The organism is Nonomuraea aurantiaca (genome assembly GCF_020215705.1).
Lineage (GTDB): Bacteria > Actinomycetota > Actinomycetes > Streptosporangiales > Streptosporangiaceae > Nonomuraea > Nonomuraea aurantiaca.
On sequence record NZ_JAIWNB010000039.1, the window covers coordinates 1 to 81,772 of the forward strand.

Consider the following 81,772-nt stretch of genomic DNA (forward strand, 5'->3'; position numbering starts at 1 on the left):
TCGCCGCTGACCGGCGCCGCCATCCAGGCGGTCAGCCCGCAGGAGGGCGGCCTCGCCTCGGGCGTCAGCAGCACCACCCGGCAGATCGGCGCGGTGCTCGGCGTGGCGGTGCTCGGAGCCATCGTCCGCGCCCGGGAATCCGGCGACGCCTCCTTCGAATCCGGCCTCAACAGCGCCTTCCTCGCAGCCGGCGCCGTCACCTTGGCCAGCGCCGTACTCACCGGCCTGTGGCTGACCGCGGCCCGGACACCGAGGGGGGTCCGGGCCGACCAGTCAGGAGGCCAAGCAGTCAGTGAGCCGCCGCTGACAGTTTCTCCCGGTCGGCCCGCGTCTTGAGCCGCTCGGCGTAGGCCTGCTGGGTCATCCGCGGCCCTTCGGCGCCGAAGAACACCCGCAGGAGTCTGCCACCTCGGAGCAGCGCCCCGGCCCACCGCGGCCGGGTCCCCGACGTCGAGCCCCTGCGCGAACTTCACGAAACTCTCGCGCACCCCGTCATAGAGCCCACCTGCGGTGCGGCCTGGGCAAGGTCGCCATCGCCCACGAGGACATCCCCAAGGCCGCGCTCAAGGCGATCGAATAAATACGTCCATCCAGAACAGGGCGCACGGAGGGTCACGGGTGGAGCTGGTCGGCGACCTCGCGGACGCGAGCGGTCACCTGCAGCAGGCGGCGCAGGGTCTCGATGTCGAGGTGGTGCATGATGCGCCGGTAGTGGCCGAGGCCGACATCGTTGATCTCGGCCAGGAGTTCGTCGGCTCGATCCGGCGGACGCGACGATCGCGCCAGAGCGGTGGACCGCCGCATCCTGGCATGCCTTTCTCACGGTGCCGACCATGGCACACCAGCGAGACGATGGGCATCCGAGGGTTTCCGAGGCTCCAAGAGGAAGACGGTCGAACAACCTCTCGCTGAGGGATCCCTCAACAGGGACCACGCGCACCCGGACGACGCGCTGGTCATCACCAGCAGGCTAATGGGTGAAGAGATCTACCGGCGAGGAGACGCACAACAGCCAGTGCGCCTCGGAGCTCAGCCGGGGTGCTCCCTCGTTCACGCCATCAGTCATAAGGAGCACCATGCACATCAGCTTGATCGTCCTGTACACCGACCAGCTGCAGGAGTGCGCCGACTTCTACATCAGCATTGGTCTGCCTCTACAGGTCGAACAGCACGGTAACGGGCCCAAGCATTACGCCGCCGAGCTTGGCGCGACGGTCTTCGAGGTCTACCCGGCCTCTGACCGTCGACCTCCCACCGGCAGCCTGCGGCTGGGTTTCCGCGTCCCCGAGCACGCGGTCGGCTGCGGGCTCCCGACCGGTCGGCACCTTGTCACAGATCCAGACGACCGCACGGTTGACCTGGAGATCACCAAGGAGGCGAACGTTAGCGAGTAGAGCGCCTGGCAAGATCCGCCGGACCGGTCGTGGCGTTGATGTCCTCGTGGCCGCAGACGAGTGGGGCGCCGACTGCCGCGAGTCTGACCGTTCACTGGGCGGTCGCTCCGCCGTCGATCGGCAGTGCCGCGCCGGTGATGAACGTCGCCTCGTCGCTGAGCAGGTAGGCGACCAGCCCGGCGATCTCGCGGGGATCGGCCACCCGTCCCGTCGGGTTGGGCGCGGAGAGCTCGTGTGTGGGCAGTTCCGGCGGCACGCCGAGCAGTCGGCGGTACAGCGGCGTGTCGACGTTGCCGGTGACGAGCGCGTTGACCCGCACGCCGCGGCCGGCCCACTCCAGCGCGGCTGATCGGGTAAGGCCGACGACGCCGTGCTTGGCGGCGGTGTAGGCGGCCAACCCGGGAATCGCGGAGACCCCTGCGGTGGAGGCGTTGTTGACCACGGCCCCGCCGCCTGCCGCGCGGATGGCAGGGAGTTGGTGTTTGAGGCCGTGGAACACGCTGGTCAGGTTCAGGTCGAGCTCGGCGCGCCAGGCATCGCCGGCGATCCGGTCGAGCGGTCCTGCGGCGACCACCCCACCGGCGTTGTTGACGGCGCAGTCCAGCCGGCCGAACTCGGCCACGGCGGCCTCGACCGCCGCCGCGACATCGTCCTCCACGGCCGCGTCACAGCGGACGAACAGTGCCTGGCCGCCGCTCGCGACGATGTCGGCGGCCAGGCCCTTGCCCAGGTCGTCGCGCCGGCCGGCGGCGACGACGATGGCTCCCTCAGCGGCGGCGCGCAACGATACGGCCCGGCCGATGCCCGAGGTGGCGCCGACGACCATAACCACTTTCGACTTCAACCGGGCGGTGGCGCCCCATTCCTTGTCCGACATGGTGTGATCAGCATACTCAGCCCTGGATCATCTACCGGAAAGCCGAGGAACTGCCGCTGTTCCCGTTGATCGGCGCCGCCGTCAGCGCCCTCTCGGCTCCTGACGGCCCGGTCGGGGATCCCCTCCTGCTTGCGATCATCGACGGCAATTACGCCTGGGTGTGATCAGGGAGCGTGGGCAGCGCCTCGACGGGCGACGTACTCCGGCTTGAGGGATTGCCGAAGCTTTGCTGGGCGGCATGTCCTAACTCGGGTCATGCGGCGTCTGGGCCTGGGGCGCCGCAGGGGCAACCTACGGCTCCTGGACGTATGCCATGGGCTCGCGTGACGGCAGGCACATGCTCGCCATCGAGATCAACGGCGACTAGAGCGGCTTGAGCGGCTTCGCCGACGTCCTGTCGGCGGAATTCTGTGCCATGGTGTCGCGTTGATCACGCCGTCCAGACCGTCCGCTCGCCGGCGCCCGGTCTCGCCCGCGGCATCATGCCGGCCATCGCTTCGCCCATTGGGGCCATGGCTTCGGCGACTTCGGGATTCACGATGAGGGACAGGTTCGATTCCAGTTCAGTGAGAGATGAGAAGGTTAGGCGGTCGGTGCAAGGATGACGACCTTGCCGGACACGGCACCGGCGGCGGCTTCCGCATGGAAGGCCGGGAGGTCCTTGAGCTGGATACGGCGGCTGATGTCGATATGAAGTTCGCCTCGGTCGATCGCCGCCACGAGGCCGGCGAGCTGCTTGGCGTCGCTCCGGACGAAGACGTTGAGCCCGCGCACCTGGCGCGTTTCGTCGCTCGGCGCCTGCATCCACACCGTGGTGTTGACCACGGCCCCGCCGGACCGCACGAGAGCGGCCTGGTCTGCGAGCTGCGAGGGCTCGATCGGTGCGAGGTTGAGCAAGAGGTCGACCGGCTGGGTCACTGCATCCACCACGTTGATCGCGGTGTGGTCGAGGATCTCGTCGGCACCGGCGGCCCGGACCCGGTCCGCGCTGCGCGGGCTCGCCGTGGCGATGACGTGCGCGCCGGTGTTCTTTGCCAGCTGCACCGCGTAGGCACCGACAGCGCCTCCGGCGCCGGTGATGAGCACGCGTTGCCCCGCGGTGAGCTCGCCGAGTTCGAACAGTGCCTGCCATGCGGTCAGGCCCACCAGTGGCAGGGCCGCCGCGTCAGCGAGGGGCACGCTCGAAGGCGCGATCGCTAGGACCTCGGCGGGTGCGATGACGTACTCAGCAGCTGCGCCGTCGCCGATCATCGGGAGGAATCCGACGACCTCGTCACCGACCGCCACCGCTTCGACGCCGTCACCGAGCGCGTCGACCGTTCCGGCGACGTCGATGCCAGGCGTGTGCGGGAGCGTCACCGGGAACGGGCCCTGGAGACCACCGCTGCGGATGCCGGCGTCGACCGGGTTGAACGACGTCGCCGCGACCCGGATGCGAACCTCACCAGCGCCGGGGACGGGCAGCGCCACGTCCTCGTAGCGCAGGACATCAGCATCGCCGTACTCGTGGAATCGCACTGCCTTCATGACGAACTTCTTTCTTCGAGGGAACACCATGCTTCGAATTCGAAGCACTTCGGTGAAATGAAGCTAGCACTGCTTCGAACTCGAAGCAACTACGATTGCGGCATGACCGAAGAAGCGTCCCCTCCGCCGCTCGATTCCGCCGAACTCGGCGCGTACTTCGCGCTGATCGAGGTGAGCAGCCTCCTGCGCCACGCGGTGGAGCAGCAGCTGCGCGACGTCGGCGACCTCAGCTACGTCCAGTTCCAGATCTTGGCCACACTCGGGGACGCGGCAGACGGCAGCCGACGCATGACCGAGCTGGCGGACGGGGTGGTGTACAGCCGCAGCGGCCTGACCTACCAGGTGGGCCTGCTGGAGAAGGCCGGACTCGTCGCCCGCAGCCCGTCCGCGGAGGACGACCGGGGCGTGACGGTGACCATCACCGAGATGGGACGGGAGGTGCTCGCCAGGGTGTTCCCCGGTCACATCGACGTCCTGCGGCAACTCTTCCTCGAACCGCTCGCGCGCGCGGACATCGACAGCCTCGCTCGTGTTCTCACCGTCGTCCGTGATCACATGCGCTCCATCCCGCCTCGGTCGGCGAAGCCGCGCCAGAAGAGCGCCGTACGCCGGAGCATCACTGGCGGCGGAGCCTGATCGCGGGCCCCGGCCCCATCGCTGGGTCGGTGAGCGCCGCGGGATCATCCGAGCAGGCGCGAGCGGCGGATTCGGGCGTCCGGATCTACGGCGTCGGCGATCGCCGCGGCCCGCTTCCGTACATCCGCTGGTAGCGCATCCGGCACGCTAGCCGCGCCCTCGACCCACGAGCCCGGCGTCGCGCCGGTGTCGGCGATCGACCAGACAGATCGTGCTCGAGCGAACCCTGCTTCGATCCGTTCACGGGGGAACAGGTTGAGCGGCGCAACCGCGTGGTAGATGAAGTCGCCCGGCGGGGCCACAACGGCCCCGGTGCGCCTGACCGGCGCGCCCGCCACGTGGCGGATCTCCATCATCACGATCGGGGCGTCGTCTGCTGCGGCTGTCGCGAGGAGCGCTTCGGCGATGACCGGGGTCGACGCGTCGAGCCACCGCGCGTCACCGATGGCCGGGGTTGCCGTAGGCGGATCGAGGTGGATCCGAGCAAGTCCCGCCGCGTCGGTTGGGCTCCAGCTGTCGGAGACAGGCTCCGCCGCCGCCCGCATCGCGTCGAGCAGCGGAGTTGCCGCGACGGGTCCGTCAGGATCGGCGATCGCGAGGTGAACTGCGGCCCTTCCGTGCAGCTCCTCCGGGAACGGGGGCAGAGGCGGCACGTGGAGCACCGCGATGCTGGAGGAAACGCTGCTACCGACTGTTGCGATGGTGCTCGACCATGCTGCGACGAGTTTCGGTAGCGCGTCGGCATGCCACAACAGTGCTCCGGCATGGAGGTCCGCCGCTGGGACGAGGTCGAACTCCAGCGTGTGAGCGATCCCGACTCCCCCCGCTCCGCGGAAGGCCCAAATCGCCGCTCGATCGACCTCGTCGGTGGCATCGTCCGCAGCGGTGCGGGAGCGACCGCTGCCGTCGACGTAGTGGACCGCACGAAGTGCTCCACTGGCGAGTCCATCCCGCCGGACCAGCCAACCGATGCCGCCGCCGAAGGTGTAACCGGACACGGACACACTCGGGGCTGAGCCAGCTAATCCGAGCAGACCGTGCTGTTCGGCGGCGGCGTTCACCGCAGACCAGGTTGCGCCGGCCCCAACCACGGCGACGCGCGACTCGGGGTCGATCGACACGTCGGTGAGCCTCGACGTGTCGAGGAGGACCGCCCCCTTGCCCACCGGCGCGCCGGCTCCGTGGCCTGTCGCCTGCGGCACGATCTCGAGTGGCGTGCCCGACGACTGCGCAAGCGCGGCCACCTCATCGAGCGTGGGCGCGATGTCCTCCGGACGGGAGACGACCGCGACCCGCGCAGGTCGCTGCTTGATGGACGAGTTGTGGGGTCGAGTGGCGGCGGCGTAACCGTCCGAGTCCGCGTCAACGAGCATGCGCTCATCCTAGGGGAATAACGGAGGTTTTCCTCCGCTTTAGCTGTCATCTACTCAGATTGGATGACTCAATGACTCCTCTTCAGCAGCCCATCGCCGTGATCGGTGCGACCGGACAGCAGGGCGGCAGCGTGGTGGATGCTCTGCTCGCGCAGAAGCAAGCGGTTCGCGCCCTGGTCCGCGACGCCGAAGCCGCGAGCGCACATGCTCTCCGAGCCCGCGGCGTGGAGGTCGTCGCCGCCGACCAGGAGAACAGCGAATCGCTCCAGCGAGCACTCACCGAGGTCGCAGCACTGTTCTTCATGACGACGTTCGAGGGAGCAGACGGCACGGAGGGCGAGGCGCGCCGCGGGGTGACCGTCGCGGATGCCGCAGCACGCGCGGGTGTGCCGCACGTCGTGTACTCGTCGGTCGGCGGGGCAGAGCGAGCGACGGGGATCCCGCACTTCGAGAGCAAGCGCCGGGTCGAACAGCGGCTTGGCGAGGTCGTACCGACGAAGTTCGTCCGCCCGACGTTCTTCATGGAAAACCTGGCGCCGCAGCTCGCCGACGGCGGGAGCGGGGAGCTGGTGCTTCGCCTGCCGGTTGCGGGTGACGTTCCGCTCCAGATGATCGCTGTTCGCGACATCGGCGCCGCCGCCGCGCGTCTCTTGATCGCCCCTGATGTGATCGATGGTGATGCGGTCGAACTCGCCGGCGATGAGCTCACCATGGCTCAGGTGGCCGACCGGGTCGCATCCGAGCTCGGCCGGCCGACGCGGTACGAAGGGCTGCCGATCGATGTGCTCGGTGATGACAAGGACATGCGAGCGATGTTCCAGTGGTTCACCAGCGTCCCCGCCTACCAGGCCGACTTCGACCTCACGCGCCACCTGGTCCCCGGCGTGCGCGACTTCGCGGCATGGGTATCCGACCAGGGTCTCGCGCGCCGGAACTGACGCCTGGAACTAACCGCGATCGGGTGCGATGCCGCGCAGGAACACCGCGCGCAGCTCGGCGGCCGCCTCGGCCCAGCCGGGTACGTTCGACATGGGCTGCGCGAGCATCGCCCCGAAACGCACCACGGTCCCCGCATTCACATCCATGCGGACCGAACCGTCCTGATGGCCACGCTCGAGGATGGCGCCCATGGTCTGCTGCATACGCGCGCGCAGCTCCGCGGACTCGGTGCCCTCGGTCATGGGCGCTCCGTGGAGCGGAAGCACCAGTTCGTCGCGATGAGCGAAGGTTTGATGGAGGAACCGGCTGATCGCGTCATGACCGCTATCGCCGGACGTCAGCGCGTCCTCGGCCTCGGCCAGGATCAGCCGATAGGCGCGGACCGCCATCGCCTCGAGCAGCGCCTCCCGGTTCGGGTAGCGACGGTAGAGCGTCCCGATCCCGACTCCCGCCTCAGCAGCGATCTGCTCCAGCGGAACGAACTTACCTTCGGCCAGTCCCGCACGCACAGCTGCGGCGATCAGCCGCTCAGTGTTCTGCGCCGCATCCTTCCGGGGCTTGCGCGTTCGCGGGGAGGTCATGAACAAGACATCGTACGCGAGCGGGAGTCTGCGCACTCCAATCTGGTGACGAACCCGCTGAAGGCCCATGGCTGTCCTGTCTCAAACGAGTTGGCGCGTGGGCATGTAGCTGACCTGGGACCCGCCAACGCGGAGAGACAAGGGATGCTGAAGGCGTCTCACCGAGTTGGCGGCTAAAAGTCGAACGTCTCACGAGACATGGCGCATGATCATGAAATGTCGCTCGCGCGGCGTCTGGTGTGGACGGTCTGAGTGGTCCGCAGGTGAGCGGTCACTGGTGTCCCCGTGGGCGATCGACCTGGGGGGAGTGGCCGAGATGCCGCGTGAAGAAGGTGGCTGCTTCTTGAGCCACATGGCCGCGAGCTTGCCTGTTGGTCGCTGTGGGGTCGAAGAAGTCCTCGTGGCGGGTCCCGCCGCCCGCTTGAGGTGAGGCGGCTGGAACGGGGCACAACTCGGCATGAGAACGAGGGGGAGGAGCAGGTGAGCGAGCCAACCGGGGGTGATCCGCCAACGCTTCAGCATGCCTGACCCTCGCCTGAGCCTGATCCGGCTATCCAGGTCGCCGTGGTGCAGGCTGCTGCCCGTCAGTGGTGCACTGGGTCGCCGCGCTGTCGGAGAAGGGCGCCAGATGGGCAAGTCCGTGCGGGGCATGATGGCGCTGCTGTGCGCGAGGGGGCTGGCCCCAGTTGCGGTCGCAGAGCGGACTCCGCGCTGGCCCCACCACGCTCGGCATGCGGGGGTCTACTTGCCTGACGATCTTGCTTGCCCAAAACTCTACTTTGTAAAGGCATCCGGGCAAGAACAAAATCAAAACACAATCGAATAAATACCGCATGTCCGAGGCATGCGGGGTGTCCTACGACACCCTCGCCTGGACCCAGGAGTGGTATGTGCGGGAGGAGACGCTGCGCGAGGCGAACACGGTCCTGGTCAACCACCACTACAAGCTGGAGCTGGCCAAGAAATTCGGCGGCGGCACCATGTCGTCTTCCGACGGGCAGCGGTTTCCTGTCCGCGGCAAGAGCTTGACGGCCCGGCACATGAACATCCACGGCGGCCGGGTCCCGTCGACCTACACCCATGTCTCCGACCAGTGGTCGACGTACGGCACGAAGCAGATCGTGCCGACTACGTTCCTGCTCACGCGGCTGATGTGGCGGTCGTGATCGTGGAGCGTTCTTCTGCTGTTGCGCCGTTGGAACATGTGCTGCTGCGGATGGGCGCCACCCGGTGGGGCCTGACTCGCAGGGATACGCGTGAGGTGCCGCGGCTCGGCTGGCCCACGGCGCGCCTGTGGTGGCGGTGAACCGCGCAAGGCGGAGCTGGTGCCATGAGGAGGAGGGCCGCAAGGAAGGAGGCCGGTGATGACCCGACCCGTCGGTATCGACCTGGGCACGACGAACTCGGTCGTGTGCGTGCTGGAAGGCGGTGAGCCGACCGTTGTCACCAACACCGAGGGCTCGCGGACGACCCCTTCGGTGGTCGCGTTCGCCAAGAGCGCTGACAAACGGCGTGCCCGCCATCGAGATCGCGGCCCGGACCGGGGCCGTTCCGATGACTACCTTCCCCGGGCAACCATGGCCAGGAGGTCGAACGTGAGGCCGGCGGCGGCCAGCGCGGTGATCTGAGCGTGGTCGTAGGCGGGTGAGACCTCGACGACATCCGCACCGACGATGTCGAGGTCCGCGAGGGAGTACAGCAGCAGCTGAAGCTCCCGCGTGCTCAGTCCGCCGGGCTCAGGGGTGCCGGTCGCGGGCGCATGGGCGGGATCGAGCACGTCGATGTCGATGCTGATGTAGACCGGCCGATCAGCCACTCTCTCCCGGAGCCGGTCGGCGGCGTGCTCGATGCCGCGCCGCGCGACGTCGAGTGTGGAGATCGTCGCGAATCCCAGCTCCCTGTCGTCCTCCAGATCCTTGGCGGCCGGGGTTGTGTGGCGGATGCCCACATGGGCGCAGTGGTTCACCGCCAGCAGTCGCTCCTCGGTGGCCCGGCGGAACGGAGTGCCGTGAGTGAGCCGCGCACCGAACATGTTGTCCCAGGTGTCGAGATGGGCGTCGAAGTGGATGAGTGCCACGGGGCCGTGGTGCCGATGGGCGGCTCGCAGCATCGGGAGGGCGACGGTGTGGTCGCCGCCCAGAGTGATGATCCGGTCAGCACTTCGATAGAGCCGCTGAGCGGCCGACTCGATCTGACTCACCGCCTCGGCGATGTCGAAGGGAGTCACGCCGACGTCACCGGCGTCGGCGATCTGCAACCTCGACCACGGCTCGATCTCGAGCCCGAGGTGGTAGGGCCTCAGGAGTTTGGAGCCGGCGCGAATGGCCTCCGGTCCGAATCGTGCGCCTGGCCGGTAGGTGGTACCGGCATCGAACGGCACGCCGAAGATCGCGACGTCGGCCCGGGAGACCTCGTCGAGCCGCGGCAGGCGGGCGAACGTGGAGGGCCCCGCGAAACGCGGGAGCTGCCTGATGGAATCGGGCGGTCCGACGATCCCTGTGTCGCCGGACTCCGCGAGCTCGTCCTTCTCAACGCTCGACAACGCGATTCTCCTCCCAAGGTGACCGGCCCCCGTCTTCTGGGCCTCACAATAGTCAGAGCTCTCTCCCGGGCATTCGGTCGATCGCACGAGGGATTCGCGCCGCTTCCGGCCTTCGGCACAATGCGCCGATACCTGGTGAGGACAATGATGCGAAGGTCGGCATAACACCCACGAGTGAGGATTCCGCTTGCCTGAGAATGCATCGGATGCGTATGCGTCCTCGACTCCAGACCTGCTCGGCGCCTTGGACGGAGAGCGCCGGCGCTTGGGCATCCCGGGTGCCGTCGTCCACGTGAGCGGTCCGTCGTACGGCAGTTGGACCCGTGCGCTCGGCGTTTGCGATCTGGCCACCGGGGTGCGGCTCACCGCCGGCAGCCGCATGAGGATCGGGAGCCTCACGAAGACCATCGTGGCGCTGATCGTCCTACGCCTGGCGGAAGCCGGAGACCTCTCCTTGGACGATGAGATACAGGTCCATCTGGCAGAGCCGCAGATCCCGCGAGGAGTCACCGTTCGCCGTCTCCTCGACATGACCTCGGGCCTGCCCGACTACACCTCGGAGGAGTTCGTCGCCGGTCTGCTCCTCGAGCCCGACCGGCTCTGGACTCCCTCCGAGCTGCTCAAAGTCGCCCTGCGGAACCCGCAGCAGTTCGAGCCCGGCACCTCCTGGGCGTACTGCAACGCCGGCTACATCATGCTGGGAATGCTCATCGAGCACGTAACCGGCGCACGAGTCGAGGACGTCGCGCGCCGGCTGGTCTTCGACCCCCTCGGCATGAGGGAGACCGAGCTCCCGCCGCTGACGCACGACGCCGCCGCCCTGCCGGATCCTCGGCTGCGTGGGTACCACCGCCGGGACGGCGAACTCGTCGACGCGACGCGCATCAACCCGTCCTGGGCGTGGACCGCCGGTAACGCGGTGTCCACCGTGGGCGACTTGAGACTGCTCATCGAGGCATCGGTGCGCGGCGACCTCCTCCAGGAGCAGACCCGGCGTGAACGCATGCGCACCCACCCGGTGCCCGACAGCACCATCACCTACGGCCTCGGCATCGCGAACTTCGACGGCATGTGGGGCCACAACGGCGAACTGCCCGGATTCCAATCGTTCGCCGGCCACGATCCGGCGACCGCGATGACCGTCGTCGTCCTCACCAACCTCGACGACCACTCCGCGGACCTGCTCGCCGCGTTCCTGCGCACCCGGCTCGCGAACGCTGCCGGCTCATGAGGAAAAAGCCGACACCCGAGGATTCCACCGGGCCGGAGGCGTCCGGGAACCTGTCGCTCCTCCTCGAGGATCTGAGCAGACTCGTTCGTACCGAGTCGCCGTCGACGGACCTGGACGCGGTCGGCCGCTCCGCGCGGGTGGTCGCGGACTTGGTTCATGAGCGCTTGGGGCGTCGGCCAGAGATCCTGTGCGTCGACGGAGTCGACCATGTCCTGCTGCGCGGGGCCGATCCGAAGGTCATGCTCCTCGGGCACCACGACACCGTCTGGCCGCTCGGCACGTTGGACGAGCTGCCCTACACCGAAACTGCCGGCGTCGTCAGTGGCCCGGGCTGCTTCGACATGAAACTCGGCCTCGTCCAGGCGATCCACGCTCTCGCGTGGCTGCGGCGATGCCGCGGCACCGGCGTCCTCGACCAGGTGACCCTTCTCATCACGGGCGATGAGGAGCTGGGGTCCACGACATCACGGGCACTGATCGAGCAGGAAGCAGGCCGCTGCCGGGCAGCCCTCGTGCTGGAGGCGGCCGGCCCGGGCGGCGCACTGAAGACGGGGCGCAAAGGCGTGTCCCTCTACCGGATCGAAGTGCTCGGTCGTGCCGCGCACAGCGGTCTCGATCCGGAGAAGGGCGTGAACGCGACCATCGCGATCGCCGAGGTGGTGCTGGCGATCGCCCAGCTCGCTGACCCGGCGGCCAGTACGACCGTCACCCCGACGGTGATGAGCGCGGGCACGACGCCCAACACCGTGCCCGCGACGGCCACCGTGGCTGTCGACGTCCGGGCCGGTACCGCCGAGGAGCAGCACCGCGTGGACCGGGCGATCCGCGAGGTCACGCCGGTTCTCGTCCCGGCGGAGATCCGGGTGCGGGGCGGAATCAACCGGCCGCCCATGGAACGGAGCGCGGCAGCGGCACTGTTCAGCCAGGCACAACGAATCGCACGCCGCCTCGGCCATCCTCCGCTGGAGGAGATGACGGTCGGCGGCGCATCGGACGGGAACTTCACCGCGGGTATGGGAGTGCCCACCCTGGACGGGCTCGGTGCCGTCGGCGGCGGCGCCCACGCCCGCGACGAGCACGCGGAGATCGCGTGGATCCTCCCGCGTACGCGACTGCTCACCACCCTCATCGAGGAACTCACAGGTAGGAGCGCCGGGCCTCAACGGCGGGCGGAGATCACCTGACGCGCGCGCTCGCTGCTCGCCGCGAGTTCGTACAGGACTGTGATGAATCCGAGGAGATCCGCCGACGCCGTGAGGACTGTCGACACCGTCCGGTCGGCCGTCCGGGCGCAGCCGGGGATGCAGGCGGCGAGCTCGGCGGCCACCGGCGAGGGCAGGTCGACCTCGACCTCGAACGACGGGGGCGGCGGCGGACAGCTCAGTGCCGACGCGCGGGCCACGGCATCGGCGGCCCCTTCCCGCACCAGGTTCCTCGCCACGCTCGGCGCGACGGAGTCCGTGGCCGAGAATCCGTGTGTCTTCTTCACGGTCACGATCGTGGCCTCAGGGAAGATCTCGGTCGCGATCGCGCCGATGACGTCATCCCCGGTGACCAGGCCCACCGGGACACCGAGGGATGCCGCGTACAGGGCATTGACCTCGGCCTCCGACACCGGTGATCCGTTGACTCTGACCTCACCGAAGTAGGCGGAGAAGGTGTGCGCCAAGAGCCCGGGCGTGCCGGCCGGCGCGTGGTAGCCCACGAAGAGCGCCACGGCGCAGTCCTCGGTCAGGCCCTCGGCCATGCACTGGGCCTTGGGCTGCCCGAAGACCAGCCGTGCCCTCGGGTCGAGGCGCTCGTGGATCAGGTTGTCCATCGTCCCGTGGGAGTCGTTCACGAGCACGCTCGTCGCTCCGCCGTCGAAGGCGCCCGCGATCGCGGCATTGGCCTCCTCGGTCATGAGCTCCTGGGCTCGTGGGTAGCCGTACCCGCCGCGCACGATCTGGTCGAGGGTCGCGATGCCGGCGACGCCCTCCATGTCGACGGAGATGTACGCCTTCATCGCTGAGCTGCTCCTTCGTCGGTGCCACGCGTCACTCCCATTGTTGTCGAGGCTTTCGCGCCAACACTGGGTCGATCGACCGAATCAAATCGGACACAGATGTACGATCACACAATGCAAGGCGGTACGAGCAGTCCAGCGAACCTGGGGCGGGTGGTCGAGCGGCTCGGCTCGACGCTGCTGACCATCAAGGCGGGGCCACGTCAGCCGGCTCGTGCCGTGACGACCGTCATCCTTCACGATCCTCTGGACCAACCCGACGTCCCGCCGGACGCAGTGGTGCTGGGCGTCGGCGTGGCGGCTGACGACAGCTTGGTCACCCTGGTCAGAGCGCTGGGCGAAGCCGGGGCCACGGCCCTCGTGGTCCGGGAGCCGCTGGCCGTCGACGAGGAGGTCGCCCGCGAGGCGGAGCGCGGCAAGGTGTCCGTCTTCGGCCTGGTGCAGGGCGCATCGTGGATCCAGGTGGCGACGTTGCTGAGCGGCGCTCTGCATCTCGGTGCCGATGGGGCGCCCGCTGTCGGCGGCGATGCGGACCGAGACCTGTTCGCCCTGGCGAACTCGCTGTCGGCTCTCCTCGACGCCCCGGTCACCATCGAGGATCTGTCGTCGCGGGTGGTCGCCTTCTCGGCCGACCAGGCCGGCGCCGACGAGCCGCGCCGCCTGACGATCCTCGGTCTCCAGGTGCCGCAGATCTACAGCGAATACCAGAGAGAACAGGGCATGTTCCGCCGCGTGTACGCCTCGGAGCGACCGGTGTTCATGCAGAACCCCGCCCCCGGCACCCGTCCTCGGGCGGCGATGAGGGTCCAGGCGGGCAATGAGCTTCTCGGCTCCATCTGGGCCGCCGTGGCAGGGCCGCTCACCCCCGAGCGGGAAGCCGCCATGATCGAGGCAGCACGGGTGATCGCGCTCGAGATGCTGCGTGCCCGCGTCAGCGCCGATGCCTCCCAACGACTCGGAGTGGCCCTGCTGTCCATGCTCCTTGAGGGAGGGACCGGCGCGCACGAAGCCGCGCAGCAGCTGGCCTTCGGTTCGTCGCCGGCATGCGTCCTGGTCCTGGGGCCGCTGCTGTCCGACGACGAGGTCCGCACGGCGGCCGACATCCAGCGAACGGCCTCCGCATTTCGGACGCACCTCAGGCCCACCTATCCGCGGGCCATCGTCGCCCAACTCGGCGGCGCGGTCTACGCCGTCGTCCCCGTGCGTGCCGCGGCCGCCCCGGCGCTGGCCGCCATGAAGGACCTGGCCGCCGAGTTCATCGCCCGTCTGGACACCATCACCGAGTTCTGCGCCGGACTCGGCGGCATCGTCGAGGACGTCAGCGAACTCGGCTCATCCCGGCGCGATGCCGATGCCGCGATGCGGGTGCTGAGCTCCAATCCGCGCGCGGGCAGACGCGTCGCGTCACTGGCGGACGTGGCGATCGAGTTCCTCCTGCTCCGCCTCGGCGACCTGATGTCAGCCGACCGCATCGAACTGACCGGCCCGCTCGCCGACCTGGAGGACTACGACACCGAACACGACACCCAGCTGGTGCCGACACTCCAGAGCTGGCTCGAGCACTTCGGGGACGTCGCCGCCGCGGCACGAGCCGTCCACGTGCACAAGAACACGTTCCGATACCGGCTCGGCCGGATCGAGACGATCGGCGGCGTGGATCTGGCCGACCCCGACGAACGATTCGCTCTGATGCTGCAACTCCGCCTCGGCCCCGGTCGGCGATCGCCGCGGCCACCCGCGTAGCGACCGGGACCGCATCAGCCGGTCCCGGGTTGGTCGATCGTCCAAGGTCCGTGCACGCAGATCAGGCGGACGTACGATGCGCCTCTCCGACCAGGCGGGTGAGTCTTGGTGTTCAACGTCACACCCCGACTCGGACCTTAAGGCGGGCCTGTCATGAATCGACGCGCCGCTGCTTTCGCAGCCCTCCTCATCGCTCTGCCAGCTCTTGCGGCTTGCGGCGGCTCGGGCTCGGGCTCGGACGGGGGCCAGGCGGGCTTCGCGACGGACGGCACGTTCGCGTTCGCGATCGACTCCGACCCAGGCGACCTGAATCCGCTCGTCACCAACCTCGTCAACGCGCAGATCGTCGGAATGTACTCCTACGACACGCTGATCTTCCTCGACGCCGAGACGGCCAAGCCCGCGCCCTTCCTGGCGAAGAGCTGGACCGAAAGCCCGACCAAGGTCACCTACACCCTGAACGACGCCATCACCTGCGCCGACGGCACGCCGTTCACCGCGCAGACCGCCGCTGACAACCTCAACTGGATCGTCGACCCCGCCAACAAGTCGCCGCGCCTGGAATCCGTCGTGCCGGCAGATGCCAAGGCGAGCGCGAAGGGGAACGTTCTCACCGTCGCCACCTCCAAGCCGCGGCCCTTCATGCTGTACGACATCGGCTCGCAGCAGCTGGTGTGCGAGCGCGGCCTGAAGGACCCCAAGAGCCTCTCCGCGGGGAGCGACGGCACCGGCCCGTTCGCCATCGATCGCGTCGTGGCCGGAGACTCGATCACGATGACCCGCCGAGAGGGCTACACGTGGGGCCCCAAGAACAGCACCTCGAACACGCCGGGGATGCCGAAGACCGTGACGACCAAGATCGTGCCGAGCCCGTCGACCAGAGCGAACCTGCTGCTGTCCGGTCAACTCAACGCGGCCATAGTGAGCGGCAAGGACGAGGAACGCCTCGCCGCTCTCAAGTCGCAGCCGACGCCGGCCATGTCCGGAATGATCGTCTACAACCACCATCAAGGTCTCCCGACCGCTGAGGCCGCCGTACGGCGCGCACTGACCCAGGCGATCGACCTCGACACCCTCACGAAGATTCTGACCGGCGGCAAGGGCGAACGGGCGAAATCGCTGCTCTCCGAACACCCGAGCCGGTGCGCCTACGACACCGTCCAGGGCAACCTGCCTTCCCACGACCCGGACGCCGCCGGCCAGGCCCTGCGCGCGGTGGGCAAGCCGGTCGACATCACACTTGTCTACGACAACTCCACGGACACGGGCAGCGCCGCCGCGGAATACGTCGCGAAGCAGTGGGAGACCGCCGGCGCCGCCGTGAAACTCGACGGTGGTGACGAGAACTACATCCTCAGCCGGACCTTCGCGGCCAAAGACCCGTCGGGCTGGACGGCATCGCTGGGGCTCAACCTCCAGACGGGCACACCGGCCATCTTCCCGCAGTACCTCTCCGGACCTGCCGCTCCTGCGGGGACAAACTTCGCCTCCATCGACAACAAGGACTACAACCGCAGCGTCGCCGCGGCCGCCGGCCGGACCGGTGACGATGCCTGCAAGGCCTGGGCCGAGGCGGAGAAGACCCTGATGACAAGCGCTGACCTCATACCGGTGTCCGTCACGCCGTACAAGATGTACTTCAATGGCGCGACGGCGCTCTACCTGCCCATCGGCGGCTCCGCGATCCGCGTGCTGAAGTGACCACGGAACCGACCGTCACCCTGCTGACGGGAACCGGGGCGGGACCGGATTCCGCGACCGGAACGTTCCGGGGCAGAGGTGGGCGACTGGGGGCCTTCATCGTGCGGCGGCTGGTGCGGCTCGCGTATTCGGTGGTCACCCTGGTGACCGTCGTCTTCCTGATGGTCCGGCTGATCCCAGGAGACCCGGTCCGCAATGCCCTCGGAATCAACGCGACGGCCGCGGTCGTGGAGGCACAACGCGAAAGCCTGGGACTGAACGACCCGCTGTGGACGCAGTACCTGAACTTCTGGAAGGGGCTGCTCACGTGGGATCTCGGAGACTCTTTCTCCCTTCACCTGCCGGTGACCACGATCATCGAGCAGCGCCTGCCGGCGACCCTGGAACTCGCGTTCCTGTCGCTGGCGCTGGTGCTCCTGGTGTCGATCCCGCTCGGCATCGTCGTCGCCGCGCTCACCCGAGGCGGCCGCAGACCCACCGTCGACCTGGCCTACACCTCGGCGAGCGGCCTGTTCGCCGTCATCCCCGAGTTCCTCATGGGAGTCGCTCTGGTGTACTTCTTCGCCGTTCAGAGCCACCTGCTGCCCGTGGCGGGCCGAACCGATCCGAGCTCGTACGTGCTGCCCGTCCTGGCACTGTCGATCGCGGTCGCCGCGGCCGTCTCGAGGATCGTCCGGGTCGAGGCGCTCACCGTGTTCGAGCAGGACTACATCCGGACGGCGCGGGCGAAGCGCATGTCGAGGTGGCGCCTGTACTTCCGCCACGCTCTGCCGAACCTGGTGACCTCCTCGCTCACCGTCGCCGGAATCGTGCTCGGCTCCCTCGTCGCGGGCACGGTGCTGATCGAGACCATCTTTTCGTGGCCCGGACTCGGGCTCACGATCGTGGACGCGGTGCGGAGCAAGGACTTTCCGCTCGCGCAGGGGATCGTCATCGTCTACGGCTTGATCGTCCTCGTTTCCAACCTCTTGATCGACATCGTCCTGGTCTGCCTTGACCCGCGTTCAGCGCTGAAAGACACGTGATGGCGGTGACAAGCATGTCCACTCCCGACTCCGCGCTGGCGGGGCCGGCCGCCGCGACGGCGGTGGGCGAGCCGATGCCCATGGCGGTCTCGTCTCGCCGCAGGTTCCTGACCGTCCTGCGTTCTCCCCTCGGCATCGGCGCGCTGGCCGCCCTGATGGTGGTCGCGGTCTTCGCGGTGTTCGGACCGGTGCTGTGGGGCGAGGCCGCGCGGCAGGCCGATCTGACCCAACTGTCCGCGAAGCCCAGCGCGGACCACCTCCTCGGCACCGACGCGGGTGGCCGGGACGTTCTCGCGCGGGTGCTGACCGCGACCCGGCTCTCGATCGTCACCGCCGTCCTGTCGGCCGCCCTCGGCGTGTTCGTCGGTGTGGTCATCGGCCTGCTGCCGACGATCGCGCCCCGGCGGCTGGGGCGGTTGGTCAACAGCGCCATCGGCGTGGCACTCGCCTTTCCGGCTCTCCTGCTCGCCATCGTCGTGTCGATCACCCTCGGTGTGGGCGCCACCAGTGTCACACTGGCGATCGGCCTGGCCATGGCGCCGTCCTACGCCCGGCTCACTCAGACCCTCGGTGCGTCGGTGACCGGGCGCGACTTCGTGGCCGCCGCTCGCATCCTCGGCGTCAGCCGAGCGCGGATCCTGGTACGGCACGTCCTGCCCAACGTGCGAGACCCGCTCATCGTCAACGCCAGCATCGGCGCCGGCACCGCGCTGGTCGCGGCGACGGGGCTGTCCTTCCTGGGCCTCGGCGTACAGGCGCCGGACTACGACTGGGGCCGCATGCTCAACGAGAGCATGGGAGCCATCTACGTGAACCCCGCTCCGTCTCTGGGGCTAGGCGCCGCCATCGTGTTCGCCGGCGTGACGTTCGCGCTCGCCGGCGAGGTGCTCGCCCGGGCATTCGGGCTGCACCGGCCCTCCGGCCGCCGCCGGCGGCGGAAGACCACCGGCTCGACGGCGGCATCACCGGTCCCGCAGGTCGCGGAGGACCCCGTGCTCCGCGTACGCGGCCTGCGCGTGGAGGCGCCCCGGGGGGATGGATGGGCGACGCCGGTTCGTGGCGTCAGCTTCGACATCGATCGAGGGGAGATCGTCGGCATCGTCGGTGAGTCGGGCTCGGGGAAGTCACTGACCTGCATGGCGGTCGCGTCACTCCTGGAAGAGCCACTTCACGTGACGGCGTCATCGGTCCAGTTCGACGGCACGGAACTGGTCGTCAGGGGCAAGGTGCCCGGCAGACCGCGTTCCAAGTCGCTGGCCCAACAGCTCGGTACGCGACTGGCGTTCGTCTTCCAAGATCCCTCGACCTCGCTCAACCCCGCCCTTCACGTCGGTACGCAGGTCGCGGAGGTCGGTCTGCTGCACGGCGGCCTCAGCCGCCGCGAGGCACGCCGACGTGCGGTCGACCGGCTTGCCGCGGTACGGCTCTCCGACCCGGCTCGCCGCGCCCGCCAGTATCCCCACGAGTTCTCGGGTGGCATGAGGCAACGAGCCACGATCGCGATGGGGCTCATGGGCGAACCGGCGCTGGTCATAGCCGACGAGCCGACAACGGCCCTCGACGTCACGGTGCAGCGGGAGGTCCTGGCGCTCTTGCGGAGGGTGAACCGTGAGCATGGGACGGCCGTCATGTTCGTCTCGCACGACATTTCGCTGGTCTCGTCATTCTGCACGCGGGTCCTGGTCATGTACCGGGGAGCCATCGTGGAGAGCCTGAGCACCGAGGATCTCGCGAGCGGACGCGCGGCGCATCCCTACACCCGGGCGCTGGTGGCAGCGGTGCCGCACATGGACGCCGTCCCGGGCACCGAGTTCGCCACGATCACCGAGGATGCCGAGTTTCCCCTCGACGCCGTAAGGGAGGGGTCGGTGTGAGCGACCTCGCCTTCGAGAACGTGGGAGTCAGGTACGGGCACGGACCCGCCGCCCATCAGGCGGTTCGTGGGGTGAGTCTCCACGTGCCGAGCGGCCGGACGGTGGGGCTGGTGGGCGAGTCAGGTTCGGGCAAGTCGACGCTGGCTCGCGCCGTCGTCGGCCTGCACGAGGCGCATACGGGCCGTATCCTGGTCGACGGCACCGATGTCGTCGGTGCCCGGGGGAGCGCCGCGTTCGTTCGCCGCACCGTGCAGCTGATCTTCCAGGACGCCAACTCCTGCCTGAACCCAAGGATGTCCATCGGCGCCTCGATCGAGGAGGCGCTTGCCGTACGCGGAAGATCCACGCGACGCGATCGCGCTCACCGGCGCGGCGAGGTGGCCGCACTTCTCGAGATGGTCGAGCTCGACCCGGCCCGTGCCGGCGATCTGCCCATGCAGTTGTCGGGGGGTCAACGTCAACGCGTCGCGATCGCGCGGGCGCTGGCCGCCGAGCCCCGGGTGCTGCTCGCTGACGAGATCACTTCGGCGCTGGACGTCTCGGTGCAGGGGACCGTGCTGAATCTGCTGATGCGCGTCCAGCGGGACCTCGATCTGACGGTTCTCTTCATCAGCCACAACCTCGCTGTGGTCAGGCAGCTGTGCGACGACGTCGCAGTCATGAAGGACGGGGAGGTCGTCGAGATCGGATCGGCGACCGAGGTGATCGACCACCCCGAACATCCCTACACACGTGAGCTGGTCCGTGCCGTCCCCCGGATCGGCACCCCTCTCTTCGGCAAAGGAACCACTCTATGAACTCTCGCCTGTTCAGTCTCGATGACGTCCGTCAGGTCGTCACCGTTCCCGAGACTGCGATCACGGCGGATGGAAGAACGGTCGTCTTCACGCGGCGCCAGGCGGCAGACCACCGCACGGAGACCTCGCTGTGGGCGGTTTCCCGCGACTCTCAGCCACAGCCGCTGACCCACGGGCCGACGGATCGAGCACCTCGCATCGTCCCAACGGGGATCATGTTCCTGCGCGATGTCGACGGATTCCCGCAGTTGCATCTCCTGCCGCACATGGGTGAGCCGACGCGGTTGACCGAGCTGCCGCTGGGGGCCGGGGCCGCGGCCGTCAGCCGGGACGGTCGCCGGGTCGCGTTCTCCGCACCCGTGAACCGCGCGCCCGGCGACGCCGCTGCGCCCATCGTCATCGACACGCTCGACCAGAAGGCGGACGAGATCGGCTGGATCGGCAGTGTCCGCCGCCAGATCTTCGTGATGGACCTGGGATCCAGGCAGATCAGACAGGTCACCGACGGCGACTACGACGCGGACGGCCCGGCATGGTCGCCCGACAGCGACCGCCTCGCATTCACGGCCTCCATGGCCCACCGCGCGGACGTCGAGCTCGAACGCCGCGCCTACGCGGTCGAGGTCGACGACCCGCTCGCTCCGGTGCAGGTGCTCGGACAGGCCACAGGAGTGACCGGTCCGGTCATGTGGGCTCGCGACGGCGCGTCGCTGCTCGCCGTGGGATCACCCGCGATGGTGGCAGGTCATGCCCGGCTTCTCCGGCTGTACGGCGACGGCAGGCCCGACACCGACATCACGGCTGGGCTGGACCGCAATGTGCTGCCGGGCGCGACGGGCTACCCAGGTGGCCACCCGGCGCAAAGCCACGACGGCAGCGAGATCGTCTTCTGCCTGCGTGACCGTGGCTGGACCCATCTGTACGGGGTCGGTCCGGATGGCGGAGAGGGCAGGCCGATCGTCGCGGAGCCGCATCAGGTCGTCTCCGCGCTCTCGGTGGCCGCCGAGGCACCCCGTGCCGCGATCGTCCTGACCACTCCTGAGTCGTTCGCCGAGGTCGCGATCGTCGACCTCGCCACCGGCGAAGTCGAGGTCCTCACCTCGCTGATGGAAGAGAGCCTCCCCGGGGTCCAGCTCTGTCGACCGGAGCCACGAGAGTTCACGATCAGCGATGGCGTCGTCGTCCACGGGTGGCTGATGGCGGCACCGGACACGACCGGAACCGCTCCGCTCCTGCTCGACATCCACGGTGGGCCGCACAACGCCTGGGCCGGTGTGGCCGACGAGATCCATCTGTACCAACAGCTCCTCGCCGCACGCGGGTGGCGTGTCCTCACGCTCAACCCCCGTGGATCCGACGGGTACGGCGAGGAGTTCTACCGAGCCGTCGACGGCGGCTGGGGACGAGCTGATCTGGCGGACTTCATCGAGCCGATCGACCAGTTGATCGCCGAGGGGATCGCCGACCCCGAGCGACTCGCTGTCGCCGGCTATAGCTACGGCGGCGTCGCGACCTGTGCCCTCACCGCCCACACCGACCGGTTCGCGGCCGCGGTGGCCGGCGGCCTGATCTGCGACTTCGCCTCCATCGCCGGTCAGCGACTGTTGCCGGAAGGCTTCTTCGCCTCGGCGACCGCAGGTGCCGCGCCGACAGACGTGGTCCGGCTCATCGAGAGCTCTCCGATCGCACGCGTCGAGCAGGTGAAGACACCCACGCTCGTGCTGCACGGCGAGAACGACAACACCTGCCCGATCGGACAGGCGCAGCAGTGGTTCTCGGCACTGCGGATCCAGGGTGTGCCGACTCGCCTGGTGGTCTATCCAGGAGGCAGCCACCTCTTCATCGCCGACGGCGAGGTCGATCACCGCGTCGACTACCACGCCCGGGTCGTGGAATGGGTCGAGCTGCACACCCGCGCCGCCGCACGGCCGGCCGCGCTGTCGGCGGCCCCACGTGGGGAGCACTACTGGCGCCGCCGTCTGGACCTCCTCCGAGAACGGCACGGAGTCGTCGGGGCGCAACTCGGCATCGTGCAGCTCGATCGGAGCGGAACGGTCTTCGACCGCATCACGGTCAGCTCCGGGGTCCTGAACGTCTCGACCCGGGAACCCGTCATCGACGACGCCGTCTTTCAGATCGGGTCGATCACGAAGGTCTGGACGACGATGCTCGTCATGCAGCTCGTCGACGAGGGGCTGCTCGATCTCGACGCTCCCGTGCGCGAAATCCTGCCGGACTTCAGGCTGGCCGATGACGAGTCGCCCTCGGTGACGGTACGGGCGTTGCTCAACCACACCAGCGGCATCGACGGGGACGTCTTCACCGACACCGGGAGGGGAGACGACTGCGTCGCGCGGTACGTGGAGCACCTCGCCGCCGTCTCCCACATCCACCCGCTTGGAGAGAGGTTCTCCTACTGCAATGCCGGCTTCGTCGTCGCGGGCCGCATCGTCGAGGTGCTCCGCGACATGACGTGGGACGAGGCACTGCTCCACTATTTGATCAAGCCGATGGGCCTGCGGCACACCATCACCCTGAGCGAGGACGCACCCAAGTTCGCCACGGCGACCGGCCACGCCGGCTTCGGCGACGAGTCGGCCCCGGTGCCCCAGTGGTCGATCACCCGATCCATGGGACCCGCGGGCCTGATCGTGGCGAGCGTCGGCGACCTGCTGACGTTCGCGGAGATGTCACTGCGCGGAGGGGTGACCCGGGAAGGCGTTCGTCTGCTGTCAGCCGGCAGCGCTCGCCTGATGACCATCGAGCATGTCGATCTGAGACAGAGCGTCGCCACCGTCCAAGGCTGGGGACTGGGCTGGTTCCTCGAGGACTGGCGGGGAACCTTCGTATACGGCCATGACGGCGGCACGATCGGCCAACGTTCATACCTGCGCTTGATCCCCGGTACGAACTACGCGGTGGCGTTGCTGACCAGCGGTGGTCAACCGGATGGTCTCTTCTACGAGCTGTTCGCGGACGTCACGTCGTCGATCGACGGCAGTCTGCCCCCGGTCCGGGTCCGGGCCGACATGACACGTCCGCCCGAACCGCTGGAGGGCGCCTGGGAGTGCGCTGGCTATCGCGCGGAGGTGGCCCCCGACGCGGACGGTCTCAGACTGACACTGTGGGAGCGGAAGGGGCATCTGCGCGACGGCACGGCAGCAGAGCCGGAGTTCGTCGCGCTGCATGCCTCGAACATCCCGGGCGGCTACGCCTACACCACCGCTGAGCTCGCGGGGGAGAAGCAGTTCCGGCCCGTCGCCGGCGGCGTCTACAACGGATCCCGCTTCCTGCGGCAGGAGTGCTCATGACGACCCGGGCGCCGAGCTCGACCTCCATGGAGTTGCGGCTGCTTCACCGCCCGGAGGAGATGTCTGCCGCCTCCGAGCTCGTGGCGCAGATCTGGAAGGTCCAAAACACCCAGTCGCATGTCAGCCCGGAGCTCCTCACGGCGTTCGCGCACGCGGGCAACTACGTCGCCGGTGGTTTCCGTGGCCATGAGCTCATGGCGGTCTGCGTCGGGTTCTTCTACCCGCCCCGGGAGAATGCCCTGCACTCCCACATCGCCGGCGTGCGACCAGACGCGGCGGGCACAGGATGGGGCAGAGCCCTCAAGCACCACCAGCGCGACTGGTGCCTGGCCCGCGGTGTCACTCGCGTGACGTGGACCTATGACCCCCTGGTGGCCCGGAACGCGTACTTCAACCTCCACAAGCTCGGCTGTGAGGTCGAGGTCTACCTGCCCGACTTCTACGGACCGATGGGTGACGGGCTCAACCAGGGCCAGCACAGCGACCGGATCATGGTGGCCTGGCACATCGGGCAGGCCACGGCGCCCTCACGAGCCGAGAAGAAGCACGGCCCCGCCGTACTGAGGTCCGTGGACCGGCGACCCCAGCTCGACCTCGGCCGGGCGGTGTCGCTGACCCGATGCGTCGTGGAGATCCCCTCGGACATCGAGGCTCTACGGCGCCACGAACCCGAGCTCGCGATCTCATGGCGGCTCGCGCTACGACGGGCGCTGGGTGGGCTGCTGGAAGAAGGCTGGGTCGTGGTCGATTTCGACCGCCGGGGTCACTACTGCCTCACGAGGAGCACCTGAGAATGCACATCGAGCGTGTCGAGCTCATCACGGTCCGGATGCCGCTGATCCACCCGTTCACCACCTCGTTCTCCACCCAGACGGAGCGCCTTCCGCTCCTGATCCGGGTCACGGCCTCAGACCACGGCGGCACCGTGACAGGGTGGGGTGAGTGCGTCGCCCTCGCCGAGCCGTTCTACTCGCCGGAATACCTTGAGGGAGCACGAGAGGTCCTGCGGCGATTCCTCGTGCCCGCGCTGTTCGAGTGGCAGGCCGCGGGTCACGCCGTGTCGGCATCGACGGTCGGCGCGGCACTTGAGCACGTGGTCGGCCACCGCATGGCCAAGGGCGCTCTGGAGATGGCGATCCTGGATGCCCAGCTGCGGCTTCGGAACATGTCGTTCGCAGCGCAGCTCGGTGTGACCCGCGTCTCGGTGCCCTCGGGGGTCAGCGTCGGCATCGAGAAGTCGATTCCCGACCTGCTCGGCCGGGTGGCCGACTTCGTCGACCAGGGCTACGCGCGCATCAAACTCAAGATCCAGCCCGGGTGGGACCTCGAGCCGGTCAAGGCGGTGCGCGAGCGGTTCGGCGACATCGCGCTGCAGGTTGACGCGAACACCGCCTACCGTCTCTCCGATGCCCAGCGGCTGCGCAGACTCGACCCCTTCGATCTGCTGCTGATCGAACAGCCGCTGGGTGAGGAGGACCTGCGGCAACACGCTCTGCTCGCGGGCCTGCTCACCACGCCGATCTGCCTGGACGAGTCGATCGTTGACGCGCGGTCGGCCGCCGACGCGATCGCGCTGGGGGCGGCGAGTGTCATCAACATCAAGCCTGGAAGAGTGGGGGGATACCTCGAGGCGGCACGCATCCACGACCTCGCGCTGGCGCACGGCGTCGCGGTCTGGTGCGGCGGCATGCTCGAAACCGGCATCGGCCGAGCCGCCAACGCGGCGTTGGCCGGGCTCCCGGGCTTCACGCTGCCCGGCGACATCTCGGGCTCGGATCGGTTCTACGCCCAGGACATCACCGAGCCGATCGTCATGAAGGACGGAGCGGTGTCGATCCCCGGCGGACCCGGGTTCGGCGTCGAACCCCTTCCCGCGGCACTCGGCGAGATGACCGTTCACACGCTCGACCTCACCGCCTAGCGACGAGACCAAGGATCAAACCAGATGGGATCAGCAGGCAGCTACGACACCATCGTCGTCGGAGCGGGCTCGTCCGGCTCGGCACTCGCGGCACGGCTCGCCGACGCGGGACAGCGGGTGCTGCTGCTCGAGGCCGGCCGGGACTACGCGGCCTCGCAGCTTCCGGAGGCATGGAGGTCGCCGAATCCGTTGAACGCGATCCTGAACTCCGACTACAACGCGTTCTTGTGGGACGGGCATCTGGCCACCAGGACCGAGGCCCAGGAGCCCTACCTGTACTGGCGAGGCAAGGGCCTCGGCGGAAGCTCGACGGTGAACGGGCAGATCGCGATCCGGCCGCCCATCGAGGACTTCGACGAGTGGGCGGCCTCCGGTTGCACCGGGTGGTCGTCCGCGGAGGTCATGGCGGACTTCGTCGCCCTGGAGTCCGACGCCGGCTTCGGCGACGAGGACTACCACGGCACCGCCGGCCCGATCCCCGTCTACCGGGCTCCGGTCGACACGTGGGGCTCGGTCGACCAGGCGCTCCGCGCGGCAGCGCTCGCCTCGGGTTTCGGGTGGGCCCCGGACGTCAACGCACCCGGCGCGACCGGCGTCTCTCCCTACCCCATCAACTCGATCGACCGTCGACGGGTCTCGTGCCACGACGCCTACCTGGAGCCACGTCGCGACAACCCGGGCCTCACCATCCGCGGCGACAGCCTGGTCGACGTGGTTCTCTTCGAACGTGCTCGGGCAGTCGGCGTCCGGCTGGCCAACGGATCGGCCTTCCACGCGAACCAGGTCGCGCTCAGCGCGGGCGCCACGGCCTCGCCCTCGATCCTCATGCGCTCGGGCATCGGCCCCGCCGATGACCTCCGACGGCTGGGCATCGAGGTCCGTGCCGATCTGCCGGTGGGCCGTGGGCTCCAGGACCATCCGATGGCCCTGATAGGCATCCCGCTCACCGAAGCGGCCTCGGCTGGCCCCGCCGACCGGCACACGAACTGCTGCGTGCGCTACAGCAGCGGCACCGTGCCCGGCGGGAACGACATGATGCTGGCCGCCCTCAACCAGAACGCGCTGGCCATGGCGGCGGCCGAAGTGCGCGCCGGCGCCGGTGCCGTCGGGGTGTTCGTCAACCGGACCTACTCGCGCGGAACGCTGAAGCTTCGAAGCGCCGACCCGAGCACGCAGCCCCGGGTGGCGCTGAACATGTTGTCGGACGAGCGCGACATCGACCGCCTGGAAGCGGGCATCAGGCTCCTCGGCGACCTGGTGGCCCACTCCAGCTTCGCGGAGATCGCCGACGGCGATCTCTGGCGGGTCAATTCGTCGCTGCGCGATGCCCTGGACACACCAGGGCGACTGCGCGACTACCTGCGCGCCAGCGTGGTCGACACGCAGCACGCGACGAGCACGTGCCGGATGGGAGATCCGAACGCGCCGGAGACGGTCGTCGACCCCCGGTGCGAGGTCCTCGGTTTCGAGGGTCTCCGAGTCGTCGATGCCTCCGTCTTCCCCTTCGTCCCACGCGCCAACACCCATCTCGCCTGCGTGATGTTCGGCGAGCACATGGCCCGCAGGCTCCACTGAAGCCGGCTTCGATCCAGAAGGAACGAGCAGATGAAGCGCCTGAGCAACATCATCGACGGCACCCCGGTCGAAGCCGCGGACCCGGAACTCCGCAGCGTCGTCAACCCGGCCACCGAACAGGTCGTCGCACTGATTCCGGCCGGATCGGCCGCCGACGCCGCGGCGGCGGTGGAGTCGGCGCAGGCCGCGCACGCGGGCTGGGCGAGGCTCGACCTCGAGGACCGCCTCGGCCGGCTGAGCCGCACCGCCGACCTCCTCGAACGGCATGTGCGCGAGCTGGCGGAACTCGAGAACCGGGAGATGGGCAAGCCTGTCCCGCTCGCCGAGCAGTTCATCGCGGGCGGAATCGCCTCGTTCCGGCTCGGCATCGAGCGGGCGCGGTCCTATCCGTTCGTCGCCGACGTCACAGCTCCGGGCGAGTCCGGACGGACAGTGGTCATCCGTGAGCCGCTGGGCGTGCTGGCACTCATCGTGCCCTGGAACTTCACGGTGACCTCGATCCTGGGAGCCCTCGGCCCCCTGCTCGCCGCCGGCAACACAGTGGTGATCAAGCCCTCGGAGAAGGCGCCGCTGTCCGCGGCCCGGCTCGTCGAGCTGTGCGACCTTCCGGCAGGCGTGGTGAACCTTCTCCTGGGCGACGCGCGCGCCGGCAAGCCCTTGGCCGAGCACGAGGCGGTCAAGCTGGTGCACTTCACCGGGTCTGTCGAGGCGGGCCGCAGCGTCGCCGTCGCCGCGGCCAAGCGCCTTCAGCGAACGATCCTGGAACTGGGAGGGAACGACCCCGTCCTCGTCGACGCCGACGTCGACGTGGCCGCCACCGCCAAGGCGGTCGCGACGTCGACGTTCCTCAACAGCGGACAGATCTGCACATCGTCGGAGCGGATCTACGTTCACCGCGCGGTCGCGGACGAGTTCATCGCCGCCCTCGTGGCCGAAGCCGAAGGCTGGACGATGAGCGACGACCCCTACTCCCCGGGCCTGGGACCACTGGTCGACGACACCCAGAGGAGGATCGTGCACGACCACGTCCACGAAGCCGTCCACCGCGGGGCGACGCTGCTCTGCGGTGGCGGGCAACCAGACCGGCCCGGATACTTCTACCCCGCGACGGTGCTGACCGAGGTCACCTCGGACATGCGCATCATGAAAGAGGAGACCTTCGGGCCGGTCGCCCCCGTCACCGTGGTCGACTCCTTCGCCGAAGCCATCGACCTGGCCAACACCACAAGCTTCGGACTCGCGGCGACGGTCTATTCCTCGACCCCCGAGAACCTGCGGCGCTGCAGGGAGATCAACGCCGCTCTCGTGTGGATCAACGAGTGGCAACACGGTGGCGTCAACATGGTCTACGAGCCGTGGGGGGTCAGCGGGATGGGTGCGACCGGGGCAGCGGCGTCGTTCGACGCCGCCACCCGCCCGGTGTCGATGCTCTACTCGCCGTCCACGAACCACGGGTAGTACGGGGCCGTGCTCCAGGCAGGGGTCGCGCCGGTCGTGGCGGCCTCTCGTTCCGGCGCGTCTCCACGACGACCAGGCCGCCGTCCGGGCGTACGGCGAGGGCCACGGAGCTGCCTTGCGGGTCGAAGGTGGGCTCGGACAGCGGCTTGCCGCCCGCCGGGGGCACGCACCCGTTGCCGTCGCAGATCAGCAGGCCGAGCCGGACGGCGTTCCCCAGGCGGCTCCGGACCTGGGGGTCCGCGTTCCAGGCGGTCAGGACCAGGCGGTCAGGACCAGGCGGTCAGGACCAGGCGGTCAGGACCAGGCGGCCGTCGGCCAGGCGGGCGCTGGCACCGACGGGTCCCGTCTTGGTGCGCTCCTGCCTGGCCCACGCGAAGCCAGCGCGGGCACCCCCAGCACGCCCACGAGCAGCGCGGCCCCGGCGTGCGCCAGCCGATCGCCGGCCAGGCGGTAGCCGCGGCCGAGCGCCCGCCATCCCGAACGCCCTTCAAGGATCACGGCCGGCACGGCCGGCAGGAACGGCGCCGCGAACACCGCGAGCCCCACCATGACGAAGATCGACAGCCAGGACTGAGCGGTCGCCCACGCCACGCCGAGCCCGGCGGCCACGATCGCCGCCCATCCGAGCAGCATGCACGTGGCCGGTGGCGACGAAATCTTCGTCGAGGCCAACGAATCGCTCGCTGACCGGATGAACTCGGCAATTGACGAGTTCGCCGCCACCAACGCAGAAGCGGCAGCACTTTTGCGTGTCCTCATCGACGAACTGGCCGAAGCGCGGCTGAACGCGGCAGGTCTCGATCCAGACCTCATCACCATGCTGAGCAGTTCCTCTGACCAGCTGGTGAGCCTGGAAGACTATGCCCCCATGCTTGCCCAGGCGAGTCTCGCTCTCCAGCATCTCCCTGACGTGCTTCCTGGCCTCATGGACGCGGCGACAAAGTTGCACAACTCGAGCGAGCTCGTTGATGTGCTCTGCGCCGTGGTGGGCGACCTCCCTGATGGAGACACCGTCGCGGCGCTCCGGAACGCCGCGGCCTCCCTGCGGGGCCTTCCCGACACCGTCTCTCACCTGCAAGAGGTCGTAAACGAGCTGCGATGGGCCCAAAGCAACATGTGATCCGCGCCCAACACGGCCGCCACCGTGCCCCACGTGACCCCACTCCGGGCTACTGGCCGCTGCTGAGCATGTCCCGCAGATCCGGGTCGTGCCACAGGGCGACGGCCTGGGCGGCGGCGGTTCGGGTACGCCACAGATCGTCGGCGGAGCCGCGGCCGGGGTCGTCGAGCATGGGGGTGACCGGGAACAGGTGCGGATCGCTCCTGGTGCGGTCGCCGGCGGTGGTCTGCCACTGCGGGCGCTTGCCGTAGGCGACCCGGGTCACGTGCCCGATGTTCGTGCTGTCGGGGGTGATGACGTGCCAGCGGCCGTCGTCGTGGTCGGCCAGCGTCTGGCTGAGGCGCCACCCCGGCAGGCCTTCCAGCTCGATGTCGGCGTGCGGGGTGGCGGTAATCGAGGGGTTTGTTGGGAAAGGGCGTCCCTGGTTCCTTGGGCGCTGTCAGCAGTTGCTCCAATCCAGCCCTGGGGTTCGGGCGGCGGCTGCGCGGCTGTGTCCAGGCGTTGCACGGGGTGGCAACGCTTGCGGCCGTTGCAGAAAAGCGCAACACCGAGGCGGTATGGCCTCATGGGGTCATCAAGCCCATCACGATGATGAGGAGAACCCCGACCATGGCCCGACAGGCCCCCAACCCTGATCAACCGCCCGTGCCGCTGCTGTCGCTGCGGGCGGCGGTCATCCTTGCTCTCGCCCTTGCCGCCGGAGTCGTCGTGGGGGCCCTCACCCTGTGGACCGGCGTGGTCCCGCCGGCCGCGGTCTTGACCGGGATCGCCGCGTTCGGCGGGACAGTCCGCGGCCTCCACGACGTCATCGGCAAACGGTGAGCGTCCTCGACATTCGGGCGGATCCGGGCGCTCATGGAGATGATGGACATGTGGTTGACATCGAACGCACCGCCCGGCACGCCCTCGTGGAAGAGCGGACCGAGGTCGTCCTGTTCGCGACCGAGCTGAAGCGGTTGTTCGACACTGTCGGTCTCACCCTCGGCCAGTTCTGTGCCACCAGCCAGGGGATCATCGACAAAGGCAGCCTGTCCCGCTACCTCAACGGCAAGCGCGTCCCCCGCGAGCGGTGGCTCCTGGACCGGCTGTTCGCCCTGCGGGTCAAGGCCGGCACCCCGCTTACCGAGGAGGCCCAGGGCCATCTGGTTGACCTCCAGCTGGCCGCGCTCGAAGTCGCCCACCCTCACGACTACAAGGTTCGGCGCGTCACCGACGAACTCGACATCGCACTCACCGCCCGCCGTGAGAGCGAACGCCACGTCAACCGACTGGAAACCGAACTTACCGGCCGCGAACGACGGCTCGCCGATCTCACTGCCGACAACACCCGCATGCGTGCCGACTGGGACGCCGACCGCGACCGGTTGAACCGCGAGATCGCCGATCTCACCAGCCAGTTGAACCTCGCCCACGAGCGCCGCGCTGCCGCCGAAACCCGCTGCGCGGACCTAGAGGCTCTCCTCGACCGCCTCCAATCAGGTGCGGCCGCCCGACTCCCTTCAGCGTCTGGAGCCGAGTCCCGCGGCTCCAGAGGCCCAGCTGCGATACGAGTGATGATTTGCGACAACCCTGGACCCTACCGCGACGGGTTGAAGATGCTCCTGGAGACGGAGGGCGTTCATGTCACCGGTGTGGCGAATGACTTCGAGCAGCTTCGCCATTTGATGCGGAAGTCACTGCCGGATGCCGTGGTTGTCAGCGTCTCCACGTCACCCGCCCACATCGATGAGGGCATCGTCGGCACCGTCGACCTCCGTCAGCGCCATCCGAACTTGGGGGTGCTCGTCCTGGCGGCCTTTGCCGAAGCCGCGTACGCCGAACGCCTTGTGCTGACCGGCAACGGCGTCGGCTACCTCGTGAAGGACACTAACAATCTAGAGACTATCCTGGCTGCCCTCCACGGGGTCGTCGCCGGCGAGGTCATCATGGACCCGCATCTCGTCCAGCAGCTGCTAACTCGCTCGCAGACGCAGGACAAGATCAGCCGACTCACACCCAGGCAGCGGGAAGCCCTCATGCTGATGGCCGAAGGGCTATCCAACAGCGGCATCGCGCGACGCATGCATATCTCTGAGAAGACCGTCGACGGTTACATCACCGCGATTCTCGCACGGCTCGATCTGAAGGACACCCCCGACAGCAGCCGCCGAGTTGCTGCTGTCTTGACCGCGCTCCAGGCCAGCTACCCCTCCTCTCCCCAACAAGGTGCCCCGGTCCGTCCCAACCCGGCTCTCCCGGCATGACAAGGAGACCGCCGCCAAGGATTCGTAGGCCGATCCAGCGACCTGCCCACATCAGAACCGGCCAGTGGCCGTTCGATGGCTGCAACCCCCCTGAGGCTCCCAGCTCGGCAGTCGTGTGCACACGACTTCGGGAATCTGTGCACGCGACTCCGGAAAGCGACAATCCCGGAACACAAGGGAGCCGACTCATGATTTTTCGGGATCGTTTTAGGGACACAGTTCCGGGGCTGGTCAGCCGCGTCGGCGGGCGGCAGAGTCACGGCTTTGTCGCCACCCGGCCAGCGCCCCCGGGGGGACGCGCGGGGTGGCCGGGCGAAGGGAGGCGGCGAACGCGTCGTTGATGACCGCGACCGGTCGTCCGCCGGTGCGGGTGCGCGCAGGCGGCGTGGGGATCGTGAGGTCAGGGCGCGGGATCGCGGTAGCCGTGAGCTTCGCGGGTGGCGTTGTAGCTCGTGGCGGCGGTGGTGAACAACAGGTCCACCTGACCGCTGACCCAGGCGCGGATGCGTTGCCGGGCGTCGTCGGTGGGGCCGGGGTGCAGATCGGAGACGTGGAGGTAGAGCGGCGCCACGTCCGGGTGAGTCGGGTCGACGACGATGAAGGACTGGTCGTTGTCGCGGTGGGTGGCGATGCCGGGGAGCATCCCAGCCACGGACCGGACTTTGAAGGGCTGGTCCATCGACAGCATCAGCGTGAGCCCGAGCTGGTGGATACGCAGGGGCTGGTAGGGGCGGCCGCCGTAGGTGGTGTCCGGCTTGCCGTCCATGAACTTCACCTCGACCAGGACGTCCGCCGGCAGCTCGATGTCAGCGATGATCGCCCCGGCGGTGTTCTGCAGCTCTGTGCACAGGCCTCTGGCGGCTTCTTCGACGACGTGCAGGGGCAGGCCGCCGTGGGCGCGCAGGCTGTCCTTGAGCAGTTCCAGCCCGCCGGTGGCCGGAGTGTGGGGGGAGTCGGCGACGGGAGCGGGCTTGTCCTGGACGCGATGGGCGCGGGGTTGGGCGGATGCCGGGCTGATAGTCGGCTCGGAGGAGGGCCTGGCCTGGGCGGTCTGGGCGGCGGCGAAGGCCGCGTCGTAGAGCAGCTTGAATCGCACCTCCTGCTCGGCTCGGTCGCGTGCAGGCGTGTGGTGATCGGCGAGGTAGCGGACAACGGAGAGGTAGCGCAGCCACTCGGGCATCCCGCCTTGACCGCGCAACAGCTGGCGAACCCGTTCATCGCTGATCATGCCCGGGTAGTCGTCGCTCTCGTTGATGGCTTTGGAGATCCGGCCAGTACCCGGTCGTCCGGCTCCGACATACAGATCGTGCAGAGCCGCGGTCATCGTCCGCAGTGCTCCAGGCGGCAGGACGTCCTCGCCCGGCAGGTCGATCGCTCTGCGCATGTTCCGGCCCTCGCCAATAAGTGCCAAGTTCTGCCAACCAGCCACGGTAGCGGCACAGAGATGCGCGCACGGGTGTCTCGGACGAACACTGCGGGCCCGGGCTCAGAGCGGGTCCAGAACCAATACGGGACGACTTCCGCCAAAGATCAACAAGCCTGTCCGGCGCGGTCTCATCGTGGAGTCAGCGGCTCATTCGAAGAGCCGTCCCGGGGGAGCGGACGGGCGTCAGGTCGCCTGCACCGATGCCCTCGGCAGCCGACGCACGCATTGAGGAGGCGCGTGAGATGACTGGGATCTTGGTGGAGTTGCTGGCGGGGGCCGGGCCGGCGTGGAGCATCGCCGGAGTGGCGCTCATCGTGTTCGTGGCCGCGATGCTGTCCTTCGTGGGCCTGGCCGTGGGGAGGGCCCTGTTCGCCGACGATCCCGCGACCCGGGCCAATGCCCGACACGTGCTGCGTGACCTGCTCGGATCGTTCTTTCGCAGGCCTCGTTGAGGACCGCTCTGCGTCCGGACCACTCACCGGCGCCGGGCGGCAGGATCGCGCCCCTCCTGCCAGCGGGCCCGGCTGGCGCGGACGTCGGCGGCACGGGCCTGTTCGACGGCGCCCTGGGCGGCGGCCTTGGCGGCGCTCCGATAACTGACCGATCATGGCCTGAGGTTCCCCCGCTTCTGCTAACCCTGCGCGGCGCAGGCTGACATAAGGGCTGGCGATCTCTGCAGACCGTCCCGGACACAACCGCTTCGCAGTTGGATCGGATGGCGGGTAACGCGTTCGTCACTATGGGTCCCGCTCGCGCCGGTATGGGAGCACCCTGGAGACATGTCAAAGTCGCCAGGGGGTTCAGGGTCGGCGCCCCGTTCGCGGGCGTGGCGATGGGTGGCGATCGCCACGATCGTGGCGATGGTGGCGTTGCTGGCGCTGGGGCTCGTCGGGTTCTTCGCCGACCCGCTGCACCTGCCGGCGGACGTGCTGGGGGTGCTGGATCAGCGGGCCAGCGTGGTGAGCATGTTCATCGGCGCGGCCGGACTGGTGGTCGCGGTGGCGGCGCTGCTGCTGCAGCTGCGCGCCGACCGCACCCAGCCGACCGCCGCTGCGGTCGTACCTGATCGATCGGATGCCGGGCCGGAGACGCCGCCGCAAGTGGCGGCCTCGGGGGAGCGGTCGATCGCCGCCGGCGGCGACAACACCGGCATCGCCTCGACCGGTGACGGCACGCGGAATGTACAGATGCGGGCGCAGGCCTCGGGGCAGGGCCGGGTATATCAGGCCGACGGCGACCAGATCATCAACGAGCCATGACCACCGCCATCGCCCTGCTGGCCGACCTGATCGGCCCGTCCGCCGCCGCCAACACCGACGCGTTGGAGGAACTGGCCAAACAGCTCGGGGACCTGCCCTTGGCGCTGACCCAGGCCGGCGCCTACATCGTCCGCACCCCCCGCACGACCCTGGCCACGTACCTGCAGCTGCTGAAGGACACCCCCGACCGCATGCACGCCGCCGCCACCGCCGGCGGCGACGCCGAGCGGGTGGTGGCCAAGGTGCTGACGCTCAGCCACGCCCGCATCCACACCATCAACCCGCTGGCCGGCCACGTGCTCAACCTGCTGGCGTGCTTCGCCCCCGACCACCTGCCTTGCGCTGTCCTGGACCGCCTGCCCGATGCCGACCAACAACAGATCGACGAGGCGCTGGCGCTGCTGGCCTCCTACAGCCTCATCACCTTGACCACCGACCCCGGCGGCCATAGGACGTATGAGCCGCAGGACCTGATCAGCGTGCACCGTCTCATCCAGGCCACCACTCTGGCCCAGCTCACCGATGAGCAACGCGCGGTGGCCCGTGACCAGGCCGCCGACCTACTGCAGTCCGCCCTCCCCGATGACCCAGAGCAACTGGCCAATTGGCCCGCCTACCAAGTCCTTCTGCCACATGCCCGGAAAGTACTTCCGCCCGACTCACCCGGTCTAGAGCATCTGATCACCTATCTCAGGGCCACCGGCGACTACACCACGGCCCTTAACCTCCAGCACCAGGTGCACACCTACGCGTTGGCAGCATTGGGCGCCGAGCACCCGAAGACTCTGGCCACCCGTCATGACCTCGCCTATATAGAGGGGGAGGCAGGAGATGCGACCACCGCCCGCGACCAGCTTGCTGCCCTCCTCCCTATCAAAGAGCGCATTTTGGGTGCCGACCACCCCAGCACCCTGATCACCCGGCATGAGCTCGCTCGCTGGACGGGGCGGATGGGGGATGCGACCGCCGCCCGCGACCACTACGCCGCCTTACTGTCCCTCGACGAGCACATCTTGGGCGCCGACCACCCGGACACCCTGACCACCCGGCACCAGCTCATCTACTGGATGGGGGAGGCGGGGGACGCGGCCGCCGCCGTCCGCGACCAGTTCGCCGCGCTGCTTCCCGTACGCGAACGCGTCCTGGGTGCCGAGCACCCCGAAACCCTGGTTACCCGCAACAACCTCGCCTACTGGACGGGCAAGGCGGGAGATGCGGCCGCCGCCCGCGACCAATTCGCCGTCCTGCTCTCGATCCGCGAACGCGTCCTGGGGGCAGTCACCCTCACACCCTGAACACTCGCCAGAAGCTTGCCCATTGGACGGAACAGGCGGAAAACAGTGGATCAAGGGGTAGCGATCGCTTCATTTAACGATGACGCTCTCAAACGATCAATGCATCACCACTGGTCAGACGCTCAGAGTAGACCTCTGCAGGTGATCGGAAACCATGGATCTCCCGTGGTCGGTGGTTGAGTTCTGCCGCGATCGCGTGTACCCGGTCCTGTTCGTGGACGCGATCAACGTCAAGATCAGGGACGGTCACGTCGCCAACCGGCCCATCTACCTGGTCATGGCCGTCACCGTCGAAGGTCACCGCGACATCCTCGGTATCTGGGCCGGCGACGGCGGCGAGGGCGCCAAGCACTGGCTGGCGGTGCTGACCGAGCTGAAGAACCGCGGCGTGGACGACGTGCTCATGCTGGTTTGCGACGGGCTCAAGGGCCTGCCGCAGGCGGTGGAGGCGGTCTGGCCCCGCACCATCGTCCAGACGTGTGTGATCCACCTGCTGCGCAACTCGTTCCGGTACGCCGCCCGCCAGGACTGGGACAAGATCGCACGTGCGCTCAAGCCCGTCTACACCGCCCCGACCGAGGAGGCGGCGCTGGAGCGCTTCTATGAGTTCTCCGAAGTCTGGGGGCGCAAGTACCCGGCCATCGTGCGCCTGTGGGAGACCAGCTGGAGCGAGTTCGTGCCCTTCCTGGCCTTCGACGTCGAGATCCGCAAGGTCATCTGTTCCACCAACGCAATCGAGAGCGTCAACGCCCGCATCCGCAAGGCGGTGCGTGCCCGGGGCCACTTCCCGAACGAGACCGCGGCCCTGAAGTGTGTCTTCATGGCCTTGATGAGCCTGGATCCCACCGGAAAGGGCCGCAAAAGATGGACCATGCGCTGGAAGGCGCCCTTGAACGCCTTCCAGATCGCCTTCGAAGGCCGCCTCACCCTGCCAACCTCTAGCCACTTCAACAACCAAGATCAGCCGTTAAGTTGACACTCCCAACTGGGTCGACATGGACGAAGACGAGACCGCGGACTGGCGCAAGGTCCTCGCAGATCTGGAAGCCGCCGCCACGACCTTCCGCCGCGCTGTGAACCTCATCGGCTAAGAGGTCGCGCCGATAGGTGATCGTCAGCGGCGTCGTTCGGGGCGGTTGGTCCAGCGGTGGGTGATCCAGGCTCGGCGGATCAGGCTACGGATCGTGATGATGGCGTCGGCGAGGTCGAAGAACGCATCGACGATGGCCGTTTGGCGTTCGTGGCAGCGGGCGAGCCTGACAAAGGCGTTGTGCCAGGCGTTGGTCCGCTCGATATGCCAACGCTGACCGGCTTGAATGGGGGCCTTGTCACCCTTGTGAGCGATCTCGCCGGTCAGGCCGCGGCGGTCCAGTTCCTCGCGGGTCTTGCCGGAGTCGTAGCCGGCGTCCAGGTGCACTGTGATGTCGTCAGGCAGCGGGCCGAGGTTGTCGGCGTACTTCTTGGAGTGCTGAGGTAAGTACGGCTGGATGTGCCGAGGGGTCAGTGCTGGTCACGGCTGGGTTGAAGTTGGTGGCGTAGACCGGCGACGGTGAAGCTGAACAGGTCGATGAGGGTATAGGCGGCGAGTCTGCCGTTGTCGCCGGGCCCGGTGGAGCAGTGAGCGGCAAGGAGTTGGCAGACGTCGTCGCCGCTGCGGAGGAACTCATCGATCGTGGTGAGCAGGTCGAGGTGATCTGCGAGATGGCCGGTGGGAGCGCGAGCTCGAAGAGCGGGCTTTGGCCATAGTGCAATCCATCGAAGACGAAATGGAGCAAGACGCCCTCGCCCGCTACCTCGCCTGGCGAGACGAAGAGGAGAAGGAAGCCCGGGCGCTACGGCGCCTGTCCGGAGACGCAGTACAGGACGAGTAAGCACCTCACTCCCCGAAACGAAGGCCCGAACTCCAGCATGTCCGGACCTTCACAGCCCTTGCCTCACTTTCGCTCATCAACGCTCATGTGCCGCACACCCAGTACTTCCCATGCAAGGGTCCTGACCGAGCCCGGGTGCTGGCCGCCGAGGCCGCCTGCCAGCTCGCCGTGCTGGCCCCGCAAAGCCGGATGGTACGACCAGGCCATGACCATCGCGCTGAGCGCCGCCGATCACCCTGCCCTCGCCGATCCGATGCCCGGCACACGGCCCAACGCGGGTTGCTGATCCAGTCCGCCGCCCACCGCGGCGACCGGACCGGCATGCGCGAGCTCACCGATGAGGCCGCCGTCATCGCAGCCCGGCCTGCGTGTCGGACCGTGGCCGCGATCCCGCTGATCTGCACGGTACGGCTAGCCCGCGTCGTGCTGCCCGAGCTGGGTTCGCACAGTCTGGATCGTGTCGCCAGCCGCCTGGGGCTGACGATCCCGGCCGACCGGCACCGGGCCCTACCCGACGCCGAACTGACCGCGCAGGTGTTCACTCGCCTGGCTGTGAAGGGCCTGCGGGCGGACCACTGGCGCACCCTGCTAGAGCTGCAGGCCGTCGGCGGGGTGTACGTCAGACCCGAACCCAGCCACCAGGCGGCCCAGGTGGTGCAAAGCGAGCTGTTCTGACATCGGTCGGCCAAGGGCTCGACATGGTGCGGCCAGCCCGGACGATAGCGCGATCGTCCCGCGCCGGCGATGGAGCCGAAAACAGGAACCCGATCGGATCTAAAGAGATCGAGGCGTCGATATGATCATTGAGCCCGCTCCATCCTGAATTCGCAGGTCAAGACCTTGCGTGGGTTGATTTGAGGCTGCTCGTGCTGGTGGTGCCAGGGTTTCTGACGAGGTGATCATCTGCCGGTGGTTCGTGGGAGTTAAGGATTCCGCGACGGCCTGGCGCGCGGCCCGATCAGGCGCCGCGCTCCTCTGGCTGGAGGCGGCCTTCTGCCTCGGCCTGGGCGGCACCATCACCACCATGACCTATCTGGCGCTGCAGGTGCACGACCTCGGCGAGGGCGGCACGGACTGGTTCTACGCCGTCCAGGGCACCGCGGGCCTCCTGGCCCTCTTGGCCGTCGCTCCCCGCCTGGAACGCCTGACCCCGACGCCCGCCTCAAGATCATCGGCTGGACCTGCGTGTCCCAGGGCGTCTTCACCGCCGTCCTGGCCGTCCCGCCCCCGTCACCGCCGTCCTCATGCTGTGGGCGTGCGCCGCGTTCGCCGAGGTCCTCTACTCCCCAGCAGCCATGGCCGAACTGCTCGCCGCAACCACCAACGACACCTGCGGCCGCGTCATCTCCCTCTGGAGCGCCGTCGCCACCACAAGCCTCGCCCTCTCCGCCCTCACCTCAGGCTTCCTCCTCGACCACATCGGACACCGCCCCCTCCTCACCCCCCCGACCTCCTCATGACCGCCCGGCCTCGCCTGGCTCCTCGCACCGCACCACCCGTCACCCGAGGCCGGGGGCTCCTTTGATGGGTTCGTAGGCGAAAAGGATCTCCCATCGGCCCTCGACGCTCGCGTCGTCGTCGACCATGACGATGCCGTGCCCGCCGGCGGCGGTCACCAGCATCCATTCGTCGGGGGTCAGCCCGTGCGTGCCGAGCATCGCGTTGGTGTCCAGCCGTCGGCACAGTGCCTTGGCGACCGCCAGTTCGCTCGCGCCGCCGGTGAGGTCGGCGAACTCCCTTCCCGCGTCGAAGGTGACGGTCTCACCGCCGGACGCGGGGTCGGCGGTGATGAGTACGGACGGCCGATCCGGCATACCAGATGCGTGCTCGCCGTCGATGACGATCCCTATCCGTTCCGGCCGGATCGGGAACCTTTCGGCAATGGCCGCGCGAACCTCGAACGGGTCCGGCGCGCCGAGCAGGTAGAGCGAGTAGCCAATCGGCGGATCCTGGCCGAACAGCAGAAGATCGGCGATGTCGGGCGGGGTGTCCGGGCAGAAGGTGAACCCCGTCAGCAGCCGCCTGAACTCCACCGCGTCCCCTGCGGCGAGTGGCACCCGTCTGACCACCATGGCGTTCGCCAGCTCCTCCACCGCCAGCCCGAGCTCACCGACCCGCAAAAGCCGGTCAACGAACTCGGTGGTCCGAGGCTCGATGAGCGGTCCGTACACCTTGAGCAGCCGCACCGTCGCCGCCCGCCGACCCAAGCCAGGGTCGCTCACGTGAACCGTCCGAGGCGCGCGTGCCGCGTCGACAAGGGTCTCCGACAGTCGTAACCGAACATCCCTGCATTCTGCATCACACTCACCTGAGAGGAGGGAATCGCCCCAGGCCGTAGGACACTCTTCCTCGTAGCGGGTCGGCGTTCGGAGCGGGTGATCGTTTGCCGAGGGGTCGCTCCGGTTCGCGTGATCCACCCACTCTCTGTACGATCTTGCCCCGTTATGATCGTTTTGTGGGGGTTTCCGGCTGTGAGCGACCGTGATGGACAGGCAACGCCGCTGCTGGAGCGCATCACCGCGCGTCGCACGGAGCTGACCGAGCAGGCCGAAAGGTTGCGCCTACGGCTGGCCGAGGTCGAAGGCGAAGCGGAGCGGCTCGGCGTGGCCGAGCAGGTGGTCAAGTAGTTCCTCGCCGAGGACGACGACGGGCAGCAGGAAGCCGACCAGGCAGGCGATGAGCTGGTGCCCCTCTACCGGGTGGCGCTCACCCCGGAGCGAGCCGCAGCCCAGATCGAGCAGGGCATCGACTTGACGCCACTGCCCCCGCTGCCTCCGCTTGCCGGAGGCCGGTTGATCCCCTACCGGCACGAGGCCGACGACGTGAGCGTGTTGCCGGTCGACTATCAGGCGTTGCGGTCGGCGGTGCATGACAGCAAGGGCCCGGCCTCGTGTAAGGAGATCTGCCGGCAGCTCGGGCTGGGCCTCGAGCCGGGGCAGGTGGAGGGGACGCGAGCCAAGCTGAAACGGCTGGCCGAGCGGGGCTGGCTGCACAAGACCCCCAGCGGCACGTTCACCGCGCGGGCCTGACCCTCGCCCGCACCCCCGGAGTCCGCTCGTTCGCTCTCCAGCCCCTGTTGACCAGGCCGTTCGGCCTTCCGGCTCCGGGTGGGGGCGCGTCCTGGGCGGGGGCTTGACGGCGTGTGAAAACAGCCAAGACCACCACGACATCGACCGCGACGATCGCATCGGCCCAGGACGCGCCCTCGCCTGTCTACTCCAGCAGCCTGTCGCTGTCCACTTCCACCCTCACCATCCTGGCCGACCTGCTGCGCGGACACTTGAAGGCGATCGGCTCACGCTGGCGCAAACTGCCCGCCGGGAAGATCGCCGTCATCGTGCTCGCCTTCCTGCGTCACGACCAGCGCCTGGCCGACCTGGCCGGCGGCAACCAGGTCTCAGCCTCCACCGTGCGCCGCTGGGTCGGCGAGGTCATCGACCTGCTCGCCGCCCGCGCGCCCCGCCTGGACCGGGCCTTGAAGAAGATCACGCAAGCCGGTGGTGAGGTCGTACTGCTCGATCGTTATCTAGGGTTGTAGAACCCTTTTAGCAGCTCAGAGGACGATGATCTCTTCTTTCACGTATGGCAAGTAGACCCAGCATGCCGAGCACGATGGGGTCCGGCGCGAAGGCAGCGCGATCGATCAGCGATGGGTCGTTGCGATGAGGCATCGCAGTGCCGCGTGGGCGGGTGAGCCCCGCGTGGCCTTGCCGCCTGGCCGGCCGTGGACACCGGCGTCGCCGATGAGGAGGCCGACGAGGGCGGCCATCACCGCCCAGCCGCGGGCGCGGCGCCGGGTCGCGGCCCCCGGGGCCGGCTGGCAGGCGTCATGGAAGCGGTCGGCGGCGCTATCCGACAGCGCGGCTTCTCCCTTGAGAGCGGTCAGGATCTAGGGTGCCTGCATGAAGATCCGCGCCGGCGCAGCAGAGGACGCCAGAATCCTGGCCATGCTGAACCCTCACGTTCATGCAATCCACGCCGCTCACCGCCCCGATGTCTACCGCGTCGACCCACCCGCAGACGAACTGACCGACTACTTCGCGACTCTCCTGGTCAAAGACGTCACGCGTGTGTTCATCGCCGAGATTGATCGTCCGGTCGGGTATGCCGTGGCTGCCATCGTGCGTCGCGAGGAAAACCCGTTCCTCCGCGCCGAATCCTTCATCCTCCTCAATCAGCTGGCGGTGGATCCACAAGCCGCCAGACGCGGGGTTGCGAGTCAGCTGATCGAGGCCGTGCGGGATGCGGGCAGGCTGGAGGGCTGCCAGAGGCTGCTAACCGACGTGCTGGACTTCAACGAGGACGCCAAGGCCTTCTATGCGGCGGCCGGATTCGCTGACTTGAAACACGTGCTGGAGCAGCCGCTTTGATGCTTGCGCGGAGTTGCTTGTCGGCGTACACCTCAACGTGCAGACGCAAGTACAGGCTGATGTGCAAGGGTGCCCTCGTTGAGCTGTCGCCGCTTCGGCGCGTTGATCAGAGGGTCAGGCATGATCAGAGCGGTTTCGGATGGCGCGCGCCGGAGTGATGCCGAACAGCGGGCGGTGGAGTCAGAGGCGGGCTTATGGCCGATCGGCCGAGCGCTGACGATCGCCACCAGCGTGGCGGTCCTCGGCCTGGCCGCTGTCATGGTCCTCGTGCTGGCAGTGCTGGGATTCCCGCAGCTGGCACCAACCGGCGCCTTGCCGCCCAGCCAGCTGCTGGAGGTGCTGAAGCTGGTCTTGGGGACGGTCGCGGGGGTGGGCGCATTGTTCGCGCTAGTGATGGCCTACCGGCGACAGCGTCTGGCAGAGGTAGCCGACGAACGGGACGAACGGCGTGCTCGCGAGGACCTGGCCCGGGTCTTCAACGAAAGGTTCGCCACCGCCGTCGGACAGCTCGGACACGACGGGGCCGCCGTTCGCCTGGCCGGCGCGCACGCCCTCGCAGGGCTTGCCGACGATTGGGCACCGCTCCGTCAGACCTGCATCGACGTGCTGTGTGCCTATCTCCAGTTGCCATACGAGCCGGATCCAGGCCCGGATGCTCCGTCGGCGCAGAAGTTGGCCTTTGCTCGCGACCAGCGGGTTCGCCACACGATCATCGACGTCATCGTGGCTCGCCTGCGCGACGGCGCTCGCATCTCCTGGCAGGGGCACACCTTCGATTTCTCTGGTGCGGTGTTCCATGCACGGTTCTGCGGTGGCACGGTCACCTTTCGCGGTGCCGAGTTCTCCGGCAGCGAAGTCAGTTTCCGCGGTGCCGAGCTCTCCGGCGGCACGGTTGACCTATCGCATCCAGGAGCGTGGAAGGTCCCTCCAGATCTCGGGGAAATGGATCCAGCAGCGCCGCCGGCCGGGGTAAATCTACCGGCAGCGATGGTCGACCAAGGAGAGACGCGCGCCGAGCCACGAGCCTGACTCCGGCCTCGCCACCCACCGGATCAGAATTAACGGCGACGGCCGACTCCCACGAGTTCGGCGACTTGCCCCTCCGAGAGTTCAGCCCGGGGAACCAGAGGCTGAGCGCCCGGAGAACTAGGGACCGGGCGCCTGCCCGGCTCTCTGCTCGGTGACCGATCCGCTGGGCAACGGCGTGATCACGTTGTTGACCAGCGCGGTCGCCGTCGTGGTGGCGATGGCGATGGTCACGGCGGCCAGCGGGGCGCCCAAGGCGCGCAGGGTCCGTACGTTCCTGATCCGCCCCCACGGCTCCCCGGCCAGCACCATCAGCCGCCACTCCCACCACAACCCGAGCCCGATGGTGACCACGGCGAAGTTCCCCACGGTCACGAGCCACGCGACGAGCGCCTCCTCGGGCGTCTGACCCCCGTCGATGAGCGCGTAGCCCAGCCCGAGTGCGAACGCGGGCACCTCGCTGACCAGCGCCACCAGCAGGAGCGCCATGGACTTGGCGATCGGCCCCGCGCCGCGCACCCGCGGGTAGAAGTACCCGAACACCCCGCACAGCGCCGGCAACCACGACAACGACAGACCGGCGACGACGACCTGGTCGGGGGTGGTCAGCCCGCCGGTCGGAGTCTCGACGAGCCGCACTGCCGAGAACGGCAGTGACAGCACCGCTCCGGCCCAGAACGCGGCCATGGCGTTCTGCCAGGGGGTACGCCCGGCCGTCGTGCTGAGCGCGAGGTCGGAGTCCAGGTCGGCGCCACGGTTCTCGGCCGCCCGTTCCAGCGCCGTGCGCCGCTCGTCGAAGTCCTGACCCTGGTGCGGCTCGCGCAGCAGGTTCGTCAGCGCGGCGCGTACCGACCTGCGCCTGACCATGTCGCGCACGAGCGACCGGTGCTCTTCCTCGGAGACCGGCCGGACCAGTTCGCGGCACGGAGCCCGCAGCAGGACGGACAGACCCGCCCACCCCAGCAGGATCGTGATCCACATGACGGGGCTGCCCCACCCCACCGGCACGCGCAGGGACAGCAGGACCAGCACGGCCGTATGGAACGGCACCGTGCCGGCCGACGCCTCGGCGTCCTGCCCGAGGCGCCGCGCACGGACGACGAACATCGCCAGCGCCAGCAACGGCATGCCCATCCACACGACCTCGTAAGCGAGCCGGTAGAAGAAGTCCAGCCTGGCGTAGACCACGATCCCGATCGCCACCGAGGCGGCCCCCACCCACCACAGCGCATACCGAGGTGCCCATTGGTGACCCGCCTCGGTCGCCCAGCCGTACACCAGGGCGGCCCAGCAGAGGGCGATCGGCACCAGCGTCATCGGGATCGTCACATCGATGCCGAGGAACGACGCCAGCCAGCACAGGCACAGGGCCAAGCCCGCGAAGAGGGTCGCCACCACGCCGGCCTGTACCACCGCCCCGCTCTCACGGCCCGCAGCGCGAAAGGTCGAGAAGACCGCCAGAAGGGGTACGGCCACCAGCGGCAGGACGATGTACTCCGCCAACACGATCCATTCAGGGCCCCCCGCGGTCAGGCCGAGCCCGATCAGCAGCACGGCCACGAGCACGCGGTTCCGGGGGCGGCGCCACCACTCGGCGCCGAGCGCGCCGGCGAAGGTACGCAGCAGCACCATCACGGCGGCCGCGCCCGACACCCACTGCAGAGCCGTCCACATCCGGTTCAGCGGCTCCGGCTCCTCCGCCACCGCGCGCGCGTCCCGGCCTTCGAGATACCCGGCGATGAACCCGTCGCCGTACAGGAATTCGGCGACGGCGGCGGACCGGCCGTCCTGGACGAAGGCCACCCTCGCCGGGCTGTCCCCGCTCAGCCGGAGATGGTGCGCGTCCTGCGTCAACGGCGGCGGCCCGCGCACTCCGGCCACCGTCAGCCCGGTGGCGGACAGGTAAACGTCGTGCGCGGTCAACCTGGAGACGCCCGGAGCGAGGTACTGGATCCCGATGTAGTCGTCTCCGGTCACCCGGCTGTACCCGACGCCTGTATAGGTGATGACGGCCCGGTCAGAGCCGGCGCTGACGACGGGGGTGGCGAAGGCGACGGCGAGCAACGAGCTCATGGAGTCCGTGGTGATGGCGCCCAGCCTCGCCTGGGCGAACGCCGTGGGCGAGGCACCGGCCGCCCCCGCGCGCACGTCCGCCACGTCCCGATCACCGGCGGGAACCGTCACCTCGTGCGTCACGAGGACCTTGAAGTAGGCCCATCCGGGCTCGCGCGGATCGACGTTCACCTCAGGGTGATCACGCCGGTCGTCGGGCCCGGCCGGGGCGAGGAACACCCGGGTCGTGGCGACCCTCGGGTCCCCGGCCGGGCTGGGCGTTCCAGGCCCTTCCGTGATCGTGAACCCGGACTCCCCGACCCGGCCCCACTCGCAGCTCACCATGACCCGGTAGCGGCCGGGGCTGAGCCCCCGGCTCAGTTCCACCTCGCCGGAACGGCCACCGGCGGTGGACTCCGTCAAGGGCGCCTTGTCCGCCCAGGCGTCCGAGACCGCAACGGCATCGTGTTCGCACAGGGCGCTCACCCGCACCCGTTTCGTGCCGGCCGCAACCATCGCTGGATCGACGGTGACCCGGACGGCGGTGGCCACGGGTTCGGGAGCCTCCGGTGGCGCGGCGGAAGTCTCCGGCCGGAGCGCCCACAGCACCCCAGCCAGGCCCAGCAGCACGATCCCCGCCGCGAACCACCAGCGGAGCGACCACGCCCGCGAAACTCCCACACCCGCATGATCCGGCCGATCCGCCCATCACGCCATGCCCGGCCGCATGACGACCGGTCAGTGCACTTCGGGTGATCCGCCCATCAGGGCCCGCAGTTCCCCCTGTGTGGACGGCTTCACCCAGGTCAGCCCCGGTCCGGCGGAGGCGGCCAGCCGGGCCACTGCCTCGCGCAGCAGTTCCTCGGCCGTCGCGTCCGGCCGCTTCTCGCCGCCCCTAGCGCTCGTGCGCGGACTGCCTCGCCATCCCGGCGGCGTCGCCGATCTGAGTCCAGGACTGGCCATCCTCCCGGGCGCCGCGCACGGCGGGACCGGATGTAGTCGTTGACCCCGTTGTAGTTCTCCACCACGTTCAGCCCGGACTCGGTCTCGTGTTGAAGATCGCGGTCGCGAAGCCGGCGAGCAAGGAAAATGGTGCGCTGGGCACGTCCGACCTCCAGCATCGCGGCGTAGGCCGGGTGGGTGGTCTGGCCGGTGAAGCGGCGCAGGAGGGCTTCGGTGGAGGCGGTGCCGGTCCGGATCGCGGTCGCGTATTTGATCATCAAATCGTAGTTGTTCTCGATGATGTCGGGACGGATCGGGCGGGTCAGCGCCGGGCCGAGCAGCGGGTAGGCGAAGCGGTCGCTCTTGCCGGGCAGGTACAGCTTCATCGTGTTGATCTGCTTGAAGCGGGCGATCAGGTCGAAGTTCAGCAGCCTGGTGATGCCGAAACCGATGAAGGTGGCTCCATGGGAACCAACAAAGTTGGTCTCCAGGTCCATGTCGGTGCCGTGCCGCATGGCGCCCTCGACCATGGCGTGGACCTCGGAGGCCGAGCAAGTCAGCAGCTGGCTGTGGATTGCCATCGAGCCGACGGTGTCGACCGTCCAGTAGATCAGCACGCCACGTTTGGCCCTTTTGTAGCGCGAGTGGTACTCGGTGAAGATGTTCTGATCGAAGGCGGAGAAGTGGGTGGAGTCGGAAGCCACTGCGGTGGTGCCCTCGCCCCACAGGCAGTTCTGCCGGGCGGCGAAAGTGGCGTTGGCGATGACCCGGGCCACCTCGCGGGCGCCGGCGACCGATAAGAACCTGCGGCGGGCGTAGCGCAGGTCGTCTTCGGGGTAGGGGTGCTCGCCGGCGGCCACTACCTGCTCATCGCCAAGGGCAACCAGCCCACCCTGCACCGCCGACTCAAGGCCCTGCCCTGGCGCGAGGCCATCCTCAACGACCGCACCGACGAGACCGGACACGGCCGCCGCGAGATCCGCCGCATGAAGATCTGCACCGTCCGCCCCGGGCTGCCCTTCCCCCACGCCGCCCAGGCGATCCAGGTCAAACGCGGCCGCACCGACCACCGCACCGGCAAGACCAGGCCCTGGGCCTCGGCCTAGTGCTTCTGCCTGCGATGCGCATTACTAATAGCTGAGGCACAATCGTCGGCGGTCTTGGTCCACGAACGGCTCGGGGTCTTTGTTCCACATCAACTCGATCCACCTCCCCAGAGGTGGATCTGGCCGGGGGGATCATGATGACCCGATGGTCATACTTTGTTACCCCTCCACCGCCCACAGCTTGCTACTGGGCAACAATGCCGGAGCCCTGGCCCCGTCGGGCTCCAGGATGGTCCGGGACGATGACATGCCGATGCCGGGGTGGTCGGGCTCGAAGTCTAGGCGCAGCAAGGCGAGCGAGTGTAGATATGAATAAGTCTCTGGGCGTGATTCGCGTCCGCCGCCGAAGATACGAGGATTTCATATGGCAATCGATGCCGTAATCCCCTGCGACGTCAGCCACAACGAACCCGTGTTCATGTTCATCAAGGGCGGCGAGGTGCATAGAACCGATTGGAGCGTCGGCGCTACTAAGACCCTTGGGGAAATGTGGCGCATACTGCCGAACCAATTCAGGTCTGGAGTCGACGCAGCGGCGCGCTTCCTGCCGGATCCACCGACGGACGGAACCGAATACAGGTTTATCAAGGGTGACCAGGTGGTTACCATGAAAGGTGGCTTTCCTAGAAAAGTCGCGAATTTGTGGGAGACGTGGCCTGACCTGCCGAACGAATTCACGGTCGGAGTCGACGCGGCATGCTTCTCGTGGATCTTAACCGACTGGACTTTCTTCAAGGGCGACAAGATATACGACCGCTTAGGTTATATGACCTTGGAGAAAAGGTTCCCCGGCTGGTTGCCATCGAGTTTCAACGAAGGAATCGACGCCGCATGCCTCATCGGGGACGGTTGGCATATGCTCTTCAAGGGGGATGAGTATTTCTACGATGGCTTGACCGAAAAGATCACTCACCGGTTTCCCACCTTGCCGTCTGGGTGGACGTAGCGCGGCGGAATCTATTGTCCTGAGTCTTCAGTTCTTTGTTGGTCGGTAGGCTGTGGTCATGCCGCAGGGCCGAAGCGTTCTCGGCTGGTGGGACCTACGCGGGCTCGACCAGGCCGCTGGTGGAGGGCGCCCCTGGGGTGTACATGACAAACGCGACCCCTGATGATCGTTGGTTGTCTACGCCAGTCGATCAAGAACAGGGGCCGCGTTCGCGTGCCATCATCCCCGATCGACGTGCTCGCCCGCCACCTGGAGCACGTCACCGTCGCCGACTCACCGACCGACCTGCTCGATCTGCCGGCCCTGGCCGAGGTACTGGATACGCTGCCCGACCCGCGCAGCCGCCGGGGACGCCGCTACCGGCTCGGCCCACTGCTGGCCTTATCCCTGCTCGCCGTGCTCGGCGGAGCAACATCGCTGGCAAAGATCACCCGCGCCATCGCCGGATACGACCCCGACCTGCGCGCCCGCGCCGGGCTGCCTGGCACGCCCGGGGCCGGGCACGACTTCCAGCGGCGTGGGGCGTGGGTGTCGGACAGGGCCACGACGTTCATGCCGGTGGGCTCGCCGAACGTTCCGAGCGGAGCTCGCCGTCGTGTCACTGGTCCGTGGGGCGCAGGCCGGCGGCGGTGGCGACGGCGGCCGATGCCGCGTGGTCGGGGTGGATGTGCGCGACGATGGTGTCGATCTCCTGCCCCTCGCACCAGCCGACCAGCACTTTCGCCGACTCGCCGGCCAGGCCGCGGCCCTGCCACGGGGTGCCGACCACCCAGGCGAGCTCGGCGGCGCGGCCGTCGATCGTGGCCTGCACGTACCCCGCCAGACTGCCGTCCTCGCGTAGCTGGATCACCCAGTTGCGCCAGGCGGGCGGTGCGGCGACCAGGCGTTCGTAGCGGGCGCGCAGCTCCGGTGCCGTCAGAGGCGTACCGCCGATGAAAGCGTGCAGGGCCGGATCGGAGAGCACCTCGGCCATCTCGTCGGCGTGCTCGACCCGCAGAGGCAGCAGGACGAGCCGGTCGGTTTCGATGGTGTCCACAGAGCCAACCCCAGGCTTAAGCTTCGCTCGACATGCTCCGGGGTTAGGGGTGGTGGATGGCCGGCGAGGTGACCCAGCTGACCGTGCGGGTGGTCGATGACGACGCGGACGCGCAGGAGCTCGAACGGCTGACCGCCGTACTCCGTACCGAACTGCTCGAACTGGATGTGCTGGCCGCCGAGCCCGAGACGGGGGAGGCGCCGCCGGACGCCAGGGCGGTCCTGTCGTTCGCGCTGGGCGGGCTGGTGATCTCGTTCGCGGGCATGGAGCTGCTCGGGGCGCTCGTGGGCGTGGTGACGGCCTGGCTGCAGCGCGACCAGAGCCGTTCGGTCAAGCTCGGCATCGAGGGTGATGTGCTGGAGCTGACGGGGGTGGCGACGGGCGAGCAGCGGCGCCTCACCGACGAGTGGCTGCGCCGCCGTCGCGGCAGTGCGCCCAAGGTGTCGAGCGGGTCCCGGACGGAGCTCGGTGGCACGCGGATGGCGTTGATCGTGGCGAGTGACGAGTACGCCGACCCCGGGCTGCGGCGGCTGCGTGCCCCGGCCCAGGACGCGCAGGCGCTGGCCGGGGTGCTGGGGGATCCGCGGATCGGCGGCTTCGACGTCCGTACGATGCTCAACGAACCCACGCAGGACGTCAACGAGGCGGTCGAGGAGTTCTTCGCCGACCGCGATCCCGACGACCTGCTGTTACTGCACTTCTCGGGCCACGGCGTCAAGGATGCGAACGGGGAGCTGTACTTCGCCACCCCCTCCACCAAGCTCAACCGCCTCGGCGCGACCGCCGTGTCGGCCGAGTTCGTGAACCGGCGGATGAGCCGCAGCCGCTCCCGCCGCGTCGTCCTGCTGCTGGACTGCTGCTACGCGGGCGCCTTCGCGCGCGGGGCGCTGCCTCGCGCCGGGCTCGGCGTCAACGTCGAGGAGCAGTTCGGCGGGCGCGGCCGGGTGGTGATCACCGCGTCCAACGCCATGGAGTACGCCTTCGACGGCGCCGAGCTCGCCGACATCCAGGAGCTGTCGCCCTCCGTGTTCACCAGTGCCCTGGTCTCGGGGCTGGAGACGGGTGAGGCGGACCGGGACTCGGACGGGTACGTGGCCATCGACGAGCTGTACGACCACGTCTACGACACGGTACGGCGCACCACGCCCAGCCAGACGCCTGGCAAGTGGACGTTCGACGTGCAGGGCGAGCTGTACATCGCCCGTCGCGCCCGGCCCGTCAGGACTCCGGTGGCGCTGCCGGAGGAGCTCCAGCACGCCGTCGACCACCCGATCGCCAAGATCAGGGCGGGGGCGGTGGGGGAGCTGGAACGGCTGCGGCACAGCAGGCACGAAGGGCTGGCGCTGGCGGCGCGGCTGGCGCTGGAGGGGTTGGCGGGCGATGACAGCCGCCTGGTGTCAGGCGCCGCCGCCAAAGCATTGGACGTCGCCAAGGCCGTGGAAGGCGCCGAGCCCGTCGCCGGTCCGGCGACGGCCACGCCGCTCACGGCCAGCCCCTCGTCGGCTGATCCGGAGCCGGCTGACTCGGTGTCGGTTGATCCGGCGACGGCTGCGGCGAGCCCCTCGGGGGCTGCTTCGGCGGTCGAGGCTCGGGCCGGTGACAGGTCTTCGGCGGCCGCCGTCAGTGGTGCCGCTGCGGTAACGCCATCGGTAGCGAACGTCCCGAAGGCACCCGCCCCTGTCCGGCCCGTACGTGATCGTGCCAGGGGCCGGACGCCGACGCCCGAGGTCGCGCAGCCCGCGCCCGAGGCCGAGGCCGTGCAGCCCGCGCCTGCGTCTCCGCCACCCGCGCCTGCGTCTCCGCCGACTGACGCCCGCACCGCCCCCATGGCCGCGGTCGCCGAGCCGGTACGGCGGCTCATGCCCGTGCGCGTGCTGTCCCTGGCGGCGGCCCTGTTGCTGCTCGCCACACCGCAGCTCGCGGCCCTCACACCCATCGCGTCGATCTGGCTCGCCCTCCTGGTGACCGCCACTGTCCTCGTCGCACTCCTGCCCGCGGGCCGCCAGGAACGGGACGTGGCCGTCGGTGCCACATTCGGGCTGGCCGCCATGTACCTCGGCTATGTGGTGCTGTTGGGCATGCTGGCCGGACAGAGTTGGCAGGCCGACTCGGCGCCGGCGCTCGTCGGAGGCCTGCTGGCGCTGGCGGTCGTCGGGTTCGAATGGACGTCCGCGGCGCCCGGCCGGTGGCGGCTCCTCGACGGGTTCCTGGCCGTCCTGGTCCTGGGCACGATCGTCGCCCACCTCGACGGGCCCAACCAGATCACGGAGGGGCCGGGCGAGACGGGGATCTGGATCGCGACGGTCATCCTGGCAGGCGTCTTGCTCGCGGTGACCGTGCTCCAGGTCGTCCGCAACGCCCGCCGGGGGTCGGCGCGGCGGCTGCTGGTGCTGGCGCTGGGCCTGGCCACGACGCTGCTCGTGTCGTACGACCTGGTCGAGGTCTACCACCAGAGCACCGGCAGGAACCCGGTGGCCGCCGGTGTCCAACCGGCGTTCCTCGTGATACTGCTGGTCGCCGCCGGTTCGGCCAGTCCACGGCCGTACTTCCTGCTTGCGGCCAGGCTCTCGGTGATCGTCGGCTCGCTGTCCGGCGTCGCTTACTACCAGGCTCTGAGCGGCCCGCTGTTCCTGGTAATGGCCCCGTACCAGCCCGCGCGGTTGGTGATCCTGCTGCTGGCCGCGGGCTGCGCCATGGCCGCGGCCTACCTGAGCCGTCCGCCGGCGGTCGGTGGCGGCGTACAGGAGGCGGTCGGCTCCGCGAACCCGCGCCCGTGAGGCCGTGACGGTCCGCGCCAGGGACTGGCCGCCGAACTCGCCCGCGATCCACACCGCATCCGGTGGCGCAGAGCCACCCGAGGCGCATCCCGTCGACCGGGGGCAGCAAGCTCGCCGCACCCTCATCGTGCACATGCACGGGTTGAAGCGCCGTCTTTGGGCGCGGGCGTTTGCCCCGTCAAAGCCTTCTTCGCCTCTGGCCCAAGAGGCGCGCCGGGCGGGCGGGTCGGAGGGTAGGCAGAGAGTATGGACACCGCTCTGCCCGGCCTGGCCGACGATGGCCACGCCGACCTGGTGCGCGACACCCTGGTCACGCTGTTGACGGTCATGCGGCCGGACTGGGGCAGCCGCCAGGCCGTCGCCGGCCGCGTGTCCTTCGCCGAGCACCGCCTGGGGCTCTCGCTGCCGCAGGTCTGCCTGCACGCCGTCACCGCCGCGGTCACGCCGAACGCGCCGCCGGACGCCTTCCTTCCCTCCGCCCCGGCCGACGCCCCGGCCGAGGCGCTGCGGCACCTGGCCGACCCCGAGCACACCTCGGCGACGATCGCCCAGCTGCGCCGCCGGCTGCTGGAGGCGGGCACGACGCGCCCCACCCTCACGCCGACCCCAGCACCGACTCCAGCATCGCCCCCGGGATCAGCGCCGTCACCGGTCGCCGGCGAGCACGACCAGCGCGGTGGCCAGCGCGATGACCCCGAGCAGGTCGCGGCCGACCGCGCGATGCTCGCCCAGGCCATGGCCGTCGCACACCGCCGGCAGGGCCGCCAGGAATGGACCCGCCGCCAGCGCACCGGCGAGCACGCCGACGACGTGCCGCACGCGCTGGAGGGCTTCACCCGCGACGACCGGGTGGAGCCGGAGCCGGACGACAGCGCCACGCCCGACGTCGAGTGGTGACACCGATGAGAGATCACCGGCGCACCGACCCCCGCCCGGCCTCTTCCCGCGACACGCCCGGGCGCATCCGTGGAGGCCGCCCCGACCTGGGGCTCAGCGCTCAGGAAAGATCGCCAAAGACGTTAAGGGGCGACGTGGTGTACCTACCCGGGGCGTGAGAGGTTGTCTTCGATCCCCTAAGTGATCTTTTGATCGCACTCGGAGGCCCGGTGCTCGGGTCTGTGCCACCGGGGGCAAAGTAACTGTGAGTAATCGGAGACCCTCGGAGGGCTTGGCATAAGAGCGCTTAGCGATCAACACGACCTGGGAAACGCGTCGCAGGGCGTTATCGCGGCCGCGACCGCCCGACTCATCCCCGATCATCCCGACAGAAAACCGCACCCGAGCTGCGCCCCGGTCACCTGCTATGACCTGGGGAGACGTTCCCGGCCCAGCGGCCAGGGCGGTAAGGCAGGCGGTATGGACACCGCCTTGCCCGGCCTGGCCGACGACGGCCACGCCGACCTGGTGCGAGAGCTGATTTCTGTCATGCGGGACCTGTGACACAGCGCACTGACCTCCGCCGAGCGGAAGGCTCATGCTGGGCGCCATGACCATTCGTCGATTCAGTACGTTCGCCTCGCGGCTGGGAGCCGCGACCCTGGCCGCCGCGCTGCTCGCGGCAACACCCGTGGCCGCCGCTGAGGACAGCGGCCTCGACCGGCAGCGGCTGCGCCAGACGCTGGACGCCGTGCACGAGGCCGGCATGTACGGCAGGCGGCCTCGATGGTGGGCGCGGTGTAGATCTTCTTCAGTTCGGCGGCGACCGCGCTGCGATCGCGGCGGGCCACTGGGCGCAGCGCGTTACGCACCAGGTGCACCACACAGCGCTGAACCGTGGTGTGCGGGAAGGCGTGGTGGATGGCCTCTTCGAAGCCGGGCAGGCCGTGGGTGCAGGCGATGAGGATGTCGCGCACGCCCCGGTTGCGCAGATCGGTCATCACCGCACTCCAGAAACGGGCGGATTCGCCGGCGGTGGCGGTATCGAGCGGGGTTTTGGCCAGCCAGATGCCCAGCACGTGCTTGTCGCCGTCGACATCGATGCCGATCGCGACATAGGCGGGCTTGGCCTGCACGGTGTGGTTGTCGCGGACCTTGACCACGATGGCGTCCAGGAACACCACCGGATACCACGGGTCCAAGGGGCGCGTCTGCCAGGCCTTGACCTCCTCCAGCACCTGATCGGTGATGCGGGAGACCTGCTCGTGCGACAGTTCGGTGTCGTAGATCTGCAGCAGGTGGTCCTGGATGTCGCGCACGCTCATGCCGTGCGCGTACAGGCTGATGACCATGTCGTCCAGGCCGCCGGACACCCTGCCCGCCCGCTTGGGCACCAGCACCGGCTCGAAGGTGCCCGCCCGGTCGCGGGGCACGGCCAGCCGCACCGGCCCGACCCCGGTCTGCACCGTCTTGGCGATCTTCCCGTTGCGGGCGTTCCCGGCCGTTGCGCCCGCTCCCTGCTCGTGCCGCTCATAGCCCAGATGCGCGGTCAGTTCGGCCTCCAGCGCGCGCTCCAGGGCGCGTCCACGCCGTTTCGCCGTCACACGGTGGTGAGCTGCCATTCCTGGTTGGTGCCGCCGTTCTGGGGCCATTGGATGATCCGGGCGCCGTCGGCTGTGGAGCCGGCTTCAACGTCCGCGCACAATCCGTTGCCGACGTTGACGAGCCGGTAGTAGCCGCTCGTGGCCGCGGGGACGAGTTTCCACCGCTGACTGGTGCCGTTGTTGTCGGTCAGCTGGACGAGGGCGGCGCCCTGGCTGGCGTTCGGGCTGGTGAGGACCTTGCCGCTGCTGACACCGGCCAGCCGGAACGAGCCGTCGGAGTTCTGCGACATCCGCCACTGCTGGCTCGTTCCGCCGGTCCAGGGCCACTGGACGATGGCGGCGCCGTCGGCGGTTGAGCCGCCGTAGACGTCCAGCACCATGCCGCTGTTGCGGTTGACCAGGCGGACGACGCCGGTGGTCGGGCCGCCGGCGCCCAGCTCGACGGTGATCTGGGTCGTCGTGCCCCTGGTCAGCGACACCTGCCGGGCGTGGCTGCCCAAAGGTGAAGGGGCGACTTCTGCGCTGCTGGTGACGGAAGCTATCCCGCGCCGGCAGATGAGCGTCACGGTCTGGGTGATGTCGGAGACGACGGTGGCGGTGACGGTCCGGGCGCTGAGGTCCCAGGTGAGCGACTCGATCCGGATGCGGTTGCGGCCGAGTACGCCGGTGATCGTGCCCTTGGCGAACTGATCGGGCAGCGCGGGCAGCAACTCCAGGATGCCGGGCCTGGTGTAGATCAATGCCTCGGCGAGGATCGCGGGCAGCGAGTTGGCGGCGTCGGCGTTGTAGATGGCCAGGTTCGGGTTGTGCGAGGTCATCAGCGACCGGAAGATCATGTTGTTGCCCAGGATCTTCCGCAGGTTGCCGTACACGCCGGCGCCGTCCTTGAGCCGGGCTCGGGCGAGGCAGCGGTGAATGGCGCCGTGGGCCTCTCCCGCCTCGTCCCCTCGCAGATCCAAAGCGCGGCTCGCGTAGCGGACCAGGTCGGGCTTGTCCTCGGGGTTGATCTCGTGCAGCGGCCAGACCGGGTACATGTGCTGCACGTGACGGTGGTTGTACCGGTCGGTCAGGCTGGGCCACGACCATTCCGCGAGCGCCCCGTCACCGTTGACCCGATAATCGGGCATCTTGGCCAGCAAGGCAGTCCAGCGTTGCACGCCTTGGCCTGGGCCCTGCTCGATGCCGAGGAAGTCAGCGGCCTCGATGGCGGCCCGCAGCGCGTGCTTGCCCGCGGCGATCTCGCCGGTCGCGTTGATCGACAACTGCCTGCCCGTGTTGCCCGGGCTGTTCTCCATGGAGAAGCACGGCACGAAGATGACCTTGCCGTTGGCGTCGGTGCGGGTGAGGAAATCCTCGTAGAACGACGCGAGCTCGATCAGGACGGGGGCGAGCTTGGTGCGATAGAAGGTGGCGTCACCGGTGACCTGGTAGTACTCGAGCAGCGGATAGAGCAGCCAGTCGGCGCCGCCGATCCAGGCGTGTCCGGGGAACCCGCCGTCGAAATGCAGCATCTTGCCGTACTCGCCGTCGGTCCGGGAGGGAGCGAGCAGGCCGCGGGCGCCGTAGAGGTTTCTGGCATTGGTGCGCCAGTCGTTGATCTGGCCGAGGATCAGGTTGAAATAGCCGTCCATGGCTTCGGTGAGGAACAGGATGTTGCCGCCGGCGACCTGGAAGTTGACGTTGGCGTCGGTGGTGAAGTCGCCGGCCCACGCCGCGTCCCAGGCGCCCGTCCACAGGCCGGTCAGCCGCGGCGGCAGGACGCCGCTTGAGGAGAGGAACAGGTAACGGCCGGAGTCGTACATCCGCTCCAGCAACGCCAGGTTGATGACGTTGCGGCTGGAATTCTGCCGCGCGATCAATTCACTGGTCGGCAGTTGACGGTCGGCGGCGCTGACGTTGAGGTCGAGGCGTGAACGGTCGTACAGGGGGCTGTGCAGGGCGGTGTGCCGGGTGAGCAGAGTCGCGTAGTCGGCGCTCAGCGCGGCCAACGCCGTGTGCAGTGGTTTGGCGTCCCACGCGGAGGACGACTCGTAGCGATCCAGTTTGGTCAGTAGCACGACTTTGGTCGCCGCGGCCACGACGACGGCCGACCCGCTCACCCGTACCGAACCGCCGGACACGACCACCCGGGTGACGCCCTCGTAGCCGAAAGCCCCCTGCCCGGCGGGATATCTGCCCCGCAGGTTCAGGTAGCCGTCACCGTTGGCGACCGTGGCCAGGGTGGTGAAGCCGACCGACCCCGGCACGCCGCTCAGGCCCGTGTTGACGCTCAGCGTGGTGTCGATCGTCCGGCCCGGCGCGGGAGTGAGCTCGTGAACGATGACCCTGTCGGCTCGGGAAGCGAAAGCCCGGCGCGTCCACGCGCCGTAGCCGTCGGTCCACGTCGAGGTGACCTCACCGGTCCTGAAATCGGTGATCCGGGCGTAGTCGTTGACCGTCGTCACCCCTGGGGCGCTGATCTGCAGCTCATAACCCGGATGGAAGGTCTGCGTCCAGCGCAGCGACCAGCCGGAGGTGAAGTCGCCGGTGGCACCGTTGAAGTCGCCTGCGAGCGCTTTGTCCCTGACCCCCGCCAACCGGCCCGACAGCACCGGTGGAGTCACGTTACGGGTGCCGTTGGGCAGTACGAACCGATGATGCGTGAAGATCACCTTCTCCAGGGCGGGCGCGCCGTGGAGCATGGCCCCGTACTCACCGTTGCCGGTCAGGAAGGCATCGGTCCAACTCGCCGCCGGGGTCGTGTCATAGATGCCGCGCTGCGGCAGTTGCGGCGGTACGGCGGCATCCGCTCGGACAGAGAAGATCGCCGAAGGAAGCGCGGCAGCGCCGACGCCCGCCGCCGTGGTGGCGATGAAGCGTCGACGGTTCAGCGGCATGTTCATGAAGCTCCTAGTGGCGAAGTTGGGGGGCGATGGTTGCGGCCGAGTGCCACCTGTGCCGCCACGGCTGTCCATCGCCGCGGTACGGCCGCCGTTCGGCGGGACGCCCTGATGCGGGGCATGAGTTCGAAGGTCAGAATCAGCTGCGCAGGGTCCACCGTTGGTTGGCCTGTCCGTTGCAGGACCACAGGATGAGTTTGGTGCCGTTGGCGGTGCCGGCCGCGTTGGCGTCGAGGCACAGCCCGGACGGCACGCCGGTGATGGTGCCGTTGGCGTTGATGTTCCACTGCTGGTTGGCTTGGCCGTTGCAGTCCCAGATGATCACCTGGGTGCCGTTGGCGGTGCCCTGCCCGTTGGCGTCCAGGCACTTGTTGCCGTACACCTGCAGGCTCTTGCCCGATGTGTAGGTGAACCGCTGGTTGGTGCCGCTCCCGCAATCCCAGATCTGCGCCTGGGTGCCGTTGGTGGTGCTGGAGTTGGGCACGTCGACGCATCGGCCGGATTGGCCGCCCACAATCTGGGCGTTCTGCTGGGGGTCGCTGCCTGCCGCCGGTGCGTAGCCGGCGGCGGCGATGTTGGCCTGTACGGCGTTCTCGGTGGCCTCCGTGGGATAGCCGGAGGTCAACACGCCCTCGTAGAAGGTGCCGCGGCCGGTGACGCTGTTGTCGCCGCCGATGCCGAGCAGGATGGCGCCTTCCTTCTTCATCGGGTGGTAGCCGTTGGGGCGTCGTCCGTCGAAATAGGTCGTCAGGCCACCCGACTGCGCGTTGCCGCCCCGGATCGCCCAGTGGTTCGGCTCGCCCTTGACGATGGCGGTGACGAAGCGGTGGTTGATGGGCGCGAGGTTGTTGTAGCCCGCGTTCACCCCGGAGAACAGTCCCCACTCCAGGTCGGCCATGATCCAGGGGCCGGCTCCGGCCCCGTAGCCCCACTGTTTGCTGGCGCCGAAGTAGACGGTCTCCATGATGGCGGGGGCGTCGGCCTGGCCATCTGTCTGTGCGTTGCCGTAGTCGAAGCAGCACCATTGGTTGTAGTGCGTGCCGTCGACGACGGCGTAGATGCCCTCGGGCTGGTCGCCGGTCGCGACGCCGTTGGTGTTGTTGTTGCGGTAGCCGGTGCCGGGAGCGATGTAGACGCCGTACGCCTTCTGGCCGCCGATGGTGATCGGGGCCGCCTTGGCGTCGGCGAGGTTGTCCCATCCGCCAGGAGCGGGGCCGGGCCAGTGGCCGGGAGGCGCCTGGGTGAGGCGGTTGTTGCGGCCGGACTGGTCGTAGAGAATGGTGATGACACAGGTCGTGTTGGCGCAGAACGAGTCCTGGGCGGCGGCGTCGACGACTCCGCCCGCGCTCAGGACGCCGATGTCGCGCGTGGTGTTGTCCGAGGCACGCCTGACCTGATACAGCGGGCCGTTGTAGGTCCCGTACAGCGCACGGGTCGTGCTGTGCGCCGCCACGCACGGCGTACCTCCCGCGGCGTAGATGTCGCACGGCTGCGATGCCGCAGCCCGGGCTGTGCCACCGCCGGCCAGGCAGGCGGTGGCGAGCGCGGCGCTCGCCCCGGCCGCAAGCGCCCTTCTCAGGCTCCCGGAAAGGATCACGACTTCTCCCTCGATCGGGAATCGTGATCGGACAGCGCCGATACGGCAGCACGGCTGAATGGTAGCGCTAACATCGATTCTTGTCCGACATCGATTCGCGGTTTTCGGTGGTGTGAAGTCAAATCAACGAAGGTCCCGGGGTCAAGAACGCGGCTCGAATTTCACGGCCGCCCGGGTGCCGTCGGCGCGCTGCCTGGGCTTTTACCGTGACGCGTCCGCACTGTTGCGATGAGATGGCGTGAAACATTCATCCCCCGCGCCCGCCGGGCGGTGAACCGCCGTCCGGCGGCTGTGTGCCGCTGCCTCTGCTGCCCGAATCGTGGCGTGACCTGATGGACAGGGTTCAGGCGGAGCGTGACACGGCCGTCATCTCGCGTCGGTAGCTTGATCGGATGTGCGTCGCGGAGCGCGGCGCATGTCACGTCGGCCGGGGCGGGGTGCCTGTTCGGCGCGGAGGCGTCTCAAGAGGGAGTGGAGGGGCGTGATGCGTCGGTTCTGGTTGCTTGTCGTTCTCGTCCTGGCCGGATGCTCGAACACGGCGCCTTCTCCGCCGACGTCCGCCCGTTCTCCAACGGCGGCCAGTGAGGTGACGGTCCCGCCGAAGGCTCCCGGCGGGGAGCAAAGCGTGGTGCGCGTCGCGGGGGAGGCGCCGTCGTGCAACATGAGGATCGAGGGGACGGGTTTTGTGTACGCCCCTCAGCGGGTCGTGACTGCGGCGCATGTGGTGGCCGGCGTCATCCCGGTGTCTGCGGTCGTCACCACTACTGCCGGGGAGGTGTACGAGGGCCGCGTCGTGGCCTTCGATCCTGGTGTCGACGTCGCTGTCCTGTACGTGCCTGATCTGCCTGCGCCTCCGCTGCGCATCGCCCCGATGTGGGTGTTTCCGCTGCGCATCCCCGGGGTGTCGCTCGGCGATGCCCGCCTGCTCGGCTATCCCAAAGGCGCAAAACGCGTTGTGACCCAGCAGATCAAGATCAAACAGCGTGTCGAGGCCGAAGGCCCCGACCTCTACAAGGAACACGAAGTGACCAAGACGATGCTCGCGTTCTCCGGTCGCTTCAGCGCGGGTGTAAGCGGTGCCCCGCTGATCGTTGATGACGGCACGGTCGCCGGGATGGCGGTCGCGACGGCGCGGGATGATCCGAACCGCGGGTATGCGGTGGCCGCCCAGGAAATCCTTCCCGTCGCCAACGACGCGACCGAGGCCACGAAGCATGTCTCAACCCGGAAGTGTGATCCGGACCGGTGAGTGGTCGCCTCGCTCGCTTGACAGCCCAGAAGACAGCCGAATCCCCGAAGATCATATGGTCGACCATCCCGGAAGCGATCACCGCTCCGGGCGACGCGTCAAGCCCCGCATCGCGGACCGCTCGTGGCGTAGGGCGGTTCGGTGCAGGTGAGGACCCGAGGCCGGGCTGACGCCGGCTCGCCGGCGTCGTCAGGCGTTGACGTCGCGGAGCCCGACGGCGTCGTGACGCCAGAACGGCTCGGAGTAGACCAGCGTCCCCGTCATCCACGGCTCGTACGAGCGGGATCTTCAGCTCGTTGCCCAGGAAGCGCAGCAGGTTGAGGAACTCGCGGCGCGCCCCGTCCCGCCCGGCCAGCACGTTGTGCAGGTCGTCGATCACCAGCATCCGCGCGCCTGCCTGCCGCAGCAGCCGCACCGCGAGCTGCTCCAGCTCGGCCAGCCGCTGACGGGGGCGCAGCGGTGCGCCGAGCGCGCTCAGCGGCGCGGTGTAGAAGCGGGCCACGTGCGGATTGGAGGGCATCTGCACGCCCAGCACCGGGATCTCCTCGCGGTCGGGGTGTGAGATCGGCGGGTGCGAGCGCCGGAACTTCTCCACGATCATCGACTTGCCGTTGTTGATCGGCCCGATCACCAGCAGGTTCGGCATCCGCTGCTTGGCCGGCCAGTCCAGCAACGTGTGCAGCTGATCCAGCGCCTGCGTGGCGCGGGTGTAGCCGATCCACCGATCCGCTCGTGCCCGGGCCAGCCGCTCGGCGGCGGGCAGCCGGGCCACCGGCCGGGCGCTTTCATGCAGGTGCGACAGATCCTCCACCGACCCTGGCTCCAGCTCGATCTCGAACTCCGGCGCAAGGCCCGGCGGCTTGATGTCCCGGCTTGTGGCTCACCGCTGCTCGATCACCTCGAACGGCCGCACCGGCTCCCCGTCCGCGCACCCCTCGGCCGGCGGCGGAGGCGGCGGCCCTGCCGCCCGCGGCGCGGGGGTCGCCGAGCGGCGCTCGACCTCCCGGCGCCCGGCGGCCAGGCGTGCGCAGCGTTCCTGGCTGTTGGCCAGATCGGCTTTCAATGAGGCGCGGCTCACCACTGGCCCGGCGCCCGCGCTAAGCGATGGTTCGGTTTCGGCTGCATGGATCTGGGCGAGCAGATCTTTGTGCTGGCTGCGGTAGAAGAACGACCGGTCGACCCCCGCTTTGCGAGCGATCGCCGACACACTGATCTCCTCGCCTCACCTCGCCGACGGTCACGCCGTACATCAGGAAGGCCCTCACCGCGGTCAAGAGGTTGATGCGCCGCGCGCCGCGCGCTGGAGCCCGGCCTGGGCCGACCAGCAACTCGCCCCCGTACGGAGCCGGATCAGGACCCGAGATCTCCTTCGGCGCATGTCGCAGCCACGTCATGAACAGCCCCATGTCCGCAGCAGCTGTACGCCAGTCGCGCCCCGTACGGACACACCACCGCCAGAACAATGCGACCGCGCCCGCGTAGGTCTTCGTCGTCAGCTCGGCGCCGTCCTGGCCGAGCCGGATCTGCCGCAAGAACCGGTCCGCGGCTGCGACCACTTCCAGGTCGCTGTCGAGCACCGTCCAGTAGGTCAGCCCGGACGGCATCTCAATGGGAAACGCTCGCACCCACCCTGTCCTCTCATCCTCAAAGGATCATGAGAGCGTACAGAACACAACGAGCACGACAGGGCCATAGAACTGATGCACATCGCCAGGGGACTCAGCTCAGTGCAACGTCACGCGACAGAGCATCCTGGCCCAGAAAATCGGGATGACGCCGGCCACGGCCAGGCGGTAGAAACACTGCCGCAGCGTCACCCCGCCCTCGTAGGCGGCGATCACCGCTAGGGCCTGCTCAACGACCTCGACCCACCGGATCCGGCCCGGGTACATGTACCCGTTCTTCCCCGCATCGGGGCCGTACGCCGCGGCTCGGCGCCCTTTCCCGTACAGGCGCGCGAGCGGACACCGACGATGAACGCGGACGTTACCTGTGTCGGCAGCAGCACGCGCCCGGGTCGCCGACACCCGTGGGAGCCGGTTCCGGGGTCAGGTCGCCGACGGTTGCTACCTGCTTCCCGCCTGTTCAGCGGGGGCGTCGCGCTGCTAGCGGCCCTGCTTCCGGAAGCAGGGCCGCTAGCAGCGCGACGGTCAAACTGCTGCCCGCGGTGGAGCATACGCCGATCGTGGAGGATCCGCCGCGAACCGCCGTACTCCTTCTGTCCTTCACCGCGCTCGCGGCATGGCCACGGCGCCCGTAACGGCGGCGAGGGCCGCCACGGTGACGGGATCAGATCGTGCCGGCGCGATAGCGTCCGACGAGGCGCAGGCCGATGAGAGCCAGCGGCGAGAAACCCACCAGCACCGCGGCGGCGGTGGCCAGAGGGAGGTCGGCCGGGATCATGATGAGGCCGGCGACGCCGGCGACGTACAGCGGCACCGTCCACCACTGCACGACACCGGCGCGGAGGAGCCCGACGAGGACCAGGACCGGGCCGAGCAGGTTGAACGGAGTGGTGCCGTCCCACAGCGCCAGCAACGACGACTGCTGGAATCCCTGGAACACGGTTGCGGCCTGGTCCGGAGTGAGGTGCGTAGCGGCCGAGAGGTTCCACCAGTCGCTGAGCAGCATGCCGGAAAGGTTGGCGAAGCCGATGGCGGCGAGCACGGACCCGGTAAGTACCGGCCAGAAGCCCCGGCGGCTGCGCACGAGTGCCGGACCGGCGAGGATGCCCAGCCCGAACAGCAGGTTCGCGTAGTGCAGGAACAGCGCGGAGACCTGGGTCTGGGTGGCGTCGCGCCCCAGAGACGCGACGTACACGACGCCGTCGAGGCTCTCGGCCGCCGGTGTGGTCGCCATGCCGGCGGCGAACAGGACGGGGCCTGCGATGAGAGCGGTCCCGGCGAGGAGATGCAGGGCCCCTCGCCGGCGGGTGCTGAGGGGTGCTTCGGCGGTTTCGATGGCGGCGGTGGACTTCCTGCCGTGGTCCATTCCGGGAACGAACGGGCTGGTGGTCATGGTTTACATCCTTTCGAGGATCGCCCCGTGGCCGTTGGCGGGCCGGTCGGTGATGTGATCGATCGTCACTCACCTCGTTCTCAACGCGCCTCCGCAGTCAGGTGCCTGATCCGCCTCCGCCGGGAGGGGGAAGACGGGGGCCGGTCCCTCCGTCGCAGGGGGGAACCACCAGTGCCCCGTCACGCTTAGCATTTGCAGCATGCGAGGACGGCGACCGGGTGACCTGCGGCTTCTGACGTGGCTGCTGCCGCCGACGATGGGGGTGCTCTCGGTCGTCGAAGCGCTGTCGAACGAGCGTTTCGACCCGACGCCGGTTCACCTGAGCGTGGTCGCCGCCTGGGTTCCGATGGGCTTGGTGCTTGCCCGATGGCGGCCGGCCATCGGTGTCGTCGTCGCCGCCGCCTTCTATCCCGTTGGGATCCTGTTGGACATCCCCGGGCCCGGCGGGGTCGGGCTCATCTCCACGCTGCTCGCCGTCGGCTGGGCCGGCTTCGGGGAGCCTGTCCGCCGGTCGCGCTGGGCTCTCATCGCCGCCATGGTGATCTACGCGGCCTCCGACACGATCCGTGCCGGGTTCTCCTGGGTGAATGTCTTCTTCCCGCTGATCTTCGTTGTGGGCTGGTGGAGTGGCGTCCTGGTCCAGCGCGAGCAGCGACGCAGCCGTGCCTTCGCTGAGATGGCGGCGACTCTGGACGCCCAGCGGGAAGCGGTGGCGCACGCCGCTGTCATGGAGGAACGGACCCGCATAGCCCGGGAGATCCACGATGCGGTCGCCCACTCGGTGAGCATCATGACGCTGCAGATCGGCGGCCTGCGGAGCCAGCTGGAGGACGTGCTGGAACACCGGCCGGCCGAGCGTGAGGTGATGCTCGGGCTTGAGCGGCTGGGACGCCAGTCCGTCGAGGAGCTGCGGTCACTCGTCGGCATCATGCGCAGATCAGGTTCGGAGTCCCCTACGGCGCCGACGCCGTCACTCGCCCTGGCCGAGCAGTTGATCGCCGATGTACGTGCGGCGGGTCTGCCCGCCCGACTGCGGGTGGAGGGCGTGCCGGCGCCTCTGCACCAGGCGCTGGACGTCTCGGCATACCGGGTGCTCCAGGAGGCGTTGACCAACGTCCTGCGGCACGCGCCCGGCGGCCAGGCCGAGGTGGCCATCCGCTACGCCGCGGACACCGTGACGATCGAGGTGCGCGATGACGGGGCAGGCGAGGCGACAGACGGGGGAGCGGGGCTCCCCGGAAGCCGGGCCGACCGCCCGCCCGGTGCGGACCGCACCGGCGGGCACGGTTTGATCGGCATGCGCGAACGTACCGCGATATTCGGCGGAACCCTTCAGGCGGGCCCCCGCGCCGAGGGCGGGTTCGCGGTGACCGCGTGCTTCCCGATCCGACGGAGGTGGCCATGAGTATCCGGGTCGTGCTCGTCGACGACCAGGCGATGGTCCGCGTCGGTCTGCGGATGATTCTCACCGCCCAACGCGACATCGATGTCGTAGGTGAGGCAGAAGATGGAGCGTCCGCCGTCGAAGTCGTCCAACGGACGCGTCCGGACGTCGTTCTCATGGACATCCGGATGCCAGACGTCGATGGCATCGAAGGCACACGGCGTGTTCTCGCCGCGCACCGGGAGGTCAAGGTAGTGATCTTGACCACCTTTGACGAGGACGGCTACATCGAGGGAGCGCTACGGGCCGGTGCGAGCGGGTTTCTCCTCAAGGTCTCGCCTCCGGAACAACTGGTCGAGGCGGTGCGCACCGTGGCGTCCGGCGGCGGCCTCCTCGACCCCTCCATCACGCTGCGTGTCATCGAGTCGTTCGCAGCAGCTACGCCCACGCGTACGCACCGCGCCGAAATACTGTCCACGCTGACGGAGCGCGAGCGAGACGTTCTGAGCCTGATGGCTCGTGGCATGTCGAACGCCGAGATCGCCGGCCGGCTGTACCTGGGCGAGGCCACGGTCAAAACACATGTGTCCAATGTGCTCGCCAAGCTGGGCGTACGAGACAGGGTGCAGGCGGTCGTCGCTGCCTATGAGACCGGCCACGTGCGACCCGGTGAAGACCCTCACCCTCCGAGGTGATCGTCGAGCACAGCTGTGACGAAGTCGGGTCGCCTCTGGCCGCGGAACGACACCCGACCCGGGGGCCTGGCCGCAGCAACCGCTCTGGGCTGCCTGCTCGGCGGCGGCCGGGCTGGCGCAGCAGGCCGTCGCCGCAGCGGCGGGCTCCGTGCCACGGTGGCGGTCGTCCGCAGCACCCGGCGGTGTCCTGAACACCGGCCTGAGGGCCGGCCGAAGCTGCCCGGCGACACCGGACGGCTCTCCGGCGGAGGCGGAGGGGGCGCCGCAGCAGCCTCCGGCTGCGGGGCTGGGCCGCCTTCCGCCGTCGTCGTGTCCTGTGCCGGGGCCGCCGCCAGGCGCAGGGTCTGCCACCCGTCCACGCCCGCCTCCACCCGCCAGGCGGCCGGCCACACCCGCCGCCCATCGGCCACCGGTGCTAGCCGCACGCCGCTCAGCTTCGCCCTCCCCAGCCCGACCGCCCCGACGAACCAGGCGTCGCCGGAGAAGGCCGCCTCGATGAACCGGGCGGCGCTGAAGAAGGTCGCCTCGCCGAACCGGGTGTCGCCGGTGAAGGCCGCCTCGCCGAAGTCGGCGGCGCCGACGCGGCAGTTGCTGAAGTCGAAGTCGGTGAGAACGGCACCGGCGAGGTCGAGACGGGTGCTCGGCCAGTGGTGACGGTTGGGGTCGAGGCGGCGTGATGGCCACCGTGAGGCCAAGGAGTTGTAGCGGAGATGTGCGGTGAGAATGCGTTGCGCGGTCAGGCGGACCTGGGTCCCGTGTTCTGGGCCGCGATCTCTCCTTCGGGGGCAAAGCCCAGCGATGCGAGCGGCGTGGGTGTGGTCGGCGGCGATCGCCTAGTGGCTGCGCGCCGTCGCCGAGCCCCTGCCGACCGGCACCTTCCAGATCTTCATGTCCACCGCCTCCTCCCGCTGCGTGGGCTGGTCACAAAACACGCCGTGAGCAATCACGGCAGAGCGCTCTGCTCAACTCGGCCCGACGCCCCAGAAGCCCTCGCGGAGACTGCAGGCTCGCGCGGGCCGACGCCAGTTTGGCGGGTCACGGCGCGTCGTAGCGCAGGCGGGAGGCAGCCACGTACTCACGGTGCTGCTCGGCCCATGCGATGAGTCCGGAGACCTGGACTGAGAGCGTCTGCCCGACGGGGGTCAGGGCGTAGTCCACCCGGGGCGGGGAGGTGGGGGTGACGGTGCGCTCGACCAGGCCGTCGCGCTCCAGGCTGCGCAGAGTGAGGGTGAGCATCCGCTGGGAGATGCCCTCGATACTGCGCTGCAGTTCCGAGTAGCGCTTGGGTCCGCTGCCGAGCAGGTTCATCACCAGGACGCTCCATTTGTCGCCAACGCGGTCGAGGATGTCGCGCAGCTGGCAGGTCGGGTGGTCCTCGCCGATCGTTTCGCGCACATCGGTGTGCCTTGCGTGGGTCAAAGTGCCTTCTTCCGTCATGGCGGCATTGTGGACCAGACTCGATGTGCGCACAAGAAGTAACCAACGCACAGAAAGTGCTGTGGCGATGAGCATCGACTTGACCGATCCCCCACTCCGATCCGGCCCTCGCCCACGGACCACGGGCCGGGAGATCCCGCATGACCAGCTCGACCAGTTCTCCCCGCCGCATATCAGGGACGCCCTGGTGGCGGACGCCCAGGCGCTGGCGGGCGTGTTCACCGGCCCCAGTCAGGTGTCCGAGCCCGCCTCGCTGGCGCTGCGGCTGCATGAGCCCGCCGGGCCATGGGCGGCGTTCCTGCACCCCAGCCCCGACGAGTTCGGGCACATTCACCGCTCGGGGTTCCTCCATCTCACCGTGCCCGTGCCGCTCATCGAGCCGCTGCAGCGAGCCGGGTGGATCGAGCCGCATCCGATCAGCCGTCGTCCTGAGTGGCCGGACACGATCGTGATGCTGTACGCCCCCCGCGACGAGGCCGAACTGGCTGTCGCCCGCGCCGTCCTGCGCTCTTCCTGGCGGCAGGCCACCGCATCATCTGCTACGGAAAACGGAGTGATCATCATGCGTGCCATGGCTTTCACCGACTTCGGCGCCGACCTGGCGGCCACCGACCTTCCCGTACCCGAGGCCGGCCCCGGGGAAGTGCTGGTCCGGGTGCTGGCCTCCTCGGTCAACGGCTTCGACCTGGGCGTGCTGAACGGCTACCTCAAGGGCGTCTACGACTACGACTTCCCCGTCGTGCTCGGCAAGGACTTCGCCGGCACCGTGGCGGCCGTCGGCGACGACGTGACCGGCCTGACGCCAGGTGAGGACGTGTTCGGAGTGGTCATGCGTCCGACCCTGGGACAGGGCGGCTACGCCGAGTACGTGGTGGTGAGTCGGCAGTACGGCCTGGCGAAGATCCCCGACGGGCTGGACCACACCCGCGCGGGTGTGCTGGGACTGGCCGGCACCGCCGCACTCAACGCCATCGACGCCGTCGCCCCGGCACCGGGGGAAACCGTCCTGATCTCAGGTGCGACCGGCGGCGTCGGCGCGTTCGCCGTCCAACTGGCCGCCGCCCGCGGCGCCCGGGTGATCGCCACCGCCCGGCCCGGAGCCGAAGCCGCCTTCGTCACCGGCCTGGGTGCCACCTGGGCCGTCGACCACACCGACCTGCCGGCACAGGTACGCGCGATCACACCAGACGGGGTGGATGCCGCGCTGCATCTGGCGGGCGACGGACCGGCCGTCGCCGCCCTGCTGGCCAACGGTGGGCGGCTGGCCTCCACCCTTCACTATCTGCCCGACGAGCCCGGCCGGGACATCAAGGCCACGGCGGTGATGGCCGACCCCAGCCCGGCCACCCTCGCCCGGCTTGCCGCCGACGTGGTCGAAGGACGCCTGCGGGTGCCGGTCGCCCGCACCTACCCGCTGGCCGAGACGCCGCGCGCAATCGCCGACTTCACCGCCGGAGCCGTCGGCAAGCTCGCCGTGACCATCTGACAGAGACGCCGTGACCATCAACGCCGAATCCATCTGACGCATCGAGGACGGGCTGTTCGCCCGCGTCTGCCCGGGTCGCCGAGCACCGCAGGTCAGCGTTGTTCAAGGCGGCGCAGAGCGGCGTCGCGCTCCAGCAGTGGAGGCATCGACGATGACGCACGTCCGAGGGGAAGGAACCGGCGCAACCCTTGCAGGGTTCCGAGGGCCGAGGACGGCGCCAGCGATTCGACGGTTGTCAGAGGGTGAGTTGGCGGGGGTGGGTGATCTCCCGGGCTGTGGTGGCGCGCGCATCCGGACGTCGTAGACGAGCTCGAGCAGGCCATCAGCGAAGCCATCATCGACGCCGCTGTCGCCGTCCTGCGCGAGCACAGCGCCGACGATCCGGGCATCCGCGAGGCACTCGTGGACGCGGGTTTCCGCGATCTACCTCCCTCGGGCCTCGCCCCGAGCCGAGCCGGCCCGCAGGTGAAGACATGCCGCGCGTCTCTCCGCGGGAACTCACCGCCGCAGGCGAGCCGGAACGTGCTCGCCTGCTGGCCCGGCGGGCGGAGAAGGCGGCCGACCTGGATTCCAGGTTTCCGGAGCACATCGTGGCGGTGCGGGCGCAGATGCTGACCACCTTGGCCAAGGCCCTGGTCGCGGCGGGCGAGCCGGACCGGGCCCAGCAGGCGATGGAACGAGCCGAGGCCACGGCACACGCCCAGACACGCGGACCCATTGACGTGCCCTTGATCGTGGAGCACGCACTGGCGTTCGTGGAGGCGGAGGAGCCGGAGCGGGCCCGGCCGCTGGATGATCCCGACGACCGCGACGAGGGGCTGTTCCTGCTGGCGGCAGCCTGCGCAGGGGCCGCTGAGCCGGAGCTGTCCGCCCGCTACGCCGCCGACGTCACCGATGCCGCCGGAGGCGCTGCGGTCCCAGCTCGTGGAAGCCCTGGCCTCGGCCGGCGACATGGCGGCGGCCGAGCACGTCGCCTGGTCGCTCGAAACCGCCGCCGCCCGGGTGCTGATGGTGTTCTGGCCGGCGTGGGTGGGGGCCGAGTTCGACCCAGAAGGGGCCCGCGAGGCGGCGGACGACGCCGAGAGCGCGGCCGAGGCGGTCACCGAGCCGTACTTCAGGCATTGGTGCAGGCGCAGCGCGCCCAAGCGTGGGCCGACCTCGACGAGCGCGACCGCGCCGCGCACGCGGTGGGGGAGGGGGAGCGGCTGGCCGCCACGCTCACCGACCCCGGCGAGCAGGTGGAGGTGCTCGCCGACCTGGCCGAGACGCTGGTCCGGACAGGCGATCCGGTACGAGGTGAGGAGATCGCCGCCGCGATCGAGGACGATCACCTTCGCGCGATCACGTTCGCCCGCCTGGTGGAGATCGGCGGGGGCCGGACCCCTGCCTCGGCCGACCGGTCGGAGTCCGCGGCCCGTTCCATCACCGGCCCGGACGACCGGGTGGAGTGGCTGATCCGGATGGCCGAGATCTGGACGGCGGGCCTGCGCGCGGGACCACCGCAGGATGCTGTCCGACGTCGCCACGACGGACCTCGCCGCCCTGAGTCTCGACCGCCCCGACCGGCTCGCCCGCTGGGGCCTGCAGCCAAGCTGACCGTTCGAACGCTGGTCGAGCGTGCACCGGCTGGCTCTGGAGGAGGCTTCCGCCAGAATGCGAGCGGGCAGAACCTGGGTCATCAGGGCCCCTTCGGGGAAGCGCAGGAGCGGTGGGCGCTGGCGTTTTCGGCCAGGGCCTGGCCCTGCTCGGGCCTCCGCGACCAGCCCGCGCGCTCGGCCGGACAGGAGAAGCCCGTCAGCGCAGGGGGGCGAAGTCGGCAAGGGCGGTGGGCTGCTTGCCGGTGGTGATGTGCTCGGAGAGCAGCCGCCCCGTAATGGGGCCGTGGGCCAGACCCCACATGCCGTGACCGCCGGCCACGTAGATACTGGGGGCTTTGGTCGCGCCGATGAGCGGCCGGCCGTCCGGGGTGATCGGGCGAGGGCCCACCCAGACATCCGTGCGTTCGTCCCAGTGCACACCGCGCAGCAGGGGCTGGGCGGAGGCGACGATGGCCCCCAGCCGGGCGGGCACCTGCGGGGCGTCCGGGTCGCGGAATTCCATGGTGCCGGCCACGCGCAGCCCGTTGCGATACGGCGTGCACGCCACCCGTACGTCGGGCAGGTAGATCGGGCCAGGGACGGGGTGGTCCACCGGCACGGTGAAGGAGTAGCCCCGGCCGGCCCGGACCGGGACGCGCACGCCCCACTGCCGGGCCAGGCGGGGCAGCCACACGCCGGTGGCCAGCACCACCGCGTCGGCCGACAGGACGGTGCCCTTGCCCGAGCGCACGATCACCTTCCTGCCGGCCGGATCCCCCGCCTGCTGGGAGCGGGAGTAGACCAGCACCCGCGAGTGCCGGTCCTCGATGGTCACCGCCCGGCTGATCGTGTCGGCCAGGCTGTCGGCCAGGGCGAACAGGTCGGTCGGGCCGCGTCCCGAAGCGGTCTCGCGGCTCTCCAGCACCAGCCCGTACACCACGCCGACGAGCTGGCTCCAGGAGACCGCGGAATCGGCCACCAGCACAGCCACCCCGAGCTGATCGCCGAGCGCGGCGGCCTCGCGCTCGGCCGCCGCGCTCGGCGAGGCGCAGGGGGTGGCTGTGCTGGTCTCGACGGGGCGGACCAGGACCGCCGCGGCGTGGGCGGCGGCCGCCCACCGCACCGCCTCGGCGATCGAGGAGGTGCCGACGGCCAGGAGCAGATCACCGGTGACGTGGCGGTCGGTGGCATCCGGCACCGCCACGCTGCGCAGCCAGGCCGAGCGGGTCTCGGGACGGCCGCACAACGGTACGCCGTACCCGCCGAGCACGTTCACCAGGCGGTCCAATGTGATCATGTGCGGCTCCGGGTGCCCAGAGGGGGCGGGGCGACCCCGCTCCCCTCTCACTGGTTGTCAGGCGGCCTCGTGCCGCCGCTGGCAGTCGATGCAGTTGCGGGCCAGCGGCCGGATCTTGAGCCGTTCGAACGGAATGGCCGCCTGGCAGTGGCCGCAGCGGCCGTAGATGCCGGCCTCCAGCCTGTCGTAGGCCTGAGCGAGTTCGGCGACGGCGCGCTCGGCGGCGGTGATCGAGGCGAGGAGCTCCTGCCAGGTGCCGTCGGCGCCGCTACCGTCCTGCTCCTGTGCCCGCAGCCTATCCAGGTACCGGCTGCGCTGCTCCCGTTGCTGGGTCAGGTCCTGGCGCAGCGACTCAAGCTGCACGCTGCTGAGGTGTGAGGTCGCGTGGCTGTCGGTCATGATCGAAGGTCCTTTCTTGCGAAGCGAAGACGTCAGCGGACGCGCGGGGCGAGTGCGGCCGTCAGAGCCGGCTGCAGGCACAGGCGCATCAGGCCGCGGATGGTGGCGTGCTGCGGCTGGGGGGTCGCTGTGACCGGCAGGCGAAGCGCGGCACGGAGGCGGGCCAGCAGCTGCTCTTGGTGAGCACCGCCGCCGGTGACCGTCAGACCCCGCTCGCGCGCGGCCGGACGCGAAGCGGCGGGCAGGCGACGCACCAGGCCCGCCGTCATCTCGATGACGCTCTCCAGCGCATACGACACCAGCCCCTCGCCGGTGGTGGCGTTGAGCTGGAGGGCGACCGCGTCGGTGACGGCCCCGTCCGCGATGGCGACGGCCTCGACAATGCCCGCCCCCACGTCCAGGACCAGGCAGGGCCGGGAATCGAGGATGTCCAGGCCGGCGCCGACGGCTGCGGCCAGCGGCTCCTCCATCAGGCCCACTTCGCATCCGGCGGCCTCGGCGACCGCGGCGCGGACCGCCCGGCGATCGCTCGGCGAGGCCGCCACCGGCACGCCGGCCAGCACCCATCGCGGCCGGCTCTCCGATACCTGGGCGTCCTGCAGCAGCCGCCGCACCAGCCGCAGGCAGGCGTCCGGGTCGGCCACCATGCCGTGCCGGACGGGCCACAGCGCGGCCGCCAGGCCGGAGCCGGACAGCGGCCGGGTGACCGACGACGGCCGGTCCACGATGGCGTACCCGCTCAATGACAGCGACCGGGTACGCGCGGTACCCAGGTCGAGCGCCACGAAGCGCTGCGCGGTGCTCACCTCGCACCTCCCGGCGATGCCGGCTGTGGCCGCTCCAGCCGCGGCCAGGCGTGAACTGATTCGACAACGGACATGACGATGATCGGCTCCTTGCTGAGGCCAAAGGAAGGCAGTACAGGAACACGGCCCTGCTGCAGGGACCGCGAGAGGGCTCCGAAGGCGACGGCGAGCATGGACCAGCCCCACGAGGGCGCAGTCCATCGGCTCGGGACATGCGGCGTCAGGATCCACGGCACGAGCGGCCGCAGCCCTTCGGAGAGAGGTAGCGTCAGCTAGATGAGCGGCGGGCTGCGCGAACCCGCAGTGCGGTGCGCGAGCTGTTGCGGATCGCGGAGCTCATCGACCTTCGAGCCAGGCGACGCCGACAGCGCCAGATAAGCGGGCTCATCGTGACGCTCGCCGCGCAATGGCGGCCACAGCGCTAGCACGTGGTGCTCACGGGCGCTACCCGCCTGCGGGGGCAGGCCGGGCAGGTCACCGCCCCCACCGTCCGGGCTCCATGCCAGGCCGGACAGCGAATTCTCAGGCGCGATCGGGCCGTCGGCGCTCGCACTGCCGGTGGCTCCGGCCAGCACCAAGCACAGCAGGACCAGACCCATCACGCCGACGAACGCGATGGACCCTCGTGGTGTTCTCCACGGTCCCGTCATAGGGCAGACCATAGCCCAGACGGCGCGAAAAGGGGCATGCCGTTCCATCGCAGGTACGACCCGCGCCGGGGCCGGGGTACGGTGACCGCCAAGACCCGACCCGTAAACTGCCAGGAGGAGACGTGCGCAGCAGACTGCCCGCCGTCCTGCTCCTGCTGCTGTCGGCCTTCCTGCTGGGCCCCGCCCCTGGCAGCGCCCAGCTGCCCGTCACCGCAACGCCTGCGACCTGGTGGAGCGGCCCGTCCGAGCACGCCGTGCAGGACGCGGCCCTGCCCCGGCTGCATCCCGCCCGCAGCGCGCCCGCGCTGCCGATGTGGCCGGCCGTACTGCCGTCCACCGAACGGCCCGGTCCACGGGCGCGGCCCCTGACGACCCTCGCCCGGCCTTTCACCGCGGCACCTCAGCCGCCCGCCCGTCAGGCGCCGGCACGAGCGCCACCCTCCACGACGCGCTGACGTCCCCTTTCCTTCTTCGACAGCCCGTGGAGGCTTCATGTCCCGCGCGCCCTTCTGGCGCGCGGTGGCGGCGTGCGCCATCGCCGCCACCGCACTGCTGTTCACCGTCACCACACCGCCACGTCTAGGGCTGGACCTGCGCGGTGGCACCCAACTCGTCTTCGAAACCCGAGACGCCTCAACAGCCAAGGCCGACGCCGAGGCCACTGACCGCGCCCTGGACGTGCTGCGCCGGCGCGCCGACGCGCTCGGCGTGGTCGACCCCACCCTGTTGCGCTCCGGCGATCGGCGCATCATCGTCGAGCTGCCCGGGGTGCTCGACCCCCGCCAGGCCGCCGAAGTCATCGGCAAGACCGCCCAGCTCACTTTCCACCCGGTCCTGGAACAAGCCGACGACACCAGCGCCGATCAAGGCACCCCCACCAGCAGAGGCATCGGCGCATCCGGGCAAGTCCTGGCCGACGAAGGCGGGCAACGCCTGCGGCTCGGCCCTGCCGCGATCACCGGCGACGGGGTGAGCGACGCCGCCGCACGCAACGACCCGCAGCAGGGGCCGGGCTGGTTCGCCACCGTCGACTTCCGCGACGCCGCCGCCTGGCAACGGCTGACCGGCGAGGCCGCCTGCCACAGCCCGGGCAACCCCCAGCGGCGGGTCGCCATCGTCTTGGACAACGAGATCATCTCTTCGCCCCAAGTCGATGCGGGCGTGCCCTGCCAGATCGGCATCCCCGGCGGATCCACCCAGATCAGCGGCTCCTTCACCCACCAGGAGGCACAAGACCTGGCCGTGCTGATCAAGGGCGGCGCCCTGCCCGTCCCGCTCACCTTGATCGAGCAGCGCACCGTCGGCCCCACGCTCGGCGCGCAGGCCATCGAGGCCAGCGCCAAGGCAGGCATCGCCGGTGTCCTGCTCACCGCGTTGTTCATCATCCTCACCTACCGGCTGTCGGGGCTGCTGGCCACCCTCGCGCTGGCCGCCTACGGGCTCATCTCCTACGCCGCCCTGCTCGCCCTCGGCGCGACGCTCACCCTGCCCGGCCTAGCCGGGTTCGTTCTGGCCATCGGCATGGCGGTCGACGCCAACGTGCTGGTCTTCGAGCGAGCGCGTGAAGAGTATGGCCGCGCCCCGCGCCGCGGCCTGCGCGCCGCCCTCGACCGAGGCTTCGCCAACGCCTGGAGCGCCATCGCCGACTCCAACATCACCACGCTCCTGGCCGCCGGATTGCTGTTCTGGCTGGCCTCAGGGCCGGTGCGCGGATTCGGTGTGACGCTGGGCGTCGGCGTCCTTGCCTCACTCGTCTCCGCCATGCTCATCACCCGTGTCCTGACCCACCTCATCCTCAGCGGGACCAGCCCCCGGCTGGCCCGGTTGTCCGGGCTGGCGGTGCACGGCCGGGTCAGGGCCTGGATCACCCGGCGCAACCCGTCCCTGATGGCCGGGCGCCGACGGTGGCTGGCCGCGGCCGCCACCCTGGTCGCCGCAGCCGTGACCGGGCTGGCCCTGCACGGGCTCAACCTCGGCATCGAGTTCACCGGCGGTCGGATGCTCCAGTACACGGCCGCGCAACCGGTGAGCGCCGAGACTGCGCGGCAGGCGGTGGCCGAGGCCGGTTACCCGGCGGTCAACGTGCAAAGCTCCGGCACCAGCGTGTCCGTGCGTGCCGGCCAGATCAGCGCCGACGACACCGCCGCCATCGAGCAGGCACTCGATACCCGGCTCGGCGAAGTGACCAAGCAACGCGACGAGCTCATCGGCCCCAGCCTGGGCGACGAACTGCGCCGCAACGCGCTCATCGCGCTCGCCGTGGCGCTGGCGGCGCAACTGTTGTACCTGGCCGTCAGATTCCGCTGGACGTTCGGCGCCGCCGCCGTGATGGCCCTCGTCGTGGACACCCTCGCTGTGCTCGGCCTGTTCGCCTGGCTGGGCAAACCCATCGACGGGGTCTTCCTGGCAGCCATGCTGACCATCATCGGCTACTCAATCAACGACAAGGTGGTGGTTTTCGACCGCGTCCGCGAACTATGGCAGGCCTCGCGGCAGGCACGCTTCCCCGGCATCGTCAACGCGGCGATCCTGCAGACCGTGCCGCGTACCGTCAACACCGGCCTGGGCGCCTTGTTCATCCTCACCGCGCTGGCCGTCTTCGGCGGTGACACGCTGCGCGACTTCGCCATCGCGCTCATCTTCGGCATCGTGGTGGGGACCGCGTCGTCATCGTTCGTGGCCGGCCCCCTCGCGATCGAGCTCGAACGCCTCAGCAAGCAACCCCCACCCCAGCCGCCCCAGCCGCGCAAACGCCGCCGGCAGGGCACGGGCGCGGTCCTGTAGCACCGCGCGGGGCGCCCGATGGAACTATGCAGAGGAGTCATCCACGCCACAGGAGCGCCCCGCCCTCCGCCCCCCTCACCAGCGCCGGCTCAGCGACTGGGTGAGCGTTGCTGACAGCGGGCCGCGGGCTTGACCAGCCGTTAGGATCTTGGCTTTCACGCTGATTAGTGATGGTTTCCAGGGGTTCAGGTGGCGTTGACCGGCCGCACGGCTTACCCAAGGTTCGTGCGGGCGGTGTCAGCGCGGGAACTGGCGGAGGTGTTCACCTCTGCGGTCGACGAGGTGGAGTGGGCGCGCGGCAAGACGGGGGCCGCTAAGAAACGTGTCATGAGCCCCAAACGAGCGGCTCGGGTACGGCAAGCCGCGACTCAGTTGATCAATGAGTACGGCGGTTGGAAGGGACTTCGAAGATGAGTCCGAGACCGTCCTCTTCGTCCCAGTCTTCGCCGACTTGGACGAAGCCGAAGCCGGCGATCGTGGCTAGGGACGCCACATTATCTGGACTGATCGTCGCACGTACGGTCTTGACCGCCGGTTCGGCCGCGGCCCGACGCAGCAACTCGATCAGGATGGCTCGGCCGTACCCCTGGCGACGGAAGTCAGGAGCAACCGCGTAGCCGATCTCTACCATGCCCGCCTCATCGGGCGGTCCGTGAAACCCGGCATGACCGACGACGACACCTTCAGGCCCCGTCACCGCCTGCCGCGCTATCCACGGTGCGTGGCGGGGATCAGCGGCCATCTGGTCGATCCGAATCCGCCACAGCCACCGTGCTCTGTCTGTCACGAAGTACTCAGTCAGCGCGACCCCGGCCGCGTTGCCGGCCGCGGGCAGATCCCCATCGAGCAGAGCCGACAGCGCAGCGCTCGACAACTCGACGAAGCGCACGTGCTTCGAACTGGTGGGGAACGACGTCTGGCGATCGGCTTCATCTGTCACGGTGCGGATGATCGCAGGATGTCCGACAGACGTCCAACGATTCTTGTTGGTCGCGGCCTCGGCCTTGCCCAGCAGCTCGGTGACGACCAGCAGGTCCAGCATCTCCAGGCAGTCGTCGACCGCCTTACCCTCCACGTACAGGACGTCATGCTGGTCATCTACGCCTACGGCACCAACTGCGGCATCCGGCAGATGATCTCCGGCGCGCACGCCCACAGTGGGGAGGATCTGCGCTACGTGCGCCACTGGCACGTCGAACGCGGCTCGGTGGTGGTGCACTCGCAGACGCTCAAGGCGTGATGTGCTCGGCGCGAAGCCGGTCGTTACTCTCTGTCATCCCTGCATTGTGTCGTGACCACCAGCCGCGTGATCCCATTTTCGCCGCGTGCCGCAGGCCAGACCGAACAGGTCAGGCCGCCGCGTTAGCCGAGCTGGAAGCGGAGGACGCTCGGCTTCCCAGGTCAGGGCCTATATGGTGCCCGGTGTCACATCGGTTAATGGCACCCCGTCTTGGCCGGCAACGGCAGCCGGACCTGATAGACAGCGGGTGTGCCCTCGGCGGGCTCGTTGGTTGTTGTCACAAACCGCCATACCCCTGCCGAGGGCGCGCTCCGCGGCCCGGTGCTGCGGCCCGGTGCTGCGGAAAGCGCCCCTGTCAGGGGGCGGGGGTCAGGGCGAGGTCAGGATGGCGGGGCGAAACTCCCGTTCGGCATTTTGCGCAGCCAGCCCCGCTCGGCCAACCGGTTCAGCTTGGCCCGGGTGCCCTCCACCTGCCCCGATTCGGTGCCCAGCCCGGCCGCTTGGCAGATGTGTTTGCAGATCAGCGGGTTGCCCGCGCCGGTCACGGGCTGTAGGAGAAGCCGGTAGCCAGCAGGTAGTTCGTCGGCGCCGCAGACCTGGTGCCGGTAGGGGATGATCACCGATCCGGAGCCGGTCGACGCGCCGGCGGCGGTGCTGGCGGCGGGCACCGGTATGTCCCGGTCGCCGCCAGGCGCAGGCAGGGCCGGCCCAAGCCCAAAGAGCCGTCATCCCCACGTTCAGCTTCGGCAAGGTCCTGAGTCGGCTGCTGACGGCCTGACATTCGCGGGTGCCCGCTCAGTCGGGCCGCCCGAACGTGCGCTGATCAGGCGATCTTGCCCAACTCACCGATGTCGTCGTCGGTCAGCTCGATCGACCCAGCCCGGAGGTTCTCTTCCAGGTGGGCGATGGATTTGGTGCCGGGGATCAGAAGGGTTGCCGGGGACACCGCCAGTAGCCACGCCAGGGCGATCTGCGAGCGGGTGGCGCCGTGCCGGGCGGCGATTGCATCGAGGGCCGTCTCCTGGCCATCAGTCATTGCCATGCCCGGGGGGAGCTGGGATTTGTCGATGGCCGGGTTCAGCATGCCCGACACCAGCGGGAAATACGGCACGAATGCGATGCCGTGCTCCTCGCAGTAGCGCAACACCTCCAGCGCGCCCCGGTCGAGCAGGTGGAAACGGTTCTGCACGAACGCTACCGGGGCCATCTCGCGGGCCTTCTCCAACTGCTCAACGGTGACACCGCTCAGCCCGAGGTTGCGGATCAGGCGCCGCTCCCAGAGTTGGGCGAGCGCGCCGAAGGACTCCTCGAAGGGGGTCTCGGCGGGGAAGAGCATGCCGTCACCGCCAACTCGCAGGTACACCAGGTGCAACTGGGCCAGGCCGAGGGTCGCCAGGTTCTCCTCGACCTGGTCACGGAGCGCCTGAGGGCCGGCCTCGGCGTTGAACGTCTTGTACTCGTCTCGAACGATACCAACCTTGGTGGCGATCACCAGGTTCTCGGGGTAAGGGTGGAGCGCCTCCCGGATCAGTTCGTTGGCGACATGCGGGCCATAGGCGTCGCTGGTGTCGATGTGGTCGACGCCCAGTTCCACCGCCCGGCGCAGCACCGCAAGCGCGGCGTCCTTGTCCGCGGGCGGGCCCCAGATCATCGGGCCGGGAAGCTGCATGGCGCCGTAGCCGAGCCGGTTGACGCTCAGGTTTTCGGCTGGCTGGAGCCGCCCCGCGATGGCGGCGGGCTTACTCTCGTGACTCACTGTTAGCCTCTTCTCGTGGTGCGCGGTCGGGTCTCTCGCGCGTCGGATGATGTGATTCGTCGCTGTACCGAGGCGGTCGTCACGCCCCCGCTCTCATGCCGGTCGAGCTTGCCCCGGGTCACCAGGTCGTGGACGCCCTGACGGGTGATGCCGAGCATCGCGCCCGCCACCGCGTAGGAGAGGGCCTCCGCCGCCGGGTGGCCGACCCTGCGGACCATGACCTGGCCGAGCGGGGTCTGCCACCACCCTGGCGGCGGGTTGAAGCCGTGGTCACCGGGATAGAGCGTGATCACCAGGCGGATCGCGGTGAACCGGGCGATGTCCTCGTCCTCACTACCAGCGCGAGCGCCCACGCCCCGGCGCGCTCGACCACCCGGCTGCGCACCCGCGACAAATCTGATCGTGACTCCAGCAGGATCTCCAGCGGATCGAGCAGGCGCACCTCCACCAGACCGATCAGCTGGGAAGTCAGCTCGCCCCAGGACGGGAGCTCCTCCTCATGGCACCTCCAAGCTACTTGACGCCAACTATCAAGTACTGGACAGGTCGCGTCAAGTAGCTTGGAGACGATCTTTCACAAGAACTGGCCGACAATGGCTCAACCCACGTCGGCGGCCTCGCGAACCGCAGCGCCGCCACCACTCAACCCCGACCAAGTTCGTTGAGCCGTGAAACGACGGCCCCTCCCGATTACGGGCCGGCAGCTCTTCGCCGGGCACCGACCGCGTGATGAGAATGCGGACGGATCAACCGATCACCACGAGCGAAGGGCATCAATAGCCATCCCCAGAAAACTGCTGTCCGGGCACTTTGTACGTCACCGGGCCCGGGCTTGTCGAGGTACCGGTATCGCGTCGCGATGTAGACCCATTGGTCCGGGCGGGGCGCGGTGAACGGTCGGCGCAAAGCGGCCTGCGCCGCGTTGTTCAAGACCGTCTGCGCTTTGGCGGCGGGAACGTACAGGCCTGGAATGGCCCGGCGAGGGGTGCCGTCTCCGCCAGGATTTCCCAGGATGAGCGCACCCGTGGTGATCGCGGCGGCGAGCGCGCCGACGATCATGATGCGCCACTCATGCGAGGCAGCCGGAAACGGGGTGCGGACCTGCTGCCTGTCGCTCCCGGCGGGAGGCGGCCCGGTTCGGCCTCGGCGGTGATCAAGGTCAGCAGCGTTCGCGCCTCCGGGTCGGCAGGGTGGCCTCCCGGCTGGCCGTAAGCGACCCGGGCCAGCGCCCTGGTCATGGCGTCAAGCTCGTCGGTGTTCTTCACAGCGGCCTCTCCGCCGGCGCGAACCGGCTTTCCGGCGTTGAAGGGATGCCCCTTGTGGGCCAGTGCGCGGGAAAAGCGGCGGCGGGCGCGGTGCAGCCTGACGCGTACGACGTTGCGCGACAGGCCCAGCGCCGTGGCGATCTCCTTGTGGTCCAGGCCCTCCCAGGCGACCAGCCCCAGCAGTTCCCGGTCATCGTCGGGCAGGGCCCGGAATATGCGGGCGATCGCTTCCTGATCGAGCCTGCTGTCGGGGGATTCGGCGTACCGATCGGCCATCTTCAGGTCGAGTTCGGCGCTGCGGGCCTTACGGCGGGCCTCGCTACGGTGATGGTTGGCCAGCACGTTGCGTGCCACGCCGTAGAGCCACAACGTGGCCTCCTGGCCTGGCGGCAGATCGTCCATCCGCCGCCAGGCGATCCCTTGTGCGCTTGACCTCAAGTCGAGTTGAGGTTGGATGCTAGACCAATGCGAGCCATCATGGCAGCCCGATTCGGCGCCCCTCATGTTCTGGAACTGGTTGACCTGCCCACACCATCGCCGGGAGCAGGACAACTCGGTATCGATGTAGCTGTCGTGGGCGTGACCTGGATGGACACCCTGATTCGCGCCGGCAACGGTCCCGAGGTGTTCGCGGTGGATCCGCCGTATGTTCCTGGCGGTGCGGTCGCGGGTACGATCGCCGCAGTCGGGGCCGGGGTGGACGGCAGCTGGCGGGGCACCCGGGTGGTCGCCCGAGCAGTGAGCGACGGGTACGGCGGAGGTTATGCCGACACGGTGATCGCCGCGCTGGAGACCGCCTTCCCGGTGCCAGTGGGGCTCGACCTGCGTAGCGCCATGGCCGTGATGGACGATGGCAGCACCGCTCTGGCCTTGCTGGAGAAGACCCCGATACGGATGGGAGAGCGGGTCTTGGTGGCGCCGGGGGTAGGAGGTCTCGGCAATCTCCTTGTGCAGCTGGCTCTTGCGGCGGGGGCGACGGTCATCGCCGCCGTGCATGGAACGAAGAAGCGCTCCATAGCGCTGGAGCTGGGTGCCGAGGCGGTCGACTACTCCATGCCGGCCTGGCCCGACCAGGTGCGCATGCTCACCGGCGGGTACGGAGTGGATGCGGTGTTCGACGGAATCGGTGGCCAGATCGGCGCGGCGGCGGCATCCCTGCTCGGGGACGGTGGCCGGTTCTCCGGGTACGGCATGACCAGCGGCGCGCAGACCGTGATCAGTGACGTGGACCGGCGGCGGCTCACGGTGGTGGACATGTCACAGCTCCCGGAATTTTGGCCGGACAATCCACGGCGGGTGACGCATGTGCTGAGCGAAGCCGCCGCAGGGCGACTGGCTCCGATCATCGGTCAGAGCTATCCGCTGGCGGAGGCCGCCACCGCGCACGCCGACATCGAAGCACGCCGCTTCACGGGCAAGACCGTGCTTCTGACATGACATCCATGCCTGCCTGTGTGGTAGCAGTGAGCACCAGGTCTTCGACCTGCTGCTCACTGAGCCGGTCCATCAACTTCTCGATAGCGCTCCTGCGCGGTGCGCATCGCCGCGGCGGGCCGACGAGTCCTTCGGGTCGACCCAATCCTGGCTCCATTATGGACATAGGCATTTCAACGAGCGCCAGATACCCACGCCTTTCATATCTGTGCGGCTCGAAAAGATCGTTCTACCAGTTCAGAGACACCTTCTCAGCTTGTTCTTTATCCTCCGGATTGTTGGAGTGCTGCGAGGGTGCGGCCGCGTTTGACGGTCTTGCCCACGTCGTAGCGGGGTGCGGGGTGGCGGTTGGGGATGCCG

The 81,772-nt window shown here is 69.0% G+C and carries 73 protein-coding genes and 8 pseudogenes; 46 read left to right on the forward strand and 35 right to left on the reverse strand.

What is annotated here, in order from left to right; genetic code table 11:
* A pseudogene (locus LDL49_RS49775) lies at positions 1-336 on the forward strand (hypothetical protein); the annotation flags it as partial.
* Positions 337-612: 276 nt separating this feature from the next.
* Here the strand turns inward: LDL49_RS49775 and LDL49_RS49780 are convergent.
* On the reverse strand, positions 613-804 hold the full coding sequence (locus LDL49_RS49780; RefSeq protein ID WP_225301975.1) for a hypothetical protein: 192 nt from the start codon (positions 802-804) through the stop codon (positions 613-615).
* A gap of 272 nt (positions 805-1,076) precedes the next feature.
* Here LDL49_RS49780 and LDL49_RS49785 point away from each other — a divergent pair, with 272 nt between their 5' ends.
* Positions 1,077-1,394: a VOC family protein gene (locus LDL49_RS49785; RefSeq protein WP_225301976.1), complete on the forward strand. Its 318-nt coding sequence runs from the start codon at positions 1,077-1,079 to the stop codon at positions 1,392-1,394.
* 91 nt (positions 1,395-1,485) lie between these two features.
* Here LDL49_RS49785 and LDL49_RS49790 read toward each other — a convergent pair whose 3' ends face one another.
* Both LDL49_RS49790 and LDL49_RS49795 read right to left on the reverse strand, forming a co-directional pair.
* The gene (locus LDL49_RS49790) at positions 1,486-2,271 is read right to left on the reverse strand and encodes an SDR family NAD(P)-dependent oxidoreductase (RefSeq protein ID WP_225301977.1); all 786 of its coding nucleotides are present in this window, start codon (positions 2,269-2,271) and stop codon (positions 1,486-1,488) included.
* A gap of 582 nt (positions 2,272-2,853) precedes the next feature.
* On the reverse strand, positions 2,854-3,741 hold the full coding sequence (locus tag LDL49_RS49795) for an NADP-dependent oxidoreductase (protein ID WP_225301978.1): 888 nt from the start codon (positions 3,739-3,741) through the stop codon (positions 2,854-2,856).
* A 159-nt stretch (positions 3,742-3,900) separates the two neighbouring features.
* On the opposite strand from LDL49_RS49795, the gene LDL49_RS49800 reads away from it, so the two are divergent.
* Positions 3,901-4,434 carry a MarR family winged helix-turn-helix transcriptional regulator gene (locus tag LDL49_RS49800; protein WP_225301979.1) on the forward strand — a complete coding sequence of 178 codons (534 nt, stop codon included), beginning with the start codon at positions 3,901-3,903 and terminating at the stop codon, positions 4,432-4,434.
* Positions 4,435-4,478: 44 nt separating this feature from the next.
* Here LDL49_RS49800 and LDL49_RS49805 read toward each other — a convergent pair whose 3' ends face one another.
* Positions 4,479-5,807: an FAD-binding oxidoreductase gene (locus LDL49_RS49805; protein ID WP_225301980.1), complete on the reverse strand. Its 1,329-nt coding sequence runs from the start codon at positions 5,805-5,807 to the stop codon at positions 4,479-4,481.
* A 71-nt stretch (positions 5,808-5,878) separates the two neighbouring features.
* On the opposite strand from LDL49_RS49805, the gene LDL49_RS49810 reads away from it, so the two are divergent.
* Positions 5,879-6,745 carry an NmrA/HSCARG family protein gene (locus tag LDL49_RS49810; RefSeq protein ID WP_225301981.1) on the forward strand — a complete coding sequence of 289 codons (867 nt, stop codon included), beginning with the start codon at positions 5,879-5,881 and terminating at the stop codon, positions 6,743-6,745.
* 9 nt (positions 6,746-6,754) lie between these two features.
* Here LDL49_RS49810 and LDL49_RS49815 read toward each other — a convergent pair whose 3' ends face one another.
* Positions 6,755-7,327 (reverse strand): TetR/AcrR family transcriptional regulator, encoded by a 573-nt coding sequence (locus LDL49_RS49815; RefSeq protein ID WP_225301982.1) that lies wholly within the window; start codon positions 7,325-7,327, stop codon positions 6,755-6,757.
* An 833-nt stretch (positions 7,328-8,160) separates the two neighbouring features.
* Here LDL49_RS49815 and LDL49_RS49820 point away from each other — a divergent pair.
* Together LDL49_RS49820 and LDL49_RS49825 are read left to right on the forward strand one after the other, a co-directional pair.
* Positions 8,161-8,493, forward strand: coding sequence for a Tn3 family transposase (locus tag LDL49_RS49820; protein WP_225301983.1), 333 nt, complete (start codon positions 8,161-8,163; stop codon positions 8,491-8,493).
* 198 nt (positions 8,494-8,691) lie between these two features.
* Positions 8,692-8,832: pseudogene (locus tag LDL49_RS49825) on the forward strand (Hsp70 family protein); the annotation flags it as partial.
* 53 nt (positions 8,833-8,885) lie between these two features.
* Here LDL49_RS49825 and speB read toward each other — a convergent pair.
* Positions 8,886-9,869, reverse strand: coding sequence for an agmatinase (gene speB, locus LDL49_RS49830; RefSeq protein ID WP_225301984.1), 984 nt, complete (start codon positions 9,867-9,869; stop codon positions 8,886-8,888).
* A 265-nt stretch (positions 9,870-10,134) separates the two neighbouring features.
* On the opposite strand from speB, the gene LDL49_RS49835 reads away from it, so the two are divergent.
* Complete coding sequence (locus LDL49_RS49835) at positions 10,135-11,100, forward strand: serine hydrolase domain-containing protein (protein WP_225301985.1); 966 nt, start codon at positions 10,135-10,137, stop codon at positions 11,098-11,100.
* Entirely contained in the window at positions 11,097-12,284 is a 1,188-nt protein-coding gene (locus LDL49_RS49840; RefSeq protein ID WP_225301986.1) for a M20 family metallopeptidase, read from the forward strand. The genes LDL49_RS49835 and LDL49_RS49840 overlap by 4 nt, the downstream gene beginning before the upstream one ends.
* Here LDL49_RS49840 and LDL49_RS49845 read toward each other — a convergent pair.
* Positions 12,260-13,105, reverse strand: coding sequence for a M55 family metallopeptidase (locus LDL49_RS49845; protein WP_225301987.1), 846 nt, complete (start codon positions 13,103-13,105; stop codon positions 12,260-12,262). The two genes, LDL49_RS49840 and LDL49_RS49845, sit on opposite strands and share 25 nt — an antisense overlap.
* 114 nt (positions 13,106-13,219) lie before the next feature.
* On the opposite strand from LDL49_RS49845, the gene LDL49_RS49850 reads away from it, so the two are divergent.
* The 10 genes from LDL49_RS49850 to LDL49_RS49895 all read left to right on the forward strand — a co-directional run bounded on the left by LDL49_RS49850 (position 13,220) and on the right by LDL49_RS49895 (position 28,510).
* Positions 13,220-14,848 carry a PucR family transcriptional regulator gene (locus tag LDL49_RS49850; RefSeq protein ID WP_225301988.1) on the forward strand — a complete coding sequence of 543 codons (1,629 nt, stop codon included), beginning with the start codon at positions 13,220-13,222 and terminating at the stop codon, positions 14,846-14,848.
* 153 nt (positions 14,849-15,001) lie between these two features.
* Positions 15,002-16,549: an ABC transporter substrate-binding protein gene (locus tag LDL49_RS49855; protein ID WP_225301989.1), complete on the forward strand. Its 1,548-nt coding sequence runs from the start codon at positions 15,002-15,004 to the stop codon at positions 16,547-16,549.
* Positions 16,546-17,574, forward strand: a complete 1,029-nt coding sequence (locus tag LDL49_RS49860; RefSeq protein WP_225301990.1) for an ABC transporter permease — start codon at positions 16,546-16,548, stop codon at positions 17,572-17,574. The genes LDL49_RS49855 and LDL49_RS49860 overlap by 4 nt, the downstream gene beginning before the upstream one ends.
* A 14-nt stretch (positions 17,575-17,588) precedes the next feature.
* Complete coding sequence (locus LDL49_RS49865; RefSeq protein ID WP_225301991.1) at positions 17,589-19,448, forward strand: dipeptide/oligopeptide/nickel ABC transporter permease/ATP-binding protein; 1,860 nt, start codon at positions 17,589-17,591, stop codon at positions 19,446-19,448.
* Between the two features lie 20 nt (positions 19,449-19,468).
* On the forward strand, positions 19,469-20,245 hold the full coding sequence (locus tag LDL49_RS58845; protein ID WP_308016290.1) for an ABC transporter ATP-binding protein: 777 nt from the start codon (positions 19,469-19,471) through the stop codon (positions 20,243-20,245).
* A gap of 215 nt (positions 20,246-20,460) precedes the next feature.
* On the forward strand, positions 20,461-23,556 hold the full coding sequence (locus tag LDL49_RS49875) for a serine hydrolase (RefSeq protein WP_225301992.1): 3,096 nt from the start codon (positions 20,461-20,463) through the stop codon (positions 23,554-23,556).
* Positions 23,553-24,347, forward strand: a complete 795-nt coding sequence (locus LDL49_RS49880; RefSeq protein ID WP_225301993.1) for a GNAT family N-acetyltransferase — start codon at positions 23,553-23,555, stop codon at positions 24,345-24,347. Before LDL49_RS49875 ends, LDL49_RS49880 begins: the two co-directional genes overlap by 4 nt.
* A gap of 2 nt (positions 24,348-24,349) precedes the next feature.
* Complete coding sequence (gene menC, locus LDL49_RS49885; protein WP_225301994.1) at positions 24,350-25,477, forward strand: o-succinylbenzoate synthase; 1,128 nt, start codon at positions 24,350-24,352, stop codon at positions 25,475-25,477.
* A gap of 24 nt (positions 25,478-25,501) precedes the next feature.
* Positions 25,502-27,052, forward strand: a complete 1,551-nt coding sequence (locus LDL49_RS49890; protein WP_225301995.1) for a GMC family oxidoreductase — start codon at positions 25,502-25,504, stop codon at positions 27,050-27,052.
* A gap of 30 nt (positions 27,053-27,082) precedes the next feature.
* Positions 27,083-28,510 (forward strand): aldehyde dehydrogenase family protein, encoded by a 1,428-nt coding sequence (locus LDL49_RS49895; protein WP_225301996.1) that lies wholly within the window; start codon positions 27,083-27,085, stop codon positions 28,508-28,510.
* Between the two features lie 294 nt (positions 28,511-28,804).
* Here the strand turns inward: LDL49_RS49895 and LDL49_RS49900 are convergent, their stop codons facing one another.
* Complete coding sequence (locus LDL49_RS49900; RefSeq protein ID WP_225301997.1) at positions 28,805-29,143, reverse strand: hypothetical protein; 339 nt, start codon at positions 29,141-29,143, stop codon at positions 28,805-28,807.
* 4 nt (positions 29,144-29,147) lie between these two features.
* On the opposite strand from LDL49_RS49900, the gene LDL49_RS49905 reads away from it, so the two are divergent.
* A complete protein-coding gene (locus LDL49_RS49905) occupies positions 29,148-29,630 on the forward strand; it encodes a hypothetical protein (protein WP_225301998.1) in 483 nt (160 codons plus the stop codon).
* Positions 29,631-29,679: 49 nt separating this feature from the next.
* Here the strand turns inward: LDL49_RS49905 and LDL49_RS49910 are convergent, their stop codons facing one another.
* Positions 29,680-29,895, reverse strand: a complete 216-nt coding sequence (locus tag LDL49_RS49910) for a hypothetical protein (protein ID WP_225301999.1) — start codon at positions 29,893-29,895, stop codon at positions 29,680-29,682.
* 344 nt (positions 29,896-30,239) lie between these two features.
* On the opposite strand from LDL49_RS49910, the gene LDL49_RS49915 reads away from it, so the two are divergent.
* The gene (locus tag LDL49_RS49915; protein WP_225302000.1) at positions 30,240-30,452 is read left to right on the forward strand and encodes a hypothetical protein; all 213 of its coding nucleotides are present in this window, start codon (positions 30,240-30,242) and stop codon (positions 30,450-30,452) included.
* Positions 30,453-30,502: 50 nt separating this feature from the next.
* Entirely contained in the window at positions 30,503-31,873 is a 1,371-nt protein-coding gene (locus LDL49_RS58850; RefSeq protein ID WP_225302001.1) for a LuxR C-terminal-related transcriptional regulator, read from the forward strand.
* Positions 31,874-32,273: 400 nt separating this feature from the next.
* Here LDL49_RS58850 and LDL49_RS49925 read toward each other — a convergent pair whose 3' ends face one another.
* Positions 32,274-33,257: a hypothetical protein gene (locus LDL49_RS49925; RefSeq protein WP_225302002.1), complete on the reverse strand. Its 984-nt coding sequence runs from the start codon at positions 33,255-33,257 to the stop codon at positions 32,274-32,276.
* Positions 33,258-33,541: 284 nt separating this feature from the next.
* Here LDL49_RS49925 and LDL49_RS49930 point away from each other — a divergent pair, with 284 nt between their 5' ends.
* The 4 genes and pseudogenes from LDL49_RS49930 to LDL49_RS49945 all read left to right on the forward strand — a co-directional run.
* Positions 33,542-33,751: a hypothetical protein gene (locus LDL49_RS49930; RefSeq protein WP_225302003.1), complete on the forward strand. Its 210-nt coding sequence runs from the start codon at positions 33,542-33,544 to the stop codon at positions 33,749-33,751.
* A 327-nt stretch (positions 33,752-34,078) separates the two neighbouring features.
* Positions 34,079-34,558 (forward strand): hypothetical protein, encoded by a 480-nt coding sequence (locus tag LDL49_RS49935; protein WP_225302004.1) that lies wholly within the window; start codon positions 34,079-34,081, stop codon positions 34,556-34,558.
* The gene (locus tag LDL49_RS49940) at positions 34,555-35,853 is read left to right on the forward strand and encodes a tetratricopeptide repeat protein (protein ID WP_225302005.1); all 1,299 of its coding nucleotides are present in this window, start codon (positions 34,555-34,557) and stop codon (positions 35,851-35,853) included. The genes LDL49_RS49935 and LDL49_RS49940 overlap by 4 nt, the downstream gene beginning before the upstream one ends.
* A gap of 190 nt (positions 35,854-36,043) precedes the next feature.
* Positions 36,044-36,829 (forward strand): annotated as a pseudogene (locus LDL49_RS49945) (IS256 family transposase); the annotation flags it as partial.
* Between the two features lie 138 nt (positions 36,830-36,967).
* Here LDL49_RS49945 and LDL49_RS49950 read toward each other — a convergent pair.
* A pseudogene (locus tag LDL49_RS49950) lies at positions 36,968-37,303 on the reverse strand (IS5/IS1182 family transposase); the annotation flags it as partial.
* Between the two features lie 508 nt (positions 37,304-37,811).
* Between LDL49_RS49950 and LDL49_RS58855 the strand changes: the two are divergent.
* Entirely contained in the window at positions 37,812-38,399 is a 588-nt protein-coding gene (locus LDL49_RS58855; protein WP_225302006.1) for an exonuclease domain-containing protein, read from the forward strand.
* Positions 38,400-38,968: 569 nt separating this feature from the next.
* A complete protein-coding gene (locus LDL49_RS49960) occupies positions 38,969-39,184 on the forward strand; it encodes a hypothetical protein (protein WP_225302007.1) in 216 nt (71 codons plus the stop codon).
* 39 nt (positions 39,185-39,223) lie between these two features.
* Here the strand turns inward: LDL49_RS49960 and LDL49_RS49965 are convergent, their stop codons facing one another.
* Complete coding sequence (locus LDL49_RS49965) at positions 39,224-39,946, reverse strand: hypothetical protein (protein ID WP_225302008.1); 723 nt, start codon at positions 39,944-39,946, stop codon at positions 39,224-39,226.
* 249 nt (positions 39,947-40,195) lie between these two features.
* Between LDL49_RS49965 and LDL49_RS49970 the strand changes: the two genes are divergently transcribed.
* The 5 genes from LDL49_RS49970 (at position 40,196) to LDL49_RS49990 (ending at position 43,123) form a co-directional block, all read left to right on the forward strand.
* Positions 40,196-40,351, forward strand: coding sequence for a hypothetical protein (locus LDL49_RS49970; RefSeq protein ID WP_225302009.1), 156 nt, complete (start codon positions 40,196-40,198; stop codon positions 40,349-40,351).
* Positions 40,352-40,408: 57 nt separating this feature from the next.
* Entirely contained in the window at positions 40,409-40,753 is a 345-nt protein-coding gene (locus LDL49_RS49975) for a hypothetical protein (RefSeq protein WP_225302010.1), read from the forward strand.
* Positions 40,754-40,866: 113 nt separating this feature from the next.
* Complete coding sequence (locus LDL49_RS49980) at positions 40,867-41,262, forward strand: helix-turn-helix domain-containing protein (RefSeq protein WP_225302011.1); 396 nt, start codon at positions 40,867-40,869, stop codon at positions 41,260-41,262.
* Positions 41,263-41,626: 364 nt separating this feature from the next.
* Entirely contained in the window at positions 41,627-42,094 is a 468-nt protein-coding gene (locus tag LDL49_RS49985) for a GNAT family N-acetyltransferase (RefSeq protein ID WP_225302012.1), read from the forward strand.
* Positions 42,095-42,214: 120 nt separating this feature from the next.
* Complete coding sequence (locus tag LDL49_RS49990; RefSeq protein WP_225302013.1) at positions 42,215-43,123, forward strand: DUF1616 domain-containing protein; 909 nt, start codon at positions 42,215-42,217, stop codon at positions 43,121-43,123.
* Between the two features lie 117 nt (positions 43,124-43,240).
* Here the strand turns inward: LDL49_RS49990 and LDL49_RS49995 are convergent, their stop codons facing one another.
* Together LDL49_RS49995 and LDL49_RS50000 are read right to left on the reverse strand one after the other, a co-directional pair.
* A complete protein-coding gene (locus tag LDL49_RS49995) occupies positions 43,241-45,853 on the reverse strand; it encodes a hypothetical protein (protein ID WP_225302014.1) in 2,613 nt (870 codons plus the stop codon).
* A 311-nt stretch (positions 45,854-46,164) separates the two neighbouring features.
* Positions 46,165-46,971, reverse strand: a pseudogene (locus tag LDL49_RS50000) (Tn3 family transposase); the annotation flags it as partial.
* Between LDL49_RS50000 and LDL49_RS50005 the strand changes: the two are divergent.
* Positions 46,957-47,220 carry a hypothetical protein gene (locus LDL49_RS50005; protein WP_225302016.1) on the forward strand — a complete coding sequence of 88 codons (264 nt, stop codon included), beginning with the start codon at positions 46,957-46,959 and terminating at the stop codon, positions 47,218-47,220. The pseudogene LDL49_RS50000 and the gene LDL49_RS50005 sit on opposite strands and share 15 nt — an antisense overlap.
* A gap of 159 nt (positions 47,221-47,379) precedes the next feature.
* Here the strand turns inward: LDL49_RS50005 and LDL49_RS57795 are convergent, their stop codons facing one another.
* Positions 47,380-47,511 (reverse strand): hypothetical protein, encoded by a 132-nt coding sequence (locus tag LDL49_RS57795; protein ID WP_263656532.1) that lies wholly within the window; start codon positions 47,509-47,511, stop codon positions 47,380-47,382.
* Positions 47,512-47,584: 73 nt separating this feature from the next.
* On the opposite strand from LDL49_RS57795, the gene LDL49_RS50010 reads away from it, so the two are divergent.
* Both LDL49_RS50010 and LDL49_RS50015 read left to right on the forward strand, forming a co-directional pair.
* Positions 47,585-48,166 carry a hypothetical protein gene (locus LDL49_RS50010; protein ID WP_225302017.1) on the forward strand — a complete coding sequence of 194 codons (582 nt, stop codon included), beginning with the start codon at positions 47,585-47,587 and terminating at the stop codon, positions 48,164-48,166.
* Between the two features lie 162 nt (positions 48,167-48,328).
* Positions 48,329-48,637: pseudogene (locus LDL49_RS50015) on the forward strand (transposase family protein); the annotation flags it as partial.
* Between the two features lie 127 nt (positions 48,638-48,764).
* Here the strand turns inward: LDL49_RS50015 and LDL49_RS50020 are convergent.
* Positions 48,765-49,202, reverse strand: a complete 438-nt coding sequence (locus LDL49_RS50020; protein WP_225302018.1) for a GNAT family N-acetyltransferase — start codon at positions 49,200-49,202, stop codon at positions 48,765-48,767.
* 56 nt (positions 49,203-49,258) lie between these two features.
* Between LDL49_RS50020 and LDL49_RS50025 the strand changes: the two genes are divergently transcribed.
* Positions 49,259-51,979 carry a caspase, EACC1-associated type gene (locus LDL49_RS50025; RefSeq protein WP_225302019.1) on the forward strand — a complete coding sequence of 907 codons (2,721 nt, stop codon included), beginning with the start codon at positions 49,259-49,261 and terminating at the stop codon, positions 51,977-51,979.
* A 246-nt stretch (positions 51,980-52,225) separates the two neighbouring features.
* A complete protein-coding gene (locus LDL49_RS50030) occupies positions 52,226-52,876 on the forward strand; it encodes a hypothetical protein (RefSeq protein ID WP_225302020.1) in 651 nt (216 codons plus the stop codon).
* 755 nt (positions 52,877-53,631) lie between these two features.
* Here the strand turns inward: LDL49_RS50030 and LDL49_RS50035 are convergent.
* The 3 genes and pseudogenes from LDL49_RS50035 to LDL49_RS50045 all read right to left on the reverse strand — a co-directional run.
* Positions 53,632-54,432 (reverse strand): annotated as a pseudogene (locus LDL49_RS50035) (IS256 family transposase); the annotation flags it as partial.
* A gap of 23 nt (positions 54,433-54,455) precedes the next feature.
* On the reverse strand, positions 54,456-57,341 hold the full coding sequence (locus LDL49_RS50040) for a glycosyl hydrolase family 95 catalytic domain-containing protein (protein WP_225302022.1): 2,886 nt from the start codon (positions 57,339-57,341) through the stop codon (positions 54,456-54,458).
* Between the two features lie 136 nt (positions 57,342-57,477).
* A complete protein-coding gene (locus LDL49_RS50045) occupies positions 57,478-58,935 on the reverse strand; it encodes an arabinofuranosidase catalytic domain-containing protein (RefSeq protein WP_225302023.1) in 1,458 nt (485 codons plus the stop codon).
* A gap of 625 nt (positions 58,936-59,560) precedes the next feature.
* On the opposite strand from LDL49_RS50045, the gene LDL49_RS50050 reads away from it, so the two are divergent.
* Positions 59,561-60,184, forward strand: coding sequence for a trypsin-like peptidase domain-containing protein (locus tag LDL49_RS50050; RefSeq protein ID WP_225302024.1), 624 nt, complete (start codon positions 59,561-59,563; stop codon positions 60,182-60,184).
* A 331-nt stretch (positions 60,185-60,515) separates the two neighbouring features.
* Here the strand turns inward: LDL49_RS50050 and LDL49_RS50055 are convergent.
* The 4 genes and pseudogenes from LDL49_RS50055 to LDL49_RS50070 form a co-directional block, all read right to left on the reverse strand.
* Positions 60,516-60,995, reverse strand: a pseudogene (locus tag LDL49_RS50055) (TniB family NTP-binding protein); the annotation flags it as partial.
* Positions 60,996-61,064: 69 nt separating this feature from the next.
* Positions 61,065-61,391 carry a hypothetical protein gene (locus LDL49_RS50060; protein WP_225302025.1) on the reverse strand — a complete coding sequence of 109 codons (327 nt, stop codon included), beginning with the start codon at positions 61,389-61,391 and terminating at the stop codon, positions 61,065-61,067.
* 517 nt (positions 61,392-61,908) lie between these two features.
* On the reverse strand, positions 61,909-62,076 hold the full coding sequence (locus LDL49_RS50065; protein WP_225302026.1) for a hypothetical protein: 168 nt from the start codon (positions 62,074-62,076) through the stop codon (positions 61,909-61,911).
* 397 nt (positions 62,077-62,473) lie between these two features.
* On the reverse strand, positions 62,474-63,202 hold the full coding sequence (locus LDL49_RS50070) for a hypothetical protein (RefSeq protein ID WP_225302027.1): 729 nt from the start codon (positions 63,200-63,202) through the stop codon (positions 62,474-62,476).
* Between the two features lie 199 nt (positions 63,203-63,401).
* Between LDL49_RS50070 and LDL49_RS50075 the strand changes: the two genes are divergently transcribed.
* Both LDL49_RS50075 and LDL49_RS50080 read left to right on the forward strand, forming a co-directional pair.
* On the forward strand, positions 63,402-64,607 hold the full coding sequence (locus LDL49_RS50075) for a sensor histidine kinase (RefSeq protein ID WP_225302028.1): 1,206 nt from the start codon (positions 63,402-63,404) through the stop codon (positions 64,605-64,607).
* Positions 64,604-65,281: a response regulator transcription factor gene (locus LDL49_RS50080; protein ID WP_225302047.1), complete on the forward strand. Its 678-nt coding sequence runs from the start codon at positions 64,604-64,606 to the stop codon at positions 65,279-65,281. Before LDL49_RS50075 ends, LDL49_RS50080 begins: the two co-directional genes overlap by 4 nt.
* On the opposite strand, the gene LDL49_RS57800 is transcribed toward LDL49_RS50080, so the two are convergent.
* Complete coding sequence (locus tag LDL49_RS57800) at positions 65,266-65,976, reverse strand: pentapeptide repeat-containing protein (RefSeq protein ID WP_263656533.1); 711 nt, start codon at positions 65,974-65,976, stop codon at positions 65,266-65,268. The genes LDL49_RS50080 and LDL49_RS57800 overlap by 16 nt on opposite strands.
* A gap of 340 nt (positions 65,977-66,316) precedes the next feature.
* Positions 66,317-66,700 carry a winged helix-turn-helix transcriptional regulator gene (locus tag LDL49_RS50090; RefSeq protein ID WP_225302029.1) on the reverse strand — a complete coding sequence of 128 codons (384 nt, stop codon included), beginning with the start codon at positions 66,698-66,700 and terminating at the stop codon, positions 66,317-66,319.
* Between the two features lie 85 nt (positions 66,701-66,785).
* Between LDL49_RS50090 and LDL49_RS50095 the strand changes: the two genes are divergently transcribed.
* Together LDL49_RS50095 and LDL49_RS50100 are read left to right on the forward strand one after the other, a co-directional pair.
* Complete coding sequence (locus tag LDL49_RS50095; RefSeq protein WP_225302030.1) at positions 66,786-68,204, forward strand: alcohol dehydrogenase catalytic domain-containing protein; 1,419 nt, start codon at positions 66,786-66,788, stop codon at positions 68,202-68,204.
* A gap of 473 nt (positions 68,205-68,677) precedes the next feature.
* Positions 68,678-70,051: a hypothetical protein gene (locus LDL49_RS50100; protein ID WP_225302031.1), complete on the forward strand. Its 1,374-nt coding sequence runs from the start codon at positions 68,678-68,680 to the stop codon at positions 70,049-70,051.
* On the opposite strand, the gene LDL49_RS50105 is transcribed toward LDL49_RS50100, so the two are convergent.
* The 4 genes from LDL49_RS50105 to LDL49_RS50120 form a co-directional block, all read right to left on the reverse strand.
* Positions 69,999-71,078, reverse strand: a complete 1,080-nt coding sequence (locus tag LDL49_RS50105) for an NAD(P)/FAD-dependent oxidoreductase (protein ID WP_225302032.1) — start codon at positions 71,076-71,078, stop codon at positions 69,999-70,001. The two genes, LDL49_RS50100 and LDL49_RS50105, sit on opposite strands and share 53 nt — an antisense overlap.
* A gap of 57 nt (positions 71,079-71,135) precedes the next feature.
* Entirely contained in the window at positions 71,136-71,477 is a 342-nt protein-coding gene (locus tag LDL49_RS50110) for a TraR/DksA family transcriptional regulator (protein WP_225302033.1), read from the reverse strand.
* A gap of 32 nt (positions 71,478-71,509) precedes the next feature.
* Positions 71,510-72,283 carry a rod shape-determining protein gene (locus LDL49_RS50115; RefSeq protein ID WP_225302034.1) on the reverse strand — a complete coding sequence of 258 codons (774 nt, stop codon included), beginning with the start codon at positions 72,281-72,283 and terminating at the stop codon, positions 71,510-71,512.
* Between the two features lie 272 nt (positions 72,284-72,555).
* Complete coding sequence (locus LDL49_RS50120; RefSeq protein WP_225302035.1) at positions 72,556-72,933, reverse strand: hypothetical protein; 378 nt, start codon at positions 72,931-72,933, stop codon at positions 72,556-72,558.
* Positions 72,934-73,055: 122 nt separating this feature from the next.
* Here LDL49_RS50120 and LDL49_RS50125 point away from each other — a divergent pair, with 122 nt between their 5' ends.
* Together LDL49_RS50125 and secD are read left to right on the forward strand one after the other, a co-directional pair.
* Entirely contained in the window at positions 73,056-73,388 is a 333-nt protein-coding gene (locus LDL49_RS50125) for a hypothetical protein (RefSeq protein WP_225302036.1), read from the forward strand.
* Between the two features lie 37 nt (positions 73,389-73,425).
* Complete coding sequence (secD, locus tag LDL49_RS50130) at positions 73,426-75,717, forward strand: protein translocase subunit SecD (RefSeq protein ID WP_225302037.1); 2,292 nt, start codon at positions 73,426-73,428, stop codon at positions 75,715-75,717.
* A 376-nt stretch (positions 75,718-76,093) separates the two neighbouring features.
* Here the strand turns inward: secD and LDL49_RS50135 are convergent, their stop codons facing one another.
* On the reverse strand, positions 76,094-76,792 hold the full coding sequence (locus LDL49_RS50135) for a GNAT family N-acetyltransferase (protein WP_225302038.1): 699 nt from the start codon (positions 76,790-76,792) through the stop codon (positions 76,094-76,096).
* Between LDL49_RS50135 and LDL49_RS50140 the strand changes: the two genes are divergently transcribed.
* Positions 76,676-76,957, forward strand: coding sequence for a Tn3 family transposase (locus LDL49_RS50140; RefSeq protein ID WP_225302039.1), 282 nt, complete (start codon positions 76,676-76,678; stop codon positions 76,955-76,957). The two genes, LDL49_RS50135 and LDL49_RS50140, sit on opposite strands and share 117 nt — an antisense overlap.
* 380 nt (positions 76,958-77,337) lie before the next feature.
* Here LDL49_RS50140 and LDL49_RS50145 read toward each other — a convergent pair whose 3' ends face one another.
* The 5 genes from LDL49_RS50145 to LDL49_RS50165 all read right to left on the reverse strand — a co-directional run bounded on the left by LDL49_RS50145 (position 77,338) and on the right by LDL49_RS50165 (position 80,380).
* Positions 77,338-77,625 (reverse strand): hypothetical protein, encoded by a 288-nt coding sequence (locus LDL49_RS50145; RefSeq protein WP_225302040.1) that lies wholly within the window; start codon positions 77,623-77,625, stop codon positions 77,338-77,340.
* Between the two features lie 155 nt (positions 77,626-77,780).
* Positions 77,781-78,713, reverse strand: a complete 933-nt coding sequence (locus tag LDL49_RS50150; RefSeq protein WP_225302041.1) for an oxidoreductase — start codon at positions 78,711-78,713, stop codon at positions 77,781-77,783.
* A gap of 2 nt (positions 78,714-78,715) precedes the next feature.
* On the reverse strand, positions 78,716-79,066 hold the full coding sequence (locus tag LDL49_RS50155; protein WP_225302042.1) for a hypothetical protein: 351 nt from the start codon (positions 79,064-79,066) through the stop codon (positions 78,716-78,718).
* Between the two features lie 337 nt (positions 79,067-79,403).
* Positions 79,404-79,772, reverse strand: a complete 369-nt coding sequence (locus LDL49_RS50160) for a hypothetical protein (RefSeq protein ID WP_225302043.1) — start codon at positions 79,770-79,772, stop codon at positions 79,404-79,406.
* Entirely contained in the window at positions 79,769-80,380 is a 612-nt protein-coding gene (locus tag LDL49_RS50165; protein WP_263656535.1) for an RNA polymerase sigma factor, read from the reverse strand. Before LDL49_RS50165 ends, LDL49_RS50160 begins: the two co-directional genes overlap by 4 nt.
* 75 nt (positions 80,381-80,455) lie before the next feature.
* Between LDL49_RS50165 and LDL49_RS50170 the strand changes: the two genes are divergently transcribed.
* Entirely contained in the window at positions 80,456-81,415 is a 960-nt protein-coding gene (locus LDL49_RS50170; RefSeq protein WP_225302045.1) for a zinc-binding dehydrogenase, read from the forward strand.
* The last annotated feature ends 357 nt before the right edge of the window (positions 81,416-81,772 follow it).

Coding starts and splice junctions, on each gene's coding strand:
- LDL49_RS49780 (WP_225301975.1), bottom strand. CDS start 804: ATGCGGCGGTCCACCGCTCTGGCGCGATCGTCGCGTCCGCCGGATCGA.
- LDL49_RS49785 (WP_225301976.1), top strand. CDS start 1,077: ATGCACATCAGCTTGATCGTCCTGTACACCGACCAGCTGCAGGAGTGC.
- LDL49_RS49790 (WP_225301977.1), bottom strand. CDS start 2,271: ATGTCGGACAAGGAATGGGGCGCCACCGCCCGGTTGAAGTCGAAAGTG.
- LDL49_RS49800 (WP_225301979.1), top strand. CDS start 3,901: ATGACCGAAGAAGCGTCCCCTCCGCCGCTCGATTCCGCCGAACTCGGC.
- LDL49_RS49805 (WP_225301980.1), bottom strand. CDS start 5,807: ATGCTCGTTGACGCGGACTCGGACGGTTACGCCGCCGCCACTCGACCC.
- LDL49_RS49810 (WP_225301981.1), top strand. CDS start 5,879: ATGACTCCTCTTCAGCAGCCCATCGCCGTGATCGGTGCGACCGGACAG.
- LDL49_RS49815 (WP_225301982.1), bottom strand. CDS start 7,327: ATGACCTCCCCGCGAACGCGCAAGCCCCGGAAGGATGCGGCGCAGAAC.
- LDL49_RS49820 (WP_225301983.1), top strand. CDS start 8,161: ATGTCCGAGGCATGCGGGGTGTCCTACGACACCCTCGCCTGGACCCAG.
- LDL49_RS49840 (WP_225301986.1), top strand. CDS start 11,097: ATGAGGAAAAAGCCGACACCCGAGGATTCCACCGGGCCGGAGGCGTCC.
- LDL49_RS49845 (WP_225301987.1), bottom strand. CDS start 13,105: ATGAAGGCGTACATCTCCGTCGACATGGAGGGCGTCGCCGGCATCGCG.
- LDL49_RS49850 (WP_225301988.1), top strand. CDS start 13,220: ATGCAAGGCGGTACGAGCAGTCCAGCGAACCTGGGGCGGGTGGTCGAG.
- LDL49_RS49855 (WP_225301989.1), top strand. CDS start 15,002: ATGAATCGACGCGCCGCTGCTTTCGCAGCCCTCCTCATCGCTCTGCCA.
- LDL49_RS49865 (WP_225301991.1), top strand. CDS start 17,589: ATGTCCACTCCCGACTCCGCGCTGGCGGGGCCGGCCGCCGCGACGGCG.
- LDL49_RS49875 (WP_225301992.1), top strand. CDS start 20,461: ATGTTCCTGCGCGATGTCGACGGATTCCCGCAGTTGCATCTCCTGCCG.
- LDL49_RS49880 (WP_225301993.1), top strand. CDS start 23,553: ATGACGACCCGGGCGCCGAGCTCGACCTCCATGGAGTTGCGGCTGCTT.
- menC (WP_225301994.1), top strand. CDS start 24,350: ATGCACATCGAGCGTGTCGAGCTCATCACGGTCCGGATGCCGCTGATC.
- LDL49_RS49890 (WP_225301995.1), top strand. CDS start 25,502: ATGGGATCAGCAGGCAGCTACGACACCATCGTCGTCGGAGCGGGCTCG.
- LDL49_RS49895 (WP_225301996.1), top strand. CDS start 27,083: ATGAAGCGCCTGAGCAACATCATCGACGGCACCCCGGTCGAAGCCGCG.
- LDL49_RS49900 (WP_225301997.1), bottom strand. CDS start 29,143: ATGCTGCTCGGATGGGCGGCGATCGTGGCCGCCGGGCTCGGCGTGGCG.
- LDL49_RS49915 (WP_225302000.1), top strand. CDS start 30,240: ATGGCCCGACAGGCCCCCAACCCTGATCAACCGCCCGTGCCGCTGCTG.
- LDL49_RS49925 (WP_225302002.1), bottom strand. CDS start 33,257: ATGCGCAGAGCGATCGACCTGCCGGGCGAGGACGTCCTGCCGCCTGGA.
- LDL49_RS49930 (WP_225302003.1), top strand. CDS start 33,542: ATGACTGGGATCTTGGTGGAGTTGCTGGCGGGGGCCGGGCCGGCGTGG.
- LDL49_RS49935 (WP_225302004.1), top strand. CDS start 34,079: ATGTCAAAGTCGCCAGGGGGTTCAGGGTCGGCGCCCCGTTCGCGGGCG.
- LDL49_RS49940 (WP_225302005.1), top strand. CDS start 34,555: ATGACCACCGCCATCGCCCTGCTGGCCGACCTGATCGGCCCGTCCGCC.
- LDL49_RS49960 (WP_225302007.1), top strand. CDS start 38,969: ATGCTGTGGGCGTGCGCCGCGTTCGCCGAGGTCCTCTACTCCCCAGCA.
- LDL49_RS49985 (WP_225302012.1), top strand. CDS start 41,627: ATGAAGATCCGCGCCGGCGCAGCAGAGGACGCCAGAATCCTGGCCATG.
- LDL49_RS49990 (WP_225302013.1), top strand. CDS start 42,215: ATGATCAGAGCGGTTTCGGATGGCGCGCGCCGGAGTGATGCCGAACAG.
- LDL49_RS50010 (WP_225302017.1), top strand. CDS start 47,585: ATGGCAATCGATGCCGTAATCCCCTGCGACGTCAGCCACAACGAACCC.
- LDL49_RS50025 (WP_225302019.1), top strand. CDS start 49,259: ATGGCCGGCGAGGTGACCCAGCTGACCGTGCGGGTGGTCGATGACGAC.
- LDL49_RS50030 (WP_225302020.1), top strand. CDS start 52,226: ATGGACACCGCTCTGCCCGGCCTGGCCGACGATGGCCACGCCGACCTG.
- LDL49_RS50040 (WP_225302022.1), bottom strand. CDS start 57,341: ATGAACATGCCGCTGAACCGTCGACGCTTCATCGCCACCACGGCGGCG.
- LDL49_RS50065 (WP_225302026.1), bottom strand. CDS start 62,076: ATGTACCCGGGCCGGATCCGGTGGGTCGAGGTCGTTGAGCAGGCCCTA.
- LDL49_RS50070 (WP_225302027.1), bottom strand. CDS start 63,202: ATGACCACCAGCCCGTTCGTTCCCGGAATGGACCACGGCAGGAAGTCC.
- LDL49_RS50075 (WP_225302028.1), top strand. CDS start 63,402: ATGCGAGGACGGCGACCGGGTGACCTGCGGCTTCTGACGTGGCTGCTG.
- LDL49_RS50080 (WP_225302047.1), top strand. CDS start 64,604: ATGAGTATCCGGGTCGTGCTCGTCGACGACCAGGCGATGGTCCGCGTC.
- LDL49_RS50095 (WP_225302030.1), top strand. CDS start 66,786: ATGAGCATCGACTTGACCGATCCCCCACTCCGATCCGGCCCTCGCCCA.
- LDL49_RS50100 (WP_225302031.1), top strand. CDS start 68,678: ATGCCGCGCGTCTCTCCGCGGGAACTCACCGCCGCAGGCGAGCCGGAA.
- LDL49_RS50105 (WP_225302032.1), bottom strand. CDS start 71,078: ATGATCACATTGGACCGCCTGGTGAACGTGCTCGGCGGGTACGGCGTA.
- LDL49_RS50110 (WP_225302033.1), bottom strand. CDS start 71,477: ATGACCGACAGCCACGCGACCTCACACCTCAGCAGCGTGCAGCTTGAG.
- LDL49_RS50120 (WP_225302035.1), bottom strand. CDS start 72,933: ATGACGGGACCGTGGAGAACACCACGAGGGTCCATCGCGTTCGTCGGC.
- secD (WP_225302037.1), top strand. CDS start 73,426: ATGTCCCGCGCGCCCTTCTGGCGCGCGGTGGCGGCGTGCGCCATCGCC.
- LDL49_RS50140 (WP_225302039.1), top strand. CDS start 76,676: ATGTCCGACAGACGTCCAACGATTCTTGTTGGTCGCGGCCTCGGCCTT.
- LDL49_RS50160 (WP_225302043.1), bottom strand. CDS start 79,772: ATGATCGTCGGCGCGCTCGCCGCCGCGATCACCACGGGTGCGCTCATC.
- LDL49_RS50165 (WP_263656535.1), bottom strand. CDS start 80,380: ATGGACGATCTGCCGCCAGGCCAGGAGGCCACGTTGTGGCTCTACGGC.
- LDL49_RS50170 (WP_225302045.1), top strand. CDS start 80,456: ATGGCAGCCCGATTCGGCGCCCCTCATGTTCTGGAACTGGTTGACCTG.